The sequence below is a fragment of the Rothia sp. HMSC065D02 genome (assembly GCF_001815285.1).
Taxonomy (GTDB): domain Bacteria; phylum Actinomycetota; class Actinomycetes; order Actinomycetales; family Micrococcaceae; genus Rothia; species Rothia dentocariosa.
The window spans coordinates 474935-567140 of the sequence record NZ_KV820092.1 but is presented as its reverse complement, the minus strand read 5'-3'; the positions used below and the strand labels follow the sequence as shown (position 1 = coordinate 567140).

The 92206-nt window shown below is 50.1% G+C and carries 77 protein-coding genes and 1 tRNA gene (1 of these 78 only partly in view); 26 read left to right on the top strand and 52 right to left on the bottom strand.

Annotated features, from left to right (window positions below; translation table 11 throughout):
- Positions 1-130 precede the first annotated feature (130 nt).
- Both HMPREF3016_RS11375 and HMPREF3016_RS09895 read right to left on the bottom strand, forming a co-directional pair.
- Positions 131-364 carry an acetone carboxylase gene (locus tag HMPREF3016_RS11375; RefSeq protein ID WP_080972538.1) on the bottom strand — a complete coding sequence of 78 codons (234 nt, stop codon included), beginning with the start codon at positions 362-364 and terminating at the stop codon, positions 131-133.
- A gap of 50 nt (positions 365-414) precedes the next feature.
- Complete coding sequence (locus HMPREF3016_RS09895; protein WP_050749203.1) at positions 415-906, bottom strand: DUF3099 domain-containing protein; 492 nt, start codon at positions 904-906, stop codon at positions 415-417.
- Positions 907-1114: 208 nt separating this feature from the next.
- Between HMPREF3016_RS09895 and HMPREF3016_RS09890 the strand changes: the two genes are divergently transcribed.
- The 6 genes from HMPREF3016_RS09890 to HMPREF3016_RS09865 all read left to right on the top strand — a co-directional run bounded on the left by HMPREF3016_RS09890 (position 1115) and on the right by HMPREF3016_RS09865 (position 6170).
- Positions 1115-1831 (top strand): beta-ketoacyl-ACP reductase, encoded by a 717-nt coding sequence (locus tag HMPREF3016_RS09890; protein WP_037230899.1) that lies wholly within the window; start codon positions 1115-1117, stop codon positions 1829-1831.
- Positions 1832-1900: 69 nt separating this feature from the next.
- Entirely contained in the window at positions 1901-2644 is a 744-nt protein-coding gene (locus HMPREF3016_RS09885; RefSeq protein ID WP_048752191.1) for an SDR family oxidoreductase, read from the top strand.
- A gap of 86 nt (positions 2645-2730) precedes the next feature.
- Positions 2731-3516 carry an ABC transporter ATP-binding protein gene (locus HMPREF3016_RS09880; protein ID WP_048752190.1) on the top strand — a complete coding sequence of 262 codons (786 nt, stop codon included), beginning with the start codon at positions 2731-2733 and terminating at the stop codon, positions 3514-3516.
- A gap of 62 nt (positions 3517-3578) precedes the next feature.
- Positions 3579-4451, top strand: coding sequence for a TrmH family RNA methyltransferase (locus HMPREF3016_RS09875; RefSeq protein WP_080972539.1), 873 nt, complete (start codon positions 3579-3581; stop codon positions 4449-4451).
- Positions 4452-4617: 166 nt separating this feature from the next.
- Positions 4618-4875 carry a type B 50S ribosomal protein L31 gene (locus HMPREF3016_RS09870; protein WP_004004643.1) on the top strand — a complete coding sequence of 86 codons (258 nt, stop codon included), beginning with the start codon at positions 4618-4620 and terminating at the stop codon, positions 4873-4875.
- Positions 4876-5036: 161 nt separating this feature from the next.
- The gene (locus tag HMPREF3016_RS09865; RefSeq protein ID WP_004004644.1) at positions 5037-6170 is read left to right on the top strand and encodes an LCP family protein; all 1134 of its coding nucleotides are present in this window, start codon (positions 5037-5039) and stop codon (positions 6168-6170) included.
- Between the two features lie 100 nt (positions 6171-6270).
- Here the strand turns inward: HMPREF3016_RS09865 and HMPREF3016_RS09860 are convergent, their stop codons facing one another.
- Positions 6271-7500: an HIRAN domain-containing protein gene (locus tag HMPREF3016_RS09860; RefSeq protein ID WP_070450205.1), complete on the bottom strand. Its 1230-nt coding sequence runs from the start codon at positions 7498-7500 to the stop codon at positions 6271-6273.
- 218 nt (positions 7501-7718) lie between these two features.
- On the bottom strand, positions 7719-10391 hold the full coding sequence (gene pepN / locus HMPREF3016_RS09855) for an aminopeptidase N (RefSeq protein ID WP_048752187.1): 2673 nt from the start codon (positions 10389-10391) through the stop codon (positions 7719-7721).
- 203 nt (positions 10392-10594) lie between these two features.
- On the opposite strand from pepN, the gene HMPREF3016_RS09850 reads away from it, so the two are divergent.
- Positions 10595-10680, top strand: a tRNA-Leu gene (locus tag HMPREF3016_RS09850).
- A gap of 135 nt (positions 10681-10815) precedes the next feature.
- On the opposite strand, the gene HMPREF3016_RS09845 is transcribed toward HMPREF3016_RS09850, so the two are convergent.
- Complete coding sequence (locus HMPREF3016_RS09845) at positions 10816-11898, bottom strand: 2,3-butanediol dehydrogenase (protein ID WP_048752185.1); 1083 nt, start codon at positions 11896-11898, stop codon at positions 10816-10818.
- Positions 11899-12487: 589 nt separating this feature from the next.
- Between HMPREF3016_RS09845 and HMPREF3016_RS09840 the strand changes: the two genes are divergently transcribed.
- The 5 genes from HMPREF3016_RS09840 to HMPREF3016_RS09820 all read left to right on the top strand — a co-directional run bounded on the left by HMPREF3016_RS09840 (position 12488) and on the right by HMPREF3016_RS09820 (position 16655).
- Positions 12488-13447, top strand: coding sequence for an L-lactate dehydrogenase (locus tag HMPREF3016_RS09840; RefSeq protein ID WP_004004648.1), 960 nt, complete (start codon positions 12488-12490; stop codon positions 13445-13447).
- A 121-nt stretch (positions 13448-13568) separates the two neighbouring features.
- Positions 13569-13844, top strand: a complete 276-nt coding sequence (locus tag HMPREF3016_RS09835; RefSeq protein ID WP_004004649.1) for a hypothetical protein — start codon at positions 13569-13571, stop codon at positions 13842-13844.
- Between the two features lie 84 nt (positions 13845-13928).
- A complete protein-coding gene (recO, locus tag HMPREF3016_RS09830; protein ID WP_048752184.1) occupies positions 13929-14696 on the top strand; it encodes a DNA repair protein RecO in 768 nt (255 codons plus the stop codon).
- Positions 14697-14757: 61 nt separating this feature from the next.
- On the top strand, positions 14758-15540 hold the full coding sequence (locus HMPREF3016_RS09825; RefSeq protein ID WP_048752181.1) for an isoprenyl transferase: 783 nt from the start codon (positions 14758-14760) through the stop codon (positions 15538-15540).
- Between the two features lie 23 nt (positions 15541-15563).
- Positions 15564-16655: a quinone-dependent dihydroorotate dehydrogenase gene (locus HMPREF3016_RS09820; RefSeq protein WP_048752179.1), complete on the top strand. Its 1092-nt coding sequence runs from the start codon at positions 15564-15566 to the stop codon at positions 16653-16655.
- 68 nt (positions 16656-16723) lie between these two features.
- Here HMPREF3016_RS09820 and HMPREF3016_RS09815 read toward each other — a convergent pair whose 3' ends face one another.
- Entirely contained in the window at positions 16724-17347 is a 624-nt protein-coding gene (locus HMPREF3016_RS09815) for a DUF3043 domain-containing protein (protein WP_004004653.1), read from the bottom strand.
- Between the two features lie 97 nt (positions 17348-17444).
- On the opposite strand from HMPREF3016_RS09815, the gene HMPREF3016_RS09810 reads away from it, so the two are divergent.
- From HMPREF3016_RS09810 to HMPREF3016_RS09790, 5 genes are all read left to right on the top strand, one after another.
- Entirely contained in the window at positions 17445-18851 is a 1407-nt protein-coding gene (locus HMPREF3016_RS09810) for a dipeptidase (protein WP_070741896.1), read from the top strand.
- Positions 18852-19037: 186 nt separating this feature from the next.
- A complete protein-coding gene (locus HMPREF3016_RS09805; RefSeq protein ID WP_004004655.1) occupies positions 19038-19391 on the top strand; it encodes a HesB/IscA family protein in 354 nt (117 codons plus the stop codon).
- A 218-nt stretch (positions 19392-19609) separates the two neighbouring features.
- Positions 19610-20497: an aa3-type cytochrome oxidase subunit II gene (coxB, locus tag HMPREF3016_RS09800; RefSeq protein WP_004004656.1), complete on the top strand. Its 888-nt coding sequence runs from the start codon at positions 19610-19612 to the stop codon at positions 20495-20497.
- Positions 20498-20512: 15 nt separating this feature from the next.
- Positions 20513-22216, top strand: coding sequence for an aa3-type cytochrome oxidase subunit I (ctaD, locus tag HMPREF3016_RS09795; protein ID WP_048752175.1), 1704 nt, complete (start codon positions 20513-20515; stop codon positions 22214-22216).
- 3 nt (positions 22217-22219) lie between these two features.
- Positions 22220-22621, top strand: a complete 402-nt coding sequence (locus HMPREF3016_RS09790; RefSeq protein WP_048752174.1) for a cytochrome c oxidase subunit 4 — start codon at positions 22220-22222, stop codon at positions 22619-22621.
- Between the two features lie 675 nt (positions 22622-23296).
- Here the strand turns inward: HMPREF3016_RS09790 and HMPREF3016_RS09785 are convergent.
- From HMPREF3016_RS09785 to HMPREF3016_RS09770, 4 genes are all read right to left on the bottom strand, one after another.
- Positions 23297-24961, bottom strand: coding sequence for a cytochrome bc1 complex cytochrome b subunit (locus HMPREF3016_RS09785; RefSeq protein ID WP_048752172.1), 1665 nt, complete (start codon positions 24959-24961; stop codon positions 23297-23299).
- A gap of 3 nt (positions 24962-24964) precedes the next feature.
- Entirely contained in the window at positions 24965-26071 is a 1107-nt protein-coding gene (locus HMPREF3016_RS09780) for a cytochrome bc1 complex Rieske iron-sulfur subunit (RefSeq protein WP_004004660.1), read from the bottom strand.
- 43 nt (positions 26072-26114) lie between these two features.
- Positions 26115-26909, bottom strand: a complete 795-nt coding sequence (locus HMPREF3016_RS09775; protein WP_070450227.1) for a cytochrome bc1 complex diheme cytochrome c subunit — start codon at positions 26907-26909, stop codon at positions 26115-26117.
- A 62-nt stretch (positions 26910-26971) separates the two neighbouring features.
- A complete protein-coding gene (locus HMPREF3016_RS09770) occupies positions 26972-27610 on the bottom strand; it encodes an aa3-type cytochrome oxidase subunit III (RefSeq protein ID WP_004004662.1) in 639 nt (212 codons plus the stop codon).
- 232 nt (positions 27611-27842) lie between these two features.
- Between HMPREF3016_RS09770 and trpD the strand changes: the two genes are divergently transcribed.
- The 4 genes from trpD to HMPREF3016_RS09750 all read left to right on the top strand — a co-directional run bounded on the left by trpD (position 27843) and on the right by HMPREF3016_RS09750 (position 31298).
- Positions 27843-28934 (top strand): anthranilate phosphoribosyltransferase, encoded by a 1092-nt coding sequence (gene trpD, locus HMPREF3016_RS09765; RefSeq protein WP_192831430.1) that lies wholly within the window; start codon positions 27843-27845, stop codon positions 28932-28934.
- Between the two features lie 262 nt (positions 28935-29196).
- The gene (locus tag HMPREF3016_RS09760) at positions 29197-29736 is read left to right on the top strand and encodes an NfeD family protein (RefSeq protein ID WP_239661849.1); all 540 of its coding nucleotides are present in this window, start codon (positions 29197-29199) and stop codon (positions 29734-29736) included.
- A 64-nt stretch (positions 29737-29800) separates the two neighbouring features.
- Positions 29801-30793: an SPFH domain-containing protein gene (locus HMPREF3016_RS09755; RefSeq protein ID WP_013399065.1), complete on the top strand. Its 993-nt coding sequence runs from the start codon at positions 29801-29803 to the stop codon at positions 30791-30793.
- A 166-nt stretch (positions 30794-30959) separates the two neighbouring features.
- Entirely contained in the window at positions 30960-31298 is a 339-nt protein-coding gene (locus HMPREF3016_RS09750; RefSeq protein ID WP_004004666.1) for an RNA polymerase-binding protein RbpA, read from the top strand.
- A gap of 75 nt (positions 31299-31373) precedes the next feature.
- Here HMPREF3016_RS09750 and HMPREF3016_RS09745 read toward each other — a convergent pair whose 3' ends face one another.
- The 6 genes from HMPREF3016_RS09745 to HMPREF3016_RS09720 form a co-directional block, all read right to left on the bottom strand.
- Complete coding sequence (locus HMPREF3016_RS09745; RefSeq protein WP_048754048.1) at positions 31374-32960, bottom strand: APC family permease; 1587 nt, start codon at positions 32958-32960, stop codon at positions 31374-31376.
- Positions 32961-33201: 241 nt separating this feature from the next.
- A complete protein-coding gene (gene gabT / locus HMPREF3016_RS09740) occupies positions 33202-34572 on the bottom strand; it encodes a 4-aminobutyrate--2-oxoglutarate transaminase (protein WP_013399068.1) in 1371 nt (456 codons plus the stop codon).
- A gap of 140 nt (positions 34573-34712) precedes the next feature.
- Positions 34713-36140, bottom strand: a complete 1428-nt coding sequence (locus HMPREF3016_RS09735) for a gamma-aminobutyraldehyde dehydrogenase (protein ID WP_048752166.1) — start codon at positions 36138-36140, stop codon at positions 34713-34715.
- A gap of 134 nt (positions 36141-36274) precedes the next feature.
- Positions 36275-37747, bottom strand: a complete 1473-nt coding sequence (locus HMPREF3016_RS09730; protein ID WP_048752165.1) for an NAD-dependent succinate-semialdehyde dehydrogenase — start codon at positions 37745-37747, stop codon at positions 36275-36277.
- 56 nt (positions 37748-37803) lie between these two features.
- Positions 37804-38697 (bottom strand): universal stress protein, encoded by an 894-nt coding sequence (locus tag HMPREF3016_RS09725; protein ID WP_239661850.1) that lies wholly within the window; start codon positions 38695-38697, stop codon positions 37804-37806.
- A gap of 95 nt (positions 38698-38792) precedes the next feature.
- Entirely contained in the window at positions 38793-40235 is a 1443-nt protein-coding gene (locus HMPREF3016_RS09720; protein WP_048752162.1) for a flavin monoamine oxidase family protein, read from the bottom strand.
- Between the two features lie 200 nt (positions 40236-40435).
- Here HMPREF3016_RS09720 and HMPREF3016_RS09715 point away from each other — a divergent pair, with 200 nt between their 5' ends.
- Positions 40436-41134, top strand: a complete 699-nt coding sequence (locus HMPREF3016_RS09715) for a TetR/AcrR family transcriptional regulator (RefSeq protein ID WP_371440321.1) — start codon at positions 40436-40438, stop codon at positions 41132-41134.
- Between the two features lie 63 nt (positions 41135-41197).
- Here HMPREF3016_RS09715 and HMPREF3016_RS09710 read toward each other — a convergent pair whose 3' ends face one another.
- The 24 genes from HMPREF3016_RS09710 to hrcA form a co-directional block, all read right to left on the bottom strand.
- Positions 41198-41932 (bottom strand): polyprenol monophosphomannose synthase, encoded by a 735-nt coding sequence (locus tag HMPREF3016_RS09710; protein WP_048752288.1) that lies wholly within the window; start codon positions 41930-41932, stop codon positions 41198-41200.
- Between the two features lie 138 nt (positions 41933-42070).
- Complete coding sequence (locus tag HMPREF3016_RS09705; protein ID WP_070741893.1) at positions 42071-43174, bottom strand: amidohydrolase; 1104 nt, start codon at positions 43172-43174, stop codon at positions 42071-42073.
- A 16-nt stretch (positions 43175-43190) separates the two neighbouring features.
- On the bottom strand, positions 43191-46112 hold the full coding sequence (locus HMPREF3016_RS09700; RefSeq protein ID WP_070741890.1) for a DEAD/DEAH box helicase: 2922 nt from the start codon (positions 46110-46112) through the stop codon (positions 43191-43193).
- A gap of 61 nt (positions 46113-46173) precedes the next feature.
- Complete coding sequence (locus HMPREF3016_RS09695; RefSeq protein WP_070450251.1) at positions 46174-47058, bottom strand: twin-arginine translocase subunit TatC; 885 nt, start codon at positions 47056-47058, stop codon at positions 46174-46176.
- Between the two features lie 132 nt (positions 47059-47190).
- Positions 47191-47427 (bottom strand): Sec-independent protein translocase subunit TatA, encoded by a 237-nt coding sequence (gene tatA / locus HMPREF3016_RS09690; protein ID WP_004004679.1) that lies wholly within the window; start codon positions 47425-47427, stop codon positions 47191-47193.
- A gap of 423 nt (positions 47428-47850) precedes the next feature.
- On the bottom strand, positions 47851-49947 hold the full coding sequence (locus tag HMPREF3016_RS09685) for a WYL domain-containing transcriptional regulator (protein ID WP_070450255.1): 2097 nt from the start codon (positions 49945-49947) through the stop codon (positions 47851-47853).
- A 98-nt stretch (positions 49948-50045) separates the two neighbouring features.
- Entirely contained in the window at positions 50046-50441 is a 396-nt protein-coding gene (locus tag HMPREF3016_RS09680) for an FKBP-type peptidyl-prolyl cis-trans isomerase (RefSeq protein ID WP_070741887.1), read from the bottom strand.
- 73 nt (positions 50442-50514) lie between these two features.
- The gene (locus HMPREF3016_RS09675) at positions 50515-51636 is read right to left on the bottom strand and encodes an FKBP-type peptidyl-prolyl cis-trans isomerase (protein ID WP_048754044.1); all 1122 of its coding nucleotides are present in this window, start codon (positions 51634-51636) and stop codon (positions 50515-50517) included.
- Between the two features lie 204 nt (positions 51637-51840).
- Positions 51841-53301: a Pup--protein ligase gene (pafA, locus tag HMPREF3016_RS09670; RefSeq protein WP_048754043.1), complete on the bottom strand. Its 1461-nt coding sequence runs from the start codon at positions 53299-53301 to the stop codon at positions 51841-51843.
- 48 nt (positions 53302-53349) lie between these two features.
- Entirely contained in the window at positions 53350-53550 is a 201-nt protein-coding gene (locus HMPREF3016_RS09665) for a ubiquitin-like protein Pup (protein ID WP_004004684.1), read from the bottom strand.
- Between the two features lie 8 nt (positions 53551-53558).
- Positions 53559-55277, bottom strand: a complete 1719-nt coding sequence (dop, locus tag HMPREF3016_RS09660; protein WP_070741884.1) for a depupylase/deamidase Dop — start codon at positions 55275-55277, stop codon at positions 53559-53561.
- 21 nt (positions 55278-55298) lie between these two features.
- Positions 55299-56957, bottom strand: coding sequence for a proteasome ATPase (arc, locus tag HMPREF3016_RS09655; protein WP_141757720.1), 1659 nt, complete (start codon positions 56955-56957; stop codon positions 55299-55301).
- A gap of 274 nt (positions 56958-57231) precedes the next feature.
- A complete protein-coding gene (locus tag HMPREF3016_RS09650; protein WP_070741881.1) occupies positions 57232-58287 on the bottom strand; it encodes a tRNA (adenine-N1)-methyltransferase in 1056 nt (351 codons plus the stop codon).
- Positions 58288-58410: 123 nt separating this feature from the next.
- Positions 58411-59727 (bottom strand): cysteine--1-D-myo-inosityl 2-amino-2-deoxy-alpha-D-glucopyranoside ligase, encoded by a 1317-nt coding sequence (gene mshC, locus HMPREF3016_RS09645; RefSeq protein ID WP_070450270.1) that lies wholly within the window; start codon positions 59725-59727, stop codon positions 58411-58413.
- Between the two features lie 95 nt (positions 59728-59822).
- A complete protein-coding gene (locus HMPREF3016_RS09640) occupies positions 59823-60656 on the bottom strand; it encodes an undecaprenyl-diphosphate phosphatase (protein WP_172884759.1) in 834 nt (277 codons plus the stop codon).
- Positions 60657-60792: 136 nt separating this feature from the next.
- Positions 60793-62550 carry a 2-isopropylmalate synthase gene (gene leuA / locus HMPREF3016_RS09635; RefSeq protein WP_070627804.1) on the bottom strand — a complete coding sequence of 586 codons (1758 nt, stop codon included), beginning with the start codon at positions 62548-62550 and terminating at the stop codon, positions 60793-60795.
- 344 nt (positions 62551-62894) lie between these two features.
- Positions 62895-64325 carry an LCP family protein gene (locus HMPREF3016_RS09630; RefSeq protein WP_013399089.1) on the bottom strand — a complete coding sequence of 477 codons (1431 nt, stop codon included), beginning with the start codon at positions 64323-64325 and terminating at the stop codon, positions 62895-62897.
- 30 nt (positions 64326-64355) lie between these two features.
- A complete protein-coding gene (locus HMPREF3016_RS09625) occupies positions 64356-65477 on the bottom strand; it encodes a GTPase Era (protein WP_070741878.1) in 1122 nt (373 codons plus the stop codon).
- A 53-nt stretch (positions 65478-65530) separates the two neighbouring features.
- Positions 65531-66883, bottom strand: a complete 1353-nt coding sequence (locus HMPREF3016_RS09620; protein WP_070741875.1) for a hemolysin family protein — start codon at positions 66881-66883, stop codon at positions 65531-65533.
- Between the two features lie 8 nt (positions 66884-66891).
- Positions 66892-67413, bottom strand: a complete 522-nt coding sequence (gene ybeY / locus HMPREF3016_RS09615) for an rRNA maturation RNase YbeY (RefSeq protein WP_070741872.1) — start codon at positions 67411-67413, stop codon at positions 66892-66894.
- Positions 67413-68528, bottom strand: a complete 1116-nt coding sequence (locus HMPREF3016_RS09610) for a PhoH family protein (protein WP_070523943.1) — start codon at positions 68526-68528, stop codon at positions 67413-67415. The genes ybeY and HMPREF3016_RS09610 overlap by 1 nt, the downstream gene beginning before the upstream one ends.
- A 46-nt stretch (positions 68529-68574) precedes the next feature.
- Positions 68575-69342 (bottom strand): 16S rRNA (uracil(1498)-N(3))-methyltransferase, encoded by a 768-nt coding sequence (locus HMPREF3016_RS09605; protein ID WP_004004696.1) that lies wholly within the window; start codon positions 69340-69342, stop codon positions 68575-68577.
- 84 nt (positions 69343-69426) lie between these two features.
- Entirely contained in the window at positions 69427-70563 is a 1137-nt protein-coding gene (gene dnaJ / locus HMPREF3016_RS09600; protein ID WP_070741869.1) for a molecular chaperone DnaJ, read from the bottom strand.
- Between the two features lie 97 nt (positions 70564-70660).
- Positions 70661-71761 carry a heat-inducible transcriptional repressor HrcA gene (hrcA, locus tag HMPREF3016_RS09595; protein WP_070450291.1) on the bottom strand — a complete coding sequence of 367 codons (1101 nt, stop codon included), beginning with the start codon at positions 71759-71761 and terminating at the stop codon, positions 70661-70663.
- A 230-nt stretch (positions 71762-71991) separates the two neighbouring features.
- Here hrcA and HMPREF3016_RS09590 point away from each other — a divergent pair, with 230 nt between their 5' ends.
- Both HMPREF3016_RS09590 and HMPREF3016_RS09585 read left to right on the top strand, forming a co-directional pair.
- Positions 71992-72843, top strand: a complete 852-nt coding sequence (locus HMPREF3016_RS09590) for a DUF3097 family protein (RefSeq protein ID WP_246822648.1) — start codon at positions 71992-71994, stop codon at positions 72841-72843.
- 226 nt (positions 72844-73069) lie between these two features.
- Complete coding sequence (locus tag HMPREF3016_RS09585; RefSeq protein ID WP_004004700.1) at positions 73070-73477, top strand: DUF4870 domain-containing protein; 408 nt, start codon at positions 73070-73072, stop codon at positions 73475-73477.
- A gap of 318 nt (positions 73478-73795) precedes the next feature.
- Here HMPREF3016_RS09585 and hemW read toward each other — a convergent pair whose 3' ends face one another.
- The 9 genes from hemW to leuS all read right to left on the bottom strand — a co-directional run bounded on the left by hemW (position 73796) and on the right by leuS (position 86148).
- A complete protein-coding gene (gene hemW, locus HMPREF3016_RS09580) occupies positions 73796-75067 on the bottom strand; it encodes a radical SAM family heme chaperone HemW (protein ID WP_048752135.1) in 1272 nt (423 codons plus the stop codon).
- A gap of 110 nt (positions 75068-75177) precedes the next feature.
- Positions 75178-77037, bottom strand: coding sequence for a translation elongation factor 4 (lepA, locus tag HMPREF3016_RS09575; protein ID WP_070450296.1), 1860 nt, complete (start codon positions 77035-77037; stop codon positions 75178-75180).
- Positions 77038-77215: 178 nt separating this feature from the next.
- Entirely contained in the window at positions 77216-77479 is a 264-nt protein-coding gene (rpsT, locus tag HMPREF3016_RS09570; protein WP_004004703.1) for a 30S ribosomal protein S20, read from the bottom strand.
- Between the two features lie 215 nt (positions 77480-77694).
- Positions 77695-78291, bottom strand: coding sequence for a type II toxin-antitoxin system PemK/MazF family toxin (locus tag HMPREF3016_RS09565; RefSeq protein WP_048752282.1), 597 nt, complete (start codon positions 78289-78291; stop codon positions 77695-77697).
- Positions 78292-78357: 66 nt separating this feature from the next.
- Complete coding sequence (holA, locus tag HMPREF3016_RS09560) at positions 78358-79386, bottom strand: DNA polymerase III subunit delta (protein WP_070450299.1); 1029 nt, start codon at positions 79384-79386, stop codon at positions 78358-78360.
- Positions 79383-81110, bottom strand: a complete 1728-nt coding sequence (locus tag HMPREF3016_RS09555) for a ComEC/Rec2 family competence protein (protein ID WP_246822649.1) — start codon at positions 81108-81110, stop codon at positions 79383-79385. The genes holA and HMPREF3016_RS09555 overlap by 4 nt, the downstream gene beginning before the upstream one ends.
- 39 nt (positions 81111-81149) lie before the next feature.
- Positions 81150-82391 (bottom strand): ComEA family DNA-binding protein, encoded by a 1242-nt coding sequence (locus tag HMPREF3016_RS09550; RefSeq protein ID WP_070450301.1) that lies wholly within the window; start codon positions 82389-82391, stop codon positions 81150-81152.
- 175 nt (positions 82392-82566) lie between these two features.
- Positions 82567-83514: a DegV family protein gene (locus tag HMPREF3016_RS09545; RefSeq protein ID WP_070741866.1), complete on the bottom strand. Its 948-nt coding sequence runs from the start codon at positions 83512-83514 to the stop codon at positions 82567-82569.
- Between the two features lie 138 nt (positions 83515-83652).
- Positions 83653-86148 (bottom strand): leucine--tRNA ligase, encoded by a 2496-nt coding sequence (gene leuS / locus HMPREF3016_RS09540; protein WP_070741863.1) that lies wholly within the window; start codon positions 86146-86148, stop codon positions 83653-83655.
- A gap of 362 nt (positions 86149-86510) precedes the next feature.
- Between leuS and HMPREF3016_RS09535 the strand changes: the two genes are divergently transcribed.
- The gene (locus HMPREF3016_RS09535; RefSeq protein WP_065423685.1) at positions 86511-87482 is read left to right on the top strand and encodes an alpha/beta fold hydrolase; all 972 of its coding nucleotides are present in this window, start codon (positions 86511-86513) and stop codon (positions 87480-87482) included.
- Between the two features lie 16 nt (positions 87483-87498).
- On the top strand, positions 87499-88644 hold the full coding sequence (locus HMPREF3016_RS09530) for a glycosyltransferase family 4 protein (RefSeq protein WP_048752129.1): 1146 nt from the start codon (positions 87499-87501) through the stop codon (positions 88642-88644).
- A 101-nt stretch (positions 88645-88745) separates the two neighbouring features.
- Here the strand turns inward: HMPREF3016_RS09530 and HMPREF3016_RS09525 are convergent, their stop codons facing one another.
- The 3 genes from HMPREF3016_RS09525 to HMPREF3016_RS09520 all read right to left on the bottom strand — a co-directional run.
- A complete protein-coding gene (locus HMPREF3016_RS09525) occupies positions 88746-89693 on the bottom strand; it encodes a hypothetical protein (protein ID WP_141757717.1) in 948 nt (315 codons plus the stop codon).
- A gap of 16 nt (positions 89694-89709) precedes the next feature.
- Positions 89710-90315 carry a hypothetical protein gene (locus HMPREF3016_RS11010; protein WP_141757716.1) on the bottom strand — a complete coding sequence of 202 codons (606 nt, stop codon included), beginning with the start codon at positions 90313-90315 and terminating at the stop codon, positions 89710-89712.
- Between the two features lie 160 nt (positions 90316-90475).
- A protein-coding gene (locus tag HMPREF3016_RS09520) for a primosomal protein N' (protein ID WP_239661855.1) crosses the window boundary here: on the bottom strand, positions 90476-92206 show its 3' portion. Its footprint extends 720 nt past the window's final position; the window shows 1731 of its 2451 coding nt (coding positions 721-2451); the start codon falls outside the window, past its right edge — the gene reads right to left on this strand; its stop codon occupies positions 90476-90478.

Below are 92206 nucleotides of genomic sequence, written 5' to 3'. Positions count from 1 at the left end.
AAAAATAGATGTGTATATAGAGACGGTGGTGTACCTGTATTACTTATGGTAGGGGAGAACGCTCGGACAATACAGTGATATGGCGCTTACGTCCCTATCTCTAACTATGGCTGAAATAGAGTTTATGAAGCTAGGACTTTTGGGGAAACGGTAGGGTCTGTTTCCAAAGCTCCCTCTCCCGTAAATAATTCTCAAGCCAATGAACGTGCTCATGACAAGCCAACCAGATCTTGCGGCGCTCAGGAGTGTGGACCTTCGGGTTATTCCAGAGAATCTGGTATGTTGCCTCGTTGTGGCAGCCTTTACGTGAACAAATATCCAAGCTAGGGGAGGAGCTCCCCGCTAAAGAGCCCAGAAGATCCACTGACACCTCCATCTTTATATTGCGCGTAACGGTATTTATACCTGTTGAAACTATATTTCAGAAATATCTATGACATCAGTCCGATTATAAGGCGATGAAGAATCCGCATCTTGTGCGTAGCAATGAGAGTTCTCAGAGGCGTCGGACTCATTATCTGCAGTAGATGTATTCGACGCTGCTCCTGTTTCTAAAGCTCGCCGATGATGCTCAGGCAAATAGGCAGTAAATCCACTCGATTCCTGTTTTGACTCACCATTCGCAAGTACTACGGCCACCCAAGGCAACAGTACTGCACCTGCGACGCATATCCAGCGCAGGGTACCATCTGTAAATACAGCGCCTACAATACAAACTACACGAATCGCCATTTTGAGGATGTAGTCTCGAGCACGTTTATCTACACGCTCCGATAACGGAGCAGAAGCATTACTGATTTCGTATGTCACTAAAGAGTCTTCAAATCGTTCTGCGACATCAACTGTAGATAAGTAGTAACCATGGGCCGCGAGGTCTTCGGCTGTCCAGTGCTTTTCAGCAGTCATTGACACACCTCCCTCAGAATTACAGTAACGAACTCTCTATGATAGACGTTTTAGCTTCGATTCACACGGTGGTAATTACCTGTACTGATTAGTCTAAACCTTCTATTCCTTATGGTGTTAAGTGTTGCAAGAACAGATGCTCACCACATCATATAGATAACGGGCTAGAATAGGTATGACCAGTAACCCCAAATTTATAGGGAAAATAATGAGTGATAACACCCCCAAGACCGTTCTTGTTACCGGTGGTAATCGTGGTATCGGCTACAAGATCGCGCAGGAGTTTAAGGCATCAGGGCACAATGTTTGTGTGACCTACCGTAGCGGGGAAGCGCCCACAGAGTTCTTTGCTGTTAAAGCTGACGTCCGAGACGCAGACAGCATTAATGAAGCTTTTAAAACTATTGAAGCGGAATACGGTCCTGTAGAAATCCTTGTGGCGAATGCGGGTATTACTCGTGACATGCTGCTTATGCGCATGAAGGAAACGGATTTCATGGATGTTATCGATACCAACCTCACTGGTTCTTTTCGTGTAGCACAGCGTGCGATCAAAGGTATGATCAAACTCAAACGAGGCCGTATTATCCTCGTCTCCTCTGTTGTAGGGCTATATGGTTCTCCAGGACAGGTTAACTACTCATCGTCTAAAGCTGCTCTTGTTGGTATGGCTCGTTCCATCACCCGTGAGCTCGGAAGTCGAAATATTACGGCAAATGTTGTAGCACCTGGATTTATTAACACCGATATGACCGATAGCTTGCCTGAGGAAACTAAAGAGAGCTACCTGAAAACTATCCCGGCAGGACGTTTCGCTGACCCTGCTGAGGTAGCACGGGTTATTCGCTGGTTAGCTTCGCCAGAGGCAGATTATATCTCAGGCGCCGTTATCCCTGTAGACGGTGGTCTAGGTATGGGACACTAGGTTCTTCCTATCACATGCCATAAACGTCTTACTTTCAGAAAGCACAGAACAACCAACAAAGGAAAATGTATGTCACAGCTCGCCGGTAAAACCGTTATTATCACAGGGTCTTCACGAGGTGTAGGTGCAGATACTGCCCAAATCCTAGCGGCTCAAGGGGCAAACATCATAGTTAACTATCGCTCCAAAGCCCCTCGAGCCAATAAGGTCGTCAAAGCTATCGAAGAAGCTGGCGGACACGCGACCGCCGTACAAGCAGACGTAACTAAGCCTGAAGACCTCACAAACCTTGTGAATGTTGCTATCGAAACCTACGGCTCCTTGGATTATCTCATCTTGAATGCATCGGGCGGTATGGAAGCTGGTATGGGTGAAGACTACGCAATGCGTCTCAACCGAGATGCACAGCTTAACCTTGCACGACTTGCAGCTGAAAAAATGCCCAACGGAGGACGCATCGTCTTCGTCACCAGTCACCAGGCACACTTTATCCGCGAAGTTGAAACCCTGGCAGAATACCAGTCGGTTGCAGAGTCCAAACGAGCAGGGGAAGATGCGCTCATCGCCGAAATACCTGCGCTCACTGAAAAAGGAATTTCACTTGTCGTCGTATCAGCTGACATGATTGAAGGAACTGTGACTGCAACTTTGCTTAACCGCCTGCATCCTGGGGCTCTCGAATATCGTCGAGAGACAGCAGGTAGGCTCTACACTGTCAACGAGTTTGCCCATGAGGTAGCTGCCATGGTTACCGCAGATGTTCAGACTGGACACATTGAGCTGGTCGGTGGAGCCCGCGGGTTCATCGATTAGAAGTACGTATAGAGCGAAGAAGCAGGATCCCAAAGGGTTTGCTCCTTCCCACATAGGTAGAGATCATATCGTAGAAGAGAATAACCATGAGCACTGTACTTAATCTTCAAAACGTGAGCGTCATGCGCGGCGGTCGCAATATTCTCGATAACGTTTCCTGGATTGTCAATGAAGGCGAACGTTGGGTTGTCTTGGGTCCAAATGGTGCCGGAAAATCAACACTTTTATCGGTCGCAGCGGCGCGTTTGCACCCCACAGTCGGACAAGTAGAGATCTTAGACGAGACTCTCGGCTCCGTTGATGTCTTTGAGCTTCGCCCGCGCATCGGGTTGTCCTCGGGAGCAACCGCCACACAGATCCCTGACCGAGAGAAAGTTTCTGATGCTGTCATGACGGCCGCGTATGCTGTTTCAGGACGTTGGAAAGAGGAATACGACGCCCTTGACAGCGATCGCGCCCATGAGCTTCTTCAAGACTGGGGCGTAGATGCTTTGGCAGAGCGTCAATTCGGTTCACTTTCCGATGGCGAGCGCAAACGTGCTCTTATCGCACGCGCTCTCATGACCGACCCCGAACTCCTATTACTTGATGAACCTGGGGCCGGTATGGATATCGCTGGACGCGAAGATTTGGTAGAGAGGCTTACAACACTCGCCGTTGATCCTTACGCACCGGCTACTGTACTCATCACACACCATCTTGAAGAAATTCCTGCAGGCTTCACACACGCTCTCATGCTCCGCGACGGTCGTGTGGTAGCATCTGGACCTATCGTTCAGACCATCACAGAAAATAATCTTGCATTAACATATGCGATGGATCTAGCTTTAACAGCCACTTCTACAGGGCGCTACAGCGCTTTTAAACGCTAAGCTTTATCCTGCTCCCACCATACATACGTGGTGGGAGTAAGTTTTGACCCAGTAGTATCTTTATGAAGAAGAAACAATTATCACCCCAAGAACTGCAAGCGCGGGCAGAACGAGTGTACGCAATATCGTCTGTGGTGCCATTAGCTCAAGCGCCTGAACAAACACTTCGTTATTATACCCACCTAACTGATGTGAGATTACGTTCTGCCCTCGAACCTGACTGGGGTATTTATATTGCGGAGTCATCAAAAGTGGTACGGCGTGCTTTACATGCAGGACACCGTCCCCTCTCATTCCTTATGAGCGAGAAATGGGCAGATGATCTTTCCGATGTACTGACGAAGTATAGTAATATTCCTGCCTTTGTAGGATCGGAAGAAGAACTTGAACGAATAACTGGCTTTCATCTACATCGCGGAGCTTTAGCGGCAATGGCGCGCCCTGCTCCTCAAACCGTAGAAGATATTATTTACGGGGCTCACCGCGTCGCAATCCTAGAAGATATTGTTGACCACACGAATGTTGGGGCTATATTTCGTTCCGCAGCGGCTCTAGGCGTAGACGCAGTGCTAGTTACTCCACGATGCGCTGACCCGCTGTATAGGCGCTCTATCCGCGTTTCTATGGGAACTGTATTTCAAGTACCTTGGGCCAGAATTACCCGCTGGCCAAAAGACCTGGAAATTCTACACGAGCACGGATTTGAAAGTGCCGCACTTGCACTAGATGAGGACTCTCTTACCTTGGGGCAACTTTCAGCACGCCAGGATAAGAAGTTAGCTTTAATCCTAGGAACAGAAGGACACGGACTCTCACCGCATACATTGGCGCAGACAAAACACACGGTTATGATTCCCATGACCCACGGCGTCGATTCTTTGAACGTGGCAGCTGCGTCAGCTGTTGCGTTTTGGGAAACGAGGCTGCGTTCGTAACAACAAGCCCTCTAAGAACCTAGCGTTACCTCTTTAAAGGTGGTATCCTTGGTGGTTGGCTGTGCATTTTAAGCCGGTCTATGGTGCGCTCTGCGTGCATCGTAAAACCTACTCCATCTATTTAGGGTTACTGGCAAAATCCAGTGACAGAAGAAGGTAATTAAGCATGAAGGCAGATATCCACCCGGAGTACCGTCCGGTACTATTCCGTGACCTTGCATCCGGTAAAGTTTTCTTGACTCGTTCCACGATGACTTCGGATAAAACCGAGAAGTGGGAAGACGGTAACGAATACCCCATCGTTGAGGTCGAGATCTCCTCTGAGTCGCATCCGTTCTACACCGGTAAGCAGCGTATCATGGACTCCGCAGGTCGCGTCGAACGCTTCAACGCACGTTTTGCAAACTTTGGTAAGAAAGCGTAAAACGTAGAATGCAATAAAGAACACACCCCGTAATATAGATTAAAAATCTGATACGGGGTGTGTTTTTATTTTCTACCGTTACAATGTGAAGGTAACTCACTTTGTAGCGGTATTCTTATGCGGGTTATGCCGTTATCACATCACTCGAAGGAAACAAACCCATGAGCGAAGCGCTCGCTGAAAAACCCCGTCGAAAGACTCTTAAACGGGTGCTAATTATTCTTGCTATCCTTATTCTTACTCTTATCATCGGAGTGGGGATTTACCTGTGGAGCATTGGGCATACCTGGGACTCCAAGACTCAAAAATTTGATTCCATTACGAATTCACAAGGAGATTTAGACTCTTTAAGAAAAAACCTGGGAGACCCGAATAATGATCCAAATATTGTGGGTCCCGATGGTAAAACGGCAGATTCTCTTGCTAATGACCTTGACAAGAATGGTAACGGAATTCTTGACTCCTTAGAGGGTGGTAAGACGCGTCAGGTCGTAAAAGGCGAAGGAACTAATATTCTTCTTCTTGGTAGCGATCAACGTTCAGGGCAAGAAGCTGCAACAGTTAGTGGGGCTCGGGCAGATACTATTATGCTGATGCACATTCCTAAAAATGGGGAAGGCGTTTATTTAGTTTCTATCATGCGTGATTCGTGGGTAAGTATCCCCGGGTATGGAAACGCGAAGGTGAATGCAGCTCTCAACTATGGAGGCATTAGCTTACAAATTGAGACCATTGAACAACTAATTGGTGTCAAGATTGACCATGTAGCAGAAATAGACTTTGATGGGTTTAAAGGGCTTACTAACGCTCTAGGTGGCGTTGATGTTCAAGTTCCTTTTGCTTTCCAAACAGGCGTTTGGAACTTTACACCGGGTACCATGCATATGGATGGCAGCACTGCTTTAGCGTTTGTGCGTGAGCGGTATTCCTTTGCATCGGGTGATTATCAGCGTGTACGTAATCAACGTGCATATTTACGTGGACTCTATACGACCATCCAAAAACAGGGGTTTTTGGGTAACATCACTAATTTTAAGAATATGGTGGATGCCTTTAGCGGCTACGTCAAGGTTGATAGTGGTTTAGGCTCTGGTGAGATTCTTCGGATTGCGGCACCTGTCATTAATGGTGGTTCGGCTGCTTTACATATGACGACACTTCCTAACGCAGGCCCTGGCTGGTCTTATGATGGTCAATCAATCATTATTATTAATCAGCCTGCTGTTGATTCGTTGACGGAGGCTTTGAAAGCTGATCGTATGCAGGATTTTATGAATACTTATGGGTCTGACTAGGTATGTCTATATACGGTCTATAGATCCTGCAGATAAAATTTGGGGTAGTCAGCACGTCAGATACTGTGCTGACTACCCCAAATTTATCCGTATAACGCTATTAATGTTGCACGTGTGTTCTAGCTGGTATAGGAGTTACGGTAACAGTCTGGGATGCATGTTCTTCAGCAGCCAGTCTGAGTAACCGACGACCAAAATACAGAGCAACCGAGTAGAGAGCTCCGCCCATAATTGCTATGAGGACTCCAAGAAGAACACGCCAAATTGCAATTGCCAAGCCAACTATAAGAAGGGTTATACCTATAATTTTGACGAGGGTAAGCAAGCGCGTGTGTTCTTCAGGAAGATCATCGAAAGATACGGGTTTAGCTGCTTTCTCTGGGATAACTTCGTGTGCCGTGATCGCCTCGCTGACTCCGTTTTTTCCTGCAACAGAGGTGATAAATCCGCGAATCTTCTGAGGAAGAATATGCTTCCCTTGAGTGTTTTCCGCTTCAGCTGGGACAAAAGCATCAGGAACCTCATACTTCTTGGCCTCAGGTAGGAGCTCAGGTACATCGTTGGGTAAATCTTTGTACCACTGTTCTGGGATATTCTCTGACCGCACCGCCTGAATAGTTAATGAAAGCTCGAGCCTGTTACCACGTATCGTGCCCCAGACATTGGTGAGTTTGTCATGTTTCGCAGCATGTTCAATGACAGGAATAAACTGTTCTGATATTTGGGAGCTTAAACGTCCTACATGGGTATCCTCATGGAAAACTTCTACCGAACTGACCATGTGCCCATCTGGGTTTTTAACCTGTTGTACTTCAAGTCTTAAAATTACCCGTCCTTCACCTGTCGGCGGCAAAATACTGTGAAGATATTCAGCGTGTCCACTCTCGTCAAGCACCTTGATTGAAGGACCTTGAGGAAGAATAGCTGCTCGCGCTGAGGCATGGTTGAGAGGAAACAGCAAGGTCGGTGACGACAGAAAGAGTTTTCCTACACTTTTAATGTGCGGTCCGCTATCAGCTCGTAGAGCAATAGCATTGAGTTGCAGCTGTGCTGTAGGAGAGAAACCGGAAGCAACAACGCGGGTAATCGCGTTCCAATAGTTTGCAGAATCGTCACGACTTAAACGTCCCACTTTATGATCCCCAACGTATACAGCAATGCTGTTTGCCTCGTAGGGGTTATCAGGTTCTGGAACAAGGCGAGCCTTGCCTTGCCAGGACTGTTCACGGTTGACATGGAGCTCTTGAAAGACTTGTAGAGTCTCAGCCTCATAGTAGTTGTCGGTGACAATTGTGAGGGTTCCACGGTCGCCGAGAGCATAATCGACCAAAGCAAACTCCTTAGGTGGTGATGAATATGTTCTAATTCTCTCACGTTTTTGGGAATAACTAGTACCCTACACGTAAAGTAACTTTTGGGTGACGTTTAAGGAATTGATGAATGTGGTCAAAATCTTGCTTCACGTTAATGAAACCTATAGATAGGCTACAGCCCAGTACAGCGGCGTGAAGAAGAGATACTGTACCAGGCTGTAATGCCTAGAAAGTGCTAGTCGGATAAAGAACTATTGAATTGCTGACCGATCATATTCCGATGCGCATTATCTTGTGCCTCCAAAATGAGCCGACGTAGTGCGGAGGGGGCTGATGGATTCTTGCGTAACCATTCTTGGGCTAGAGCAACTGAAGGATTATCGCTAACCCCGGTTCCTTCAGCGGATCCGTAATTGTAGAGCGAACGAGGGTATAAACCGCGAACTATACGAGTGGCCATACCAATGGAACGGGTGTCCCACATTGATAGGAGCGAATCGAAGAAAGGCTTATAGTAAGGAGTTCGCAGCCCAACATCCCCTCGCAAGAAACCATTTGCTGTTGAGGTCAAGGCGTCGTTGGATAATGAAGAATCTTCCATGATGCGTTTATAAGCGGCTGCTTTGTGGTCGGCATCAGGAATAGCCGCTATCGCATATGCGTAGCCATTCTTTGAGATTGATGACGGATTATACTGTGCAGCTCGGTCTAAATCAGCAACAGTAACAAGGTTACGCCCCGCCAGGGTACCCAAAGCACTCCACCCAAGATTCTGATCGTAGGGGATACCAGTCGCATCGGCAATATCTCCCACAGTATCTTCAAAAGCCCCTCGGGCGATATCGCGGCAGAGATCTTCACCTTGAGTTGAGTAGGAAGAAATAGAGATAAGCCCCCGAAGCAATATGAGCTGCGTATCGGAGCCAGGTTTGGCGGCAGCGAGCGCTTTCGAGAAAGACTCATAGAGAGCATCATACAAAGGCTGTCGAGACTTGGGGGCACCAAAATTAGTAATAGCGTTTTGGCTGTTCGACACCATACTTCCCAAAAGAGATGCACTGCTCTCACGGGATACGTTCCGTACTACCGCGTCTACGAAAGTGGCAACGGGAAGTCTGGCATCGCGCACGCTTTCCCAGAGAGACCCCCAGATAAGACCGCGAGAAAGAGATGATTCAAGAGTGGATACTCCTGCAATTGCCGCTTGAAGACCATCCTCATCGGTGAGCATGATTTTTGCGTAGGTGTGGTCTTCTGCATTGAGCATAAGTAAGTCAGCTTCACCTACAGTCTTCTTATGCTCTTGGGGCAAAGAGACACGATACTCTGCGATAGGATCGGCAGGGTATTCAAGGGAGAGAGTGCCTGTTGAGACAAGTTTTCCTTCTTGAAGGATAAAAGTTTCAAGCTTTACCACATGCGGGCGACCGATACCGGCTGGCTGAGTGTCGGGTAGCTGCTGAGTGAGGTACAAATCCTGGAGCTTACCATCTTCGCGGTAGACACGTCGAGTACCGAGGGTAGATAGACCAGAAGTCTGTAACCACGCTTGAGACCAGGTCTGCATATCGCGACCTGAAACCTCATTAAGTACATCAAGGAAGTCTTGAAGTGAGGTGTTCCCCCAAGCAAAACGTTTGAAATAGACGCGTGCCGCTTCGATAAAGGTATCAAAGCCTACATAGGAAACAAGCTGCTTCAAGGTGGAGGCACCCTTGGCGTAAGTTATGCCATCGAAATTTTGGGCTGCAGCTTCCAAATGAGGTATATCCGCGACAATGGGATGCGTCGTAGGAAGCTGATCTTGCAGATATGCCCAAGATTTACGGTGATTCGCGAATGTTACCCAAGCATCGTTAAAACCATTAGCTTCGATAGCACCTAGAGCACCCATGAAATCAGCAAATGACTCTTTAAGCCAGAGATCATCCCACCATTTCATAGTGACAAGATCTCCAAACCACATATGTGCCATCTCATGGCAGATAGTGTTTGCGCGACCTTCAAGATCATCTTCGGTAGCACCAGAGACAAAAATGAAATCCTCAGTGAATGTTACGAGACCGGGGTTCTCCATCGCGCCGATGTTATATTCGGGGACGAACGCCTGTTCGTACTTCGGGTAAGGGTAGGGATAGTCAAAGAGATCCTGGAAGAAATCTAAGCCGTTCTTAGTGACTCGGAAGATATTATCGTAGTCAAAATGGGGTTTTAGAGAATGGCGGCAGTACGCCACTAAAGGAATATCGCCGCTGTTAGTAATACTCTGGGGTTTATAGGTATCGGTGACTGTGAAGTATTCACCTGCTAACACTGCGGTAATGTAGGTAGAAATTCGCTCGGTAGGAGCAAAAACGCGCTTAACGATATTTGAGTCAGTCGGGTCGGACACCTCAGATTCTAGAACCCCGTTCGAGCTGACAACCCAGTCTCGTGGGGCTGTGATTCGGAAATTAAAAACAGCTTTCAGATCGGGTTGCTCAAAGTTGGGGAATACACGACGGCAATCGGCGGGCTCATATTGGGTGTAAAGATATACACGCCCATCCGAAGGATCAATATAGCGGTGCAGACCTTCTCCCGACCGTGAATAGTATGAACGCCCGTGAACAGTAAGTTCGTTTTCCTCGGCAAGCTCGGGCAGCATGATGCGTGAGCCATCAACAACCTTGTTGAGGTCAAGCTGCGCGCCATTAAGCCTAACAGAATCGATAGAGTGGTGAATATAATCAATGAAAGTCTGGGCACCAGGCTTATGGGATTTAAACTTAACGGTTGTAACTGTAGGGTATGTCTCGAAATTTTCATCCTTGGCATGGGTCAAATCAAGGTGAACATGATATGAGTCTACGGTAATGAGCGCTGACCGTTCTGCAGCTTCTTCGCGTGAGAGGTTCTCGTTATTCATAGTTTCTATTCTAAACTCTCACATGCAGTACTTCATGGACGTGACCCGAACACTGTACTGTATGTTACTAGAAAGGAACATGGGGAGTACTAAATGTTTAAAAGTGACGGATAACACGTTATATAGATTTGCCTGCTTGTACTTGCCAACCGTATAGTATTACTTGTTGCTTTGAGCAGGCAAAGCCCTCTCAAAGGTAACCTGCGCGGGTGGCGGAATAGGCAGACGCGCTAGCTTGAGGTGCTAGTCCTCGTATTAGAGGGTGGGGGTTCAAGTCCCCCCTCGCGCACATTATAAAGGGTCTCTGATAAACATCAGAGGCCCTTTTCTATTTCACTTTTCCGCAAATAATTGAGCGCCCTATACTCTGACAGACAGAATATAAGGCGCTCGCGACTTGCCTGTAAGGCTACAAGAAAGTTACCTAGGGCAAAAGCTGCGGATCGGTAGTGACGAGGATCTTTACGGCAGTCTCGTTGTGGTTAATCAACGTATCAAATCCCTTGTCAATGAGGTCTTCAAGAGGAATCCTGCCAGTAATGAACGGCTTGAGGTTAATCTTGCCTGACTCTACAAGCTTGATAGTTTCCGGGTGGCTGTTCACGTATGCAATGGTTCCTCGAATATCAAGCTCCTTAAGCACGACCTTCTGAACATCCAACGATGCTGGTTTACCCCAAATTGATACGATCACGGCTTTACCGGTAGGCTTGAGTGCATCCAGAATGAGGTCTAGTGCAGGCTGTACAGAGGTGCATTCAAAGGCTACGTCTACACCCTTATCATCGGTCAGCTTATGAATTTCTGCTAGGACGTCAACCTCAGCAGGGGAGAAGGCATAGTCTGCAACTCCAGAATCCAATGCTTTCTGACGGCGTAGCGAGGACAGCTCAGAGATAATGACCTTCGCCCCCTTAGCTTTAAGTACGGCGGAGGTAAGCAGGCCAATGGGGCCAGCACCAGTAACTAGCGCAAAGTCACCGTCTTTGATTTCTCCGGCGCGCTCAACTGCATGATAACCGACACTCAAAGGCTCAATCAGTGCAGCTTCATCTAACGGAAGGTCTTTAGAGATCTTGTGAACCCAACGGCGTTTTACAGATACCTTCTCTGATAGTCCGCCTCCACGGCCAGCAAGACCAATAAAGTTCATGTTCTTAGAAAGATGATAGGTCTTCGAATTTGGGCCGACATCTACAGAGTCTGCAATAATGTATGGCTCAACCACAACATGATCTCCGACTTCAAGATCGGAAATGCCTTCGCCTAAAGCTTCTACGATGCCTGAGAATTCGTGACCAAGGATTACAGGAGAATCTTCTCCTGAGATTGGATGCGGATGCCCATGTTTAGGGCAGAAAATAGGTCCATCAAGATACTCGTGCAGATCAGTGCCACAGATACCACACCATGCTACTTTGACCAACACTTCACCGGGTTGTACTTCGGGGGTGGGTATGTCCTCAATGCGAATGTCATTACGGTCGTAAAAACGAGCTGCCTTCATGGGATAGACTCCTTTACCTTTGAGGCTCTATATGATGCGCCTAATGCTGAATACTCTGTTGTTATCACGCAAACCGACCTGTTACAGCACTAGGTTAGTTAAGCGCAGGCTCGATAGCCTACATCTATAACGCTACTCTTCCATGCCAATGTTTACTAGGAAATATAGAAAAAATACTTTATATGACATAAACGTGTAGTTTCAGCCCAAATATCGTATAAACCCACCAAAATTACCAAACTTGTAGCCCACTACCAGACAATGTACGAAAACTACTCTTCGCAATAGTATTCTAGCTGTGAGTTCCTCTAGATATGTTTGGGCTTGGGAGGTTCCTTGCCCCCCCCCCAGAAATAAGGGTTAAATTATGTGATATTAATCAAAAAGTCGTAAAGCCCTTATATGGCTTCTTGGGAGAAAAATATGGTCTTCTAGTAAAAACTCACATAAAAAATCGTGAAAAGAGCAACTAAACCAACATAAACCCCAAAGAACAAGGCATAATAGATAATGGGAACTTCAGAAGACACTCCGTGCTTCTGCCCACATATCAGACAAATCAACAACCCCAAGACAGGGCGGCGACCCAATGAACAACGTAAAATCTACCACTAAACTCGGCATCATCGGCGCAGGCGGTGTCGGATCTGCAACCGCATACGCAGCAACCCTACGTGGCTCTGCAAATGAAATCGTCCTTTACGACATTGACGGCAAACGAGCACACGCTGAAGCCCTCGATATCGCCCACGGTTCTATGTTCGCCCATGAAGCGCAGCTCACCGGCGGAGACGACCTCGAAATCCTGCGTGACTGTGACATGATCATCATTACCGCAGGTGCCCGCCAAGAGCCCGGGCAGCCCCGCCTCGAACTCGCAGGAGCAAACGTACGCATCCTCGAAAAATTACTGCCAAACCTCATGGAAATGTCACCCAACGCAATTTACATGCTGGTTACCAACCCCTGCGACGTACTCACTGTTGTCGCCCAGAAGATCACCGGGCTACCCTCACACCGAGTACTATCCTCCGGTACCGTACTCGATTCTTCTCGACTGCGCTGGCTCGTCGCCAGCAAAGCCGGAGTCTCCATCAAGAGTGTTCACGCAAATATCATTGGCGAACACGGGGACTCGGAGTTCCCTGTCTGGTCGGCAGCTAACATCGGCATGGTACCCCTCATTGACTGGGAATACAACGGCACCAAAGTATTTACTGAAGAAGTACGTGCAGAACTAGCGCACGAAGCCATGCGTGCAGCATACAAAGTCATTGAAGGTAAAGGATCCACCAACTACGCCATCGGTGTTTCCGCGGCACGAATTGCAGAAGGCTTCCTCCGAGATCAGAACGCCGTACTGCCAATCTCCACCATTGCAGCAGGCGAACTCTACGGCTTCAAAGACGTAGCACTGTCCCTACCCTCCGTCGTAAACTACGAAGGCGTACAGCGAGTCCTCAGCGTTCCCATGAACGACGAAGAACACAATAAGCTACGCGCCTCCGCAGAAGCAATCCGCGCATCCCTGGAAACCCTAGGATTCTAAAGAACATTCCTAAAACACCCTTCTAAACGCGTGCCCAAACACACTGGGTACGCGTTTGTCATACCTTCACAATATGACACTCTCCAACCACAATAGCCATAAAAGATAGTAGACTAGACACATGAGCACTGACCCCCGCACCGAACTCACTCGTCTACTCGACGCCCTCGAAACACACCTTGACGCCGTCGCCCACCGCACCCGCGAACACGACCCCGTAATCGACGAAGCCTATGTCGAAATTGCAAACGCTTTTGAAGCCTACGAAAATGCCCTCTTCGAAGTACATAACGAAGTAACACCTCTTAGCGTCTACGGAGATGACGACGAAAACTTCGACGAATTCCTCACCGACACCGACGACGAAGACGACGATATCGAATACGAAAAAAACTAACCACACAACCAAACCCTCAGGCCCCGCATCCTAGCCACCCGCCAGAATGCGGGGTTTCTCTTCACACACCACAAACATAAAACCATGAGCACCCCAAAACACCTCCGAGACCACGCCCTCGTCCTCCGCGCCCAAAACCTAGGCGAAGCAGACCGCATCATTATCATGCTCACCCAAAACAACGGAGTCATCCACGCCGTTGCCAAATCAATCCGCAAACCAAACTCAAAATTCGGTGCTCGGCTAGAACCCTACATGCACACCGACCTGTCCTTCACCCGAGGCAAAACAAACCTCCACACCATATCCCAAGCCGCAACCATACATGCCTATACAGCGACCCTCATGGGTAACTACAACGCCTACACCGCCGCAAACACCATCGCTGAGGTCGCAGAAACACTTAACACCAACAGTACCCCCCACGACACCAACCCACACTACCACCTCACTCACGGAGCAATCGCCACACTAGCTCATAACAAACACACACCACAGCGCATCCTCACAAGCTATATCTTACGTGCCATGAAACTCGCAGGCTGGCTCATCTTCACTGCCACCTGCACACACTGCAATCAACCCATCACCACTGGGTACCACCCAGCAGGCACACGTGGCATAACAGGAACCCTCTGCAAAACTTGCGCCCACCAAAATGACACCCCCACAACACCCATAACACCCACCGAATACAACTACATACAAGCTCTCTATAAAGGGAACTGGGACACTATAGATAAAGCCTCACCTCTCACTGCACGCAAAATACTCAACCTCACCCTACACACCACCCAAAACTACCTCGAAACCCCCCTCAAGACCCTCACCTACCTCGAACTAGAAACCTAAAAAACACCATCAAACACGGTAAAATACTGTATTAACACACCATCAACCCGGAAAGAATCCCATGCCACAAAAACCACCGGCACACCCCTCCGGAACAACTCCACCACCCATACCCAAAAAATTCATTCCTCAACACGTTGCTGTTGTCATGGACGGCAACGGACGCTGGGCCAATGAACGCGGACTCCCACGCAATGAAGGACACCGAGCAGGCGAAGCAGCCCTCCTCGATATCGTTGCAGGAGCCATAGAAATGGGCATACCCTATATCAGTGCCTATGCCTTCTCCACAGAAAACTGGAAACGCTCACCCAGCGAAGTATCCTTCATCATGCGGTTCTCCACCGAAGTCCTTAACCGACAACTCGAAACCCTCAAATCCTGGGGAGTACGCATCCGCTGGGCAGGGCGCCGCCCCAAACTCTGGAAAAACGTTATCTCACAACTCGAACAATGCGAACGCGAAACCATCAATAACACCACCTGCACCCTCACTATGTGCGTTAACTATGGAGGACGCGCAGAAATCGCAGACGCAGCCGCAACCATTGCACAAGACGTACAAGCAGGCATCCTCAAACCCTCATCTATCACAGAAAAAACCTTCCAAAAATACCTCGATGAACCAGACCTACCAGACGTCGACCTCTTCCTCCGATCATCAGGCGAACAACGAATATCCAACTTCCTCCTCTGGCAAAGCGCCTACGCCGAATTCGTCTTCATGAACGTACTCTGGCCAGATGTAGACCGCCTAACCCTCTACGAAGCCGTCGAAGAATACGCCAGCCGCGACCGCCGATACGGAGGCGCCACCGACAAAATTCCTAACCCCAAAAACTAACACCACACCACAAGGAGCAAATAATGCGACTATACCCAACCTTCTTCAAAATCTTCTTCGCAGGCATGGATCCCGAAAAAGCACACCACATTGGTTTCTGGGGAATACAAACCCTCAAAAACCTAGGTATTACTCGCATCCTCAAAAGCTACCTTCAACCCAATCCCAGCCTCCGCACCACAGCCATGGGACTCACCTTCCCTTCACCCTTCGGACTAGCCGCAGGCTTCGACAAAGGTGGGAAAGGTATCGCAGCCCTTGCAGGACTAGGATTCGGACACATCGAAATCGGCACCATCACCGGACAGGCACAACCTGGTAACCCACAACCACGTTTATTCCGCCTCATCGAAGATAAAGCAGTCATTAATCGTATGGGATTCAACAACGACGGTGCCGCAGCCGCAGGACCCCGAGTCGCATCAGCACGTGCCGATCTAGAAACCGAATACCGTCCCGAGAAACGCCCCATCATCGGCGTCAACATAGGAAAAACAAAGATTGTAGAACTAGAAAACGCCATAGAAGACTACCTAATATCAACACGTACCCTAGCCCCACAAGCAGACTACCTCGTCGTCAACGTAAGCTCCCCCAACACCCCAGGACTACGTACACTGCAATCCATCGCAACACTCCGCCCACTCCTACAAGCCGTACGAGAAGAAGCAAACCGAGTCTCACCCCACCGCCACGTGCCTCTCACCGTTAAAATCGCTCCAGACCTTGTAGACGAAGACATAACAGCTGTCGCTCGCCTAGCCCAAGAACTAAAGCTTGACGGGATCATCGCAACCAACACCACAATCGCACGCGAAGGCTTAGGACTTCACACCACCAAAGAAAAAATTAACGCTATAGGCGCAGGAGGACTCTCAGGAGAACCACTTAAAACCCGATCACTCGAAGTCCTACACCTCCTCAAGAAAGAAATAGGCAACAAACTAGCCCTCATCTCTGTTGGAGGAGTAACCAACGCCCAAGACGTACAAGAACGACTAGACGCAGGCGCAGACCTTGTCCAAGGATATACCGCCTTCCTCTACGAAGGCCCCTTATGGGCCGCCCACATCAACCGAGGACTCTACAAAATCCGTCGCTCGCACCAAAAATAAACCTCACAAAAAGGGTGAGAAACCAAACACGGTTTCCCACCCCCCAGAAATCATTAAAGACACAGTATTTACTTTGGATACTCCCCATACTTAACAAGAGGATAAGGTCGCCGCATCCGACGAATCATCATCACACGGTTGAACGCATACATACCACTACCACGCTGTACCTCGCCAAACTTAGCAATAACCATCTGTTTAAGCTTGCGCCACATTAACCAGTAATCAATAACCCACAACAGCATCAGAGCATACATGCCATACATAGTCCCGTAGTAGACAGGAGCAGCAGCTACGCCAAAACCGCTCACAACCCACGACGCAACAAGAAAAACAATGAGCAAAATAAGCATTATATCGCCCAAATTCCGGCGAGCATCAATATAGTCGCGAATGTACCGCCGCTGAGGCCCCTTATCCACTATCGGCAGATACTTCTCATCGCCAGTACGCATAGCCTCCCGCTGCCGTGCCCTAAGCTCAGCAGCAGCCTCACGATCAGCAGTCTTCGCCGCGCCACGATCAGCACCGACTATAGGCCTCCTTCGCGCCGCAACCTGCTCTTTACGAGACGGTGTAGGACGCCCTTTCTTCGGCGTGAACTTAGAGTTCTCAGGAACCTCATGCTGTTTCTCTTCTTCAGGCTCGACAGCAGCCTCCTGCGGAGCCTTACCTTTTTTACGACCAAACACCCTACTAGAATAACCAAAAATAATTTCCTACGCCGAATACCAAGACCAAAAATAAAAAAGTATGCGCCACCCCTGTATAAAGCGTATTGTTAGACGCATGGCCAATTTTCCTCATAAATTCCCAGAACATGATGCGCTCACAGAGGCGCTTGAAGCCCATTTTGATGAATATCTTACTGAGCTGAAGGATCTAGTCTCTATCCCATCCATCGCGTGGGAAGCTTTTGATCTAGCCCAAGTCCAACGAAGCGCTGAAGCTGTGTACGAGCTTGCGAAACGGTCAGGTTTTCAAGAGGTAAAAATCCTTTCTGCGTCGTACCACGATGAAACGGGGGAGACACATCAAGGTATGCCAGCGGTAATTGCCACTAAACCAGCTGTTTCAGGGTATCCCACAATCCTGTTATACGCTCACCATGATGTACAGCCTCCTGGCGATAACACGCAGTGGGAAACTGACCCGTTTACCGCAGTTCAGAAAGGCGCTCGCCTCTATGGCCGCGGTGCTGCAGACGATAAAGCAGGGGTTATCACCCATATGGCGGCTTTCCGTTTAGTATCGGAAGTATTAGGCCATGATTTCAACGTTGGCGTAAAGATCTTTATCGAAGGGGAAGAAGAAGTAGGGTCACCCTCTTTCCGCGAATTCTTAGCTGCCTACCAGAAGGACCTAACCGCTGATTATATTGTGGTAGCAGATTCTGCCAACTGGCGAGCTGGAGTTCCGGCATTAACTACCTCATTACGTGGCGTAGCTAGCGGGGATATTGAAGTTCGAACTGGTAATCACGCAGTACACTCTGGTATCTTTGGAGGCCCTTTTCTAGACGCACATACGGTATTAGCCCGTCTGCTGGGTACTTTTCATGATGACGAAGGTGCAGTTGTTGTAGAAGGCCTGTACCGTGGTGAAGACCCTAAGGTCGAATATCCTGAACATGAATTCCGCGCAGATGCTGGAATCTTAGACCAGATGCCTCTAGCAGGATATGGATCAATTACATCTCGGCTCTGGCAGCAACCTGCACTTTCCGTTATAGGTATGGATATTCCGTCAATTGCCCATTCTTCAAATACCCTTGCTGTTACTTCGCGAGCTCGTATTAGTGTCCGGCTGGCTCCTGGTGATTCTCCCGAAAATGCGCACAAAGTTCTGGCAGACCATATAAAGAAGCATGCACCTTATAACGCGCAAGTTAGCTATACTCCTGTCGACTCAGGGTTACCCTTTGCCACAGATGTTGAGCAGGATGGAGCTCAAATCACCTTGTCAGCAATGGCTCAAGCTTGGGGTATATCTCCTGTGCAGACAGGCATAGGAGGCTCAATACCTTTTATAGCGGATTTGAAGGAGAACTTCCCCGACGCCCAGATTCTAGTAACTGGTGTTGAAGACCCAGACACCCGGGCACATAGCGCCAACGAATCGCTGTATGTACCTGATTTTAAACGAGGAATTTTAGCGGAGGCACTGATATTGAGTGCTCTCAGCAGGAGTAAGTAGATTAGGAAAGGAAAGCAACTCAAGGAATATACCTCACACACTAAGTACAGAATTCTACAAAGTTGGTATTCTGGACGTAAGAGACCTTGATGCCCTTAGTGAACTTGTGAGTCCGCTGTTGTCGTGAAGAAGTAGGACAGCGTAATCTGACTTTACGAAGGGGGATATTGTCAGGAAAGGATAAACATGACTGAGACTGTAACTGAGCTACCAACACACGGGGTTAACCTTACTGAAGTTGCTCAGAATAAGGTACGTACTTTGCTCGAACAAGAAGGACGTACCGATTTGCGCCTCCGGATTGCTGTACAGCCCGGTGGCTGTTCCGGGCTAATCTATCAGCTCTACTTCGATGAGCGAGTACTTGATGGTGACGCAGTGCGTGATTATGACGGTGTGCAGGTTATCGTAGATAAAATGAGTGCCCCTTATCTAGATGGCTCAACGATTGATTTTGAAGACACGATTGAGAAACAAGGATTCTCAATTGATAATCCGAACGCGGCAGGATCATGTGCCTGTGGCGACTCTTTCCATTAGGAGCATGGATATAACAGAACCCCTAAAAAACCAACTTTAGGGGTTCTGTTACGTTAAAATTCAGTAATTTTCCAGGAAACTTACAATTTCAGTGACAGAGTGTCACCGTAAGAGCAGAATTCGCGGTAAGCTCTAAGGGATAAGTTTTTTATAATTGCCTCAGGTTTACCTGTAGACCTGAGCACTAGCACACACTGCAAGAACAGGAAGGGCCGTCTGTGAGTTCGCAATATCGAACCGGCAGTCGTCGTAAGCGTGCAAGTCTTGTTGGCCTCGGGACTACAGCGACGCTGCTGATGACTGGTTGTTCAATGGATAAGGCAGCTGTAGGCTGGTTACCTACAAAAGCTGGGCATCCGGCTACTGATAATGCCGAGAACCTCATGCATCTCTGGGTAGGCACTTGGAGTGCAGCTCTTGTTGTCGGTCTTATTACTTGGGGCTTGATGCTATGGTGCATCATTGCCTACCGTAGGCGTAAGAACGAAAGTGGCTATCCTCGTCAGCTCAGCTATCACCTGCCTCTGGAAATTTTTTATACTTTCGTTCCAGTCGTCTTGATCGTCAGTATGTTTACGTTTTCAGACCGAGTCGAGCGTCAAGTAACTGGTCCTAAAACTGGTGCCGATCGACAGGTCACTGTTGAAGTGTATGGCAAACAATGGGCCTGGGATTTCAACTACACAGATGAAAACGTGCATGTAACTGGTGTACAAGCTCACCTTGATGGTTCACCAGGTAAAGAAGCAGAACTTCCAACGCTTTATCTGCCCGTTAACTCAAATGTTGACGTAGTCCTCAAATCGCGTGATGTGATCCATTCGTTCTGGGTTCCGGCTTTCCTAGAGAAACGGGATACGATCCCTGGTATGACGAACCATATTCATATCACTACCAAAGAAATTGGTGATTATAAGGGTAAATGCGCTGAACTTTGCGGTGAGTACCACTCTGAGATGTTGTTTAATGTCAAGGTGGTCTCACAGGAAGACTACGACAACTACATCAATTCCCTTAAGCAAAATCCCGAGAATCAGGGTATCGCTGGGGACGAATACAACCGTAATCCCAACCAGAACGCGACTCCGCGTCCCGCTAACCAATAAAGGGGTGAAATAGACGTGACTACCCTCGAATATTCAACTGAGAGTGCAACGGCTGTTGCGCCGCGCGTGGTTCCTAAGTCCAAGGGACGCATCTTTGTCAATTGGATTACTTCCACGGACCACAAGACCATTGGGTACATGTACCTGATCTCTGCCTTCATCTTCTTCTGCATGGGCGGAACTATGGCTCTGCTGATGCGTATTGAGCTTTTTGAGCCCGGTATGCAGATCCTACAGACGAAGGAGCAATTTAACCAGCTCTTTACGATGCACGGTACCCTTATGCTTCTCATGTTCGGCACCCCTTTGTTCACCGGTTTGGCGAACGTGCTTATCCCGCTCCAAATTGGTGCTCCCGATGTGGCATTCCCGCGCTTAAACGCATTGGCTTTTTGGTTCTTCCTTTTTGGGTCGCTAGTAGCGATTGCAGGTTTTATTACCCCACAAGGTGCAGCCTCTTTCGGCTGGTTTGCATACGTCCCACTAAATAGCACTACTTACAGCCCGTCTGTCGGTGGTGATTTATGGGTCTTTGGTCTTGCGTTGCAGGGGTTCGGCACAATTATGGGTGCGGTTAACTTCATTACTACAATTGTGGCAATGCGCGCCCCTGGCATGACTATGTGGCGTATGTCTGTGTTTACGTGGACAACTCTGATTACTTCAATCTTGATTATTATGATCTTCCCGCCTCTGGCATCCGCTTTGTTTGCTCTAGGTATGGATCGCCGATTCGGAGGACATATTTTTGATCCAGAAAATGGGGGAGCGGTGCTCTGGCAGCACTTGTTCTGGTTCTTCGGGCACCCTGAGGTGTATGTGCTTGCGCTACCTTTCTTTGGTGTGACTTCGGAGATTATCCCTGTATTCTCACGTAAACCCATTTTTGGTTACAAAGGTCTTGTTACAGCGACCATTGCTATTGCGGGCCTGTCTGTAACTGTGTGGGCGCACCATATGTACGTAACTGGAGCGATTATGCTTCCGTTCTTCTCGTTCATGACCATGATGATTGGTGTTCCAACCGGCGTGAAGTTTTTCAACTGGATTGGGACTATGTGGCAGGGGTCCATTACGTTTGAAACTCCATTATTGTGGATCTATGGATTCTTAGTAACCTTCCTCTTTGGAGGTCTGACGGGTATTATCCTGGCTACTCCGCCTCTAGACTTCCATATCTCGGATACTTACTTCGTGGTTGCACACTTCCACTACGTGATTTTTGGAACCATTGTTTTTGGTATGTTTGGTGCATTCTACTTCTGGTGGCCAAAATTCACTGGCAAGATGCTCAACGAACGGATCGGTAAGATTCACTTCTGGCTGGTATTCTTCGGGTTCCACGCGACCTTCTTGATTCAGCACTGGGTTGGCGTTGATGGTATGCCTCGTCGATACGCTGACTATCTGCCCGAAGACGGTTTCACCTGGATGAACCAGTTCTCAACTGTTGGATCCATGATTCTTGCCGTTTCAATGATTCCCTGGTTCTGGAATGTTTACATTACTGCTCGGTATGCTCCGAAAGTCGAGGTAGACGATCCCTGGGGATTCGGCGGATCTCTCGAATGGGCGACTTCTTGTCCTCCGCCCCGCCACAACTTTACTGCATTGCCTCGTATCCGTTCCGAACGCCCGGCTCTAGACCTACATCATCCCGAGCTTTCAACGAATCATGATGTTGCCGCTGCAGCTCTTGCAGCACAGAAGGGAGAGTAAACCGTGAAAGTTCTCGGGAAGGTCTTCCTGTACCTTGGTATATTCTTTACTCCTGTTGGAATTATTTATGGGTTTATGACCAATTTTGATGAGTGGGCCGGGTTTCCCGCGCTCCTCGTGACGGCGCTCATGTGCTTCTTCTTGGCTTTCTTCCTCATGTTTACTGAAAAGAAGCTAGGAAGCCAACCCATGGATAACTACACGGGTGAAATCGCTGAGAGTGCTGGTGAGTATGGGTTCTACTCACCATGGTCTTGGTGGCCGTTCATGATCGGTTTAACGTGCATGATTGTTGTTCTTGGGGCAGCGATTGCTTGGTGGGTACTAATTCTTGCGTTGCCTATCGTAGCAGTCGCCGTTATCGGGTGGGTATATGAATACAACCGCGGTGATCACGCACACTAATCATATACAGTAAAAGGTGGGGTTACATCATCTATACGGATGATGTAACCCCACCTTTTCTATATTCCAGAGATTCTCGAATAAAAGATATGTACTAAAAAGGGAGGTAAGAAAAAGCTAGTTGGATTAATTGTCTGTATTGGCAGTTTATCTGAGGATCATCGAAGCAGCGAGGTGCCTATCGCACGATAATAGTTTTTGCAGAGGCAGTTTCGCTCGCTTATCAGTACGCTCGGCTCGAAAGAAAAGACGGCAATTTTATGCTCGCAGAAGTGCTCTCTCTGCAAGAATTCTAGAGTCTCAACCTCAAACCTAGGTTATTGCTACTTTTATCTGTTAATCCGCTAGGCTCCTTCCTGCCTCTAAGACCAGCGGCATGATAGTTTGTGTAAATTTCAGGGACGGGGTGTGCTTAGCACATATGAAGTTATTCCATTATGGCATCAGGTATATAGCGATCGCTGATAAGTAAGCAAAGATTCTTAGTTTCAGGAATAGGGCATGCTGCTTATGAGAATTTTTCATGAGAAAGTCTGGACTCCTGGCCTTAGAAGATGGATATGATATTGGGTCAACAGCAACATTGCTGGAAGAGATACATGCGGTACAAACGTTGAGGGTTGGTCCCACAGTTTTGTGGCACCAACCCTCAAGTAAACTTATGAAGTTGTAACTTTAGCCCTTAATCTCGGGGCTATCAAAGGAAGCTCCCTCAACCCTTTGAGCTTCATTATGTTCATGATGAGCTTCTTCTAGCTCAGTAGGAGTTACAGGAAGAACACGATCAGTAAAGAACAACTTCGATAAGGTGCCTCGTGCTTTCTCAAGCATTGTAACCTTCCCCTTAGCATTGGGGCGTGCAGGTATTACATCTGGTGAATCGAAACTAACTAGCTTGTACCGACGATACTCGTCAAGAGGCCTGTGCACCTCAATAAACTCACCATGGGGGAGTTGCACCACTTGACCAGTTTCGATGCCATGAAGCACTAGCTCACGATCTTTACGCTGCAAGGAGAGGCAAATCCTTCGGGTAATCTCGAAACCAAGGATGGGTCCAAGGAAGAAGAGCGCACGCAATACATAAGCTACATCATTTAGCGAGACGTGGAAATGTGTTGCGATCAAATCAGAAGATGCCGCGATCATCAAAACTGAGTAGTAGATGATACCGGCAACACCGGCGCCTGTACGGAATGGAGCGTTACGCGGGCGATCAAGAATATTATGAACCCGATTATCTTTGGTGACCCAACGTTCGATCCAAGGCCACGTGAATAAGAATCCCATCAAGACGCCTGCGAGTGCAAAAGGCAGTAGGACATTCAGAACCCATGTTCCACCGATTTGCCATTCCCATGACCATGGCCAAACACCAGGCCATAGACGTAATGCACCGTCACCAAAGCCTACGTACCAGTCAGGCTGAGTACCTGCTTGAACTGGAGATGGATCGTAGGGACCATAGTTCCATATTGCGTTAATAGTGAAGGTGGAAGCTAAGAAAGCGATGATACCGAAAACTATGAAGAAGAAACCGCCTGCTTTTGCAGCATAAACCGGACCTACAGGAAAACCAACAACGTTATTGTTGGTACGACCTGGTCCTGGATATTGGGTGTGTTTATGCAGGACAACCATGAACATATGCAGTCCAACGCACAACAACAGAACTGCCGGAATGATCATGATATGCAGGCTGTATAGGCGGCTAATAATGTGTTCACCTGGGAACTCGCCTCCGAAGAAGAAAAGCGAGAGGTATGTACCTACAAGCGGAATTGCGACCATAATGCCATCGACAATTCGCAAACCGTTACCAGAGAGCACATCATCGGGGAGGGAGTACCCAGTAAAGCCCGCCATAATGCCCGTGACAAAGAGGACGCAACCTACAACCCAGTTCAGCTCACGTGGACGGCGGAAAGCCCCTGTAAAGAAGACACGGAGCATGTGGATACAGATGGCCAACATAAACATGAGAGCCGCCCAGTGGTGAATCTGACGGATCAACAGGCCCCCGCGAATATCAAAAGAGATATCTAAAGTAGACGCAAACGCAACAGACATTTCTGTACCCTTCATGGGTACATATGAACCGTCATAGGTAACTGCAGCGGTTGATGGGTTAAACCAGAATGTTAAAAAAGTTCCTGAAATAAGGAGCACTACAAAGCTGTATAGAGCCACCTCACCGAACATAAAGGACCAGTGATCTGGAAAGATTTTTCGGCCAAATTCTTTAACAACCCCAGACATGCCAACACGCGTATCAACAAAATTCGCGATACGCCCAGCGTTGCTTTTAGGTTTGTACTCGTAGCCAGTTGTTGTAGACATTACTTATTTCGCCTCCTTCTCACGCTCTGCACGCATTTCTTCGACGTGCTGACCGCGTTCCCAATACGCGGGACCAACTGGCTCATGGAAGTCGCTCTGAGCCACAAGATAACCATTATCATCGACTGTAATCGGCAACTGTGGGAGTGCGTGACCTGCAGGACCGAATACAACCTTGCATTCATCTGCCGCATCAAAAGTAGACTGATGGCACGGGCACAGCAGATGATGCGTTCGCTGCTCGTACAGCGCGATGGGACATCCAACGTGTGTACAGACCTTCGAATAAGCGACTATACCGTCAACGTGCCAGTTTTTGCGTTCTTCCGAAATCTTCATCTCATTGGGGTCAAGACGCATCAACAAGACAACTGCTTTAGCTTTTTCCTCTAGATAGCCATTTTCATGGCTGAGGGACGTGATGGTCTCCGGCAGAACGTGATAAGCAGATCCGATCGTAACGTCAGAAGCTTTAATCGGAGTCCCAGAAGGGTCGCGTACAAGACGGACACCCTGATCCCACATCGTGTGTTTAAGAACGGCAGGATCATTCGGCCCCAGATCGCGCAGAAACGTAATAAAAGTTAACGGAGCCAGAATAACTGAGCCAATGAGAGTATTGCGCAGGAGAGGACGGCGTTTAATACCTGACTCATCAATAATAGTTTCGATGATTTCTTCTGCCTCGGCGCGATCCTCTTCAGGACGCAAATCGTGCCGCTCCTCAACGAGTTCATGGTCAGGCATAAGCGTACGTGCCCAATGAACAACTCCAATACCAATGCCGAACATAGCGAATGCTATACCTAAACCAAGCAAGAGGTTCTGCAGCTGCAGTTTACTGGTAGGCTCCGTATTGTTTACATCAAAGAAGTTACCTTCAACTGATATACCGAAATACGCGACCCAGAATAACAAAGAGCCGAGCATTGATAGTACAAAGAGTAGAATAACTTGGCGCTCAGCACCTTTAGCACGCTTCGAATCCACATCTGTCAGACGTGGACGATGTGGAGGCAGCCCAGGATTCTGAAACTGCTCCTTTGAATCCTCTGAAGAGGTAACTACGGTAACGCTCTGAGCGTCTTGACCGTCACGATGGTTTCCCATGTGTTGCCTCAAATCTTTTCCGATACGAATAGTATGTGCGTATTTATGCTGAGCGAGAGGTCAGCCAAATAACAAAGATAAGCACGATCCCTAGACCGACGCTCCAAATCAACAGACCTTCAGCGACAGGACCTAGAGAGCCTAGCTTAAGACCACCAGGGGAAACATTTTTTTCCTGTGCTTTCAAATAGGTGATAACATCACGCTTCTCTTGCGGGGTAAGGTTTGCGTCGTTGAAAACAGGCATATTTTGAGGTCCAGTTTCCATGGCTTCATAGATATGTTGTTCGCTAACACCCATGAGAGAAGGAGCAAACTTCCCTCGGGTAAGAGCACCACCCGCACCAGCCGCGTTATGACACATTGCGCAGTTGGCTAGGAAGACACGGGCGCCATTTGCGGCATCGCCTTTGGTGGTATCTAGATTCTCTGCTTCAGGTATTGCAGGACCGGCGCCCAACGAAGCAACATATGCAGAGAGCTGCTTCGTCTGTTCCTCGTTGAACTGACCAGGTTTGACTTGAGCCTGTGTACCTTGCATCTGCATAGGCATGCGGCCGGTACCAACCTGAAAATCAACTGCGGCTGCACCAACACCGATGAGCGAAGGACCATCAGCGGTGCCTTCAGCGTTCATTCCATGGCAGGTTGCACAGTTGGCTTGGAAGAGTTTTTGACCAGCGTTTACATCATCTTGAGTGTATGCATGGCTTGACTCGGCCTTGGCCTGATTGGTGGCAGTGGCAACTGTGTAGAGACCACCAGTAAGGATGAGAGCCAACGCAAGCAACACAATAGCTGCAAGCGGGTGACGCCGCTTCTGTGAAAGTGCCTTCACGTCTTTTGTTCCTTGTGTGTGCTAGTAAAAATGGATACGGACGGGGCGAGAGTGTTGGACTGTTATTTGACGAAGTACACTACGGCAAATAGAGCGAGCCACACAACATCTACAAAGTGCCAGTAGTACGAGACAACGATTGCACTAGTTGCTTCGTAATGACCAAATCGCTTAGCGACAAATGCGCGACCAATGATCAGGAGGAAAGCTACTAGACCAGCTGTCACGTGTAACGCATGGAACCCTGTTGTGATGTAGAAAGCGGATCCGTAAGCGCTAGATGCAATGGTTACGCCTTCTGAAACCAAGGTTGCGTACTCATAAGCCTGACCGCAGACGAAGATTGCGCCCATGATGAAAGTCAACACAAACCATTCAGCCATGCCCCATGCCTTAATATTCAGCAAAGAACCGGAGCGGCGTGGTTTGAGCTGTTCTGCGGCAAATACGCCCATCTGGCATGTCACAGAACTCAGCACAAGAACGATTGTGTTGATAAAAGCGAAGGGAACGTTAAGGATATGTACATTATCAGCCCAAATGTCAGGACGTGATGCCTTAAGGGTGAAGTACATAGCAAAAAGCCCGGCAAAGAACATCAGCTCTGATGCCAACCACACGACGGTACCAATGGCGACCGTGTTGGGTCGGTTAAGAGCCGGATGTGCCGGCCTGCTGGGGTTATTGGTTACAGTTGTCACATAGACATTATGTCGCTAAAACTTGCGAAGAGCGAATACATAACCTCTTAAATCTTGCGGTGTGTTGGGAAAATCCTTAGAGTTCCCTGTAAACTAGCGGTTTTCACGAGATTTGTGCGACACGCTCTATGTGTAATGTTTTGGTAAGTTCGTGGGGGAGAGAAGCCTCAAAGCTGTGGCACCCTATGCGCTGGCAGCAGATGAATCCTGCAGGAAGGTTAAAATCGGGAGTATGGATATAACTGCACATGAGTCATTAACCTGGAAATACATTTTGAATCAGCTCATCTCTGGGCAGGATCTCGGTTCTCGTCATGTGGACTGGGCTATGGATGAAATTATGACTGGTTCAACGCCTGAACCTATACTTGCTTCCTTCCTGACATCGCTCCACATGAAGGGGGAGACCTCTGAAGAGTTAGGCGCCCTTGCGCGAGGAATGCTTGCAAAAGCTGAAACTATTGATCTTGACGTACACGCGGTTGATATTGTAGGCACTGGCGGAGATCAGCAGAATACCGTCAATATATCCACCATGGCAGCCTTGGTTATTGCTGGTACAGGTGCGACAGTTGTTAAACATGGTAACCGGGCGTCAACCTCTAAATCAGGGTCGGCAGATGTCTTGGAGGCGCTAGGTATTCAGCTAGATATGCCGATTAAGTCTGTTGCCGCGTGCGCTCGGCAAGTAGGAATCACCTTTCTATTTGCAATGACTTTTCATCCCTCTATGCGGTTCGTAGGGCCAACTCGAAAAATATTAGGTATACCAACGGCTTTTAACTACCTAGGACCCATGACAAACCCTGCGCGAGTGTCATCATCTGCAATTGGGGTAGCTAATCCGCAGATGGTAGAAAAGATGGCTTGGGTTTTCGCGAATCGAGGCGACCATGCCCTTGTATTCCGGGGGGATGATGGGCTTGATGAATTGACAATTGCTACAACTTCCCAGATCTGGGAAGCAAGTGGGGGTACTCTTCAGAAATATGTCTTTAATCCCGAAGGCTATGGGATTGAGCGTTCTTCATTAGATAACCTGCGAGGGGGAGATGCTGAGTATAACGCCAGTGTGTTTCGCGCAGTATTAGCTGGGGAGGGCGAGTCGGCAAAAGACTCGTTGCATGCAATTCGTAATGCAGTTCTTATTAATGCGGCGGCCGGTCTGATAGCTTACCGAAAAAACGACGGCAGGAGCTTTGAGGAACGGTACACAGAAGCTTTGGCGGATGCGCGCCAATCTATTGATACTGGGGCAGCAGCTCAAGTTTTGAACGCTTGGGTAGAGTTTAGCCACCTGGTGGTAGAAACGCCGAGTCCGTAAAGCGCCTATTCATGTAAATAGAAGATTTTGGTTTATCTGTAGCTTTACTGGACATTGAGGAGAAAGAAGCTGCTGGGGTGAAACCGTCTTTACGAGGGCGCACTGGCAGCTAATCCGGTTCAATTGCACGGAAGGTTGAGTGGCTGGGGTGTGGTTTTCTGACTCTACTTTACATAATGTATATTATCGGCCATTTGTGGTGTTGTGAGTTTGTGTGAGTAAACTCTTTGATTGGTGATGCACCTCATGGAATAATGTTTGTATGGCTTGGGCGCTCTATACGTTGGATCATTGTGCCTACGATGAGGAGGAAAATATGGATTGGCTCTTTGACAGCCCATGGACATTTTGGCTGATACTAGCTTTGCTCTTTGCGATAATTGAGATGCTGTCTCTAGATCTCTTTTTCTTGATGCTTTCCCTATCTGCCCTCATCACATCGGCTATTTCACCATTGATCGAACATTTTTTCGCTCGAGGAATAGTTTTCGCGGTTTTGTGTATCCTTTTTGTGCTTATTCTACGTCCGCCTCTTCTGAAACGCCTCAACCGCTCTGCCGGAAATACTGTTACAAATGCCAAAGCTCTTCGGGGTAAAACTGTTCTTGTGACAGAGGATGTCACTGCTGAGTCTGGTTTAGTGCGTCTTGAAGGCGAAATTTGGACAGCACGCACTTCAGGAGCTCCTATCCCTTCCGGCTCCTACGCCCAGGTCGAAACTATTAACGGTGCTACAGCGTTTGTGTACCCGCATGTATCAACTTTGCCAGAAGGATCAGCTGTTACCCCTGAAGCTGAATAAAATGTTCCATCTACGCCCCTAAATTTTGTTATTAATCACCGAAAAGAAAGTAGGTAATGAAGATATGGTCCCAGTTATTCTTCTTGTGATTCTCTTCATTTTTGTTCTTATCTTGTTGGCTAAAACCATCCGGGTGATTCCTCAAGGTCGAGCAGGAATCGTTGAGCGTCTTGGTAAGTTTCGAACCGTGCTAGAACCCGGTTTGCATATGGTGGTACCGATTATTGACCGCGTGCTGCCTCTAATTGATGTCCGTGAGCAGGTTGTCTCGTTCCCTTCGCAGTCCGTGATTACCGAAGATAACCTTGTGGTTGGGATCGATACCGTTGTTTACTTTCAGGTAACAAGCCCCAAGGACGCAACCTATGAAATTACGAACTATATTCGTGCTGTTGACGAGCTCACCAGTGCGACCCTCCGTAACGTAGTCGGTGGTCTAAACCTTGAGCAGACCTTGACCTCTCGCGATCAAATCAACGCGGAATTGCGTGGAGTTCTTGATGCTACAACCGGCCGTTGGGGACTACGAGTATCTCGTGTCGATATTAAAGAAATTCAGCCTCCACACTCTATCCAGGACTCAATGGAGAAGCAGATGCGTGCAGAGCGTGATCGTCGTGCTGCCATTCTGACGGCCGAAGGTCAGAAGCAGTCAGATATTCTGACGGCTGAAGGTGAATCTAGGGCTGCTATCCTTCGCGCGGAAGCTGAAAAACAGGCTCAGATTCTTCGAGCTGAAGGTGACGCTCAATCTGCAATCCTTCGAGCTGACGGTGAAGCTGAAGCTGTTCATAAGGTATTCGAAGCCATCCATCAATCTAACCCGAGCCAACAGCTACTCACCTATCAGTATCTGCAAACCTTGCCCAAACTTGCTGACGGCCAAGCTAATAAACTCTGGTTTATCCCCACAGAACTTGGCGATGCTCTACGAGGTCTTGGTAACGCATTCGGCAATTTGCCGGTATCGGACATAAACGATGGATCGACAAAAGCAGCGTATACAAAGCCTGATACTTTTGAGAACCCATCTCAAGGATATGGCTTCAATAGTTAAGATAGTTTAGCTTGACTTCGCGAATAGCTGTCTCTAATAGTTGGGCGGCGGAGAATATTCTCGATATAATGGATGTTTTAGACGTTCGAGGGAATAGCTCTCCCCCGCCCAACGTTATGCAACTGCTGAGTATCTGCGGAAACCCTTTCTGGAGTCTGGAGGAATTGTGAGCGATCGTAGCCTGCGTGGTATGCGTCTTGGAACTCAATCTATGGAAACCGAGTCCAATGTACAGCCTGCACCCCGTCAACGTGTAGAGTACCGAACCACTGATGGTGACCGCGTATTTGTGACCTTTGCTGCTGAAGCTGAAATTCCACAGGTCTGGGTTGCTAAAACTGGCAAAGAAGCATATCTTGTCAACGGCGAGAGTGACGCCCAGAATGACGATGATAAGCCAGCTCGTACACACTGGGACATGCTAATGGAACGACGTAGCGTTGAAGAGTTAGAGAAGACTCTAGAAGATCGGTTGGAATACTACCGTTCTCATTATGCACTGTAGGATACATTCATAATGCATAAGGGAGAGGAACCCTTCTAGAGGCTCCTCTCCCTTTCTTGTGCACATGAGAAATAACTAGTCAATCATATGCTCTACCTCCATCGGGACCTCGCCTTTGAAGAAGGCAGGACGGAGGCAACGTTGATACACCATAACGCAAATTCCTAAGAGAAGAATCGCGACACTTAAGCAGAAAACTAGCCCGACTCCCCCAATTTCAGACCCCGAGCCATGATGGGGATCCATGGAATCATAGGTCGTCTGGATGAAGAAAACAAGAAGCATAATGCCTCCCAAAAGGGGAAACAAAAACTTGTTCACAAATGATTTAAAGCCTGATGAGAAGGCCACCTTTCGAAAATACCATACACAGGCAAATGCCGTCACGCCGTAGTATAAACAGACCATCAAACTCAAAGCGGAGATAGTATCCCAAAGCACAGAGGTTGAAATAAAACGCATAAGAACGTAGAACAAGGTAGCAATCAGACAGGAAGCGATGGTCGCATAACTAGGTGATTGGTACTTTGGGCTAATACTCGCAAACTTAGGCCCGAGTGCCTTGTAATATCCCATGGCTAGCAATGTTCGAGCTGGTGAAACTGCCGTGGATTGTAAAGAAGCTAAGGCCGAAATAAGAACTGCGAAAGACATAATAATTCCGAGAGAACCTAGTACAGGCCCCGAAAGAACAGCAAAAATATTCTCCTGGTTATCAGAGTTTCCTAGACCCAGACCTTCTGAGGACGTACCCGCAAATGCCAAAGTGCCCACAGAGATTAACAGGTACAGTAGAACTACTGTGAGGATAGTGCCAACAGCTGCATGACCGCTAGTTGTATGCTCGCCTTCTGTTTCTTCATTCATGGTGAGGACAGCGTCCCAACCCCAATATATGAAGAAGACAAGAGATATGCCGGAAGAGAAAGCTGAGAATGACTCGATTCCGAAGGGGTTAAACCATTCAAGAGTCGGAGCAAGGTTAGCAAACCCAGTATTTGTGACCGCTTTATAGAGGGCGACACCCGCAAAAATAGCGAGTACGACAAGCTGGAAAATAATGAAAACAGTTTGGATTTTCTGAGTCGCATCCAGCCCGCGGTATGTGATGTAACACCCGAAACCCATCAAGGTTAAGAATGTGCCGATATTGATAAAGGTATTACTTGAAAGAGTCGCTAGATCTGGGTTAGAAAAAACCTGAGACAAAGCCAGGTAAAAGAAATCTACAGCTATACCTGCGAGGTTTGAGAGAACCAAGATGGTAGCTGCTAATAATGCCCAGCCTCCGAGCCAACCAACCCACGGACCAAATGCTTTGGTTGTCCAGGTGAATGTTGTTCCCGCATCCGGCATAGCAGCGTTAAGCTCTCGGTAGCCAATAGCTACCAATAGCATAGGGATAAACCCAACGAGAAAGATCGCGGGCATGTGCTCCCCCGCTACAGCTCCTACAGGACCCAGGGCCCCCGATAATGAGTATGCGGGTGCTACCACAGAGATACCAATAATAATGGAGCCAAAAAGAGATACAGATCCGGAAGATAATCCCTTTTTGTTAGCGGCGCTTGTATCAATAGCACCGTGGGGGTTATTTGATGCAGAATCTTTGGCTAGACTCTGACCTTTATGTAACTTGTGGGGTTGATTATTCTGAGACAAGGTGCTCTCCCTCTATCGGAGTGTCGTCGCCAGACGGTGTGTGCTTATAGCGACCTGCTCAATATGCGATTTAGTCTAATTGATCCAGAACAGTAGTAAAATCACCTGAATTTTTGTCTACAAGGTGTGCGCATAATAGCTATAGGTAAATAACTGGCGCATGTGTGGAGTAGGATTAGCTGTGACAAGAGCCCCGATCGTTATATGAGATATGACCGGGGCTCTGTAAGCCTCCAAAAAATTATGAAACGCTTCGAATACCTTCGATAAGAATATTCATTGACTGTTTTAGGAGCTCGTCACTGATAGTAAGCGGAGGAAGCAGACGAATAATGTTGCCGTAAGTACCACAAGTAAGAATAAGTACTCCTCGTTGCTGACAGTAAGCAGCAATATCCTTGGCCGCCGTGGGATGCGGGGCTTTAGAAATAGAGTCTGCTACGAACTCCAGTGCGAGCATAGCACCACGTCCGCGGAAATCCCCTACAATGTCTAGCTCATCAACAAGCGGGGCTAACGCTGCTGTCACCAGTTTCTCAATATGCAGAGCTCGTGCGTTCAAATCAAGATCCTGCATAGTTTCAATAGCCGCAAGAGCAGCCGCACAAGATACAGGATTACCACCGTATGTTCCGCCTAATCCTCCTGGCTGAACTTTATCAAAAAGCTCTGCCCGACCAGTGACGGCTGAAAGCGGCATACCACCAGCAATGCCCTTAGCAGTGGTGACCAAATCGGGTTCAATGCCCTCGTACTCACTCGCAAACCATTTGCCAGTGCGGCAGAAACCAGTTTGTACTTCATCAGCGATAAAGACGATACCTTTTTCGCGTGCCCATGCAACCAGCGTTGGTAAGAAACCATCGGCGGGAACAATGAACCCTCCTTCACCCTGGATAGGCTCGATGAGAATTGCGGCTACGTATTCTGAACCAATTTGCTTCTCGATCATGTTGATGGTGCGTTGAGCTGCCTCTTTACCATCCATGCTCTGATCGTCCCGGTAAGGGTAGCTCATAGGAGCACGATAGATTTCAGGAGCAAAAGGACCAAAGCCTTTCTTATATGGTGCTACTTTTGCAGTCAACGCCATTGTTAAATTGGTCCGCCCATGGTAGGCATGATCAAAAACAACTACGGCATTGCGACCGGTAGCTGCACGAGCAATTTTTACAGCATTTTCGACTGCCTCCGCACCAGAGTTGAAAAGTACTGAGCGTTTCTCAAAGCGTCCGGGTATTAGCTCGTTTAGTTTTTCAGAAACTGCGATATACCCCTCATAAGGAGTAACCATAAAACAGGTGTGGGTGAAGTGTGTGACCGATTCTTGAACTGCTTGTACCACCTTGGGAGCTGATGCACCAACAGTTGTGACTGCGATACCCGCTCCCAAATCAGCCAACGAGTTACCATCAACATCAATAATGACGCCACCGTCTGCATCAGCCGCGTAAACTGGGAGCCCCGAAGCGACAGATGCAGGAACAGCTTGTGAGCGACGATGTGCAAGAGCACGTGATGAGGGGCCGGGAAACTCTCCAGTAAGTTTTATCTCTTGAGGAAGACGATACATCTCTACCATGAGACTACCTTTCAAAGGAAAACGTAGCATAAGCTACATGGATAATATGTGAATTGTGAAGAGACGGTACAGCACCTAGACAACAGAGCTGTACCGCTCCACAAGCTCTTCTCTAACGTGTGATGACGCAGGAGCTCTTTTTGCCGAATTGAGCTTGGAGAAGCTGTTCTTTATGCGCTCAAATCACTCATGACGTGTTTAACACGTGTGTATTCTTCAACGGAATACAGGGAAAGATCCTTACCGTAACCCGAGTATTTGAATCCGCCATGAGGCATTTCAGCAGTCAGAAGTACGTGTGTATTAATCCAAACTGCTCCGAAATCAAGATCGCGAGAAACTCGCATAGCAGTACCATGATTTGACGTCCAAACTGATGACGCCAACGCATAATTTACATCGTTAGCAAGCTCAACGGCTTCTGCCTCTGTAGTAAATTTTTGGAGCGTAAGAACTGGTCCGAAAGTCTCTTCCTGGACAACGGCATCGTCTTGATTGACTCCGCTCAGCACTGTAGGTTCCACAAAAAAGCCACGGGTGCCGCACTGTTTGCCACCGGTTTCAACTGTGACATGTTCAGGGAGGGTATTGAGCTTATTCATGACGGTCTTAAAGTGGTTGATGTTGTTCAACGGACCGTAGAAGTTCTTTGAATCGTCTTCGTGCCCAGTAGCTGTGTCTTTTGCGGCAGCTACCAGCAGATCTCGGAACTTGTCGTAAACGCTGTCTTGAACGAGTACGCGAGTGACTGCTGTACAATCCTGACCAGCATTGAAATAACCGAAATCTGCGAGCATGCGCGCGGTACGAGGCAAATCCGCATCTGCAAAAACAACTGCTGGTGCTTTACCACCAAGTTCCAAATGAGAACGTTTCAGACCAGCTGCAGCGCCGGTGGCAACCGCCTGACCTGCGCGTACCGATCCGGTAATAGAAACCATGGCAGGAGCCGGGTGCCCTACCATAGCTTCACCAGTTTTACCGGTTCCCAGCACAACGTTGACAACACCTGCGGGGTATATTTCCCCTATAAGCCTTGCCAACTCGAGGGTGGATTCTGGTGTGGTGTCAGATGGCTTGAGAACTACAGTATTCCCGGCAGCGAGCGCGGGCCCCAGCTTCCATAATGCCATCATGAGGGGATAGTTCCAGGGGGTTACTTGGGCGACGACGCCGATGGGTTCGCGCCGTACGTATGAGGTATGTCCTTCCATGTATTCGGTTGCTGCTTTTCCTTCTAGGGTGCGTGCTGCCCCTGCGAAGAAGCGTAGCTGGTTGGCGCCGACGAGGACTTCTTCGTCACGGATGAGTTCTCGGGGCTGACCGGTGTTGCGGTGTTGGGCTTCAACGAGTACGTCGACGTTTTCTTCGAGCGCGTCTGCGAGTTTGAGGAGAAGTAGCTGGCGATCTGAAGGGGTCGTATGCTTCCACGTTTTGAATGCGTCTTGAGCCGCATGCATGGCGGTGTTGACGTCGTCGTCAGTGGATATTGGTGCTTGTGCTATGACTTCGCCGGTTACGGGGTATACGATGTCGAGTACCTCATCAGAGGTGGAATCGACGAACTTGCCGTTGATGAAATTCTTCAAGCGCTTCATAACGTTCTCCTTTGGGGTTGGACTTACGTAGGTTTGTAAGTTTGTGTGTGTGCTCGTTTTTCCTTGTGGGAAGGTAAAACGAACCCTTCGAGAAATTGTTGTGTTGTGCGTATCTTGGATGGTTTTTGGGTGGTTTAGCTGGCGTATGGGTCTTTGATGCCGATGTATTGTGTGTAGGTGTATTCGGCGATGCCTTCGGCGGCTCCTTCCCGTCCTAGTCCGGAGTGTTTAACGCCTCCGAATGGGGCTGCAGCGTTTGACATGATGCCGATGTTGAGGCCTGTCATGCCGACTTCTAGGCGGTCTAGTGTTCGCAGGGCGCGGGATGTATCTGTTGTGTAGACGTAGGATGCTAGCCCGTATTCTGTGTTGTTGGCAAGTTGGATTGCTTCTTCTTCGGTAGAAAAGGTGATGATGGGTGCTACAGGGCCAAAGATTTCTTCTTGGATGACGCGTGCATCGTGAGGAACGTTGATGAGGACTGTGGGTTGGTAGAAGTATCCGGGACCGTTTTGGGGATAACCGCCGACCAGAGCTTGGGCACCTCGGTCGAGAGCATCTTGTACAAGTTCGTGGATGGAATCTACTGCTTTCTGTTCTATGAGGGGGCCACAGGTGGTGTCTGGGTTTAGACCGTTGCCGGTTTTGAGATTTGCGATTTTTGTCGCTAGTTTGGTGGAAAATTCTTCGGCACGAGATTCGTGGACTAGGAATCGGTTTGCGGCGGTACATGCTTCGCCCATGTTGCGCATTTTTGCTCCCATGGCGCCTTCAACGGCTTCGTCGATATTTGCGTCTTCGAAGACGATGAAGGGGGCGTTTCCACCAAGCTCCATGGAGGTGCGTAGAACATTTTGCGCGGCTGATTTTAGAAGGGCTTTGCCAACGGGGGTGGAGCCGGTGAATGAGAGTTTGCGCAGGCGTGAGTCTGCAAGGAGAGGATCTGAGACGGCTGATGCAGTTGCTGATGCAACTACGTTGAGTACTCCTGCTGGTAGCCCTGCATCGAGCATGGTTTGTGCGAAGTATTGCGCGGTTAGGGGTGTGAGCCGTGCAGGTTTGAGGATCATTGTACATCCTGCTGCTATTGCAGCTCCGGCTTTGCGTGTTGCCATGGCTAGTGGGAAGTTCCATGGGGTGATGAGTAGGCATGGTCCTACAGGCTTATGCTTTACCAGTATTTGGTTTTTACCTTCGGGCGTGGGCTGGTAGCGTCCGTAGTCGCGTACTGTTTCTTCGGAGAACCATCGTAAAAATTCGGCTCCGTAGACTACTTCTCCTCGTGATTCTGCGAGGGGTTTTCCCATTTCGAGGGTCATGAGGGTGGCGAATTCTTCGGAGCGATCGGTGATGAGGTCGTATGCCTGTCGTAGTATTTCTGCACGTTCACGCGGCGGCGTGTGTGCCCATTGGTCTTGAACCTGGCATGCTGCGTCTAGGGCCGCTATTGCGTCTTCAGGTGTTGCTGATGCTAAGGTCGTGAGCTTTTCTTCGGTCGCTGGGTTTAGGACATCGAATGTCTCCCCTGCGAATCCTTCACGCCATGTGTCGCCGATGAGTAGCCCAGTGGGTATTTTGTTGATAAGTTCTTGAAGATGTTGTTCCATTGTTTTCCTTTTCTTGGGATGATCGTACGGCGGTGTATATCACGTGAGGAGCCGGGCTATTGTTTGATGATGGGGATTGAGCCTGTCCATGGCTGCTGCTGGGAGCCTTTGCGTCCAGGGTGGTAGTCGCGTGGTACTACGACGAGGGGAATAGGAAGTTTGGTCATGATTTTTGCGGTTGTTGAGCTTAGGAAGAGTTCCCCGCGTTGGGCTAGTTTGGAGGATCCGGCCATTAGCACGGAGTCTTCGTTCCAGTGCACAGAATCGACCGCTTCTACTATGGTAGTTCCTGCGCCTACGGCGATGCTTAGCTGTTGCGGGTTTATTGGTTTGACTGCGGATTGGTCTACGAGGTCTTGGATGATGCTGCGATAGGTTGTATCGTCTAGGTCTTTTCCTTCTTCGTAGAGTGAGACTAGACGTACTGGTATGCCTGTTCGGTTTTGGGTTGCTATGGCTTCTTCGACAAGGTTTATGGAGTCGATGTCTGGGGATACGGCGCAGTCGAACTGTTTGATCGTGTGTGAAGCGCTGTATTTACGTGGTGCTAGAGCGACGGGAATGCGTGAACGGTGTAGAAGAGCGTTCCCAACTGCGCCTAGTGAGTGCCAAAGCCAATTTCCGGTGTTACCGCCGCCCACTATGATGAGTCCGGCGTCTATGGCGTCAGCTAGTTCTAGTAGGCCACTGACTGCTGATTCGGCGCGGCGTAGGTGGAAGCGGGCGATTACTTGGGCGGGCACGTAATGTTGTGCTTCTTCAAGCCATTGAACGGCTTGCTTTTGGAGTAAGTCTTCAAAGTTGGATCGTGGCGCTGCGAGGCGAGGGTTTTGCGGTTTAATGACATATACTACATCTAGCTCTGCGCCCAGGGAGCGAGCTAGTACGACTCCCAGTTGGAGAGCTGAACGGCCCCGTGCATCGGGCGAATATCCTACGACGTATTTCATGTTTCCCATCCGTATTTTGGGGAGCTTTACTGGGTGTGTCATTCTTTGGTTCACCCAGTAAAGCTGCCCGTATGTGCGTTACGATGCGAATGAACTTATTTGAGTTTTGCAGCTAGCAGTTTTGCTGTTTTTTCTCCCATGCGTATAGCACCATCGACATGCTGGTAGCCTTCGGCAGCAATGTCTGAGCAAGACCAGTAGATTGGTCCTACTGGGGTTTCTTGGTCTGCGCCGTAGCGATGCAGTCCCCCAAGATCATAGCTGGCTGCGTATGCACCACGAGTCCATTCTTCGGCACCCCAATCTGATTCGTAGTACACCACGGGATTTTTTGTTTCTTCTCCGAGCATTTGCGCCATGGAGTCTAGGATGCGTTCTTTGCGTTCCTCGGCGCTGATGGTGAACATTTCATCCGCTGCTTCATCGGAGACGAACCCTACTAGAGTGCCGCGAGCTTCTTCTTCCCCAGTTGCTGGGTCGTAGTTAGTGTTGTCGTAAATCTCTTGTACCAGGTTGTTCGCGGCAAAACAGGTTCCTGAGAGACCCTTGTCCCGCCAGAACGGCGTGGGGTAAACAGCATGCACCTTGATAACCAAACCAAGGGACTGGTGCTGATGCATTTGATGCTGTCGGCGATCTAGCGGCGGCACAAAATGGATACGTGAATATAGGTTCGGAGGAACCGCAACAACAGCGTACTTTGCTCGAACAATGATGTTTTTTTCAGGTGAGGCCTCTCCATCTTCGGAGAAGGCTTCAGCTTCAGCAAGTACGGGATACTCTCCGTCTTCTTGCCAACGTAGAACGCGGACTGGGTGTTCAAGAATTATATTCTCTTGTCCCACTTTTTCTGCGAGGGCTAAGGAGACGGACTGCATGCCACCCAGAACACGTTTGTCGAGAATAAAATCTTCATCGACAAGGTTAGAGAACGATCCTGCAGATGCAGCCATAAGTACTGCCTGTAAAGCTGAAAATGCGTGAGCCGGTTTAGTGAGCATACCACCAGCAATGAAGAGCCCAATATTGTTGCATGCTTCTTCGTCGTTGGATTGTTCGCGGAGCCAATGGTGAAAGCTAATTGTATCGAGTTCGCGTGCCTTAGGGTGCGCCCAAGGTTTCTCGGCCCCGATCTCTGCTGCAAGCTCATCTAAAATTCCGATGAGCCGTTCCATTTCTCGTTGAGTGTGCTCGTTGGCAGGAAACATGTCTCCGTTGTACCGGTGCATGGTACCGTCAGGATCACGATAGAGATTCTCACCTTCGCGGTAACGAGAGAAGGTCTTAAGTCCGAGCTCTTCAACGAGTTCGGTGAGAACAGTCTGATCGGGGGAAATCCATTGTCCACCGATTTCAAGGAATGCGCCGTCAATATGGTTGTTCCACGTGCGCCCGCCTACACGTTCACGTGCTTCAAGGACTGCAACGGTATGTCCTGCTTGCTGCAGTCGGTATGCTGCAGTGAGTCCGGAAGGACCTGCGCCGATAATTACGACGTCGCGGGTCATTTCATTCGTAGTTTCGTTCTTGGTCGTCATGGTTAAAACCTTTCGCTCAAAGAATCACAAAACGAATTGTGTTCGTTTTAGTGTATCCCAGAACACAGAAATTACAAATCTAGGGGCATTTATGAAGCGTAAAATTTCTGGTGGCATGTTTTATAACTGCTCACAGACGGGACGGCAGTACACGCCGAAGGCAAAGAAATAGTAAAGGATTTATCGTGATCTCTTCCCCCATGCGACGCGCTGGACGTCCCTCTTCGACAGTGTTAAGCGCATCCAAAATTGTGCGGTCAGCACGTAGACTTTTGGCCGATCAAGGAAATTTCACTATGAGCGCACTTGCTCAGAAGCTAGGCGTCGCCCCCTCTTCCTTATACAATCACTTTCAGTCTCGTGACGAAGTGCTGGGAGCTATAAGCGATGCGGTCATCAATGACATTACGCTTGAGCCCCTGACACGAGCGACTAAAATTCTTAACGAGCAGCACCTATCCCCCACCGAAAAGCTAGAACTCTGGACTGAATCTTTGAGTCTGTGGGGGAAGTCTTATCGAGACGCGTTCAGTGAGAGCACCGATTTGGTAACAGCGCTCGCATTGACCCCGATCGATCGGGCCCCTCAAACGTTACATATGTATGACGTCCTCATTCAGACGTTAAGAGCTTTTGGGTGTCCAGAATATAAAACTTTAAATGTTATTGAATCTTTAGAGGCATTCCTGCTGGGATCTGCAGTAGACGCCCACGCGCCCGAATCTATCTTTAACCCTGCGGCTTCAGCAGATGAGTATCCGTATTTACAAGACGCATATATAGCGATGCAGCGTAGCTCGCAGACTCCAGCAGAGAACGCATTTAGCTTAGGACTCGAAGCGATTCTTCATGGTCTGGCGCGTACAGCTATACAGGAATACAACACGAATACAGAGTGACATTATACAAAAGTGCCCGAACTATCAAAGGGTAGTTCGGGCACTTATTCTTGTGAAGTTTAGTTATTTGCCTAGCTTCTGTTTGAGCTTATTGATGCGGTTGGAAACGCCCCAAGTCGTCACTTTACGCATAGAATCAAAAATTATATTTCCGGTCATCTTTGATGCTCCGACCTCACGCTCAACAAAGGTAATAGGAACCTCAACAATTTTGAGCCCTGCTTGCTCAGAACGCCAAGCGAGGTCTACCTGAAAGACATAGCCCTTAGATTCAATGCCTTCAAGATTCAAACGTTGTAGTGCTTCACGCCTATATGCGCGGAAACCTGCTGTGATGTCTTTGATCGCAGTCCCTAGAACAACCCGCGTATAAATATTTGCTCCACGAGAAAGAATTTGGCGTTGAATGGGCCAGTTTTCTGTTTTTCCGCCGGGTACATACCGGGAGCCAATAGCTAAATCTGCCCCAGCTTCAACAGCATGTACTAGCGATGGCAACTGCTCGGGCTGGTGAGAACAATCAGCGTCCATCTCAATAAGGACTTCATATCCCTCATTTAGACCCCAATCAAACCCAGCAAGATAAGCTCCACCAAGACCGTCCTTCACAGTACGGTGAAGAACGTGAATCTGTGAATCTTGCTCAGCCATAGTATCCGCAATCTGACCTGTACCGTCAGGGCTATTGTCGTCAACAACTAGAATATCGACGTCGGGTGCTGCCTTACGAAGACGTTCAACAACAACGGGTAAGTTTTCCTTCTCGTTATACGTCGGAATAACGGTCAGTACACGCATAATAATTCCCTTGTTTTCCTTTGTTAGAGTGAAGGTAGGGTCTAGGTTTACTAGTATAACCGGCGAAATACGGCGTAAGGGCGTATTCTGCAGATGCACGGTATATTTTCAGGTAACTTTTACGAGCTAGGAAACGTATTATTCCCCTCCCCTAGTGTACATGCGATCTAATACGGGCAATGGCACATCTGAAGCAAGAACCGGTAAAAGTGGAATACGAGCACGGGGATCAGTACTCCACGAGGCTATGCGAGAATCCGGGGCTTGGACCATAAGCTCAGTGACGTTCCAGAGCGCTATATTCGCTGGTGTATCAGGGAGTATTTGGCCCGCAAAGGGGCTCTCGTCGTGGGCTAGCCGGTAGACTCCTCGCGTAAGTGCTGCGAAACCACTGCGTGCTGAAATACCATCTGCCGGTTTTATAAGGGCTGAGATGAGCTCCCATCCAAGAGGCGCTTCAACAAGAGATGAGTCTGACCCTAGCGCGAACGCGGTACCAGCTGCATTCGCCCGGTGGGCTAACTTTGCAGTCTCAGTATCAAAGGTTGCTTGGATACCTAAGTTGATCCGTGCATCTGCGAGATCCTGAAGACGTTGATCATCAATGACTCCATGAACCATATCAAGCCGGATGTTAAGCCAAGGATGCTGTTCTCTAACGGCTAGCGCATAGCTAAAGGCATTAGTGAAACTATCTTGGGTGTTGATAGAGAGCACAAGACCGCGTTCTGCTGCTTCGGAGGCCAAAGTAGGTAGGTGGTCTAGATTTGTGGCGTGAAATCCAGTGAGTGCTATAGATGATTTATTGAGCAGGTCTTGGGCTGTGGTGACGAGCTCAGCGTACGATGCGGAGGTCGCTTGTGGCTCTGGGATTATGAAGAATCGTACGTCTGGGGCTGTTGCGTGTGTTGTATAAAACGTGTCGAGTGATGCGCGTAGGGTCGGGATGTCTCGTATTGTTCCTGCGAGTGTGTGGGTATGGTATCCCTGGGTATGTGTTCTGAGGAAGTACTCGTAGAGTGTTTTTTCGCTGTGGTTGTTTATGGGGGCGAAGGCACGTGCGAAGGTGGGCGTGATGAGTTTGCCGTTTAGATCGATAGCTCGCATGCGTTCGTCCGTGATGGAGCGAGCTCCCGCATCTGAGCCTATCCAGGTTACGGTACCGTTTTCGGTGAGGAGCGCTGTGGCGTAGGGGTCGGCGGGGCTGTAGATGCTCCCGTTGGTATAGATATAGATGCTCATGTTCTTTCCAGCGGTTTTAGGAGTCTAGTGCGATGACTCCGCGGCGGATGAGGGCTATGGCTTTTTCGCAGCTTGCTCGTAGGTTTGGGCTTATGGTGGGTATATGGGTGATCTGGTCGAGGGCATCGATGACTTGTTTTGCCCAGCGTACGAAGTCGCCAGCGGCGAGGTCGGTATCTTCGAGTACTTTTGCGAGGTGCATACCGCGAGCCCAGCGGTAGATAGGGGTGACGAGGCCTAGGTCGCAGGGTGGGGTTTGATCTAGTTCGTGACGTTCTTCGTGAACGTTGAGACGGTCTAGTTCGCGGTTGATGGTCGCGATAGACACTTGTAATGAAGGGTGCGGGTAGCGTGGGAGAATTTCGATGGTTTCCTTTTTGCCCTGGTATGTGAGCGCAGCTATGGTTGCTGCTATAGCCGCAGGATCCAGATCAGTGAGGAAGCCTTTTTCGAGACAAATAGAGGTGAGAAGGTCTTTTTCTCCGTAGAGTTTGCGCAGGGCTTCCCCCTTCGTCGTTAGCTTGAGCCCGTTATGGGAGTCAGCAGTAACGTAGCCGTATTCAGTGAGGAGCTTTGCGATGCGGTTGAATACCTGAGCAATAGTGTTGGTGCGTCGGGTAATTTGGCGGCGTAGTCCTTCTGTTTCTGCGTTGAGTTTGCGCCATCGTTCTGCCCAGCGTGCATGGGTTTCCCGGTCAGAGCACCCGTGGCAGGGGTGGTTACGTAGTTGGGTGCGTAGTGTGTCGAGTTTTTCTTGGGCATCGTTATGACGTGTGGCGATGGGGGTATTACCGAGTTTGCGGGGTGGTCGTTCATCGATGAGCGCTTGACGCATCCGTGAGGTGGTGTCGCGGCGTTCTTTGGGTGTTTTAAGGGTTATTTTCTTGGGGATCTTAATGTAGGAGACGGGTTCAATGAGCCCCGTGAAATCACGTGCGCTTGCGGTGCGCTGCTGATTGTCTTCGGTGAGGATGCTAATGCGTGGGTCGGCGTTGGATTCGGCACGGGTGATGACGACGGCGTAGCCGCGGGAGCGTCCGTAAGGTATGTGAATGATGTCTCCGGGCATAAGCTCTTGGATGCTTTGGTGGGTTTGGGTGCGTGCATGTTGTTGGCTGGCTTTGCGAGTTTTTTTCTCTAGATCTTTGATCTTTTGCCGCAGGCGCATATATTCTGTGAAGTCTCCAAGGTGGCACTGCATGGAGTCTCGGTACCCTTCGAGCACGTTTTCGTTTTTACGTACTCGTGCAGCTATTCCTACGACTGATTTATCTGCTTGGAATTGGGCAAAGGATGATTCGAGGATTTTGCGGGTTCGGTCAGCACCGTAGGCTGCGATGAGGTTCGCGGCCATGTTGTAGGTGGGGCGGAATGATGAGTTAAGGGGGTATGTGCGAGTGGATGCGAGGGTGGCAACCTGTTCTGGTACAAGACCTGGACGCCAGAGGACTACGGCATGTCCTTCAAGATCGATTCCGCGGCGCCCTGCCCGCCCGGTGAGTTGGGTGTATTCTCCGGGGGTGATATCGACGTGGGTTTCACCGTTGAACTTGGTGAGTTTTTCGAGGATGACGGTGCGGGCTGGCATGTTGATGCCGAGCGCGAGGGTTTCGGTGGCAAAGACTAGTTTGATAAGACCCTGCGCAAAAAGTGTCTCAACAACTTCTTTGAAGAGCGGCAGCAGACCCGCATGGTGGGCTGCCACCCCGCGGATGAGTCCGTCTCGCCATTCGTAATATCCAAGGGCATGAAGGTCTCGGTTATCAAGGTGTGCAGTGGTTTCTGCAATATAGGCACGGATGGTTTGCTGCTGTTCCTCGGTGGTGAGGACGATATTCGCGTTGACGCATTGGGTAACGGCGTCGTCACATGCTGCCCGTGAAAAGATGAAGCATATGGCAGGCAATAGCCCTTGCTTGTCTAGGATACGGGCCATTTCAGGGCGAGATATGCGGTGCGGACGCAGAACGTCGGTGTCTTGGGTGAAGGTTTTATGACGGGATCGTTCGAGTGCATGTGTGTGTTTGTCATGCCGGTTGCTGCCGCGTCGGAAGCGCTCGCGTTTGGGTGCATTGTGCCGAGGGGTGTGCCGGCGAAAGCCTGGCCGCAGTTGTTTGAGGAGCGGGTTAATGCGTAGCCCCGCGGGAGCGTTTTGGGGTGATTTTGTGTGGTTTTTACGACATTTTGTAGGTGAAGCCTCTTTCTGAGAAGTTTCATCGGGTACGAAGAGGTCGATGACACGGTTTCCTACCATGAGGTGCTGCCAGAGCGGGACGGGGCGGTGCTCAGAGAGGATAACATCAGTATCACCCCGTACGGTATCTAGCCATGCTCCGAATTCTTCGACGTTGGATACAGTCGCAGAGAGTGAGATGACAGTGACATGTTCGGGAAGGTGAATAATAGCTTCTTCCCAGACTGCTCCACGGAACCGGTCGGCGAGATAGTGTACTTCGTCCATGATGACGTATCCCAGACCGATGAGGGTCGTAGATTCGGCGTAGAGCATGTTGCGAAGGACTTCGGTAGTCATGACGACGATGGGGGCTTCGGTATTGATGCTGGTGTCACCAGTGAGCAGACCCACGCTTTCTTCACCATATTCACGCACAAAGTCATGGTATTTCTGGTTGCTGAGTGCTTTGATAGGGGTTGTGTAGAACGCTTTTGTTCCAGTTTGGAGGGCAAGGTAGATGCCGAATTCTCCGACAACTGTTTTACCAGAACCAGTAGGCGCAGCGACAAGGACTGAATGTTCAGCTTCGACGGATTGGCATGCCTGACGTTGGAAACTGTCAAGAGGAAACCCGAGATTCTTTTCGAACTTACTAAGCGCTGTTTTTGCGTGAGCGTTACGTTCTTGCGCGGCCTGATACTGCGCAAAGTAGCTCGGGCGGTCGTTCGAGCCGTGAGTGGTTTCTTGGGGGTTTTCAGCCATAATTCTAGTGTACCTGCGCCTAAAAATCCTCCGTCTTGAGTAGACGGAGGATTCTGGAGTTTTACTTTTGGGAGGGTTCCTCTTCAAGCTGTCCTAGCTTTTCAAGGTCTTCAGCGCTGGTGGCCGTATTGAGCTCGGTCTCTGTAAGACCCTTTGCTAGTTTAGCTTCGCAGCGGTCGCGCCGTTTATCGTTGAGCAAGCATATTGCTATGGCGAGGAAGAAGAAAGTTAGGAGCGGAATCATCAGGTAGAACATCATCATAATATCCGTCCCGGGAGCTGTCATGGCTGCGATGAGCGCTACTAGAACCACGATCCACCGCCAAGATTTGAGGATAGTTTTACCCCGGATAACCCCCAGCATGTTCAACCCCACGAGGATGACGGGGATAATAAATGCTAGCGAGAAGAAGAAAATAAACTTAACGATGAAGGAAATATAGGTTGGAGCGTCAATGACGTTCGAGCCGCCGGGCGGGGTGAACATTGTGAGTGCACGAACAACGCCGGGCAGACTATACCAAGAGATGAAGACACCGCAGGCAAAAGCAAAGATTGAGCCGCTGAGGAAACCAAAGAGGTATTTTTTCTCTTTGGTATGCAGCGCCGGAAGTAAGAAGCGCAGTCCTTGATAGAGCCAAACGGGTGCAGCAAGTCCAAGACCGATGTACGTACCCACGCGAATGAGCTGGTCAAAGGGTGAAGAAATTGAGCCGTAGTTTAAGGTTGCAAAGCGGTTATCTGCTGCGTTGATTTGCTTGAGAGGCTCAGAGATTGCATCAATAAAGGGCTGGTACAAGAAAATAACGGAAAGTACGGCGGCGATAGCAGTTGCAATAGCCGCTTTAATGAAGCGGTCACGAAACTCACGCAGATGTTCCTTCAGCTCCATACGGGCTTCAGGATTTAGTTTGCGGTTGCGTACATCCTGATCCGGTTTTGCCATCGTTTTCCTCGTTTTATTCTAAGCTCCGCCTCATACCTGTTATTCAAAAATTATCGATATGGGTAGATAAACTACTGGACAACCCGTGCCACCAGAGAGGCGGTTGCACGGGTTGTGTTGTTGTACTGAAAATTAGTTTTCAGACTTTTCGGACTTAGCTTTGTTGTCGACAACCTCAGCGGTGACAACATCGTCCTTATCGTCTTCCTTCTTACTATCGCTCTTCATACCCTCGACTTCGGACTTGAAGATACGCATCGACTGACCAAGACTACGTGCCATACCTGGGAGCTTGGGAGCACCAAAGAGCAGAACGATGAGGAGGATGACTACGATAATAGTTGCCGGGTGACTGAACAACTGACCCATAAGGTATGAACCTTTCTGTGCTTAGAGCAGGTCTCCGATATTTTGAGGTTGGCCGAGTCGATCTCGTCGGGAGACCCGTCGCTTGATTCGCTCAGACCTGCGTGTCTGTTTTCCATGTTCGTATTCATTGTACGCCGTGGTTACTGGGGTAAAAATCCCTAGGCTTTGCTCGGCAGGCAATTTTCGGCGGGTATTCGCTTGCGCTTCATCGAAACGAGTTTCGATGGATTCCATCCATGTTGCTACAAGATCGAGTAACATGAAGCCCCGTGTGAGTGCACGATATACGAACCACGCTAAAAACGCTAGAGAACCTATCGTTAAGGTGCCCCATAGTAATACCCAAAACCACCACGGCATAGGAATTATTATACAAGGTTGTTATTCTACTTATAGATGTCTGGGCGTGTCTTTCGCAGATATCTATGCTAGAAGCGACATCAGACGATCTTTAAGTAGAGACCGTACAGGTTCTGGCTCAAGAATCTCTAGAGCACCTCCATACGCTACAACGAAATGCAATATTTGCTCAAGACCTGCCTCGCTTTCACCAGGATAGTAGTGCAGCTCATGGTAAATCAAGGGCGTTTCAGGTTTAGAAGGCTGGGATCGTGAAACGTGAGTACTCCGCCGTTTCAAAGCACGGATAGTACTCTCTCGCCGCTCTGTTCTGAGACTTTCAACGTGGATTTTGACTCGAACATAAGGGTGTTCTGTATTTGTCTGTTGCTGCCGAGACCAAAGATGCGGGGTGTTGGGAATCTTAGCGGCGACGGCCTGATGGCTTTTACCGCCAAGCCGCGCATTTCTAATGCGGTCAAAAGCAAAATTTCGCCAGGCATTAGAATCGGCAGCTTCACGCCACAGCCCATGCAGATAAAAACGATTATTTTCAAAGATCAGTGAGCAAGTATCAACGGTGCGCTGCACCCCTGCATAGTCAAAAATAAGGGTTCGTTTCTGAGAGACTGCCCGATGTATTAAAGGAATAAGATGGTGTTCAGGAGCGAAAATTAGGCTTCCGCGCAAGCGCTCAGCATCCTTTGGGTAGCTCACCAACAGCAGCTCACGAATTTTGGAAACGCGTGCATCGTCTGGGTAGAGAACCTCAGCAGCTGACATCGAAAAGAAGAGCATGGCACGCTCTAAAGCTGACAGAGGAACGCCCTGATAAATCAGATCGTCACATGAATAGGTTAGCTCGGCGTATAGTTCACGACCCTGACGAGGCGGAAAGACTATAGGGACTGCAAGATCCAACTCTGCAGCTCCATAGTCCTCGCATACGTCGGTAAAATCACTGACAAGGTTGCTTTTAGACTTGCCGTTATCCACTTGTAGAAGTGAAGTCGCTGGTTTAAAAGGAACGCCCCCTTCGAACCAAGCCGCATCGTCTTGGCTTAGACGATGTAGTACCAAGAGCATGTCAATAAAACGGTCTGTATCATCATCGCGTTCACGGCGAGAATTTTTACGCCATGCTTCGGGCAAAACAGCCTTGTGATGATGGGTAGAAAGCAAACGTTCCACCAGGTTGTGCTGAGCTCGGTATGCATCCCGGGCCCGTTGAAGGTCTTTGCCCGAAAAATCTGCGGACGATTTTGGGACCAGTATTTTCAATCCGCGTGCGGTGGCTTTCACCGCAGTTTCTCGAACACCATATGAGTCAAGAAGCAGCTGCTCATGTGAATCTAAAGACAAGGCGGGCACGGTACGGGCATAGCCCTGAAGGTTTTCAGAAAGCATAGTTTGAAAATCAAACGTTTCACCAGGCCGAACAAAACTTTCTTGCTGCTGTTGACTACCGTTGATGCGCATACTCTGAATGCGCTCAAAACGGTGAATATACGCACGATTCGGTTCTTCCTCCGGAGCCTCAGAACCCTCGCGAGAGGGATAGTGCGCCGCAAAATACCAATTGCCGTAACGATACCCTATCCCCCACACGGACAGATTCTCGCTATGGCGAGTATTGAAGTCCCCATAGTCCATATCAATGGTTTTATGCTCGCTAAAGGCACTAAAAATCTCTTCTAGATGGGAATCATCACTTAGACGTATACGCTGGAGCGGTTCCTCTAGTTCCTCTAAACGTATAGAAGCTGAGAGCGTGGGAACGCTAAGAACGATCTTACGCATCATACGATGTGCAGAGCTCTCAAGCTCGGTACCTTCCCAGGCACGGCACAGGCTCATGAGAAATTGTGCGTCCTCTAACGTAAGTTCCCAATCAAGAAGCGGATTAGGGGCCGGAGTATACACATAGTAGCTTTTGCCGTCACGTTCAACATGCTTAAACGTGATACCAGCATCACGCAAACAGTCCTTTGCACGCTCAAACTTTTTAGCGATGGTCTCAGCTTTTCGTTTATTCCCCGAGCCAAAGATGGTGTATTCGTCTAAACCGTATACTTCTAAAAACTCTGCGCGAGAAATACCGCGCCGCGAGCTATTGCATAGCCGATGATAAATCCTAATCAACGATGAACTAGACGAAACATCTCGCGCTTTTGTTGCCATACATCCATCATACGGGGATATATAAAACCTTAAACAACTCAGGGGCTGCTGTATTCATACCCGTAAATTACGACAGCAGCCCCAAAGTTTAAGATTTTCTAGCTAACGTCTACCAAATCCACTACAAAGATCAGGGATTCACCAGGTTTAATGACCGATCCTGCGCCGCGGTCACCGTAGGCCATGCTTGCAGGAATTTCGAGGCGACGCCGACCGCCAACCTTCATGCCTAACAGTCCTTCATCCCAACCGCGGATAACCTGCCCCACGCCAACCTGGAACGGAAGCGGCTCGCCGCGGTTCCAGGAAGCATCGAATTCCTCACCAGTGGAAAAAGCAACACCTACATAGTGCGCCAAGACACGAGAACCGGGAACAGCCTCAGCCCCCTTACCTTCGATAAGATCTTGGATAACAAGTTCGGTCGGGGCATCGCCCTCGGGAAAATAAATTTCCGGCTTTTCTCGATCAAGCTTACGCTGGCCAAAAGACATAATATGTTTCCTTTTCTCTCAAGTGCCCTACCGAAGACGGGTACAGCGCTTATCGGCAGAGCTCGAATAGAATTTACTGTTTGGTGGGATCAGCCGTAGGCGCCAAGCTAGAGGGGATAGCTGTGGGGGAAGCTGAAGAAGACTCCTTGGTCTGCTGAGAAGGCTGCGCTGAAGCGTGGGCTGGGCTCATGGGAACAGTCGCTAAGATATCGACAACAAATACTAGGGTTCCCTTGGGTCCACCATTCTGTCCCTCTTCCCCATAAGCAAGTTCAGCAGGAACAACAAGCTCAACTCGAGAACCTACTTTCTTACCCTTTAAGCCCTGTTTCCAACCCTTAATAACTCCGTTAAGCTGGAAATTTGCGACCTGTTTATCGTAGTTCCCATCAAAGACCTTACCATCAGACCACTGAGCGCCAATATAACGCACATACACTGCATCGTTCTCATTGACTTCGGCACCGGTACCAGTAATCAAATCTTGAGCAACAAGCTCATGCGGAGCCTCTCCCCTATCATCTGCGAACTTCAGCTCTGCCTTACCCGTAGTCTCATTCAGAGAGAAGGCAGGAAGCTTCGGATTGGGAGTTTGCTCAGTACCCTGAGCATATTTAGGAAGATCCTTTTCTGTGGGAAGCTTCCGAGCTACGGTATAAACCTCAAGATTGGTTGGTGCACCAGCTTCGACAGTTGGTCGTACTGAGGAAGCAGACTGCTGTTGCTGCTGCTCGTGGGACACGTTCGTACTATATACAAAAGAACCACCAACCTTCATCTTCTTCATAACTTCGTAAATAGTGGGTTGTATCGTTTTTAATCGACCAACTTGAATGGGTATAGATTGCTCATTTTCGTTATAAGAACTGCCTACCAACGAACCATTTTCACCATTAAAAATTGAAGCATTGACGAGAACAGTATCGCTATCCTGAAGGGAGTCACCTGTACCTTCATCCAGTACCCTGGCAACTTCCCGATCTGTAGAAAAAGGTGTAGAAAAAGATACAGCGGGAACCTGAGTTCCGCCCTTAAGATCTACCTGTACTTTGTCAAGTGCTTCTGAGCTACTCACAGTGTTTTCACTAGTAGAAGCGGACGGCGAAGATTCGTTTTGACCCGAGTCACCAGCGCCGCAAGCGCTTAGCAACATCGAAAGAGTGAGTACTGAAGCAGCCAAGGCTTTTTTCGACACAAAGGTTCCTTCCCTAGGTTTTCTTTATTTCGGAGTTGAACGTTTAAGATACGCCGAAATTATGTGATGCTCTATAACTCAATATTAAACGGGCGAAAACCCGACAAATACAACGGTGTAGAGCAAATCAATAAGAACATAAAACATACGTAAAGTATCAAACCCTAGAATAAAAAGCTAGTTGTAGAACCATATTGTGGAACATTACACCAAAGGCGGAACGGACTGAGGCGGGTTCTTATGGCGAAGCATCTCAAGAACCTTTGTGAGTTCGGAGCTCTCCGTCTGAAAAGGATCTTTAAATACTAGGGTGTGCTGTGGGTATGCGTTGAGTTTAAGGTGTACCCAATCTACGGTAGACTGTTCCCCCGCATTTTTAGCCGCCTCTACAAACTGTGAACGTAGGCGTGCGCGGGTTGCCGGAGGCTCCTGCATCGCGCGCTGTGCGGCATCAGGCGGGAGGATAGTTGTGATGGCTCCACGCCGGACTAGAGCATGGTAAACCCCGCGGTGGGGGTCAATATCATGGTAAGCAAGATCAAGCTGTTGGATGCGAGCGCTTGCATAGTCTGTCGGAGTTCCAGCCGCGTTGCTACGGGCGATGTATGCGTCTAGGAGTTTCTTTTTGATAGCCCAGTCGATTTCGGTGTCAATACTGCTGTAGTCACCAGTTTCGATGGCGTCGAGGGTGCGCTGCCAGAGGTCTAGTGCGTAATCGACGCGATGGTGGTGGGCCCCGTATTGCGTGATGTATTGGCGGGCGGCGTCGAGGTAGTGCTTTTGAACGCTTAGAGCTGTGTAGCGTTGTCCGTCTGTGGTTTCAAAAGCTGCGGTTCCGGTGAGGTCGTGGCTGATGGTGCGTAGAGCTTGCGGAACCGATGCGAGTTCTAAGCTGGTAACAGGAAATCGGTCTTCGAGCATGCGTAGCACAAGGTCGGTGCTGATTATTTTGAGCAGTACCGTGGGTTCCGCCATATTGGAGTCGCCGTTGATGACATGCATACGGCGGTATCGTGAGGCATCGGCGTGGGGTTCATCGCGGGTGTTAATGAGGGGTCGGGTGCGGGAGGTTGAGGTGCTTGCTGCTTCCCAGATATGGTCTGCTCGCTGTGAGAACGAGTATGAAGGTATGCCTGTAGTGGCTTGTGGATCTGTTGAACCTTGTAGGGGCCCTCCGTTGGGGTGGGTTTTCCCTGCGCCTACAAGGATTTGGCGGGTGACGAGGAATGGTACGAGTTGTTTAACGAGGGTAGGAAATTCGAGTTTGCGGCTAATGAGGTAGTTTTCGTGGCTGCCGTATGAATTGCCGGCGGAGTCTACATTGTTTTTGAAAAGGTAGATCGTGCCGTTGAGAGGACGATCGTGGTGTGTGCTCAATTGCTCTTGGGCTTGTTGCGCTAGTTGAGCGAAGAGGAGCTCGCCCGCGCGTTCTTGGGCGAGGAGTTCGTCGATGGTGGCGCATTCGGCGGTGGCATATTCAGGGTGTGAACCTACATCGAGGTAGAGCCGTCCACCGTTGGGCAGGAAAACGTTAGTAGAGCGCCATTCATCAAGGACGGGCTTGAAGAGCGCTGCAGCTGTTTCTTCGACGCTGAGCCGTCCTAGCCCCTGGGGTACGTAGCTAAGTCCGAATTCGCTTTCTATGCCAAATATGCGTTGTTCCATGGTGTGTTTCTAGTAAGGGGACGAAAGTGCTTTGAGCAAGTCTTTGAGTTACTGACCGCCCTTTTGGACGAATCCGGTGACGAATTCTTCGGCGTTTTCGGCGAGCAGCCCGTCGATTTCGTCGAGGATATCGTCGACTTCGCTTATGTCATGTACAACGGTCGTGTCTTGTTGGGTGAGGGATTCCTCCTGTTCAGTGAGTTCTTCGTGGTACTGGAGCTCTGAAGCGTGGATGCGTTCACGTGACATGTTTTCTCCTAAAGGTCTTTATGGGGTGTCGTGTTCTGTTGGAGGAGTTGAAGCAGTTCGTCGGAGTGGGTAACTCGTGGTAAGAGCGGGTCTACTTCAGATTGAGTGTAGCGTGTGGGCTCAGGCATGACGAGTCGGGTAAGTTCGTGGGAGTAACGCCCTCGGCAAGATACGGTATCCCAGTTGATACCAATGATTTCATCGGGCCATCGGCTCATCAGGGTTCCTCGGAGATAAGCACGGGTGTCTGATGGTGGGGTGTGGGCGGCGTCTTCAATGTCTTGAGGTGTGAAGAGGGTGCACATCCGACCACGCGCTACGAGGCGGTGGTAAAGACCCCGTGTAGGATCTATATCTGCATAGTGTATGTCAAGGGCTTTGAGCTTTGCATCGGTATAGGGAACACCTTTGGCCACATAGCTGCTGACGAGCGCATATTTAGCGACCCAGTCGAGACGATCTGCAAGTGCGAGAGGATTTGTTTCTAGAGCATCGAGTGTTTCTTCCCAGAGGGCGAGTATTTGTTGGGTGTCGTTATCGACTCCGGTGGGGTTCTCTTGTTCGTGGCTTTTACAGGCGTTGAGGTATGCGCGTTGAATTTCTAGAGCTGTGGCGAATTTGGTGGTGCTGTCAGAATCTTCTGTGAGCGGGAGCTGAGCACTGAGTGATAGGTCGTGGCTGGTGGTGTGTAACGCTGTTACTGGGTCGGCGAGGTGTAGGTTTGGGGCGCGTCCGGATTCTATGAGGTTTAGTACTAGAGTGGCTGTGCCGAATTTAAGGAGGTTTGAATAGTGGGAAAGGTTGGCGTCTGCAGGGATGACGTGCAGACGACGGTAGCGCTCGGAGTTGGCGTGGGGTTCATCGCGGGTGTTAACGATGGGCCGTCGAATAGTTGTTTCGAGCCCGACAGGGCGTTCAAAGAAGTCGGCTCGTGAGCTGATTTGGAATCCTGGAATTTCGCCGTTAACACCTATGCCTACGCGGCCTGCCCCGGTATAGATGATGCGTGTTGCAAAGAAGGTTAGGAGCGTGCTGGCAACGTCTTCGAAAGGGATATCGCGGCTGATGAGGTAGTTTTCGTGTGCACCGTAGGATTGTCCCTTGGAATCGGTGTTGTTTTTGTAGAGCTTGATGGCGGGTAGGTTGTCGTTGCTGTGCTGCGCTACTTCTGTGATGGAATCGTAGGCTATTTTGTCGCCCGCAGCATCGTAAAGTACTGCTTGGAGCGGGGTGAGTACTTCGGGAGATGAGTATTCGGGATGGGCGTGGTCGACGTAGAGTCGGGCGCCGTTGGCGAGCATGGCGTTCATGGTGACTCGGTCCCAGTCGAGGCGTTCCGGATAGCCTCCTCGTCCGTGGATGAGCTCTTGGGATCCGTCAATTCCTGCTTCTCGTAGGGCTTCAAGCGCTATATCTTCGCTTGTGAGTTCTCGACGGGTGTGTGTGAGCTGTGAGGAGTGTGCCTCTTGTTCTTTGACGGTGTGTCCGAAGGCATCAGTGAGCGGAGACTCAGATTCTGTAGACCAGTACGTGCGCTGTGCTTCTTGCGCGTTATCCTCAATGGTCCGGCGTAGAGATTCTGTGCGCTTCGCTTCCAGTTTTTCGTACGTATTGACCACGATAGCGGAGAGTATCGTGGGGTTTGTGCCAGGGGCATCCGGGGATATGACACCGTATTCGGTTTCTGCTCCCATGATGCGGTGAATACCGTAGACGGGCTGGAACATGAGGTTACTTTCTTGGAACGATTAAGGTGTAGTGGCGGTATGTGGCGGCGTGATGGAAAGAAGCCTTCCTCGTACTCCGCGTACGGTGAGCGCATCTTCAACATCAGGTAGGGGCGGCAGCTCAACTTGATCTTCAAATTCTGCGCGAACCGCTTCGAGAAGATGCCGTGTGGTAATACCTTCTGGTTGGGGTTCATGGGCAATACCGGTGGGAGGTGAGCTTGTGTAGCTGAGGTGTTCCTTGATGGCATACTTTTTAGCGCGATCCACAATGTTGCGGATAACGGCGCCAGAGACAAAGTCACCGCGATATAGGGTCTCTTCGTGCAGGCGGGAATTATCTGCCGTGTTAATACCCTGGTCCAAAGTTGCTGCTACATAGGCGTTAGCGGAAGTACGAGCATAAAGCTGCGCGACGGCAGCAGAGATCATGGCTGCTAGCGTCGCCTCTGCCGAACCGTGCTTGGCGACTTCGTGGGGATCTAGAGGCAGATCGTCCGTGAGATATAGCCCGAAAATCTCGGTAGCTCCAGAGGCATCTGGACGGTTAATACGGATTTTCAGGTCGAGGCGCCCTGGGCGCATAACTGCAGCGTCAATGAGGTCTTCACGGTTTGTGGCGCCGATGACGATAACGTTCTGTAAGGATTCAACGCCGTCGATTTCAGCAAGAAGCTGTGGAACGATGGTGGTTTCTATATCTGAAGAACGCCCCGTGCCACGGGTACGGAATAGTGACTCCATTTCGTCGAAGAACACAACGACTGGGTGACCAGCTTGGGCTTTTTCCCGCGCCGCCACGAAAATATCACGGATCTGCCGTTCGGTCTCTCCCACGAATTTATCGAGGAGCTCTGGGCCTTTGATATTAAGGAAATAACCGCGAGTATTTGTACCTGGGTTTAACGCGGCAGCACGCGCCGCCAGTGAGTTTGCCACAGCTTTGGCAATCATGGTCTTACCGTTTCCGGGCGGTCCGTAGAGCAATATACCTTTGGGCGGTGCCAAATGGTAACGCTCGAAAATCTCTGGGTGCAGATAAGGCAGCTCAACGGCATCACGAATCTGCTCAATTTGCGCTCCGAGGCCACCAATATCTTCGTAAGAAATATCCGGAATCTCTTCGAGAACGAGTTCTTGAGAGCGGCTTGCCGGAACTATCCCGGTAACCATCCGGATGCGGCTATCTAGGGTAACTGCATCGCCTGTGCGCAGAGTGCCGGCATCAAGCTCCCCTGAGACACGGGCAACTTGCTGAGCACCAGAAGCAGTATCGATGAGCACTTTCTGGGGACTCAGAACCTCACGAATCGTCACAACGTCCCCATAGGATTCATATCCAAGGGATAGAACAGCTTCAGACTGTTCATTGAGGAGCACCGTCATACCCGGTGCCAAGTTTTTACGGTCCAAAAGCGGGGAGAGCGGAATACGCATAAGACGTCCCCCAACCTGAACGTCAAGGTAATCTTCAACTTCAGCGGGGCTCTTATCGTCAACAGCCTGCGCATAGGTCATACGCTGTCCCGTACTGACCGCAAGAATAATTCCTGAATTCAACGGGGGCATGATCTCTTGCGCTAGTGAAGCCCGTAGCCGCTCAATCTCATATTTGAAGTGAGTAAGTGCCTCAACCAATTTACGATTTTTCTCAGAAGCGGCTCGTAACTGCCGGTTCATATTAGTGCGAGTCGACTCAGCAGCACTTACACGCCTCAGTAAAGCCTCATACTCTTGGGGGCTTACAGCGCGAGAAGAAGGAATCGGATTCTGGCTCTGAGCTGCAGAATAATGCGGCGCGGGGCTTGGCTGACGAGCCGACGACTTGGGATCTGAAGACGATTCCCGAGACGGATTTATATGTTCAGGCGTCAAATCCTTTTCCTCTCATCAGCAAACTTGTCATAGACGGTGTTTTTTGTCCACCGCTGCGGGCCAGAAATATTGGTCAAGCCTACTCGGGTTTATCTAAACCATTGGGCATAGAAGTTTCTTCCTGAGATTCAGCTACAGCCACCCGATGGGCATGCACTGCATGCTCCGCAAGATTTTTAGCGTCCCGTAGGGCACGGCGCACCTTCTTATCAGTAACCTCTCGCTCCCCCACATTCATCGGAATCCAGGCATTCATATCATCATCGGTGAAGTCGTTTTTAGAAGCCCGACGCTTCGGAGAAAGACGAACTGCACCATCTGCAAGGCGCCGGACTACGATCAGAAAAGCTGTATGCGCAACCATCCGGTGATCTGGACGAACCGCTAACCCCTCAACATGCCAGCCGCGTACCATAGTTTCATCGCACTCAGGCTCTGTAAAACGACCATCCGCACGCAGCCCTTCCACCAGCCGAGACATTTGGGTTACCGTTGCCACATAACAAATTAACACCCCACCCGGTGCAAGAGCCTGCGCAACAGCATCCAAACATTCCCAAGGCGCAAGCATATCAAGTACCACACGATCGACACTGCCGGGCTGCTCAACTTCGGGAAGTCTCTCTTGGAGATCGCCAATGCTCAGCTTCCACGCTGGATGCGTTCCCCCGAACATAGTCTCAATATTTGCACGCGCGACCTCAGCGAATTCTTCGCGACGTTCAAAAGAATGCACACAGCCATCATCGCCTACAGCTCGCAATAAAGCGATAGAAAGAGCACCGGAACCAACACCGGCTTCGACAACACGAGCCCCCGGAAAAATATCGGCCTTCACAATAATCTGAGCGGCATCTTTGGGGTACACCACGGCAGCACCACGCGGCATAGACAACACAAAATCTTTGTACAGAGGGCGCAGCGCCTGATAAAGAAAACCGTGAGTGTTCTCAATAACAGTTCCTTCAGGCGCACCGATGAGTTCATCGTGTTTGAGGAACCCTCGATGTGAATGGTACTCCCCACCTTGCTGCAGAGTGATGGTGGTGATGCGACCACGCTCGTCGGTTAATTGCACGCGCTCGCCGGGGCGGAATGAACCACGGCGGTTAATGGCACCGGTGGGAGTGGTCATATGCTGTGTGTCTCCTTGTCACGTAGTTTATTTCTATTCTACCGGTTCTATGGATAAACAAAGGTTCCCATATCAAGACTCAAAGCTTAGTACGGGAACCAGTCGTTCATAGTAGAACCTGTTTTAGAGCACAACTCCTAGGCGTGCTGAGAGCGTGTCTCGAATAAGTTCTCCGCCGCCACAAGGCTCAGCGTTACCATCGCGCACCTGCTCAAGAGCCGAAATAGCCCAAGCGTCAAGTGCCATGAGCGCACCTGATGTTTTCAGATCATTCGCCAGATACTCCCGTACCTTCTCTAGCGCCTGTTCAGCCGCAGATGAATCAGTACCGTTAGCGCTTTCAACCGCCTGACGGTAAAGATCTAGGCGAGCCTGAGCCTTCTTAAGATCCTCATCAGTCCAGAACCAATCTTCACGGTAGTGGTGATCCATAATAGTGAGTCGGATCGTATTGGGGTCAACACCCGCTGCACGAAGTTTAGAAACCAGCACGAGGTTACCGCGGGATTTACTCATCTTATGACCATCAAGTCCCACCATCCCAGTGTGCGCATAGTGCAAAGCATGTGGGCGGTTCGAGACGGCCCATGAATGTCCGGCGCCCAAATCATGGTGCGGGAATTTTAGATCGGAACCACCTGCTTGAACCGTCAGCGGACCATCTATAAATTTACGAGCAATCATCGTGCATTCAATATGCCAGCCGGGACGGCCCTCCCCTAGAGAGCCTGCATCCCACGAAGGCTCACCTTCACGCTTAATACGCCACAAAAGCGGGTCTAAAGGGTCACGCTTGCCCGAACGCTCAGGGTCTCCCCCACGTTCAGAGAAAATATCGAGCATCTCATCGCGGCTCATGTGGCTGACTTCGCCAGGAGTCCAGGAATATCCGTCCTCATTCTGTGGAAGTGCCTGTACCGCCTTTAGATCAAGATAGATATCACCGCCGGGGTGCTGCACACCCTTTTCATCGACATACCCCGCCACACGATACGCCAGGGAACGTTCAACAAGATCCTCAATCACCGGGAAAAGCCATTGAATGGATTCAACGACGCCCACATAATGATCAGGCGGAAGCACATGAAGCGCCTCCATATCGGTCCTGAAAAGTTCAGTCTGCTCTTCGGCAAGTTCTTGCCAATCAACGCCAGTAGCAGTGGCACGCTCTAATAGTGGGTCGTCCACATCAGTCACATTTTGTACATAAGTGACAGTTACCCCGGCATCACGCCAGGCACGATTGAGCACATCAAAAGCAACATAGGTTGAAGCATGGCCCATATGCGTTGCATCGTACGGGGTTATCCCGCAGACATACAACCCTGCGTGTTGGGGCTCTTGAAGCTGAACCACAGTGCCCGTCGAAGTATCAAAGATCTGCGGTAGTGGTGCCGACCCCGGCAGAGACGGAACTGTGGGCGTATCCCAAGCTCGCATAGGGCTTCCTTTCAACGACCAAAAATCTACCTACAAGCATACCCGCCCAGCTCAACCTAGCGGACGGGTATAACATGGTGAACGCTCAAAGCGTACTACGACGTAATAAAGCCTGTACCCAGGCCTACGAAAATTAGCGTGCCCAGAATAATGCGGTACCACACGAAAATACTGTATGACCGAGTCGATACGTACTTGAGGAACCAACCGATGATCAAATAACCAACGACAAAAGCAATCACAGTTGCGATGAGCGTGGAGAGCAAACCGTAATACTCTAGGTGTTCTTGACCGATAACCACTTTACTGGCCTTATAAAGCCCAGACATATACACAGCAGGCATCGCCAGCAGGAATGAGTAGCGGGCTGCAGCCTCACGAGTGTATCCCATGAACAAGCCAGCCATAATGGTGCCGCCCGAGCGAGAAACACCTGGGATAAGAGCTAAGGATTGTGCCAAACCATAGACTAGACCATGATTCATATTGAGGTCTTTAAGCTCTCGTTGTTCCTTACCGAAACGATCGGCCACCGCAAGGAAGACAGCAAAAACGATCAGAAGCGCCCCGACAATCCACAAAGACCTGAACGAGGTGTCGATGTAGTCTTCCAAGAGGAAACCCAGAACACCAATGGGGATTGAACCAATAATAATGAGCCATCCCATACGTGCATCAGGGTCATCTCGCTTGACTTTACCGGTGAGCGAACCGAACCAGGCACGAATAATACGCACAATATCACGCCAGAAAAAGACTAGAACCGCCGTCTCAGTCCCCAACTGGGTAATAGCGGTAAAAGCGGCACCAGGATCAACATTTTCGGGCAACAGTTGACCGACAATGCGCAAATGGGCAGACGACGAGATCGGAAGGAACTCGGTAAGGCCCTGTACGAAACCTAGAATAATTGCTTGAATATACTCCACGATAATCAAGAATACCGTACCTGATAACGCATGTCTGGGTTTGTGAACCGTCGTCCTCACGCGTTCCCTAACAAACAGCAGGGTTCTAGCAGCACATGTACCACTAGAACCCCGTGTTTACAGGCAGGATTTACCTTTAGATGGATGATGAATGCGCTTCATCACGCAACGCACGGTTCACAGCTGAAACCATAGCCTTCAGCGCTGCACGAGTGGTCGAGTCATCCACCCCGATGCCCCAAAGCACACGCGCATCAATAGCAACCTCAATATAGCAGGCAGCGTTTGCGGTTGAACTGGAGGACATGGTGTGTTCAGAATAATCGAGCACACGCAGATCTACGCCTTCGTCACGAAGAATACTCTGAAGCGCATCCACGGGACCAGTTCCCGTACCGGTACGGGTAAAGAGATGACCATCAATATTCAGCCCTACGCGAAGGGATGTCGAGCCCGTGTCAGCAGACTCAATATTGATCGACTCAATACGATACTTACCCCAACGAGGCTGATCATCAGGAGCAGGCAAGTATTCATCCGTGAAAATATTCCACAGATTTTGCGAGGTCATCTCGCCGCCGTCGGCATCAGTACGAGCCTGCACAATCTGTGAGAACTCAACCTGGGCACGCTTGGGCAAATCCAGGCCGTAATCCTTCTTCAGCAGATATGCAACACCGCCCTTACCAGACTGCGAATTCACGCGGATAATGGCTTCATAGGTGCGTCCCAAATCTCGTGGATCGATAGGAAGGTACGGAACTTCCCAGAAAACCTCGTCCACAGTCTTACCCTGCTCGGCCGCACTAGTTTCAAGAGCTTCAAAACCCTTCTTGATAGCGTCTTGATGCGAGCCAGAGAAAGCGGTAAACACCAGATCGCCGCCATAGGGGGAACGCTCATGAACCGGCATCTGGTTACAATATTCAACGGTTTTGCGGATTTCATCAATATTAGAGAAATCAATCTGAGGATCGATCCCCTGGGTATAGAGATTCAAGCCCAGAGTAACCAGATCGACATTACCGGTGCGCTCCCCATTGCCGAAAAGACACCCCTCAATGCGGTCAGCACCCGCCAAATATCCTAATTCGGCGGCGGCAACACCCGTACCACGGTCGTTATGGGGGTGTAGGGACAAAACGATGTGGTCACGGTTATTGAGATGACGGTTCATCCATTCCACAGAGTCTGCGTAAACATTAGGCGTTGCCATCTCAACGGTAGCAGGCAGGTTTACGATGAGCTCGCGACCATTGACGCCGACCTCAAGCTCATCTGCGACGGCATTACATACGCGCGCCGCATACTCAAGTTCGGTCCCCGTAAAAGATTCCGGCGAGTACTCATACAGAACCTTGGTATCCGTAATCATTTGCTCTTCGTATTTCTTACACAGGCGTGCACCCTGCAGAGCAATATCCAAGATACCGTCTTCATCTTGACGGAATACTACGCGGCGCTGCAGCACAGAAGTTGAATTATAAAAATGAACAATGGCTCGAGGAGCGCCTTCGATGGCTTCAAAGGTACGAGCAATCAGATGCTCTCGTGCCTGTACCAAAACCTGAATGGTGACATCTTCCGGAATATGTCCGTCTTCTACCAGAGTGCGCACAAAATCAAAATCAGTTTGTGAAGCTGAGGGAAAACCAACCTCAATTTCTTTGTACCCCATACGAACGAGTAAATCGAACATCGCCAGTTTGCGTTTTGTGTCCATGGGATCGACCAATGCTTGGTTGCCGTCACGCAAATCAACTGCACACCAACGTGGCGCTTGAGTAGCTACATGTGAAGGCCAAGTACGATCCGGCAGATCGACTTTAATCTGCTCGTGAAAAGGACGATACTTATGTACTGGCATGGACGAAGGCTGCTGGAAGTTTTGCATACTAAATTCCTTGAGAATCGTGCCTTGAAATTAGGCTCATAAACGGGTGTGATAAATCGCGAAAATGCGCCGCACAAAATACCCGGAACGGGTGCGGAAATAACTAAGCCCCGTTCCGGCGAATAAGGAGAAGCAGATGCGAAACTGCACAGTCGCCGAGAGTCTTCATATCTCAACGCTACCACGAGACAGAAGAGGAGCTATTTCCCAACACTCCTCTCGTCCATCATATGGAATAGAAATTTTCCAAGACGTACCTGCTGAAGCAGAAGCGGGAGGTGCCGCCTAAGGTTTAAAACCTTAGGCGGCACCTCCCGTAAAGTAGGCGTCAAAGCCTTACTACATTAGTAAGCAAATGCATGCTGGCAGGTGGCCTGATCAGCAGTCTGACCGGCAGCTCCACCCGCGATCTGCGAATCTTGTTTCTCCATCGCATCGCCACTGGGGAAATCGGTGCCGATGGTAAGCGTTACGCCGGTAACCTGAGCGTTCGGCTCTACCCGCGTGATATTCATCTTTGCAGCAATTTCGCGCGCCTCAGCTTCGTAACCCTCGCCATAAGAAATTGTGGTGGTAGAAACAGATTCGGCAGTACTTGCCGGGGTTACACTTGTGTATCCAAGATTACCGATGATACGAGCAAGGGCTGCAGCACGACCGTCAATGCCCGTAGCGTTATACACGGTGATAGGTATCGACTTATCAAGCTGTGCAGGTGCATTATCGCCTTGCTTAGCTTCTTCAACCTTCAACGACTTATCATCACGAAGGCGCTGGAACACCGACTGCGCCTCAGAGGTAAGCTGCAGGCGGTTGGGATCTTGGTTCCACGGCTCGGTTGGAATAGTTGCAAAAACCACCTCGGACAGGTCGATGCCGCCAATGGTCGCACCGATACCGGCAATCTCGTTGGGATTGCCCAAATCATCATCAACCGTGACGTTCTGGGTGATAGCCTCCGCAATATTCAAAAGTTTATTTGGATTATCGAGTGTTCCCTCTGCCTTGACCTTACGAAGCAGAGCTGACAAGAACCCCTGTTGAGCTTGAATACGACCAATATCAGAGCCATCACCAAAGCCGTGGCGTGAACGTAGGAATGCAAGCGCCTGCTCTCCCTCGACCTTCGAGTTGCCAGCGGGTAGATTCAATCCGCTGTACTCGTCGTTGACGGGGTTATCTACACAGACTTCGACGCCGCCTACTACGCGAGAGAGTTCTTTAACAGCATTGAAATCTACCAGCATGAAGTGGTCAATGTGTACGCCCGTGAGTTTGCTGATAGTAGCTGCCGTACATCCCGGACCGCCGCGTGCCAATGATTCATTGATTTGTATATCATCCTCAGCTTCATAGGCTTTATTAGTCTTGGGGTCGGTGCATTTTGGGATCGAAACCACCAAGTCACGAGGAAAGGACAGCACATTTACGTTCTTACGATCTGCGCTGATCTGCAGGAGCATCATCACATCGGAACGAGCTTCTGAGTTGCGGTCATCATCGTTCCCGTAGGCGCCATTATTACCTTTACGGGTATCCGATCCGATAATCAGAATGTCGAGTGCACCATTCTCAACTGCACCCGTAAAGTCACTAATATTCAGCGGCTCAGTATGCAAGTTTGCGCGCAGACGTAGCAGAATAGCTCCGCCGAAGCCCATGAGGACAACCAACATGCAGACGCTCAAGAGCGCAATCCACTTGTTACGCGCCGACTTCATGATGCCGTGGCGCATATGGCGACCACTACTCTTCATAGAAGGTGCCTGAGGCATACCAACTCTCTTTCTATGTATCAGGACCGCTTAAAAACCTAGACGATTCAGCGCTCGGGGATCAGATTGCCACTCTTTAGCTACCTTGACATGAATATTGAGGTATACACGAGTGCCTAGCATAGCCTCAATCTGCTCACGCGCTTGTGTACCAATCTTCCGAAGATGAGAACCACCCTTGCCGATAATAATGTACTTTTGCGATTCGCGTTCCACAAACAGGTTAACATGTACATCCAGCAAGGGGTTATCTTTTGAACGGCCTTCTCGAAAGTTCATTTCCTCAACGGTAACGGCAATAGAATGAGGCAGTTCTTCACGCGCGCCTTCTAAGGCGGCCTCACGCACAAATTCTGCGATCATGGTAGCTTCAGGTTCGTCTGTAAGTTCACCCTCAGGATAGAGTGGAGGTGAAACCGGCATGTAACTTGCTAAAACGTCAGCAACGGCATCGACTTGAAAGTGCTGTACCGCTGAAACCGGGATAATATCAGCCCAACCACCCTGACCGTCATGGACTGTGGGCTCATAATTTTTACCAGTTCGTCGTTGAGCTGCGGGACCTGAACCTTTGGCAAAAGGTATAATATTTTTATTGTCTTTCTTGCTACGCGATACACGATTCTCACGATGCGTAGCCCGGCGGGCTCGATCAGCGCGTTCTGCGCTCATTACCTCTTCGCCAAGAGCCTGCACCGCTATAAGCTGTTCAGAAAGCTGATCGTTACCGACAGTATCAGATTTTGTGACTATTGCCACGACAGGTTTATTACTTGAAGCCACCAACTGAGAAGCAATATAACGGTCACCGGGACCAATTTTCTCGTTTGCTGGGATGCAAAACCCCAGGACATCCACTTGAGAAAGAGTGCCCGCAACAAGATCATTAAGTCGCTCCCCCAAAAGGGTACGAGGGCGGTGAATACCTGGAGTATCAATAAGGATCAGCTGATAATCGTCTCGATGCACAATACCGCGAATCGTGTGGCGTGTTGTTTGGGGGCGACTTGATGTAATCGCCACCTTCTGCCCTACCAAAGCATTCGTAAGGGTTGATTTTCCAGCGTTGGGACGCCCCACTAAAGATACAAACCCTGCACGATAATGCTCAGGGAAAGCAGGCTGAGCAGAGCCGCCACGTTCGATATCCATGATTCCTCGTTTCTGATGAAATACTAAGCGTATAAAAATTAGTTGAATGTTTGCTAAGAAGAAGATGAATCTAGCGGCGTGTTGAAGCCTGTGCCCTCCGGTGAGTTTGATTCTTCGCCTAAGTGAGGCTGCGATTCTTGACGGTACACTCGTAACATATCGACTTGATGGCGCCGCCCGCTGCTACCAATGGCACGAATGGTAATACCCTCAACCGTAACTTCAGATCCCACGATAGGTACTTTCCCTAGGTGCTTCGCTAACAAACCGCCTACGGTATCTACATCTTCGTCGTCAAGGTCAATCCCAAAAATTTCTCCAAGATCTTCAACGCTTAGGCGCGCCGAAACTTTGAAGCTTCCATCTTCCTGAAGGGAATACTCAGGTTTCTCGTTGTCATATTCGTCCGAAATATCGCCAACGAGCTCTTCGATAAGATCCTCAAGCGTGACCATACCGGCGGTACCGCCATACTCATCAACAACGACGGCAACGTGCGTTGATTCCCGTTGCATTTGTCGCAAAAGATCCATAACTTTCTTCGATTCAGGCTCAAAACGTGCCTCACGCATAAGAGAGATAATGCTAGGCTCTGGCGCATCACCGCGGCTATGGGCAAGATGAGCCTGCATGCAGTCCTTGAGATATAGGATGCCAAGCACATCGTCGTTTGATTCCCCAATCACCGGCATACGCGAATATCCCGAACGCAGAAAAAGGCTAAGCGCGTTCTCGATACTCTCATTAGCCTCAACAGTCAACATATCTGTGCGCGGCACCATAATAGAGCGGATGCGCGTATCATCAAGCTCGAAAACCGACTGAACAATCTGTGCCTCATCATCTTCAATAGTCTCAGCATCAGAGGCACGGTCCAGGAACTCGCGAAGCTCATCTTCGGCAAAAACACCGGCAGGACCATCTAAAACACGCTGTGGTGCTGCCTTATGTACAAGTGCATCAAGAAAAGACGACAACCACCCGAGAGTAATCGCGGTGAAATGCACAGGAGCAGCAAGACCTTTTAACATCACAACCGCGCGGTTACGGCCTAAAGCCCGGGCCAACACCGTAAGCAGCGGATATCCCACTAACGCGACACATGCCAGAGTAATAAGCCCAGCCAGCCAGTGATGCTCGACTATGCTAAGGATAGCGACCATAAAGGCAAGAGTAGCCACCCCGGTTGTAAGAACCCGCGCCAGCCGCAAGGGATGCGTATACCGCTCGTCATTTCCGGTACTTGCTTCGGTCAAAACCCGCGCAAAAACACTATGTGGGTGTTCTTGCGCGACTTCCTCTGCCTCAGTGCGTGGTAAATAGACAAAGGCGGTTTCCACAACAGTGATTGTAAACGCTAAAACCGTTGCGATTAGAGCAAGGATAAAGAGTAATAGCCCGGCCATAAATACCCCTAATGTCGAGTCTCGACGGGGGCAGCGCGTCCCAAGAAGCCTTCAAGCAAAGAGCGTTGAAGCCCAAACATTTCAGCTTCTTCCTGTGCAGTCCCATGATCATACCCCAAACAATGGAGAATCCCATGCGTTGTCAGCAGACATAGCTCATCAAGCGTGGAATGCCCGGCATCAGCACCCTGACGAGCCGCAACCGACGGGCAGAGCACAATATCGCCCAGCATACCCTGGGCAAGCTCATCTTCAGTGCCGGGAACAAGCTCATCCATTGGAAAGCTCATGACATCGGTTGCCCCAGGTAAGTCCATCCATTCCAGATGAATCTTCTCCATCTGCTTCTCCCCAACAACGGCGATAGAGAGATAAGTATCTTTGCTTATGAAAAGCTTCGCGAAGATGTAATCCACCAGATTGCTGAGAACTTCGATATCTACTGACGCAAAAGCATCATGAACAAGCTGAGTCGTGACGTTACCAGGCTTCTCATTAGGGTCCTCAACATGAAAATCAAGTACAGCCACTAGCGTTGTCCGCCCTTCTGCTGTGATTGGTTCTCCCCAGACTCACCACCGTTAATTCCGGCTCGATCCAAAAGTTTCTCAGCCGCAGCTTCAATCGTGGCGCGCTTAACTTTACGATTACGTTTACGTTCCATAGCCTTTTGATCTTCGCCCCACTGATCGTACGCGGAGACAATGTTAGACACTAGACTATGGCGCACGACATCAGAGGAATCCAGGGTGCTAAAAACAATGTCATCAACTCCGGTCAAAATATTACGCACCTGTTTAAGCCCCGAAGCTTGGCCACCCGGCAAATCAACCTGTGTAATATCGCCGGTAATTACCATCTTGGAGCCAAAACCTAAACGAGTCAGGAACATCTTCATCTGTTCAGCCGTCGTGTTCTGTGCTTCATCAAGGATGACGAAAGCGTCATTCAATGTACGCCCGCGCATATATGCGAGGGGTGCAACCTCAATTGTTCCTGCCTCCATAAGCTTAGGGATAGCCTCCGGTTCAAGCATGTCGTGTAGAGCATCATAGAGAGGACGCAAATAAGGGTCAATCTTATCGTTGAGAGTTCCCGGTAAAAAGCCTAGACGCTCGCCTGCTTCTACTGCGGGGCGAGTTAAGACAATTCGGTTAACCTCGCGGCTTTGTAGGGCTTGCACTGCTTTTGCCATAGCCAAATATGTTTTACCGGTACCAGCGGGACCAATGCCGAAGACAACAGTATTTGCGTCAATAGCATCCACATATTTTTTCTGGTTTACCGTCTTCGGGCGAATCGTCGTACCGCGTGTTGAAAGAATACTCGCTGAGAGCGTATGCGCCGGATTTGAAAGTTCATCACCGAGCATACCCATCAGACGATGGATAACTTGTACTGTAATCTGTGTACCGTGACTAGCGAATACACGGAGTTCATTGAGAAGCTTCGCAACCGTGGTAACAGATACGGACGGACCGGAAATAAGAAGATCAAGATCCTTGGGACGAATTGAAATATTGTCGAAATAGTCCTCAACAATAGTGAGATGCGCGTCTTGAGGGCCAAGAACCGCTATCATCTCTGCGGCGCTTTTGAAAGATACGGTACGTGCCGTTGAGAGGGGTCGTGAGGTAGTCGTCAAAAGTAAGCTCCTTGGCTTGTTGGTTCTTAAATAAGTGTAACGTTACTTACCAGCGTCCCAACACTACGTTGATAGTGCACAGTGCTGCGGCACCAGCAGTGGAGGCTCGCAGAATTTCAGTTCCTAACAGTGCCTTGTGCGCACCCGCCCGCGTGAAAAGTTCGATTTCCCGTTCGGTGATGCCTCCTTCAGGTCCTACAAGAATATAAATTCTGGTGGGATTATCAGGGCTGTACCCAATCTTTCGCAGATATTCGCTTAAGGGTTCAGTGGCCTGTTCATGCAGAATATAGACATACGCTCCCTGATCCGTGAGCTCGCGTATGTGTTCTGCGAGTTCCTGCGAAGAATACAGCTCTTCCACGGTAGGAATGAGCGCTCGACGCGATTGCTTAGCGGCGGCAGAGACAGTATTTTGCCACTTTTGGTGAGCTTTAGTAGCGCGTTCCCCTTTCCACCGCACGATAGAGCGATCGGCACTCCACGGGATAACGCTCCGAATTCCAAGTTCGGTGCCGGTCTCAATTGCCAATATGTCTCGGTTATCTTTGGCGAGTGCCTGCACAAGGGAAACTGAGAGGCTGTTATCATCCTTATCTAGGTTTTGGACTGTAACTTCAAGTCCTTTAGAGGAAATCGCTGAAACAATACCATGGATACGATGCCCTTGGCCGTCTGCAAGGTCAAGGTTCTCCCCTATAGCTAAGCGTTTCACCTTGGCGTGATGCGCTTCCGGGCCAGTTAGAGTAAATGTACTCCCTGCCGTGCAGCTGGCTAGCTCTTTGGCGGTAATGTAGAAAATGGGGGCGCTCATAAGATCCTTGATAAAGCTGTATCCGAAGTGTTTCATCTTACCGTACTAGGATTTTCAGAACACTTCGGATACAAAGAATGTTGTCTATTTAAATTGGTCTTTGAGTCGCGAAAAAAGACCATGTTTTTGTTTGACGTGGGTGCCTTCGTGCAAGTCTTCTCCACGAATTTCAGCGAATTTTTGGAGCAACTCACGTTGTTCGGAGTTTACATTGGTCGGTGTTGTGACCTGAATACGTACCTGTAGGTCTCCGCGTTTATCGGAGTGAAGGCGGGTAACACCTAAGCCGTTCAAAGTTACGATGTCGCCGCTTTGTGCGCCTTCAGGGATGGTGATCTCTTGAACCCCATCGAAGGTTTCTAAGGGTACGGTGGTTCCTAAAACGGCTGCGACCATAGGAATATTCACCGTTGTGGTGAGATTATCACCATCGCGAACAAAGTATTTATCGCGCTTAACGTTGAGATCAATATAAAGATCGCCATTGGGACCACCATTGAGTCCAGCTTCGCCTTTACCTCGCAGACGTATGCGGGCTCCGTCATTAACACCGGCGGGAACGGTGAAGGTCAGCGGGAGTTTTTCGCCCACACGGCCCTGTCCGTGGCATTCTGGGCAGCGGTGTTTGATGACGGTGCCATATCCCTGACAGCTGGGGCACTCTACCTGCTGCATGACGGTTCCTAGGATGGATTGAACACGGCGCTGCATGAATCCCTGGCCATGACAGGTCTCACAGGTTTCGGGGTGGGTTCCGGGAGCGGTTCCTTTACCTTCACAGGATTTACAAGTGACGGCCGTGTTAAGCTCTACAGTCTTTTCGACGCCAAAAACTGCGTCTTTAAGGGATATCGAGACGTTGATAAGTGCGTCTTGTCCCTGGCGTACGCGGGATGCGGGACCGCTTTGTCCACCGCCTCCGGTAAACATATCGAAGAGGTCTTGGAACCCGAAACTTCCTGAGCCAAAGCCGCCGAACCCTCCTGCGCCTCCAGGGAATCCTGCACGACCCTGTTCATCGCCGGTAGCGTCGTAATTACGACGTTTCTCGTTATCTGAGAGTACTTCGTAGGCGAGGGTTACACGTTTGAATTCCTCAGCTGCCTCTTCGGATGGGTTAACGTCGGGGTGCAGTTGACGCGCCTTTTTACGGTACGCTTTTTTGATCTCTTCGGGGCTTGCATCCTTCGAGACTCCAAGAGTTGAGTAGTGATCGCTCACGTGTTTCTTCTATCCTTTTCGTACCGGAGTGCTCCGGATATGGTGTCAATATAAAATCGGTAAGTTTACGGGGTTCTGAGGAATTACTCGCACGATGTCATGATGCTCGTGTGCCTAAGACATGACCTAGATAGCGAGCTACCGCGTTCACCGCCGCAATGTTACCACGGTAATCCATGCGGACTGGACCCACCACGCCAAGTTTTGCCGTATGCTTCCCCAAGGCGCCTTCATTATCTGGTAAATGTTGTTTGCCGTATGAAACTACAACGGGTGAATCGTATTCACCAGTGACAATAGAAGCTCCTTGAAGCGCTTGCTCCGTATTCTCGTGACCGATCCTTACACTGTACCCGGCTTCTTGAACCGATGCGTGAGACAGCACGCGAAGCAGCGTAACTTGTTCTTCGAGCGCATCCAAAATGGGAGCTATGCTCGCCGAGAAGTCGTCGTGACTTCGTGCTAGGTTTGAGGTGCCAGAGATCGCGAAGCGAATATCTCGTTCAAAATAAGGTTGTGCTCGCAGATGATCCACGATAGCTTCGGTAAGCTCCGGAGAACGACCTCGCAACGCTGGATGATGCGCTTCTGGCAGCAATGCACTTATGTTTTCGAAGGGTAAACCCTGAAGCATTTTAAGCAGGTTTTCTTTAATCGCTGCAAGAGCTGACACAGTTTCATCATGCGATAAGGCTGTAGTCTCCGGCAATATCACGGTAACCCGGTGGATTGTGCCAAGATCACTGATAAGCAATGCTAAAAGCGTGCGTGAATCTAGGGGTACGAACTCAAGATGCAAGAGAGTTCCAGCGTTACGTGTTGGGTACTGGATAAGTGCTACCTGATGCGTGAGATGCGCAAGTGTTCGGGTGGCGGCTTCAATCATGTCTTCTACGCTGTGTGCGCTTTCAAGAATTTGCCGTAACGCCGAAACTTGGGTTGCAGAGAGAGCACGCGGCGCGGTTAGAGCATCGACGAAGAACCTGTATCCCTGTTCTGTAGGAATACGCCCAGCGCTGGCGTGCGGTGCGCTCAAAAGTCCCTGTTCTTCTAAAGCTGCCATATCATTGCGTATCGTGGCACTGGATACTTGAAGATGGTGGCGCTGTGCCAGCGTCTTTGAACCTATGGGTTCGCCTGTGCGCACGTAGTCTTCAACGATTGCCTGCAGTATGCGCATGCGGCGTTCGTGTGACATGGTACTCCTTGCGACCCTATCGGTGGTTAACAATCTGGAAAAGCATAATCTGGCACTCTTGTTGAGAGAGTGCTAAAAACTACTTTTATCATAGCCGGGTAACCCCTAACGGTACTAGTCTTTCGCCAGAAGCGAGTTATCAATACTTTAGAATTGGATGGGTTCTGCCAGAAGCTAACCTGCGGAAACCAGGCAATATCCGTGGTGCCGTTGTACGAAGGATGCAAGATATGAGTGAACGATACGCTTGGGGTGCACAAGATCTATCACGTGCCTCAATAAATAACAGGCCTGCTTCTCCTCGTCGGGTCGAGCTAAAACGCGGGATGGTCCTTGAGGATCTTAACGGGTGGGTTGGCGAAGTAGTGCGTGCCGAACGTATCGGTGGAGAAATATTTTTCGGGCTTGAAGACGCTCACGGACGGGTCAAAAATTTTCCTTTAGGAATCGGGTACTTTCTTGAGGGCGAACCGGTTGAGATTGTTGCCCCAACACCACGAAAGACCTCAGGGCGCAAAATTTCTCGTTCTGGTTCGGTAGCAGTTGAAAACGCTCCAGCACGGGTGGCGCGCGCATCCAGAATCTGGGTTGAGGGGCTTCATGATGCGGAACTCGTCGAGAAAGTGTGGGGCCATGATCTGCGGGTTGAAGGTATTGTGGTCGAGCCCCTTCATGGTGTTGATGATTTAGCAACTGCCGTTGAAGAGTTCTCCCCCGGTCCAGAGCGACGACTTGGAATTCTTGTGGATCATCTTCTGAAAGGCACCAAGGAAGAACGTGTTGTGGCGGAGGCTTTAGCTGTTCCCGGCGCTGCTGGAAATATTAAGATTGTGGGGCACCCTTTCATTGATATTTGGCAGGCCGTCAAGCCGCAGGTTCTCGGAATTCCGGCATGGCCGCAGGTGCCTCGAGGTGAGGACTGGAAGAAAGGAATTCTACGTCGGTTGGGACAGCCACATCAAAACCAGGAAGACGTGGCAAACGCCTGGAAACGTATTCTTTCCCGAGTTGACTCTTATTCTGATCTTGATCCTACGCTGCTAGGACCTGTTGAGTCGCTCATTGATTTTCTGACTGAATAAGGTAATGTGAGTAGCTCAGGTTGTCTATGCCGCGCCTCTGGCAAGGCGTTCGGTAAAACACGTTACAATAAATAAGGATTTTAGGTTGTACAGGTGCACCAACTGAGGCATGTGTACGGCAGAGCAAAATAGACGAGTAATAATCAGGATTTCTGTGGTTCAAGATACTCGCCCGGAGGGGCATAAACGAAACATTACACCTTTGCCTGTGTCGCAGGACCGGAGCATGGCGACTTTTGCTCACTTTAGCGGCATCATCGGGTTTTTGCCTGCCGCTGCTATCTACTATTTGTATCGTGACCGCGCCCCCTTCACTGAGCAAGAGTCACGTGAAGCCATGAACTTTACGCTTCTGCCTTCAATCATGATTCTTGTTCTTCTCATTTTGAGCTTCGTGCCCGGCATGGCAAGCCTCATGATGTTCTTTACTGCTATTCTGTGGCTTTATATGGCGATCAGTTCCGTAATTGCGGGCATCTACGCCGCTCAAGGAGAACCTCATAGGTACAAGCTCAACCTGCGTATCCTTGACCTTTTCCTCAAGCCTGCTGAAGACTTCAAAGAAAAGAAGAAGCAGCACCGAGAAGAAATGGAAGGGCAACAGCAACAACAGGCAGCCGAGCGCCGCGTATAAACAGACTTATACATCGTATAAGGCAAGGCATCCAGGGTCACTATTTCGATATGGAATATGTGGCCCTTTATTTTTACGCGCATATTACATACCACATAAAACACCTGTTAACGATTGAAGGCCCCTGATACACAAGGGACCTTCAACCGTATTCACTCAACTTCAGCAAAGACGACAACACGCTGTAACATATACCGTCCTGCCAATATAAACTCTACCTTAGTTTCAACCTAATGTCTAGTAATTCAATTATTTTATCCTGAAAGTTAAGGCAATTATATTTTTGGGGTAAGTATTCTCGCATATTTTACGAGACATTTATTTTATATCTGGAAGTAATTCTCGAGTAACAGCATCACCTAAAAGTCGCCCCTGCAGTGTGAGTTTTACCGAAGCATCAGGGTTGGGCGCACCAGTATTTGTAAAAATGTCGGGTTCAATGAGACCTTGCGAGAGCAACCACCGTAAAGAAGACCCCAGGTCAGCGGCAGGATGCACGGCTAGAAGCTCGTGCATAGGCAGCCCCTCACGTACTCGAATCAACAGCATAATCGTCTCAAAAGAACGAGAATCTGAGTCTAAAATCTCTCGCGCTGCGGCCGGCGACTGCCCAGCTCGAACGCGATGCGCATAGGGAACGGGATGTTTAATATTCCACCACCGGGTACCGTTTATATGTGAATGTGCTCCCGGTCCTATTCCCCACCAGTCTTGATTACGCCAATACGCCATATTATGGTCACTTCGAGTATGCTCAGACCGAGAATAATTCGAGACCTCATACCACCGATATCCGGCTTGCATGAGAAGATCTTCTGCACGCAAATACATATCTGCCATGAGGTCATCATCAGGCATTGTATATTCACCGCGCCGAATTTGTGCGGCAAGTTTAGTACCGTCTTCAACAATCAAAGAATATGCAGAAATGTGGTCTGGCTGATAAGAAATCGCCGCTTGCACACTTTGCTCCCACTGCTCCAGCGTTTCTGACGGAGAGCCATAAATTAAATCTATCGATACTTGAAGACCAATATCTCGCGCCCACGCCACAACTTTAGGAACATTTTCGGGCGTATGGGTACGGTCAAGAACTTTCAAAACCTCGGGCACAACAGATTGCATACCAAAAGAAACACGCGTAAATCCGCCGTCTTTTAACGTCTGCAGATCCTCATAGGTGACAGAGTCAGGATTAGCCTCGGTGGTGACCTCAGCACCATCTTCGATACCGAAAATATCAATTGCAGTTCTCAGGATGCGCACCAAATCATACGCAGGGAGTTTCGTGGGCGTACCCCCGCCGAAGAATACCGTATGCAACGGCCGCTTTACCACCCCGGATGCTTCAAGAGCGCGAGCGGCAAAGAAAATCTCAGCTGTAGCATCGTCCGCATACGTACCCAGCCCTATCCCGTCACCAAAATCTTCGGTGGCATAAGTGTTGAAATCACAATACCCACATCGCACTGAGCAGAACGGAATATGTACATAGAGGCTAAAATCACGGTTTTGGCACCCGTGCGCACACGAGGCTGGGATGCGTCCATCACGCGGCGCGGGCGCGCCAACCGGTTGCGCGGGTGCCATACGATGCCTCCTTCATGAGAATCTAGCCGAGTGCATGTGCGTAAAAATGATGGGTAGAGACGCTCTTTTCTTGGAGTCAGGTCTCTACCCGCAAGAAAGACGGTAAAGATTTACTTCTTTTTGTCTTTCTTCTCTTTCTCTTCGCCCGAAGATAGGGCGGCGATGAATGCCTCTTGCGGTACCTCGACGCGGCCGACCATCTTCATGCGCTTCTTGCCTTCCTTCTGCTTTTCCAGCAGCTTGCGCTTACGCGAAATATCGCCACCGTAGCATTTTGACAGCACGTCCTTGCGCATAGCGCGGATATTCTCGCGGGCAATGATGCGAGAACCAATAGCAGCCTGAATAGGAACCTCAAATTGCTGACGAGGTATTAGCTCACGGAGTTTACTCGTCATCATCAAACCGTACGAATAGGCCTTGTCGCGATGGGTAATAGCCGAGAAAGCATCCACTTTCTCACCCTGAAGCAGGATATCGACCTTCACCAGGTCAGCCTCTTCCTCACCATCGAACTTCCAGTCCAAGGATGCATACCCACGAGTACGGGACTTGAGCTGATCGAAGAAATCAAAGACAATCTCGGCCAGCGGCAGGCGGTACCGCATCTCAACGCGATCCTCAGATAGGTAGTCCATGCCGCCCATTTGCCCGCGGCGCGACTGGCACAACTCCATGATCGCCCCAATATAGTCGCTGGGGGCAATAATCGTACATGCCACCATCGGTTCACGAATGGTTGCGACCTTACCCTCGGGGAACTCGCTTGGATTAGTCACGCGCTTTGCATTACCCGATTCGTCCACAACATCGTAGATAACGTTGGGGGCGGTCGAAATAAGGTCGAGATTGAACTCGCGTTCCAAGCGTTCGCGCACGATTTCAAGGTGCAGCAGGCCTAAGAAGCCACACCGGAAACCAAACCCGAGTGCTGCAGAAGTTTCGGGTTCGTAGACAAGCGCAGCATCGTTGAGCTTGAGCTTGTCTAGGGCATCTCGCAACGCCGGATAATCTGAACCATCAATAGGAAATAGCCCAGAGAACACCATAGGTTTCGGGTCTTCATAGCCGCCTAGGGATTCTGCAGCAGGTTTGACGGCAGAGGTTACGGTATCGCCCACGCGGGACTGCCGAACGTCCTTCACGCCAGTGATCAAATAGCCCACTTCACCTACGCTCAGCCCTTTGGAGGGAATGGGGTCGGGTGAAATTACCCCAATCTCAAGCAGATCGTGTTCTGCTCCGGTAGACATCATCTTGATTTTCTGGCGCGGTTCAAGTTTTCCATCTACGACACGCACATAGGTGACCACTCCGCGGTAGGAATCGTACACCGAGTCAAAAATCATGGCGCGGGCAGGCGCATTCGCTTGGCCAACGGGCGCGGGTATACCTTCGACAATACGATCCAGTAGAGCTTCTACACCCTCACCGGTTTTACCCGAAACCCGCAGAACCTCCTCAGGTTCGCAACCAATAAGGTTTGCCAGCTCCTCAGCATATTTATCGGGCATAGCGGCGGGCAAGTCGATCTTATTCAGGACGGGAATAATCGTAAGATCGTTCTCCATCGCTAAGTAAAGGTTGGCGAGAGTTTGGGCTTCAATCCCCTGTGCTGCATCAACAAGAAGCAGAGCGCCTTCGCATGCGGCAAGTGAGCGAGAGACTTCATAGGTGAAGTCAACGTGTCCCGGAGTATCAATCATATTGAGTGCATAGGAAGTACCGTCGATCTCCCATGGCATACGTACTGCCTGGGATTTAATGGTGATGCCTCGTTCACGCTCAATATCCATGCGGTCAAGGTATTGTGCCTTCATATCGCGCGGCGCGACAACGCCAGTTGCCTGAAGCATACGGTCAGCGAGCGTGGATTTTCCGTGATCGATATGTGCAATAATGCAGAAGTTGCGAATAATCGCGGGGTCGGTAGCCGCCGGTATTGGCGGATTTTTCGACAGAGGAGCCACTCGCATATTCCTTTCATGGAGGTTCATCAGGCAGCTGGCACAATTATCTTTTATTTTCCCATAATGCACGCTGGAAGCGCGAACCGGCACGGCTGGCGGGCACAAAGAATTCCCCGCCGGGAGAGAACCGACGGGGAAACCTTATCACTTCGCAATGCGCCTCATACAGAGGCTGACATTAGGAAAGTTTGTTAACCAGATGCGCTAGACCGGACTTCTTGTTAGCAGCGTTCTTCTTGTGCAGAACACCCTTAGAAACAGCCTTATCCAGCTTGCGGCTCACAAAACGCAGTGCCTCTTCGGCAGCTTCCTTGTTCTGTGCCTCAACAGCTTCCTTAACCCGGCGGGTTGCGGTCTTCAGCTCAGATTTAATAGCGTTGTTACGCAGACGAGCCTTCTCGTTGGTGAGGATGCGCTTTTTCTGGGACTTGATATTAGCCACGATTAAACTTTCTGTTTGTCTTATTGGTCGGTGAGGGCTATGCTGACCGATCATCGACTGAGCGGCGTGGGGATGCCTATGGCAACCGGCCAGCAGTGCCTGATGACCACCAGACACTCAACCACAAATCATAGCAGATAAGTGCCTGTAAGAATACCTTTTATTTCAAGGATGATATATGATTTTCGCGCTTTTGAGATAGGTACAATCTCGGACTAACGGCGGTTGTAGGCTTGTTCGATAAGGCGGAAAGTCTCGTGAGGCATAATTGCCCCTTCACGGCGCATGTTCTCAGGACGCACCCGTAGGACGCGATTGAGTTTGACCTCGGAAGCCCGACCCTGGGAATCCCAAGAGCCTGAACCAATATCTAGATAATTAGAATCTGCATGATCGCGGTTGTTGTGGTCTTTGCTGGTCATCATGAAGGCAAGCAGGTATTCCCCGTCACGCCCTACAAGGATGACCGGGCGGTCTTTCCCCTGAGTATGGTCTTCTTCGTAAGGAACCCAAGTCCACACGATCTCACCAGGATCTGGATCGCCGTCCAATGAGGGAGAATACTCAAAGTCAATAGACCCGCGATAGTCTCCTGGATAGTCTGAGCCCTGTCCCTGCGAACTCTGCTGTTGAGAGGGCGCAGACTTAGAAGCACCGGGGCCTGGTTTCGGCGCATTTGATGTCTGAGGTTGTTCAGAATCGTGGTTGGTCTGTGCTTGCGACTGTTGTGCATTATCGCGCAGAGCATCTTCTGCTGCTTTCCGAAGCGAAGGCAAAACGGCGAAGAATGCTTTTTTCAGTGTTTGTAGCATGGAGTCCATTATGCCTTATGACGCAAATCTTTCCCTAGCTCATATATGAGCAAAATAAAAATGCATTTATGAGCGGTTATGAGGCAACGCAATGGCAAGTACCGCGCGTTCAACCGCATATACTGGGTCTAGTCCCTCCCCCTTGAGCTGTGCGTCGGCATCAGCAAGTAGCTGCACGATACGGGCGATCTGTTCCCCGGTGAAACGCCTTCCGTCGCGTTGTGCCTGTTCAACCTGCCACGGAGCCATACCTACCTCACGGGCAAGTTCCTGGGCACTGGCACGCACATGATGCACGCGGGCAATATTGCGAATACGCATGGCAAGTGCCCCCAACAGAGGGATAGGTTCTGTTCCCGTTGCTAAAGCATGTCGTAAAAGCCTAAGCGCTTCTGCTGCGTTTCCCGTAACGGCGGCGTCTCCCACCCGAAAAGCAGTAACTTCGGTTCGCCCGCCATAGTAACGGTTCACGATCTCTTCGGTAATATTTCCCGCAATATCTGCTTGAAGTTGAGCACAGGCAGAGGCAAGTTCGGCGGTGTCGTTGGTAGCGGCTACGAGTAGGCGGAGGGCCCCGGGATCGATAGTGCGTTTAGCCTCTCGGAATTCACTGGTGACAAATTCCGTTTTTTCGCGCTCGGCTTTGAGCGGTTTACAGGGAATAAGAACGTGGTTTTTACGTATGGCATCAATGAGTTTTTTGCCGCGATTGCCGCCAGAATGCTGCATAATGAGCATAATGTCGGATTCTGGGGCAGCAATGTAGCTGAGAACATCGTTAAGGAAGTCTTCACTCATGGTGGCGACGTTGTCAGCATCTATTATTTTGGCAGTCCCGAAGAGCGACGGGCTCGCGAGGAGAGTGAGTTCCCCCGCAGTGTAGGTGGAAGCGTTGATGGTGACTAGGTCTGCATTTGGATAGGTGCTATAAAAAGCGGTGCGCAGACGTTCACGTGCTCGTGAAGCGAAATACTCTTCGGAACCGTGGAGCATGATGACCGGTGCGGGATCTACGGTGCGCCATGCGTTATCAAGCGTTTTATTAGCGCGTTGGCCGCGGTAGTTGCCGCGTGATGAGCTTCCCCTGGGAGTCACGGTACCTCATTGCTCGTTCGGTGTGTTGCTGTTTCTATCATACCGAAGTGTCTTTGACCGATTTGGTGCGTTGGTGATTGACGGCGCGTGCTGGTTGCATGCTGAGTACCGGGTATACGTACATAATCGAGGTGAAGCTCGCGCTTGTAAATACGGTAATCCCAGAGCCATATCAGCAGGCTACCCGCAAAGACAGTAACTCCAGCAAAAGCTACAGATGCCAGAGTAACATCTACATCGAGTGGATTTGCGGGTGCGTGTGCAAAATATTTCGCTATGTATTCGATGCCCTGTACCGGTATTCTACCGAGAATAAGAGCAATATCCGTGATGGCCGTGAAGTTGATGCTGTAGCTCAGGAACGCGGCAAGACCAGCAAACATGGTGATCGCGGTTAGTGGAGCGGCGAGCATATTTGCGGGAATGGTATAGAGCGGTATTTTGCCGCTGATACCTAAAATAACAGGGGTACACCAGAGCGAGGCGCTGGCGGAAGCTGCTATAAGTTCGGCGAGGGTGTGCGGTAGGACGCGCATCAAGAGACGCGTGAGTGAGGGTCCGAGCGCTATCAGCGATGCCGTAGCCACGGTGGAGAGCATAAAGCCGAGGTCACCGGCGAGTTTCGGCGCAGCGATGAGGCAGAACACGATAGTGGTGGCGAGCGCGCTAAGAGTATTTCTCCCGGTGCCGCGGAGCATCGCCAAAGCTCCTAGTGACCCCATGAGAATAGAGCGGATTACGGATCCCTCAAAAGTGAGAATCGTGGAGTAGAGAACGACGGCGGTAATACCCATTCCGATCATAAGGCGGCGTGGAACGCGCACGAGAATTCCAAAACGGTAGCCAGCCATGAAAATGATGGCGATATTTGCTCCAGAGACTGCGGTAAGGTGACTGAGCCCGCTAAGCTTATAGTTTTCCTTACTGGTGTTGGGCATTGCGGAGTCATCGCCATAGGCGGTACCTAGAAGTAACGCCGTGGTTTCGGCATCGAGGTGTCGGCGGGCATAATCGCGCATCCTAGTGTTTAGGGCGCGTGTGTGCTCAAGATTTTGGTTCGGTTGAGGGAATATGCTTGCACCTTTGAGGAATGCGGTGGTGCCTTTATTTTCAAGGGTTCCGAGCGCGTTAACCCGGGTTCCGGGGTTAAGCTGCTGTTTTTGTGTGTTGCTGTAAATACGAATATCTTCATGAATTGGTGCTCGAAGACTACGGTATTGAGCCGTGTCGGTGCTGAGAATGATCATATTCGTATGCGAGTCAAGAGGGCGTATTTCCCTGATGACTCCGGTTATACGTAACGAGGTTCCTTCAGCATCTCTTAGGGTCGTGCGGCTGGAATCCGTTCCGGTCAGCATGAGCAGGACAGCTTGCAGAGTCACCAAGAGCATAATGAACATGAACTGCCCGAGGATAGGACAAAGAATATGGGCGATTTTGCGTCCATAGAAGGTATTAAGCGTTATGGTGATTATTCCAAGCAGGCTAATAGCCACTAAAACGCAGTATTTATAGGGCTGAAAAGTACCGTGATACATGGCGGCCAGCGTGAAAATCCAGAGTACGACCGCCGAGACTATAAGCCGTATATCAAGGTGAATAATGGCACTAACAGCGCGAAACCATTCGTGGTTATGGTCGCGGCGATAGCGCATCCACTCGGTACGGGCGAAATTTCGGGTGAGATATGGTTTGAGCTTAGGCGGAATGTGCAGAAAACTCATGATGCGGCTCATTACCTATATTGTTTGACGCTAACGGATTTAGACTGTGACGAGCGGGCGCAACGAACTCATGAGAGAGGGACCGATGCCAGGTACTGCATCCAGCTCATCAACACTTTTGAAGCCTCCGTGAGCATCACGCCAAGAAATAATGCGGGCGGCTAGAGAAGGACCAATGCGCGGCAAAGTCTGCAGCTGCTCAGCAGTCGCAGTATTCAGGTTGATAGGAGAACCCGGTGCGCCCTGCTGCCCAGTGCCCGCAGAAGATTTCGGTGCCGCAGGATTTTGCGCGGCTCCCGGAGAACCGTTGGGTGAAGCACTGTTTCCTCCGGCTGGTGCGGCAAGTACCGGTGCAGCGGTCTCCCCTGTCTTAGGGATATAAAGCTGTGTGCCGTCGCTAAGGCTGCCCGCGAGGTTTACCCGGTTGAGGTCGGCATCCGGGGTTGCGCCTCCTGCGGCTTCAAGGGCATCAATGGCGCGGGCATCAGCAGGGAGCGTTTGCACGCCAGGAGTTTTGACTGCTCCAGCTATATGCACTCGAATAGTGCCATTCTTATTCGGAATTTTATTCTGCGCAGATGAATCCGAAGGGGTGGCACTCGGAATTACGGATGAGCTAGCCCCTGGCGCCGCCACCTGGGCGCTACTGGTAGACTCTTCGTTTGCTTGCGGAGTGGGTGTAAATCCTAGCAACCCCCAGAGAATAATTCCTAGAACGCCCAAGGCTAAAACGAAGACGGCATAGGGCGGAACCTTCCACCGAAAAGCACGGGTTTTCGCTGGTGTTTCCCATTCGTCCCATTCATCCTGAATGAGCTCTTCGGGCATATTCTCACGCTGTGCAATAACGTGAGTAGTGCGCTCGCCGCGCTGTTCATTGGCAGGGTTGTGCGCAGGTTTTACCGCGGAGATCTGCTGCTGTGTGCCCTCGTAGTAGCTTTCCGCCAAATCGTCTGGTTCGGTGCTATGAGTGGCGCGTTGTCTAGCTCGTCTTAAAAGCTGTTCAGATGCCGACTCATGCTGCTCATACACGGTTTGTTCGTAAGAATCTGAGTAGAGTCTTCGAGGGCTCTTCCCCACCGAGGCAGAAGAAGCAGACCCTTCCGCAAAATCATCATGCGGCATAAGGCGTTCTGTGGGCTCGTCATCCCAGATCCCATAGGGGCTTTGCTTCTCTGTCTGAGCTTCCTGTGCTGGTACCGACGTCTCAGCTCTTTCGGGTAGCGTCTGCATAGAAGAGCTTAGTGGGTGAAATGCTTGGTGGGCGTTATCGCGGGTCATAGTGCAAGCCTAGCCGCGTGCTTATGCCCCTGCCGGGCGGTTCCTATATTCTGTGGATAACTATCCGAGCGGGACATAAAAACCGGCTATCCACAGGGATTGCGCCAATTTTTGCGGGTGAATCGGGTAATTTTAGCGGCTACACAAAGAAAAATGACATTCTCACATCGCATGGCTAATAGATGACAGCGGCAAGTGCACCCAGTCCGGAATGCGCCGCCAATACGGGCGGGAGAGAGCTAAGAACCGCATCCGAAGCGAAGGCTCCCAACGAATCTTGCAAGGCTTTAGCCTCCGCAAAGTTACCCATATGGTGAAGCGCCACCACATGACCGGTTGGCCGCACGCCGTGCTGCGCAGCCGCAGCTGCAGGATGCTTTTTTACCGATTGGTGCTTAGTACAAACGTCACGAATAATCTGCGTGAGGCGTTCTTTCGCGCGCGTTGCGGTACGGGGGCGCTCAACATAGGTCAGTTTTCCATCCGCGACCGTGCCGATAGGCTTGATCTGGAACATCTGCCCGACCATCGCCAACGCGGGCGAGACACGACCCCCGCGGCGAAGCGCATCGAGAGTAGGAATGTAGAAATAAATGTCGGTCTCGGCGCATATACCGGTAACTACTTCGGCAAGTTCCTCAGGACTATCGCAAATATCGGCTACATCATGGGCATGCAGCGCCGCATGCCCATAGGCTCCGGCGACGGTACGGGAATCAAGTACGGTCACTCGCGCTTTAGAAAGCTGCGCACCCACTCGCGCTGACTCAACGGTTCCAGAGAGCTCTCCCGAGAGGTGTATCGACAGAATATGCTCGTACCCTTCATCAACGAGGGCATCGTAGGTATCGGCAAAGACACCGGGGGCAGGGCCGGAGGTATGGACCGTATTTCCGAGGACATGCGCCATTAAAATGGCTTCGTCAATTTCCTCGAGGCTAAGACCGGTTAAATCGCGGGTATTCGTCTCGGTTCGTGTGCCCCTGATGCCTGCGCGTGCGGGCGTCTCTTGAACGGATACCGGCATGGGTACCACAGCAAACCCACCGCGTTCTTGACGCTCCTTAAGAATTTCAGGAGCAATAGCAGCGGCTGAGTCTGTCACAACAGCGATGCGTCCCATAAGGCACCCTCCTGAATCTTAAAAATACGGCAATTTGCAATAACCGACTTTCTCATCATAGCTAAAAAGAATGGTGCCGCCGGAAGCAAAACCCGAAAAGTTTTCTTCCGGCGGCACCGCATCAACGTTCTGAAAACTCTAGATGACGATATTCACCAGTTTGGGGACTCGCACAATCACCTTACGGATTTCGGAGCCTTCCACCAGCTTCGCGATAGTCTCGTCCTCCAGGGCTTGTTTTTCAAGCTCAGCTTCAGAAATATCCTTTGATACCTCAAGGCGCGCCTTAACTTTGCCCTTGATCTGTACGATTGCGGTGACGGTATCATCCACGAGTAGGGATTCATCTACCTGCGGGAAACCTGCGGTCAGCACCGGGTTATCGTATCCCAGCGCGTGCCACATGTCCTCGGCGGTGTACGGCGCGTAGAGTGACAATAAGATCGCAATAGTTTCGGCGGCTTCGCGCACCGCGGGGTCTGCTCCCCCAGGGCCCGAATCGATAGCTTTACGGGTAGCATTCACCAGCTCCATAGTCTTGGCGACCACCACGTTGAACTTACCAGTGTCAAGAAGCTGTTTCACATCGTGTACGGTACGCGCCACCAGCTTGTGCAGGTTCGCATCGCCGGATGCCGCATCCACACCAGGTTCGGAGGTAACGTCTTGAGCAATACGCCATGCGCGCGCCAAGAACTTCTGCGAACCGGCGGGCGAAACATCCGCCCAGTCCACATCATCTTCGGGTGGCGAAGCGAAAATCATGGTAGTGCGCACTGCATCCACACCGAACTTATCAAGCTGCTCACCCAGGTTTACACCATTGCCCAGCGATTTCGACATGGCCTTACTGCCGTTGAGAACCTGACCCTGATTCATGAGAGCCTTGAACGGTTCACTATGCTCAATCAGTCCCAAATCACGAATAACTTTCGTGAAGAAACGCGCATACAACAGGTGCAGAATCGCATGTTCCACACCGCCCACGTACATATCGACCGCGCCCCATTCCCTGATCGCCTGCGGGTCGAAGGGGCCTTCGGCGTAACGGGGTGAAACATAGCGCAGGAAGTACCAGGAAGAATCCACGAAGGTATCCATAGTGTCGGAATCGCGGCGAGCGCTCTTACCGCATTGCGGGCAGGGAACTATGGCCCAGTCATCGGCGGCAGCAAGGGGCGATTGTCCCTTGGGAGCTAACTGTTCACCGCGCAGATTATCTGGGAGCAGAACCGGCAGCTGTTCTTCAGGAACCAGTACCTCGCCACAGTTCTCACAGTGAATCACGGGAATAGGCGTGCCCCAGAAACGCTGGCGCGAGAGCAACCAGTCGCGCAGGCGGTAAATAACCTTACCTTCGCCGGTGCCGGCAGCCTCAACCAGCTCGGTAGCCTTCGCAATAGCTTCTGCCTTAGGAAGTCCGGTTAGCTCACCGGAGTTAATGAGCACCCCATCGCCTGCAGTGGCGATACCCGACTCGGCAGGGTCTTCCTCGCCCTCGACGTCGAGCACCGTCACGATCGGCAGGTCAAATTTCTTCGCGAAGTCAAGGTCACGCTGATCGTGCGCAGGCACCGCCATAATAGCGCCGGTACCATAATCGGCAAGCACATAATCGGAAGCCCACACCGGCAACTTTGCGCCGTTCAGCGGGTTGATTGCGTAACGCCCAGTAAACATACCAGTCTTTTCACGCTCGGAAGACTGGCGGTCAATATCGCTGAGCGCCTTAATCTGCTCGCGGTAGTCCTCTAGCGCCTGTGCCTGTTCGGGTGCCACAATCTTCTCGGCAAAGGTCGAGTCAGCGGCAACAACAATAAAGGTTGAACCGTAGAGGGTATCTGGGCGGGTGGTGAAAACCGTGAAGGATTCGGCAGGCTGCGCCTCGGTAGCCTCAATCTCGAAGCGAACCTCAGCACCTTCGGAACGCCCAATCCAGTTCCGCTGCATCAGCAGAACACGTTCGGGCCATTTGCCCTCAAGTTGCTCCATATCGTCAAGAAGCTGCTGAGCGTAGTTAGTAATCTTGAAGTACCACTGATTCAACGATTTTTTGGTAACCGTGGTGCCGCATCGTTCGCAGGCGCCATTAACCACCTGTTCGTTCGCGAGCACCGTCTGATCTTTGGGGCACCAGTTCACCATCGAGTCTTTGCGGTAGGCCAAGCCCTTCTTATAGAACTGCTCGAAAAGCCACTGGGTCCACTTATAGTATTCGGGGTCTGAGGTGTGCAGGCGTCGTTCCCAGTCCACGGCGATAGCGTAGCGTTTGAAAGATTCTGCCTGCGTGTCAATATTCTTGTAGGTCCACTCTTTTGGGTGGGTACCGTTCTTGATAGCAGCGTTTTCTGCGGGCAAACCGAAGGAATCCCAGCCGATGGGGTGCAGAACATCGTAGCCGCACTGCTTGTAGTAGCGGGCATTCATGTCTCCAATAGCAAACGCTTCTGCGTGGCCCATATGCAGGTCACCTGAGGGGTACGGAAACATGTCTAGCACATAGCGGCGACCTTTCGCGGCGTTGCCGGTTGGCTTGAAGACACCCGTTTCTTCCCAGTAGGGGCGCCATTTCGCTTCCTGTGTACGGAAGTCATACGCATTCTCAGTGCGTTCGGTCTCTACCTCAGCAGACACTACGATTCCTTTGACGTTTGATTTTCGCTAACCAACCTATTCTAGCGTGTACCCACAAAGGTTTCTTGATGTATTCATAAACTCACGAGTTCCCGTTTCATATCGTGGATGCCCCACCGCCCCGCCAGCCTCGCCTTCGTTTCCGCCCGATTACCCTCGCGCGTGTAAACCATTTTCAGCCGTATACGACGAAAAACTCTGAATATTGTTTGACTTTTATCTGAATCTCCAGCACCTACACAGAAATTCCACGTACACTGAGAGAACTCATTGTGTGCGTAAGCCGGTTTACGCACGCCCTCCGTGAATCTCCCGCAGGGATTTACAGTGACCGAGCCCGCAACATACGAAAGGTACCCGCCGTGACATCACCTAGTACCGTTCTTGAAGGTGTGCCGGGGGCACTCATCCCGGGCACCAGATTTGAAGTAGAGCTGCTTGGGGCAACTACACGGTATTGGCAGTACGGTGCGGGCATGGGTACCGGCGTTTTTCCCTCCGAAAGCTCTCCAAAAATCCTACTGATTCACGGGTTCCGCGGCGATCATCACGGGCTTGAGATTATTGCGAACAGGCTTCTGAAGCTTTTACCTGAAGCTAGTATTATCAACCCCGATCTGCCGGGTTTCGGGCGTTCAGAAGACCTGCCTATGACTGTTTCTTTGCAGGGCTATACCGCATGGCTGCACGCGCTTATTGGGCAGATAAACCCTGGCCGTCCTGATGGCTCTGATATTCACGTGGTAGGGCACTCGTTCGGGTCTATCGTGACCGCCGCTTATGCCGCCGAATATCCGCACGGGCTTGACCGCCTAACGCTCATTAACCCCATTAGCGAGCCCGCACTCGAAGGGTCACAGAAGATTGCCTCGCGGGCGGCATCGTTTTACTATCGCGTGGGCGCGGCGCTTCCCGAACGGTTGGGGTACCCGCTGCTGCGTTCGCAGCTGATTACCCGCGTAACGAGCGAGCTGATGATGCGCACCCGCGAACCGGCCATGCGCCGCTTTATCAATAACCAGCATGCCGCCTATTTTGGATCTTTCGGCTCGCGTAAGGGTGTTTTGCAGGCGTATGAGGTTTCGATTTCGGCAACCGCTGCCGAGTTTGCCCCGCAGATTCGGGTTCCCGTGCAGATGCTTGTTGCCGAAGACGATGATTTGGGTACCCCGCAGACGGCGCGCGCCATGTTTGCCGCGCTTGAGGGGCGCCCGTACTCCCCCGGCGAACGTTTTGAGATGATTCCTGAGGTTGGGCATTTGATTCATTATGAGACGCCTACATTGGCGGCAGGTTTGATTGCAGAATTTACGCACGAAGATTTTACGGTGTAATCCCAAGGAGAATCCTATGAAACTTATGGTTGACGCCCGTTATACACGTATTGGCTTTCACGACGGCATTAGCCGGTATACCGCTTCGCTCCTGGGCGCATTGAAGGATTTGATGGATTCCGGTGCTCCCGAAGTTGCCGATCTGCAGTTGGTGATGGTGGTTAGCGATGAATGCCAGCTGCAGATGCTCCCGGATTTGCCGCATGTGAAGATTTGTTCACCGACCGGACCCTTAGAACCGACTGCGGCTCTTCAGCTCAATAAGTACAACCCTGATGTTGTTTTTTCGCCCATGCAGACGATCGGTTCGGTGGGGCGTAAGTTCAAGCTGGTGCTGACTTTGCACGACTTGATTTATTACGACCACCCGACCCCTCCGGGGTTTTTACCTGCACCAGTGCGTGCTGGGTGGCGGCTGTTCCATAAGAGCTACACACCGCAGCGCATGCTGCTGAACCGGGCAGATGCCGTGGTGACGGTTTCGGAGTCTACGGCGCGGCTAATTCGTGAGCACCGGTTGACAGAGAAGCCGCTACACGTGGTACCGAACGCGCCGCAGCCGGGGTCGGTGGTGAGCGAGGATGAGGCTCTGCGCCGTGCAAAGTCACGGGCTGAGGGCGCGAGCAGGCACCTGGTGTATATGGGCTCATTCATGCCGTATAAGAATGTGGAGACTCTGCTGTACGCCATGCGTGAGCTGCCGGGGTACACGCTGCATTTACTGTCGAAGATGCCGGATGCGCGCCGCGCCGAGCTCGAAGATCAGGGGTTACTCTCTCCCCTGGCAGCAAGCTCGAACGTGGTGGTGCACAACGGGATTTCTGATGACGAGTATGCGGAACTTCTGGAGTCTGCCCACGCACTGGTGACGGCTTCACGAGCTGAGGGCTACGGCCTGCCTGTGGTAGAGGCGCAGGCGGCGGGCTGCCCTGCCGTGATTAGCGATATCGATATTTTCCGCGAGATCGCCCCGCACGCCGTTTTTGCTCCTGTAACCGAAAACCCGCAGGCAGATGCCCGCGCCTGGGTTGAAGCGATCCGCTCTCTCGAAGACGATGCAGTACGCGACCGCGTGATCCTCGAAGGACTACAAGATGCTTCGCACTATTCCTGGCGCGACTCGGCGTTGAAGCTGGTGAGGGTTGTGGAGAACGATATGTAAATTTACTAGGATCGTAAAGTCAACGCTGAGATAGAGCGTTATGACGAATTCAATAAGCCTTTACATAATCAAACTACTATAACTATATTAAGTTTGGAAGCTTATAATCCCAATTTATGAACAATACCCTCAAAACCGCCACATTTCTTTTCAAGTTCTTGGAGGACAGCGTGCATACGTAAAACGCATTCACAGGATAGACTTGCAAAAAACACCGCAGCTTCGTATAACCGATAGTCAGAATCCCCGATCAGATTAATATCACCACGATTTTTACTAATATATATAGGTTCATCGATATTAGTATGTATAACGTCGAGATACATATAAGAATACGCTAGCTCTAGTTTAGTTGCCATAGCACCACTATCACTAAGAGATTCAATATGAATCCCATTTTCTGTCGTGGCAAAAGATTTGGCAGAATGCCATGTAGTAGCAAATATTAGATCTAGTTTATAGGGACAATCATCTGGTAATTTTTTAACTTCATTTTGCAGTTCTTTGCGAAGAGCATGTATATCATCAAAATTAGGGCGCGACAATGAACGTTTTTCTTCAGGGAGGAACAATACATTAAGGGTTTTTACCAACATATCAAGCAGAGAAATATACGTATTAAAATCTTGTGTTTGTATAAAGTCTCCCTTTAGGAGTTGTTGACATATAAATTTTATGGAACTAGCAATTGAGGTATATTTTAATTCAGAGCGAAAGAATACTCTTAAATCCACCAAAAGTGAAACTATGTATTCTTCATCTGGGAGTTTATCAAATACCCTTCCATTCAGAGTATAATCATTTAGTAAAACTTCCTTCTTTAACATGTTATTACGAGGGAAACTGATATAATTTTCCTGAATATGTGTAATATCCATAGTAGGAAAATCACACATATACACGAAAGGATTCTCGCACATCTGGTAGATTTTACCAACAAATAAATCTATTCTAGAAAGATTTATCACTCGAGGATCATTAGGAGTATTTTTACTTTTTCTAGATGTACCATTACCTCTATTATTTTTTTGTTTATTGCGGCGTCCCAATTACTACTCCCTGTTTCTAGCTAAACTTTGGTTCTGGATTTCTATAATATACATTATTTGTAGATAAAATATGGTTAAGTTCCTCCATTTCCCGAAGAATTTCAATAGTTTCCATGCAAACATGTGATATTTTTGCAACTGTGTATATTGAGCAGGATAGTATTTGCTTATTAGAATACTGTAAATAGTTTATTTGAAGATCACAAACTGATGCATGTAATACCTTGGAATTAATCCATCTACTATAAATGTTACCCCATGTACTATTCTCTATCTCATCCTCAATATCATTCCATAATTTTTTTAATTTTACCACTGCGTCAGTTTTGAATGTGTTATCTTTGTATTCAGATATTAATATATTAAAAAATGTAGAATAATACGCATCTTTAAGAAAGAAAGGGCGTTGTTCTCCTGCTAACCCCCTAAAAAGTGCTCTACTTTCTGGGGGTAATTTATTTATACCTTTGAGTGAAAGACTCTCAGTATCAAATATAGTATCTATATCTATGGAATGTGCTAATGGATGATAATTCATTGGATTACTACATGCCCTTAATAATTTCTTTAAGAAAATATAAACCTTAGGGTTATTCATAAAATTAGTTGATTCTACAGTCATTGTTAAAATCCATTTCATGGAGGTGAAAATTCTAGCTATACTTCCTTGATTACAAGATTACGATATTCTAATTGATTGTCAAGTTAACATCCTGGTGTACATGAAATATTTCTATAACTTTTAGAGTAAAGTAAATACTATCTCGGGTAGAACTTACCGGTTACACCACATCCAACCCATCACAACGAACCTGAACCGCTCCGACACGCTTGAGTGCCGAAAGCGCCGCACGCACGGAGCGCAGCTCGTGGGTGACCTGCGGTGCTTGAGCGTAGGAGAAGAAGAGAATAGCGCGCCAGTCGCCGGGAACCGCATCCTCGGTCCCTGAGGGTGAAGGCTCAGATATATCGCCTTCTCCCCCGCTCTCGACTCCGGCATGCACAGATTGGTGCGCAAAGTAATCTTCGTCCAGCGGCACAGGCCCGGTCACCCGAACACCTTCCGGCAGGTTCAGCTCTGCAAGGAACGCCTGAACATCATCCTCGGTACCCGTAATAGCCGCCGTGCGTACCGCCGGGGGCAAACCGATCTGCGACCGCTCATCCAACTCGTACAGGGCAAACCATGTGGGATCCCACCGGACCAACGCCTGCTCCACCGGCGATGGCGACGCGGTCGTCACCACAACCCCACCCTGAGCAGCAGAACGCACGAGCGCCGCAGCGTTGAACCAGCGCCTCAACGCAGCCTCCGGGGCACGCAAAGAATCAAAACGCAGCATAGAATCGGCGTCCAGAAGCAAGGCCGCCGCATAACCGCCGAACGCCACAGGCTCAGCCCCGGGGGTGGCAACCACCAGCGCCGGTTCGGCACCCACCGAAGCACGCACATGATCCCCCGCCGAAGAAATTACCGGAACCCCCCGGAAAGCACGTCCCAGCTCCTCTGCGGTGCGCAAAGCCCCCACAGTACCCGAACGCCACTGATCATACCCGCACTCTGCACACCGCCACTGCTGTGCCAAACGCCCGCACCAAGAACAACTCGGCACCGAAGCACTCGCCGCCAACGAGAGCGGCCCCCGGCACGTATTACAGCGCGCAGGCATGCGGCACCGCTGGCACGAAAATGACGGAACATAACCGCTGCGCGCTACCTGCACCAGCACCGGGCCATGCTGCAGAGCCACACGCGCACGCTCAAATGCCAACCGAGGAATACGTGCCACAGCCGCCAACGGGTCACGCGCCAACTGATAGTCGTTGCCCGTCGAAAAAATGCGCGGCGAAAACTCGTGCACTATCGCCCGAGGTGCCCGCACATGCGAAGCCCACCGGGTGCGTACCAATCGTGCCGATTCGCTGCTCATCGCGTACCCAGCGAACAGCACCGCCGCATCCGTTGCTTGGGCACGCAACAACAGCACATCGCGCGCGTGACAATAGGGCGAACGGCGCTCCACAAGCGAAGAATCGCCGTCATCCCAGCACACCAACAGCCCCAAATTAGCGACCGGAGCGTAAGCAGCCGCACGAGTGCCGATCACAATAGGTACCAGCCCCAACCGCGCCTTCAGATAGGCGTGATACCGGCTATGCGGTTTATCGCTCGAACTCAACCGAACATAAGCACCCGCTGGCACCCAACGTTTCAGCGCGTCCTCAAGCCTGTCGAGAGTCTTCTGATCGGGAGCCACCGCTAAGGCACCACGGCCATTTGCAGCCGCCGTCACCACGGCAATAGCCAGTAGCTCAGCCCAATCGAACTCAGGATGCGCGGGCAGCACATTCATGACAGCACGCGCAGGAGACCCAGCCGCCAGATCCTCTAAAAATTCGGCGCCATTCTCATAATCGCTAAAGGCACGGGAATCTTCCGTCGAAACCTGGGCAACGGGCGGATGAAGCTGATAGGGCGCGAAACCACCCAAGAGGAAACCGCGAATATCATC

Excerpts from the sequence above, each read along its gene's own strand:
- HMPREF3016_RS09895 (WP_050749203.1), bottom strand. The coding sequence starts at position 906 with ATGACTGCTGAAAAGCACTGGACAGCCGAAGACCTCGCGGCCCATGGT.
- HMPREF3016_RS09890 (WP_037230899.1), top strand. The coding sequence starts at position 1,115 with ATGAGTGATAACACCCCCAAGACCGTTCTTGTTACCGGTGGTAATCGT.
- HMPREF3016_RS09885 (WP_048752191.1), top strand. The coding sequence starts at position 1,901 with ATGTCACAGCTCGCCGGTAAAACCGTTATTATCACAGGGTCTTCACGA.
- HMPREF3016_RS09880 (WP_048752190.1), top strand. The coding sequence starts at position 2,731 with ATGAGCACTGTACTTAATCTTCAAAACGTGAGCGTCATGCGCGGCGGT.
- HMPREF3016_RS09875 (WP_080972539.1), top strand. The coding sequence starts at position 3,579 with ATGAAGAAGAAACAATTATCACCCCAAGAACTGCAAGCGCGGGCAGAA.
- HMPREF3016_RS09870 (WP_004004643.1), top strand. The coding sequence starts at position 4,618 with ATGAAGGCAGATATCCACCCGGAGTACCGTCCGGTACTATTCCGTGAC.
- HMPREF3016_RS09865 (WP_004004644.1), top strand. The coding sequence starts at position 5,037 with ATGAGCGAAGCGCTCGCTGAAAAACCCCGTCGAAAGACTCTTAAACGG.
- pepN (WP_048752187.1), bottom strand. The coding sequence starts at position 10,391 with ATGAATAACGAGAACCTCTCACGCGAAGAAGCTGCAGAACGGTCAGCG.
- HMPREF3016_RS09845 (WP_048752185.1), bottom strand. The coding sequence starts at position 11,898 with ATGAAGGCAGCTCGTTTTTACGACCGTAATGACATTCGCATTGAGGAC.
- HMPREF3016_RS09840 (WP_004004648.1), top strand. The coding sequence starts at position 12,488 with ATGAACAACGTAAAATCTACCACTAAACTCGGCATCATCGGCGCAGGC.
- HMPREF3016_RS09835 (WP_004004649.1), top strand. The coding sequence starts at position 13,569 with ATGAGCACTGACCCCCGCACCGAACTCACTCGTCTACTCGACGCCCTC.
- recO (WP_048752184.1), top strand. The coding sequence starts at position 13,929 with ATGAGCACCCCAAAACACCTCCGAGACCACGCCCTCGTCCTCCGCGCC.
- HMPREF3016_RS09825 (WP_048752181.1), top strand. The coding sequence starts at position 14,758 with ATGCCACAAAAACCACCGGCACACCCCTCCGGAACAACTCCACCACCC.
- HMPREF3016_RS09820 (WP_048752179.1), top strand. The coding sequence starts at position 15,564 with ATGCGACTATACCCAACCTTCTTCAAAATCTTCTTCGCAGGCATGGAT.
- HMPREF3016_RS09810 (WP_070741896.1), top strand. The coding sequence starts at position 17,445 with ATGGCCAATTTTCCTCATAAATTCCCAGAACATGATGCGCTCACAGAG.
- HMPREF3016_RS09805 (WP_004004655.1), top strand. The coding sequence starts at position 19,038 with ATGACTGAGACTGTAACTGAGCTACCAACACACGGGGTTAACCTTACT.
- HMPREF3016_RS09785 (WP_048752172.1), bottom strand. The coding sequence starts at position 24,961 with ATGTCTACAACAACTGGCTACGAGTACAAACCTAAAAGCAACGCTGGG.
- HMPREF3016_RS09780 (WP_004004660.1), bottom strand. The coding sequence starts at position 26,071 with ATGGGAAACCATCGTGACGGTCAAGACGCTCAGAGCGTTACCGTAGTT.
- trpD (WP_192831430.1), top strand. The coding sequence starts at position 27,843 with ATGGATATAACTGCACATGAGTCATTAACCTGGAAATACATTTTGAAT.
- HMPREF3016_RS09760 (WP_239661849.1), top strand. The coding sequence starts at position 29,197 with ATGGCTTGGGCGCTCTATACGTTGGATCATTGTGCCTACGATGAGGAG.
- HMPREF3016_RS09755 (WP_013399065.1), top strand. The coding sequence starts at position 29,801 with ATGGTCCCAGTTATTCTTCTTGTGATTCTCTTCATTTTTGTTCTTATC.
- gabT (WP_013399068.1), bottom strand. The coding sequence starts at position 34,572 with ATGCTACGTTTTCCTTTGAAAGGTAGTCTCATGGTAGAGATGTATCGT.
- HMPREF3016_RS09735 (WP_048752166.1), bottom strand. The coding sequence starts at position 36,140 with ATGAAGCGCTTGAAGAATTTCATCAACGGCAAGTTCGTCGATTCCACC.
- HMPREF3016_RS09730 (WP_048752165.1), bottom strand. The coding sequence starts at position 37,747 with ATGGAACAACATCTTCAAGAACTTATCAACAAAATACCCACTGGGCTA.
- HMPREF3016_RS09725 (WP_239661850.1), bottom strand. The coding sequence starts at position 38,697 with ATGAAATACGTCGTAGGATATTCGCCCGATGCACGGGGCCGTTCAGCT.
- HMPREF3016_RS09720 (WP_048752162.1), bottom strand. The coding sequence starts at position 40,235 with ATGACGACCAAGAACGAAACTACGAATGAAATGACCCGCGACGTCGTA.
- HMPREF3016_RS09715 (WP_371440321.1), top strand. The coding sequence starts at position 40,436 with ATGCGACGCGCTGGACGTCCCTCTTCGACAGTGTTAAGCGCATCCAAA.
- HMPREF3016_RS09710 (WP_048752288.1), bottom strand. The coding sequence starts at position 41,932 with ATGCGTGTACTGACCGTTATTCCGACGTATAACGAGAAGGAAAACTTA.
- HMPREF3016_RS09705 (WP_070741893.1), bottom strand. The coding sequence starts at position 43,174 with ATGAGCATCTATATCTATACCAACGGGAGCATCTACAGCCCCGCCGAC.
- HMPREF3016_RS09700 (WP_070741890.1), bottom strand. The coding sequence starts at position 46,112 with ATGGCTGAAAACCCCCAAGAAACCACTCACGGCTCGAACGACCGCCCG.
- HMPREF3016_RS09695 (WP_070450251.1), bottom strand. The coding sequence starts at position 47,058 with ATGGCAAAACCGGATCAGGATGTACGCAACCGCAAACTAAATCCTGAA.
- tatA (WP_004004679.1), bottom strand. The coding sequence starts at position 47,427 with ATGGGTCAGTTGTTCAGTCACCCGGCAACTATTATCGTAGTCATCCTC.
- HMPREF3016_RS09685 (WP_070450255.1), bottom strand. The coding sequence starts at position 49,947 with ATGGCAACAAAAGCGCGAGATGTTTCGTCTAGTTCATCGTTGATTAGG.
- HMPREF3016_RS09680 (WP_070741887.1), bottom strand. The coding sequence starts at position 50,441 with ATGTCTTTTGGCCAGCGTAAGCTTGATCGAGAAAAGCCGGAAATTTAT.
- pafA (WP_048754043.1), bottom strand. The coding sequence starts at position 53,301 with ATGGAACAACGCATATTTGGCATAGAAAGCGAATTCGGACTTAGCTAC.
- HMPREF3016_RS09665 (WP_004004684.1), bottom strand. The coding sequence starts at position 53,550 with ATGTCACGTGAACGCATCCACGCTTCAGAGCTCCAGTACCACGAAGAA.
- dop (WP_070741884.1), bottom strand. The coding sequence starts at position 55,277 with ATGTTCCAGCCCGTCTACGGTATTCACCGCATCATGGGAGCAGAAACC.
- arc (WP_141757720.1), bottom strand. The coding sequence starts at position 56,957 with ATGAACCGGCAGTTACGAGCCGCTTCTGAGAAAAATCGTAAATTGGTT.
- HMPREF3016_RS09650 (WP_070741881.1), bottom strand. The coding sequence starts at position 58,287 with ATGACCACTCCCACCGGTGCCATTAACCGCCGTGGTTCATTCCGCCCC.
- mshC (WP_070450270.1), bottom strand. The coding sequence starts at position 59,727 with ATGCGAGCTTGGGATACGCCCACAGTTCCGTCTCTGCCGGGGTCGGCA.
- leuA (WP_070627804.1), bottom strand. The coding sequence starts at position 62,550 with ATGCAAAACTTCCAGCAGCCTTCGTCCATGCCAGTACATAAGTATCGT.
- HMPREF3016_RS09630 (WP_013399089.1), bottom strand. The coding sequence starts at position 64,325 with ATGCCTCAGGCACCTTCTATGAAGAGTAGTGGTCGCCATATGCGCCAC.
- HMPREF3016_RS09625 (WP_070741878.1), bottom strand. The coding sequence starts at position 65,477 with ATGGATATCGAACGTGGCGGCTCTGCTCAGCCTGCTTTCCCTGAGCAT.
- HMPREF3016_RS09620 (WP_070741875.1), bottom strand. The coding sequence starts at position 66,883 with ATGGCCGGGCTATTACTCTTTATCCTTGCTCTAATCGCAACGGTTTTA.
- HMPREF3016_RS09605 (WP_004004696.1), bottom strand. The coding sequence starts at position 69,342 with ATGAGCGCCCCCATTTTCTACATTACCGCCAAAGAGCTAGCCAGCTGC.
- hrcA (WP_070450291.1), bottom strand. The coding sequence starts at position 71,761 with ATGTCACACGAACGCCGCATGCGCATACTGCAGGCAATCGTTGAAGAC.
- HMPREF3016_RS09590 (WP_246822648.1), top strand. The coding sequence starts at position 71,992 with ATGAGTGAACGATACGCTTGGGGTGCACAAGATCTATCACGTGCCTCA.
- HMPREF3016_RS09585 (WP_004004700.1), top strand. The coding sequence starts at position 73,070 with ATGGCGACTTTTGCTCACTTTAGCGGCATCATCGGGTTTTTGCCTGCC.
- hemW (WP_048752135.1), bottom strand. The coding sequence starts at position 75,067 with ATGGCACCCGCGCAACCGGTTGGCGCGCCCGCGCCGCGTGATGGACGC.
- HMPREF3016_RS09565 (WP_048752282.1), bottom strand. The coding sequence starts at position 78,291 with ATGCTACAAACACTGAAAAAAGCATTCTTCGCCGTTTTGCCTTCGCTT.
- HMPREF3016_RS09555 (WP_246822649.1), bottom strand. The coding sequence starts at position 81,110 with ATGAGTTTTCTGCACATTCCGCCTAAGCTCAAACCATATCTCACCCGA.
- HMPREF3016_RS09550 (WP_070450301.1), bottom strand. The coding sequence starts at position 82,391 with ATGACCCGCGATAACGCCCACCAAGCATTTCACCCACTAAGCTCTTCT.
- HMPREF3016_RS09545 (WP_070741866.1), bottom strand. The coding sequence starts at position 83,514 with ATGGGACGCATCGCTGTTGTGACAGACTCAGCCGCTGCTATTGCTCCT.
- HMPREF3016_RS09530 (WP_048752129.1), top strand. The coding sequence starts at position 87,499 with ATGAAACTTATGGTTGACGCCCGTTATACACGTATTGGCTTTCACGAC.
- HMPREF3016_RS11010 (WP_141757716.1), bottom strand. The coding sequence starts at position 90,315 with ATGACTGTAGAATCAACTAATTTTATGAATAACCCTAAGGTTTATATT.